The sequence below is a fragment of the Brevibacillus jepli genome (assembly GCF_047229145.1).
GTDB lineage: Bacteria > Bacillota > Bacilli > Brevibacillales > Brevibacillaceae > Brevibacillus.
Genome location: NZ_JBFEFW010000023.1, coordinates 1 through 92,963, shown reverse-complemented (window position 1 = coordinate 92,963; position 92,963 = coordinate 1). Strand labels below are relative to the sequence as shown.

Genomic DNA, 92,963 nt, shown 5'->3' with positions numbered 1-92,963 from the left:
AAATCGACTTGTTGTAGTAGAGCGATAAACCGACTATCATCGAGTTTACCTCTTCGATTACGACAGCCTTTTGATATTCGCAGACGGTAGTTTTCAGGCTCTTGATTTTGTCGAGGACTTCCCTGAACTTTTCGTTCAGCTTCTTGGTATTCGGGTAAACCTTGCAGGTTAGTGGGCGTTTTCTTACTTTACCCGTTCTACCTGTAAAGGTTCTTGGCTTTTCGACTTTCAGCCAAAACCCTAGGAATGACATTGCTTTCTCAGTAAGGTCAGTAATGACTGTTTTATCAGGAGAAAGTTGCAGTTTCAGCTTAGCCTCAAAGTATTTATTGAGTGCTTTTAACCGTCTTTCAGCTTCTTCTCTGGATTTGGTCAAGATAACCCAGTCGTCAGCGTATCTCACGAGAAATACAGGTTCGATTCCCTTTTGCCTCATTGCACGTCTGGCGTTCTTTTCGTTGGAATACTGTTCTAGTTGGTAAGGATTTTCGTACCAGCTTGATACAATCCAGTCAAAGTCGTTCAGATATACGTTTGCAAGCAGGGGGCTGATAATCCCACCTTGCGGTGATCCTAGAGTGGATTCTTCAAACACGCCTTCGTTCATTATTCCTGCTTTAAGCATTTTCATGACGAGTGCCAGCACCCTCTTATCAATTACACCCATTTTACTGAGTTTGTTGATGAGGAGTGAGTGGTCGATGTTGTCGAAGTAGCCTTTAATGTCTCCTTCGATTGCGAATCTAAACTCACCAATATTGATGAGACTTGCTATCCTTGCTATGGCGTGATGAGTTGACCGATATGGTCTAAAGCCGTAGCTGTGTGGATAGAATTTCGCTTCGAGGATGGGTTCTAGGACTATCCTGGCGCATTCCTGAATGATTCTGTCCTGCATCGTCGGTATTCCCAACGGTCTCATTTTGTCGGAGTTCCCTTTAGGAATGAGTTTTCTCCTAACTGGTTGGGGGTTGTAGCTTTCGAAGCATGTTTTAATGGTTCGAAGCAACTTTTCCCTCGGCATCTGAAGATAGTCTCTAATGACTTTCTTGTCGATACCTGCCGTCATACTGCCCTTGTTGGACTTAATGTTGTGTATAGCAGTTATGATGGTTTGTTCGTTAGTAATTAACTCATATAATCCAGTGAAGGACTTTCCGTCTTGAGACTGCCTGTATAGGGTGTCGAGTACTGATTTTAGTTCAGTCTCCGACTCGACTTGAGCATTAACCCTCATCTTCTCAGTCCTTCCTATATGTAATAGGAAGAAACTATCCAAGCAGAGATGAGTTAGCGATAGACTTTCGGACTGTACAATCCTCCAGCGTTAACTCAAGTCAAGGTTCTTTTAGTGGCAGTTATCAATCCGACTGCCCCCCTTCGCCATGTAAACGGCTTTCCCGTTCTCGGACTACTACGGGGGCTCTGACTTCCCACAAAACCTCAACGGACTGACATCCTCCGTTAAGTGGGATCTCCCACGTTCCCTGCTTCCTATCCCTATGTTTACTGACTTTTAGGTGCGTACCCTACCCCGGGGAACCTAGACGTGTTTTGAATCCCAGTTGTTCCACGTCTTTACGGATTATTTCAAATCCGCAGTTGTAATACCAACACACAAGATATTACAACGTATCCCATTGCCCCTTTCGGGTGAACTTGCGTTACGAGGCTGCATACGTTCGGATTAACTTCCTCACCATGAGTCGGCTTTTAAGGAGGCCCGCATCACTTTCGCCATATCCTTTCGGACTTAGGTTACTTGGATTACGACTTTACCTAGCTCTCAGACAGCTATTGGTGTCAGCCAATGTCCGCCTGTAGGAGTCTTAGCCCTCATGCCAAGCGTAACTTGTGGATTCGGCATGGCTTCCGCGTTTCACGGAAGATTTCAGAAACAGAGTTCTTGACTTTGACGTGCGAGTATTAGGGTGCACCTAGATACCGTCAAAGTCCGTCGCTTTTCCCTACAGTTGTAGGTTAGGCGAAACGTGGCGCACGTGTATACCTCAAATCTGGGTCGTCCGTAAGGTTTCCAGTAATAATATGAAGATTAAGAGGCATCTTCCGTTTTCTCCTTTAAATGATATTGGTCGTTTTACAGCTGGTGCTGAATGTTAAAAAACTCGATAATTAAGCGAATTGAACAGGTCGCTTTTCTCGAGTACGTAGATCAATTTCCGTGGGAAGTTTATTGGAAAGGAGTAGATCATCCAAACCTTTCCCATCATTGGAATTCCAAGTCCATAGAACAACATCTAAACCAATAGCCAATAGAGATTTAGCAAATTCCACTAAGGCTTTGAATACCTCGACATTCTTACCCGCCACTTTCGTTTCGGAGTAAAGAGCGTCTGAATCATAAGCCAGTACCAGGCGCTGCACTCCCCATGCTTGTACAAGAGGAACAACATCTTTCCAGTTTCCTACCCCAGGTAAACCAAGGACTAATCGCTTAAGCTTATTGGCCGAGATAGTAGATTTGTGTTCCCCTTCTGTAACTAGTACTTCATTTACCATCATTATGCTAGAAATATGAGTACCAGGATCCCAGATATTCATTAATTTTTGTGGGGCTACCACATTAATTGGAGCTCCTGAGGGTGCTCCTCCGCGGCTCATGTGAATTAGATTTTTCTCCCGATCCCGCTCCATAATGGAATTATCGAAGACCCATTGATTGTCAATCAGAGACACATTGGGAGGTGAACTAAACCAAATGTATTTGGGTGTTCCTCCCGTTGCAACCCGTAGCCGAACAATTCGAGCATTTTCATCTCTAACGGGTATAAAATACCCCTTTGACGCATTAATTGTCCAGTACCAGTCTTTCTCAATGCTAGGATCACCATTTTTTCTTAAGCGCTTCGTAAACCCTGGAACACGGTCCAAGGATTCTCCAGAATCAAGCAGCTTACGAATGATAGATTGGACATCTTCACGGGCTGGGACAGAGCGTATAAGAAGACTTACAACCTGCTCGTTGGTATACTGACGCTTCGGCCCAATTAACTCCATCGCATGTTCCGGTAGTAACGAGCACAAGCTGAGAAACTTGCGATAAATGCGATCGCAATCAACTGCACTTCGAGCTTCTACCTCGTTTCGTGGTGATTTTACATAAGAGGGGTTGGCTCCTTGTGTAGAATAAACTGATTGACTCTTTTGGGTGGCAACTGTTGATGTACTCCCTTCATATTCTACAGGGATATTCATTACTTTGGCTATGCCAACAAGAGCTTCAATATAATGCTGTTTCGGGTCATAGGATCCGAATACTGCCCAGCTCCAGTATTTAATAGCATCTCCCTTTGCTCCACATCCTCCACCGCCAAAGCAATTAAAAAAATTCCGACGTGGTTCAATGTAGCAATCCGGAGTTTTCTCCTCATGTAGCGGGTTCGGACAAAATACAACATAGCTAGATCCCCTACGTTGTGGAGCATGATTCATCCTTTCTGCGAGTTCAAGAACCGATACTGAGCGAATAGTATCGATAAAAGACGGCGCAAATTTCATAAAACCTCTCTCCTTTTGATTAATCGTTGGTTGGTTAATGTTGGGCATAAAAAAAACGCCCAATTAGACGATGAATTAACCCAATTACCTAATAGCAATCGAGTATCCAATACCTAATTCGGCGTTTTTTGCTACACGCAAATCATTTATCCACGAGCGCTTGCCTGTGGCTAGAACAGTAAATTAATTCTTTGTTAATAGGTCTGATTATATCATAACTTGAATAGAATTGTAAGGATATCCAAGGATGAAATAATGAGCGGAAGCGAAACCTTACCAATATAAATCATCATTCAGTACAATTATTAAGATATATACTTTAGACATATTTTAAAACAATAGAGTTTAATACCATAGGAAAACATTCCTTTGAAAAGCCGTGTCACCCCTACGTTTGACGTGTGTCTTCGTGCAACTCTAGCAAGCGTCATTCATGATTCACATAGCAGAATGCAGTTTCCCCAAGGATTATGCAGAATTCCCACTGATATTTTCAATATTACCAGATTTCAATGCAATATTCACAGTTATTGAATACCTTTTTTTACCAAACAAAAACCCCCGATAGCTGATTTGGATCACGGGGGTTCTTCTAAAATCGGATTATTAAGGCCATAACGGGTTGAAAAGAATGGATCAATTCCAATAAATCCAACACCAATAGCCACTTCCTTGAAGGTTGAGTGGCTACAATTCGTATTTGTTTACAAAAAAAGGTAATGAATTATGCTGTTTTCGGAAATAGCTTATTAATTTCTGCTAGCGCAGCATCGCGTAATTGAATCATCGTATCCTGGATGATATTGAAAGCAGCCGTTGCTGAAGAACTAATGAGCCCTTTAAAACCGGTAGAAAGGAGTTTATAGCCTTCTGCTTCTTTCTCGCATAATGCTTTGACAAAATCTATCGCCTCTTCTTTTGTAGAGAAGCGGGAACGCAGTTTTGACTTTCCTTCAGCATCCTTGCCCAATCGAGCACGAACCCATCCAGTTAGCATTTCTTCAAGCAGTTTGACCAGTGATGCGCGCAATGCTACCTCTTGAAAAATCTCCTCTTTTGAATAAGGCAGAAATCCGTTTTGTTCAAGGCGGTTTGAAAATTTGGTATAGAGGTTATGTTGACCCTTCTCTTGAATATCTGTCATTTCTGATAGAAGAGTATAGCGTGCATAATAGTCCTTTGTGATGATCTGTAGTTGCTCTCTGATTGAATCTTGATATACAGAACTAAAGTAAGCTTGAACTTGATCAGGTGTAGATAAATCCATAGTTTGATTTTTTCGTTGCATGCGGATAAACCGATCCAGTGCCTCGTTAAATGCATGTCGAAGTACACGGCGGCTCCATTCAAAGAAATATTCCCGCTGCCTTAAAATGTGTGTTTCCATAATTCGTTCAGCAGAAGCAAATCGTGCTTTTTGTTCTTTCAAAATAGCAATTAAATTCTCCTCGTTGTTAGCGAATTGATGGAGACCGTTCAAGCGAAATGTATTTTCCAAAAGCAGCTGCTCTTTCTTATAAGAGTCAGCCTGGAGTGCTACCGGTGTAAACGTGAATTGAATAAACTTTTCTTGCTTGCGCGTATACTGATTTAGCTTGAATAGCCGTTGAATGGTGACATAATCCCCACAATGATTTTGAATGGTTTGGAGAAGTTGGTCGAAGCGGGAATTACGATCCAATGTTAGCGCGGAGAACCCACTGCGAGAGTGAAACCGGCTTTCTGGTAGAGTTACGATATCCTGTCCGCTCTTGGACAGTTCAAATAACGCCTCCAACAGGATCCGCATTGCGTTTACAGGCAGATTTCTGAAATTTGGCGTGTAGAATAGTTTATATGTTTTGCAGTAGTGATTTCCCCGCTCGTATTGAACTGAAAGCGGTACATATGTAAAACGATACATATTTCCAAATTGAGGATGGCTTGTCAGGATACCTTCACGGATCATTTTTGCCATGCACTCACGAACATAGTTAATGGTGGAATCGACTTTCTCGGCAATCTCTTGATCACTAACCCAAATATAACCATCCTGATCACATGCATTATCAAAAAGAGCCAGACAGATTAGAAGCTGTGTTCTTGGCAGTGTTCTAGCTCTACGGATGAATGGTTCAAAAATCTTGTTCATATGTCTGGTCTCCTTCCCTGCAGGATCACAGACAATAAAAAGAGCGAAGTTTAAAGAAGAGTATATACTCTCATCAACTTCACCCAACCAATTTTATCGTTTCCACTCGAATATTATCGAAAAAAAAACAACAGGAAACTAAGGGTTATTCTTCATCCTTTTAAAAAAATCTGATACAATAAGGAAGAAGTAACCAATTGGAGTTGGGCAATTTTATTGTCTGATTTCGTAATTGTAAGAGTCGCCTGGAAAACCACTCTTACGTTGATGAATGGCAAACATCTGGTGGGAATGTGCTGGAACACAATCCTGCTAAAGCTCTCGGCTGGAACCGAGGGCTTTTTTCATTTGGTAGATTCTCTCTGCTGAAATACTATCACTACTATCAAAAACTGGCAAACGGAGCCAGAAGTCCCGAACGGAGCTACACGTCCCGAACGGAGCTACACGTCCTTATTGATCGGAGCTACAGGTCCGTATTGATCGGAGCTGCATGTCACTAATCATCGGAGCTATAAGTCCTAATCGGAGCTATAAGTCCTCATTCATCGGAGCTACACGTCCTAATCGGAGCAACAGGTCCCCAATTTTCGGAGCTACACGTCCTAATCGGAGCTATAAGTCCTCTATTTTCGGAGCTACACGTCCTTATTTGTGCTTCTGAAAAATTTCTAAAAAAATTTTTTAATCTCATTTTTCCCACGGAGCCACAAGTCCTAAACGGAGCTGTACGTCCCCTGTTTTCGGAGCTACACGTCCTGAACGGAGCTATAAGTCCTGATTTGGGAAACAAGCATAGAGACATCACTATCCAAATAACAGATTGGTGGCATGGCACGTACCAGGAGCGATTTCTTGTTGTGTCGGGTTGGTACTATTGCTTCAGGTGTTCAATTTAAACTGAGCAACCATACAATTCGCTGCTCCATTCCTCCTGGACCCCCACCGCCTTTCCACCATGGGCTGCCAAAACGTGTCTATTTTTCGTTCTATGACTTTATTTTCTACTCTTAAACTATATTTTCACTAAACAATAAGACGCGAAATAGTTTGACTAAATAAAGAAAATCGGCAGCCTCAGGACATGATAATAAGGTCTTAGGCTGCCGCTAATTATTAGGCTATCAACTTCACAGAAAGGAAACAACTCATGCCCTCTAATGCTTTTAAATCGAACATCGAAACGTTGGAAGTTTAAGGAGTTCAATCAAGCAGTTTCAGATGCGTGAAAAAGATTGAGACCAAATACATAGAACAGGGCCTACGAATTGTGTATCGTTAGGTCATGTTTTCCTTCCATAGCTCTACCCATCCCTCGATCGGTTCTTCTTGATCGAATTTACTTTTCTTGTTAAATGCAGTTTGGATCAGCTGCCTCCGTAGTGTTTCCACCTTCGATAATAGGCCAAGAGCTTTGTCATCCTTTCGATATTTAAGCTCGCTTTGAACGATTTTGTAGCTCAGAAGTACTCGCGGTGGTTCATTATCGAACAATTTGTCCAGGATGCTGACAGTCCCGTCTAAGTCGAAATAATTTCCCATTTCAATAAGCAATTTTATTATGTGGTCAGACATCAAATGTCGGGTAAGCAGCTGGTGATACGCGCGACTACCCAACAGTTCAAGAGGTGAATCGCAATTCATGCTAATACAATCAATCACCTCAACTAATTTGAGGGTAACCTCTTCTTCCTCCTCCTCGTTTAAGTTGTCGTAGAGTATCTCCCATAACGCCTGGCTGTCTGCCCCGTTGACTTTTACGGTCCAGTGTAACATGATTTCCGTCATCAGTGACACAGCTGATTTCGGGCCATTTCTGCAAAAGTGGGAGCAAGCCTGCAAAACCCGTTCCTTGAAACTTGCGTCTGCAAAGGTACTAATTACCCTTCGAAGCGCATACGAGAGTGCACTAGCGAAAGCGGGATGTTCAGGACGCTTCAACAATTCCAAGACTATACATGGCCATCTGTAATCACGGGAGACGCCAGTAAGATTATATAGCTCGCCAGGCTCTGTTCCGTAAACCTTGATAGCGTCCGTAAGTAAGCCGGTATCCGCCCGCTCAATCAACTTTGTTACAGCAAGTGGTAGGACCAATGCTGTTGGATCCCCCAGCAGAAGTTCGCAAATCTCAAGTGGATTTTCATCTCGTGTCAACGCAATAGCTTTGAGCCAACGGACGTCGCTTCTGTCGGATTGCAGCAAATCCAGGACTTGAGCTTTTTCCTGAGCACGCAGCCCTTTCCAGTATATTACATATTCGGAGAGAGCCATGGATACCATGTAAGAATCCCGGTGGCCAAGGAGCTGGACGACGAGATGTTCTCTAAAGGGAATGCTACTGGTTGTATTGTCTAATAAAAAATTCAGGAAGCCCATTCCAAAGTCGCTAGGGCGCCTATGGGTAATTGTGCGCGCCACCCATTCAAACCATGCTTTAGTTATCCGCACTATTTGATCCTCTGTGAGCTGACGAGCTGCTAATCTGGTGGATTCAAATAGGTAACCTTCATCAATGTCATGAAACTCGCTAGGAATGTAATCAAGGAAAACCGGAAGCAATGAACCCCATAGAAGGATAAGCTCTTTTTGCTCCTCAGAGGACATATGCTTCCAGTCTAAACGAAACTTTTCGGGTTTCTGAAAGAATTTGGTCATGAATTCATGAGCGGCTACGCAGTTAACTTTAACCTTCAGCACTTCCTCCAGTCTCTCTCGTACCCGCTCACGTGTATCAAAAGACCAGTGTTTCCATCCTTGAAAGCAGCCTTGGATTCCTTGTAATACGACGAAAGGATGCGGATCACTCAAAACGAGATTGACATGCACTGGATTTTCTCCGTATTCGTTAAGAAAGCTAAAAGCTGCGGCCTCACGGATAAACCCTTCTTTATACGTTAACAGCTGCTTAAGGAGTGATAGTTTGACGGCGGCATCTAACTCATGTTCATCCACTATTCGAGCGAATCGCCACGCTTCCTCGGGAATCACTTTGGAGGATTCATCCGGGGATTGGAGACGCTTTGCGATAGCATGGAACACTTCATCCGAGATATCATCAACTTCAACACTCGTTCTTGGCCAGAGGTAACCTTCAGTATCTTCTTCTTTTAGCTTAGGAATCCCGTCGTACCAATCGAGGTTATAGTCGGTGAAACTATACGTTTCGATGTACCTTAAAACTACTTCAACTTCTTCGGTCGGTAGCTCATCGACTCGCGCGGTTAACAGCACGAGTGCTTCGTCTCGAATGGTCGGGTAAGGGCAAGACAATGCCTGAAGAGCCATGCTCCGTATCTCTCTGCGGAAATCCTGTTCCGGATAAGCTCCATAGATTCTTTTCAAGCTTCGGATACAGGACAACATAACGCTAAAGACTCCATGGCTGAGCAATTGCTGTATAATGACGCGCAGACGCTTTTTCCCAAAAGTACTCTGCTTCTCAACAAGATACATCGCAGCCTCATAATAGGTTGGGTGAGCAAACATCCATTTTCCATCCATATGAACTATATACCCTGCTCGCTCCAGTTCCTCCAAAAAGGATTCTGCGGCTGACAAACCGTTGGGAAGATTCGATTCGTCATATACCGATTGCAAGAGCTTAATGAGCTCCTGCTCTACTATTCCAAAGCCTATGTTGCACCCCAATACCATAGTAATGAGTAGGATGAGTTCGGCAGGCCCTCGGCTCTGGAATGATTGACCCAGCTGAACGGAATCTACCTTAGCTAGACTTGATAATTCAGAGAAGCTTTTATCGGTTAACTGGTGCCGTTCACTAAATGCCAGGTGTCGGATTTGTCCCGGCTGCAATACGGCTGAAGGCTCCGCCGCCATTCCGTTTGTTACTATGTCTCGCACGCTGTTGGGCAGATGCTGCATATTCGAATATTCAGACCAGACATTAATGGCGAACTGGGGGTCGTTAACTGTCAAGTCTCTCCAGAGGTTTGTCCCTATGCTCCAAGTCTCCAATGAAGGGCTGCCATTAAGAGATTGTAGCAGATCCTTTCTTGAAGTGACGATCAGTTTTCGATGCGGGGCAAGTTGTTCAATCAGCGAATATAAACGCCCCCACGAATTAGTTGCATCCTGATCCAGACTGGTGTGGCCGAATGGATCTTCTAGGAAACATATTCGGCTTTCGCTGCTCGTTGTAGTCAAGTACCGATAAGCCGTGTCTAATTGATTCTCTTTGACGTATGTAAATCCTTGATGAGCACGCAGTTGCTCTGCTATCCACTCAGCCATATGAGATTTACCACAAAAGGAAATGCCCGTAAGCAGTAGAACATTATGCTGCTCCAGGTCGCGGAGGAGGAGGTCGCTGTCTTCCCGTGGTACGTGGATACGCCGTGAGAAGGCTCGATTCCCGGCATACTTATTTAAGACCTCCTGTATAAGAGGGATGACATTCTTTCTCTCATCACGGGCCTCTCTCACAGCCTTCTCTAACTCGGATATCACAGAAGGAGCTGTATGCTCTGGAATATGATGATGAAGTTTCATCAAGCGAATCACATCTGCTTGGATTCTTGGAGCATCTACCCGCTCCCAAATCAGGATACGGCGAGCCATCTCACGTAATGCGGATTTATCCGCTTTCAGTTGCAGAACCTGCTGCTTACAAAAAGCGTCCCGACTCTGTTGCATTGTCTTTTTTCCTTCGTACGCCTTTGAGTATGCTTCTAGGAACAAATCGGCGAGTCTGCCATCCAGCGGAGACTTTGAATGCACTTGAATGTTCCCTATTGGTTTGAGAAAGGTCTGTGTAGCGTCTGAGCATCGACTTTGTGTAATGAACAATGCTTGACGACGGTGATCACTAATTAACCTGCTCAATAAATTGTCGACAGCCTTACGATCTGGAAAGTGTCCGACCCATTTGGCCAGGCTTTCCATCCCCAGTGTTCCTTGCTCGCTTTTGACTTGAGTTTCAATCGTAATGTTTTCTTCGTCAAACGTAAAATGAATTTCTGCATCCTCGCCATCTTTCTTCTCAACAATTAGCTCCAACTCGTCACGATCCCACAAGAGAAGAGCCAAATACACTGTCTGCAAGTATTGATAATCGTAGCCTTGCGGGCCTGTCTGCTCAATTGACATTGTCAAAGAACTCCTTTGGTCATGAATGGATAATTGCTTTGTTCTAGTCACACATCGAGAGGTACGTTGTTTCAAGTATAACAGAATCGTTTGCTTATCGGACTTTGTGCCCCGCTTCCTGATTCGTCAGGTGTGCAGGCAGGGGCGATGAAAAGCGGCTACCTACCGGACAGTGTAACCGGGAGGAAAGGCAGCAACACACTTCTGGGAGCGGGGGCTGGCCGACATGGCAATGAATCCTCAGCTGCACTGTGACTCCCCGAGCTTACTCTTGACAGACTATACCTAAATAAGTGGATACTATGGATCAATACTGCGGTTAGAGTATGATTCCGAGGGTAAGATGACTAGGAGTCATTGAAGTAAAGTTTTCAAACACGTTATTTTCGAAACAGTCTTTGCATTTTGCAGGGACTTTTTCAATTGCATGTTCCCCTTATGTTCGTATATAATACGAACTATTTGTAAGATAGAGTGAAGATTTCGTTTGATCAAGCCCCAAAATACTAAGGAATGATATTATGTGTCATACGATATATGCGTATGGCATTTTTTCTTTCTCCAACGGTTCTGCCAGCTAAACATGACGTTTTAAGGTTACGGGTATTCAACCGTTGCCTCCTGGATAAACTGGTAATGTACTTTTGATATTGAAAAGTACAAAACTTATGGGGAGAAAGAGAAATGCCTACTTTAGAGCAACTTTCCGAATGATTGCCGCAACAAAAAAGGAACGGCTCCTTTCGGGAAAATATCAGAATGTTCCGGTTTATACTCTCTCTGTCCAGTAAATAATGAGAAATATGAAGAAAAATAAATCGGTGGCAGCGCGAACAGCCGCCACCCAAAATGGAGAGTGATCCCCTTGCTGAATGATTTGCAACGTCATGAGTTGGCCAAGCTATTGCGAAAAAGTTCCTCACATGATCCCTGGAGTCTGGACCGCATCGTCTCGCATTTCGGTCTGCAACTCACCACTAAAAGAGAAAAAGAAAGACTTCGCAGGGAGGTTAAGGCCCTTCCCCTACGTTATCCAGACCTGGATGGAATCTTCAATGTTGGGAAAGGTTATTTCTTGCCTCGCAGCCCCTTGGATAAGCAAAAGATAATTGACTTTTATGAATCGCGGCAGAACGGATTTTACCGGAGGATGCTTTATTTCGCAGAAAAGGTGAATGAGCAGCAGAGAATCGAAGCCGGTCAATAAAAGATGGCTGTCGTCATTGGTCAACCGTAGGAGGCAGATCTACCGGTACGCCTGCTAAGGGATACTCGCCGGTTCCATAAAGAGCTTTTTTCCTAGCAAGCAAAACAGTAATATATAGAGAGGGAATTTAATCGGAGGGGCGATACGATGGATAATATGCGATTTCATCGGGGGAAAATGGTTGTTGATGATCATGAGATCCTGATCTTTCAGCTAGAAAAAGGAGAAGTCACTCATCAAAAATTTGAACGGCTACTCAGCTTCATAGCTGACCTGGACAAGAGACAAGACAAGGGTTTTGGCTCCCTCATGCTGGCCATCGATGGATGGGATCACGTTCCGGAAGAATTGTACGAAATCCCCCAAGTGAGGAAATTCATGGTGAAGCTCATTCGTATGATCCCTCATCTCCTGTTTTACTTGAATCCCGTGAATCAAATGCCTTATCAGCTGTTAGCCAGCTTATCCGATGTTCAAAAATTTTATCACGGCCCTGTAACGATGCCCGAGTATATTCAGGGACAACACGATGCTCTAATCAAACTCCCCCGAGAAATGGCCACCCTGATGCTGAATGCCATAAAGCAGCATGCAGAAACCGTTCAGTTTGATGATAAAGATGGGGAATTACCTGTTATTTATGGGCTGATTGAGCGTCTTTCCAACCAAAAATAAGTCATTTTAGCCAAAGGCCACTCCGTTGTGAGTGGCCTTATTCATAGCGCATGATCGCTTTCAATGATTAACGGATCGAATCCGGTCGAAAAATGGGAGCTACCCTTCTGTTTCTCTCCTTTTCCCATTCCAGCATAAGCCTTTCTTCTCATTTGAAGATACCATGGGCATAATCTTCCCAATCGGGCCGGATCTTCCCCTAGCTGCCGCCACCTTTCCACCCGTAGATGTGTTACGGTTTGCCTTTGATGGAAAAGAAACAGCAACCGTTCATAAATCCGGTTGCTGTTGCATCTCTCATTTCGGATACTCAACATACTATGTACAGCATTGTGCTACTTTCAATTCATCACTTCTTCTTATCCAACCCTTAACGTGGTGAAAATCGGCTTTTATATTTTCTCAAATCCCATTAAATTAGTTAATTTTCGCGTTTTGTTAGCTGTTTCCCCCGAAGAAGTAAGTGATTCAGAATTACATCCGATTGCGAACCTATGTTCTTGTTTGCTATACTGAAATCACAGCTTTTACATCAGAAATATCATGTGGCACATTATTATTTTTCCTTTGGTTCAACCGACCAGAGACCAGTTTAGTGGTTAATTCTAGATAACAAACGTTCCTGTTGAGGTGATTCCAATGGAAAGAATCGACGCTGTTATTGATGGCCAACTCCAAGCTGTTCCCGTATTAACCCTAAAGCATCTCATAGCCATAAGCAAAATCCACACTGGGGTAAGCCCCGGTTGCGCACCAGACATATTAAGGGACCTAGTAGAAGCCGGATTGGTGGAGGAGACAGCAAATGAGTTTGTTGTATGAGAATTACTATGAGCAAGTCGTAGATCCGTTACCACCGGTTGATTTAGACGACTTGGCTGCTATGAAAGTCATCATCTATGATTCCGTACGCAAAGACTATGCACTCAATGTCGGATGGATTGAGGAGTGTATACGGAGGGAATGGGGAGTAGTCAAAGACATCAACCAAGTCGAGCGGAAAATCAAGCTTGTAAGAGTCGACGGCTTTTGGTGGGTGCCCATCGACCATTTATTACAGGTTGAGCGGGTGTAATCGAAAATGATAGTCCAATGGCGGGAAATTCTGCATGAAACAATCCTTTATGGCATGCTTTTTAAGGCAATCGCCCTTGATGCTGAAATCCTTAATCAGGATCAGCTCAAAATGTCATACCGGCCAATGATGGATAGCATCTCTATGTGGGCGGAGCGGCAACACCACAAATATCGTAATCAGTTTGTGCGGCTTGGTGGAAAGATTCATGTCCAGAAGAAGGAAGATGATTTTCTATACTTTGTCCTTGTATCTATACATGGACGCCAGGAAAAATGTATCTACAATGCTGAAATATTGAAAGCTGAATGCCAGGTACGGCTTAACAATTATCTGTACGACGCCAAGCAGCAGGCGAACGGGCGTGCATAGTACTTAAGAATTCCAGTAACATCTAAGGACTTGAAAAGATCCCAAGATTATCGCCCGAAGAAGTTTGCCGAATCATTGCCAGTGGGAAGCATGATTCCTAAAAACTAGTCTTACTCTAAATCTGGTTGCGTCGTTCTATATCAACACTAGTATGTCGTGCAGCAGTGTACCCAGCATCATTGATTTAGTTGGCCGAGTCCGTTTCGAATAAAATATCATGCTCTAGCCATAGCAGCTGAAAGACTCTAGCAGAGAAGACAAACAAGCCCTAACGGTTTCGTAGGGCTCGTACATGAAATAATAAACAGGGGCATAAATATTAAGCCCCTGCTTTCTAAACTTGAGCATATGAAGTTACTTCGTCATCTAATAAGTTAACAGATGGCATTTCTACAGGAGGGCCAAGAATGATTGTTTTAGGTGTTCTTCTGCCGTCTCTTAAAATATCATAGTTTCCAATCACACCGCGCTCCTTCAGTTCCTCAAGAGCTAACTCAATCGTCTTTCCAGCTCGCGATTTTTTCGAATCGCCAACGCCAATCTGATCCGCAAGTACTTTAGCATCAATGGTACGAACACCACTTTGAAGGAGACGTAAAACGTTTATATAGAGCGTTTTAGATGCTTCTGTCTCAAGGTCATGGAAAAGCATCATACTGATACCGAGAAAGCTACCGTTTTCGAGACTTTCTTGTAGAGTTTCACTTAAAGTGATGTATACCATTTTCGTTTTATCATCTACAAAGCCCTTTTCAAACGGATGATACCAGCCAGTTCCTGAAATGAGCTCTGTATCAAGTACACTTTCTTGATTGTAAACATCGATCCTCACCGTTGTAGATAAGATGTTGCCAATGCTCTCTTTGGCCTTCTTATAATTGCCCCCACTAGCATCCAAAAAAGCAGCTTTTAATAGATCCTTTAAGTAGAACGAGTAGGTCTTTTGTTTACCGTTGACTTCCCACAAATAAAGGATGGACAGAAGAATCCGGGTATCATATGAAGCCAGCAAGGAGCCTTTTGACTCCGAATTTTTGATGGTAACTTGGTGGTACCCATTCTTCTTTACTTCGAATCCACCTAGCGGCAGCCGAGGGATATCATTTTCTGAAGGGACATATGAATTAAAAAAGCCATAATCTATTAATTTTTTCTCAACTGGATAGTTGTTTCGTTTGTGTTCTTCACGCTTAAGTTCAACGGTCTTATTCAATACTTCCAGTTTAATTTCCACAAGGTTACGTTCTTCCAATACTGAGTCATCCGCATGTGATTCTCCCCAACTGGATAAAACCACTTCACTGAGCTTAAACCAATTTTCCTTTAAAATGTTAATGTATTTTTCAAGGGCACGTAGTTGAAAGTTAGTGAATGAATCAGCCAATGCACGGACTTCTTTCTGGTACTCAGCTTCAGAGCCAGCAGCCAACAGTAGACGCTTTTTTTCAAGTAAAGGCGGTATGTTTTTTTCAAGCGCATCGATCGCTTTTTTGTTCATCTTTACCTCCACCTTTCCCTCACTTCCTTTCATCATAGTATGTCTAAGGCGTACTCGTCCATAGTCAAATAAAAAAAGCACGTTGAAAAAGCCGAGTGAACGGCTTAATTCAACAGTGCTTCTGCTGATCAATTCATATGTTTTATTAATTTGAGTATATAAAAAAGGTTGGAAATCGACAACCCTCTTCGTTTTCTTGGGAAAAGACCAGGAGTGAGTCCTGGCCTATTTTCGGTTGCGGATAATCCGCTTTACATGTGTTGTTAAGTCGCGTGACAGGTTTTTTTCCACGATGATACTACGGCCCGGATACATATATTGAACTGCTTGTAACGAACGGGCGTCTCTTGGACCGATATATAAACAGAGCACATCTATTCCCTGCTTATCGGCTTCAAGAACGATATCACGGATAGTGTCTTTATCTTCACCGGCAGAAAAACATGGTTGGCCATCTGAGAGCATGATGAGGAGACGAATATCCTCGCGATACTTTGCAATCTCATTAATCGACCATTGTAATGCAAGGGTGTCTCGGTTTCCAATCTCAGGTTCCATACCACCTATTAAGCTTTTTTCTGTGTTGCTAAAACGACCAAACGGTTTGAATGGGAAAATCTTACTGCGACAACCCCTGCCATCCTCCAGATCCATTTCAGTAAAACCATAGGAAGCTACAGGAATGCCCGCCTTCTCACAAGCTTCAACCATGAGCACCGTTGCTCGTCTCATTTCGTCTATCCGACGAGATCCGTTAAAGTCGCTTCGGCCTGTAGATCCGGAAATGTCTGTTTGTAAGAGAATGCGTGCTTGTTTAGCTGGCTTTCCTTTCTTATTCCGTTCAAACACATTGGAATCAGCCAAATAATCAACTCGCCAAGCTCTGCTAATCATTACGGAGCCAGATCGTTGGTTACAGCTTTTTTTATCTGGAATAGGTTGCAGCAGTTCTGATAGAGCACGTGCAGCTGGTGCAATATGGCGTCTCACGGCGTTATATGCTGTAAGGTAGTTGGTAAGATCCGATCGATAATATAGCCCAATATCAACCTCATTGCTTGTGACAGTTCCATTATTCAAATGAAGTTGAATCCCCTCCGTTCTCCATTCGTAAGGTGCTGTTTCTTCTTCCGTATCTTGCTCATCTTTTTCTTGTTGTTTCTGCTCTACACGGAGTGTAGAGGAGAAATTGGGTTTCTCTCCATCCTTTCTTCTGGGAGCGGGAGCTGTAACGAGTATTGCAGCTGCTCGCTTCGAATTTTCATCTGCTGTCTCCTTGGTACCCCACTGAGCGTTCTCGTGGTGATCGACATACTCGAAATCATTTGGTTGTTGTCCAACTGTATCCATCCACTCTAATAGTTTTGGCCAGACGATTTTTATAATCTCTAGCGCCACATCAAGACAACACGCTGTGGAGGTTGTTTGACGAGCCTTTTCAATGAGAGCTTGAATGGAGTCCACAAGATTAACTGACTCTGGAAGCCATCCAGTAATGTCGGTCATCCCTAAGCTCCGGTGCATAAAGCAAGAGCGAAAATCACGAGCTGCTTCTTTCCCTATCCCCGCTTCTCTGTTACCGAACTTCCATTCGTAGTTGCAAAAGTCAAGATATTCCGCTGTGGTTGGTTTTTCAGTAGCAGTGAGCAACTCCATTCGGCCATCCAAGAGAACATTGCCAAAAAATTGGAGCCAGGCGATCGGGTACTTGAGATTAGAAATCCAGTCAGATGTATTGAGGGTATGGTGTACTTGAAGCCAGTTCGTATAGTCATCTATGCAGTCGTACTCAAGATGGCCTCTTTCATGGATAGCATGAGCTTTACGGATCACGCGTTGTTCATGTAGATCAAAGGATCGGCAATCCGGCCTTTGCACGTTGTAAATAATATAAATATCTTTACCGTCGGTATAACTTGTTTCGGAGCTAGTCCAATAGAATCCAAACTTTGCAGAACCAAACAAAATGCGAAGGTAGCGGCCAAGCCGGCTACCTTCACGTTCCTTCATAATTTCATCTTTATTACGTAATACACTCATTGCTAGTGCCATACGGTATCCCCTCCGTTATTTTCCGTTAATATAAACCTCTTCCTCCGCTGATATTGGGAAGTCTGACCAGGCTTTCTGACGAATCATGTCTCGGATGGCCATTCTTTCCTCAAAGTTCTCGGTTTTGTTTATAACGAAATCCTCCAAGGCTTCAACCTTGGTATCAAATGTGACTCCATAGTCCTTCAGGTAAGTAGAAGAATCGATGTAACCGCGGATCGTGCGAGACTCTTCCCCTTGATTCTCGATAGTAATAAGCTCATCAATGGCTTTTTTGCATGCTTCTAGAAAATCGAGGGCGTACGAGTCGGTCAGACCGGTCTTGGAAATCAACATGGCGCGGAAATCCTGTACATATGGCAAATGAATAACCGCTAAGCGATCTTTGAATGCACTGTTTAGAGATTTTGTACCAGCATAGTGATCACCAATGTTTATCGATCCTATGAACAAACTGTGCTCGTGTCGTTCGATTGATCCAATGTCTGAAGACGCGAGCTGACGGTTTTCATCCAACACAGAATGGAACAAGGATGTAACATCACCGTCGAGCATGTTCAGCTCTGCATAATGAACTAATCCACCGTGTTCAATGCAAGTGGCGAAAGCGGATTTCTTAAAGACGACTTCAGTCCCCTTATCCCCTTGAATCAGTGTATTCTCTCCTACAATAGAAGCTTTGGTCTCATTTCCATTACCTGTTTGTAGATAAATGGGGTACCCAAAAATCCAGGCAAGGGTGGAGACTAAGGTATCCTTCCCGGCCCCCTTATCCCCTACAAGCAATAGATCTTTTCCCATGAGAAGATGACGTAATGCACGGCCCAATGTTTCTCCGATATAAGGTGTCTTGGGCTTTTTTGGTGCAACTGCCATATCGGTAAGAGCAACTTTAGTGAATACTGCTTCACGTATTTGCTGGAGCTGGAGAATCATCCGATGACTGATTCCGGTATTCTCCAAATACTCCTTTACATCTGCCCAATCCACTCTCCAATCTCTTTTAGGAACCGAAGAAGTCGTATGAGCGGCAGCTGCAGTAGCTACTGAAGCTGAGGTAGTTGCTACCAACGGTGTGGGAGCGGGTACCGATGGTATGACTTCAACCTTATCGGAGATGTCTGTATAGGCAGATTGTGGAATATTGAAATCTGTAGGAGCACTTGGTGCCCCGAGCAAAGTAATCGGTTTTCCGCTGCCAAGCAGTTTATTGGCAATGACTCCAGCAATCACAAAATGAGCGCATGAAGATCCACCAGTTGTTGCCTCACAAGTGTGGATGAAGCGTACATCGGAAGGCGTAACTTTAATAAAGGAAGGCTGCGTCAAGTTTTTATACGTGATTCGGTAGTAAATAACGTCCGCGCCGCTTTCCTCTACTTTCGCTTCCTCTACCTGTGAAACATATCGAGCAACTTTATCTTGATAAGCAACAAAGGTGTTTGCCGGTAGATTAACTCGTTTGTATGTGATTTTGGACATCATTTCTCTCTCCTTTAGGTTGGTCATGTTGGATTCATACGTACAGGTGACAATTTAAAAAGCCAAAAGCACCTATAATTAGGACCTTTGGCTTGACACACTAACTACTGATTTAAGTCGCTTGCCGCTTCTTATTCACACTTATTTAAGTATTCAGCTGCTACTTCGCCTTCGTAGTTTTGTAAATCAACAACGATTCTGTCGTGCAGACTATACTCATCTGTTTTCAGTATATAAACAGTTTTATCTGAGCCGATGTTAAAAACAACTCGATCACCTTTTTTCAACATCCTCAATTCCTCCCTCTCATCTGTGCTCCAATACCACCAAGACTAGTACAAAAATTCATCGTATTTGTACCAGACCCAATCGGGAAAATATCAAAATTCCCACTCTATACATATTGAACAGAAAGTATCCAAGTACGATCGGATAGCACCGCTGAGCACGATAAAAATAGATTAAGCAGATCTTCTACCGTTTTTATTTTCAATTTCAATTTTAGCTTTACCAAGTCTGAGAAAGCCGGTTTGTGAATTGAACCAGCCTTTAACGTTGATAACGAAACCAGGCTGTAAAGTCAAAGAAAATTCTGCTTTGTCTTTCGGCACGATCACTTGGACAAACGATTGGTCTTCCATCATTGCTTCAAACTTCACTGTGCCATCCTGCTGCTGTTCTCCAATGCTTTGAACCAAGAGCCGGAATGGTGAAGGTGAGTTTGTATTGGCAGCGGAGTTTCCTCCTGTTGGTGAAGCAGGAAGATTCTGCCCGGTGACCCCGTTACCGTGTTTTTGCTTATCGTTTTTGAATAATGCCGCAATATCGGATTGGAAAATTCCAAACCAGCTCATACTCTGGTAATAATCCCGATATGTATCCGGGAGTACGACGATGCCGTTTTCATGACTTTCAGGCTGAAGATTAAAGTGCTTAAGAACAGTCTGATATGTCGAATGTTTTTTCGAAATGGCACTTAAGCGGCTGCTGTAGACATCACTAGCTACCCCAAACCATGATGCACATTTCTTAAGAGCATCTGTCATCGCGCTTTTCTTCGCATCTTCAAATGCTTGACCTGTAGGATCGCTCTCGTCTCTTTTGATCGTCATGGTATCATTTCCAAACTGGCGTCGAGACACCCAACGGTCTCTATCTTGATCGTAAATGCGCAATTCTCCCAGTATAGAAACTGATTTATAATCCTGATTAACATCAATAGAGAGAAGCTCCATTTCCCAATTTAACATTCCTATTACTTCGTTTAGTCGCTCTACCACTGATTGTGCAGAGATATAAACCTTCCCTTCATAGTTGACGCCATATTCATCATATGAAAACGGAAGATTTAACTTATCAGAAAGCGTGGAGTGATGATTGTTAACAGTCATGCTAATCTCTCCTTTTGGTTATTATGATTGGTTGCTTCATGACGAATGAGTAGATTCTTTCCGTCAATCTTGCTTAGAATCATTTCCAGTGGAATCAGGAAGTCCACAGCACTTTTTAAAAGTCGAGCGGGTTGCTTTCTGCTTACGATCGCCCCAACCTTTGCTCCATTTTCTTGAGCTCTTTGAACGGCTGGAACTAAATCTCCGTCTGCCGAAAAGATAAGGAGTAGATCGTACCGCTGTAAGCTGAACCGATAAAGGTCCAGTGACAGTGCAACGTCTACTCCCTTTTCAATCAGCACGCCGTTTTCTTCATGACAGTAACCACGAAAAACTGTGATGTCGTCACGTTCGAGTGCTTCAAAGAACCTTTTCCGATTATAGAAACGCTCAAGGTTCATCTTTTTCGGAGGCAGGGCCCCATAGAATTGATGAGCAATCTCTACTCGGTCAAACTTAGCTGCTAATAGATCCTCTACAGCTCTAAAAAAAGCACTCCAGGGCCTAATTCCTTCGATGTTTAGTCGATGAAGTTGAGAAACCGCATTCATTTCATCAACAAGGGTGGCAGCTTTCATCAGGCAACCACCTCCCCATTTACATCTAAAGAGAGTTGTCTTCCTTCAAAAAGCAGTGATGCCACATCGACTGCATGAATAGGAATCGCCGTTCCTGTGTGTTTGTCTAACTGCAGTACCCACTCATCTTTAAGCGAAATGGCGGCAACTGCAAAGTCTGGGTGATGCTTTTTAAGCCTGAGTGCATCTACCTTTTTAAAACCCTGCGTTTCTAGTTTCTTTCGTGGCAACTCCTCGGGGAAGAAGAGCTTGAGACTCTTACATTTACCAGAGGTAATCGTTTGGCAGAAATGAAAAATGGAACGAAGACGTTCTTCTTTCATTTCCTCCACATAGACATTGACGATGTCAGAAGAATACCGATTCGGAATCATCATGACCTTCTCTCCATAAGGCGAAACTGTTTGTTTCTCAATTGGATGACAACTGAACCAGTTCATTTCAAGACGCATACTAGGGACAACTCCTCTCATGTGATGTTGGTTATTTTTGGGCATAAAAAAAATCCACTACCCACAACAGAAACCAAACCAATCTCTCCATACGGAGAAAAAGACTACAAAATTGTAGTTTGGTCGCTCTTGTAGAAGCGGATTTACTAATTAATTCAATACCAGACGCGTGTCCGATACGAGTAATGGAATTAGAATAAAATATATGAAAATTATACCATAGAGTGTGTATGTGGTAAATAAAAATGCTGGGCCTGCACCGCAGCTCAGAGGAATTAGAAGCAGGGATAGTGATGTTAATCCATTCAGCAATGACATTCAGGTGATCGCTTACAATCAGGAGCGGGATGGGACTCTCACAGATAAAAAATAAGGTCCCTTAAAAGAAGGGACCTTATCAAGAGACTTAATTTGCTTTCATCGTCCATTTAATAGGAACTACCAGTTCACCGACCGGGAGCTGCCCTTGTGCTTTCCACACCACATCAAAGGCGGTCATTTTTTCTTTTGGTCCAACAAAATTTGCGTCTCCATCCGTATTTTGCGAGGTCATGAAATCAGTAAGTTTTTTTTCTGTAGCGTCAATTCCCGTAACAGACGATCCATTCAATTGCACGGATAACAAGTCGCCTTCTGCCGATCCCCATTTAATTCCGGTTGGATTCAAGGTATTCGCATAGAGAACACCCTTTGTATTACCACTGTTCTGGATAGCAATGTTAGGGAAAGAGATTTCCTGAGTGCCGCCAGCTGTTTTACTAATTACCTCGGGGATGTTTGTTGTACCCGTAATTGTTAATCCGATTGTAGCCTCAACAACTGTTAGCGTGAAGTTTGATGTGGAGCTTACATCAGCAGGTGCTGCCGATGCTGAAAACGGGGTAAGACTTGCCAATAGTGTCAATGCTGCCAAGATGCTCTTTTTCATTAAGTTACCTCTCCAATCATTATTCTTAATAAGTTAATTTTTGAGTATTCTCTTACCAACTACGGTATCGAATCTGGAATTGATAATACTTTAATCTCAAGCTTCATGATTGTTCTCACGTTGCCATAGCCCTTTACTTTTGAATACGCGCCCTATTACTTTGCTTTTATGACAAAGATTTAACTCGATTTGATTACCCATTGTATCGGCATGGACAATTCTCCAAGCGGCACTCTATCTGTGAAATGAAATACAAGTGATTGAATATCACCAATGTATTCGCCGGGTCCGACATATTGCTTATCACCATCTGTGTCAAACGCTTCCATCATATTGACTAACTGGACCTCAGACGGTACAGGATTCTGATCTGCATCGTACAGAATGTCTGCAGAGCCACCTCTACCAACTCTTGATTTCATCCAAATATAGCTAAGCTCCTCTGGGCTTTTTCCCAGTGCTGTCCCTGTTGGGGTTAATACATGCCCATAAAGCACACCCTTTGTATTTCCAGTGTTTCTAAAAGATAAATTAGAGAATTGGACCCAAGAAATTGGATTAGTAGTATCACTGGTATTTTGTATCACTTCACCAAGGTTCGTCTTTCCGGCTATATTTAGACCTAATGTCTCTTCAACGACTGTTACTGTAAAATTTGAGGTTGTACTTGTGTCGGTAACAGCGGCTTCCGCTGAAGGTACAAACAGGAGGCAGCCAGCTAAGGTAGTATAGATTAGCTTTTTCATGATCGTAGTTCTCCTCTCTTTGACTCATAATCAAAAGACTGATGTTTATTGAGGCTTCAATGTCCATTTCACAGGCATCGAAAGTTGTCCAACAGGTAATCTATCTTTAACGGAGAAGACAACGTTAAAGGATGTCAGTTCCTCCCCAGGACTAATACCACTTGGATCACTGTCAGAATTAAGCTCACGCATCACATCCGTCAGGAGGTTCTCAGATTGGGAAATAGCTGCTAGTTCGTTGTTTCCGTTAACTATTGAGACGGCTATCAAATCCCCCTCTCCATTCCCAAAGGAGATCCCTTGTAATTGACCAACTTCAGCATAGAGATATCCCTTTACAGCTCCATGATTTGAAACTTTTAAACTAGGAAAGCGGATTTCGGGAGCACTCTTTCTAGAAATCTGCCCTAGATCTGTGCTACCTGAAATATTGAGGCCAAGTGACTCTTCTACAACTTCGACCGTGAAGTTTGTAGTTGTTGAGGAATCTGCTACTGATGCGCTAGCATACATCGGTATGGACAGTAGCAACAATAATGTGATGATCGTTTTCTTCATCCTGCATCCCCCTCTTATTCTTGTTCTATTTACGTAGTTACTTCCACTTGAGGTTTAGGTCGGTTCTTACGTTTTCTTATGAATAGTCCGACAATAATTCCAAGTAGCGCAATCAATATTAACCCTTGAACGTACACTTTGTTCTTAACATAGTACATCCACTTATCTGCTAAAGTACCTTCTATCAAGTTGTAATTAAATTGGAGTTCTACAGCTGGATTGTGCTGTATTCCCTTTCCTTCGTTTTCTGTGGCAGAGACCAGTATTTTTCCTTCTGTTTTACCTGGCTCCATTGTAAAGTCTGGTTGGATTGAAGCCTCTAAGAACACCTTTTCTTGCGGCTTCAATATGAGGGTGTTCTTCTCTACTGTTATACCTCCCTCGGTAGAAATCACTACCTTCTCCCTAACTGTTCCGGTGTTTTGAATAAAAAGCTTATTGATTCTAACCTCATCACCCTGCTTAACATCTTCTTTGATTTGTGCCTTGGCTGGTCCCGCTTGTAAGCCTACCGAATCCTCTGCAATGGCTGATGGGACTACTATTAATAAAAGAGATAATAACAATGATGCGGAGAATGATTTTTTCACTTGTAGTGCACCTCTTTTGGAAAATTCACAGTTGTCTTGTATTCATCAATCGATTGAATTTTCAATTATGTTAGAAAAGCATGTCAGAACACTTTGAAACTCTGCTTCATCCTCAATATCATGTAATTCTTGCTTTCCATCGATTACTTCCACTCTTAAGATATATAAATTGCCTTGTTCTTCCCCTTTTATGATGGCGTAAGAGCTGCCGTTGAAAGTAAGCAAGTATGCAAAGGAGGCATTGAACTTCTCAATATAATCACCAGTCAATACAATTTCAACGGGCGTTAAACTATCTGACATTTGGTTCATCGTCTAGGCTCCCATATTCTTTTTGGGACAAATGAAGGGAGATATCCACTTTCGAAGCGGAATCTCCCGCAAGTAAAAATGTAGAATCGAACATTACTCATCAAAGAGTTCTTCCTCTACGTTCAATGACTGTTGTGAAAAGTATTCAGTAGCCTTCATTCCGGGATAATCTGATTGAAGGAAAGGGATGTTAGAGACTATGTACTTTTCTTCGGCCCGAACCCATTGAATGAATGTTTCTTTTGATAATCCTTGCAATAAACGTTCGTCGGTTGTGTAACGGATCTGAATATCAGGCATGTACAAATCAGCTAACTTTGCAATAAAGGGTATGCGGGCTTCTCCATCGACAACAGCAATCAATCGAGCGGGTTTTTGGTACTCCGGTAAAAGTGTATAAGCATCTTGTATTTGTATAAACCGCCTCTTGGTCTTGGTAACCCAATCGGTACCGGGCCTAATCGTTTCCAACCAGAACAACTTAAAATCTCCCGCTTCCTTAATTACCTCAATAGAAGCGGCTGGATAGAAGAACGTTGAATTGGATAAACGGATCTGAGGGCGCCGTTGCCAGGAGATTAACCGATCAATCCGTATCAGCTCCGAGAAAAGTTCATTGGCTACAAGGTCCAAGAAAAAGGTGTTCATGTTGGGGCCGCGTCCAGTTGAAAAAACGATGGGATGGAACCAAAAGTCTTCCTTCAATTTCTTATGGAATAAAATTTGAACCGCTTCCGCTCCTGCTCGGGTCAATCCGTAAATCAATGGCTTTTTTCGTCCATCTTGGATCGGTGACGTCCAAGAAAAAGCGCAAATAATTCCCCGTTGCCGGCATTTTTTTAAAAAATTCACGAATACTTTGTCAGTCGGTTGGTTCTCAGGAAAGACAACCCGTTGAATTTGATTACGCGTTGCGACGCGGTGTTCCGAAAGATATTCAAGGAGTTTGATTTCCCTCTCCGTAAAGGAATGGTCAGCCAAGCGATCGTCTAACCAATACATGCCATTACGTGCCCCTACATTCGGCTCATAGTACACCATCGTAGCATATGGGTCACTAAACAGGCCGAAAGGTGACCCATCCGGCAATAGATAATTATAAATGTCGGATGGGCAGGTCAAATGGGCATATGGATTTGTAGCGGGAACAGGTGGAGTGGGGTCCAAGGAAGAAGTAGTTTTCCCCTGTATAGGGCCTGCTCCCTGACTCCCTTCCTCAAATTTAAGCAGCTGATTCATCGGATCAAACCTCTTCGACCGTAATTTTGGTGGCGCTCTTTCCCAATAGCTCGATTTGGAATAACCACGAGTGCCTTAATCTGGCGTTTAATTATGTCGATGTCAGTAAGTTTGATATTTACTTCTTGGCCCCTTTTCAAGCGTTCACCATTAACTCGTGGAGGAAAATTAGTCCGCACCGTGAGTCCTGGTTTCAGTTCGATGAAAAGACCGTGCTCCGGATGGACTTTTAAAATGGTACCTAGATAGATTGAACCTTTGTTGAAGTGTACGATATCGGTCCAAGGGTCTCGTGCCACGAGTCGGCTGGAAACTTCAATATGCCCGTTTTCGGATACTGCTTCAATCTGTTCGCCAGTCTCATTATTCTTCAGGTATTGCTCGCCTGGGCGAACAACCTTTGTAATTTTTACTGTTAATGTGTCGCCGATTTCAACCTCGTCACGTAGATCTTCTACGAATGAGTAGCTGTATTCTTCACGAGGAAGAATGCAATCAACACCATCAACAAGCAAATAGATTTTAAATGGATCTACACCGCGAACAAAAGCGTCAACTTGTTGATTTTCTTTTGCGTTTTTCCAGAATCGAGCTGATAGAGTTTCAAGAGCCTTGATGCGGTTTGCTAGGAATTGCTGATTTTCCACGTAAAATTCATCTACCACAAATTCAAAAACTTTTCCTAAAAAGAATTGCAAAGATTTGAATTGATACTTGTCGATATATGTTTTTGGAAGAAAACCATAAACACCTCCTCGGTATTCGAGCTTCAGGCACTCCTCGCGCACCTTGTCGTTTGAAATAGTCTCGATACCAATCGCTCGGGCATAAAGAACCCTTCCAGTTTTCTTTGAATCTTTAATGTCGGCCCAACCTAAGGAAAAGTCTGGTGCTTCAAAGGCTTCGGGATTAAATGATGTCATTTTACTCTCACCTTTCTATATAGATGGTTCAGAACACAAAAAGGCACCGCTTCAACACAGGAGAAACTTATGGCTAGTGCCATATTCTCTGTGATGAAACGGTGCTTCCGTTTCGTGATCGATATTTACCCTCATCTTACAAAATAAGGGCGTTTGTCGTCAATAGATAAAAAATCGGAGTAACTCGTTTTTTAAATATCATCTGTTACGTTTTCATTGATTACTTTTATGTGCCGGGCAGCATACTGTTCCTGTCGATGACTACGTTTCTCCGAAGCGTATCCCATATCAGATGAACTATCGTTATTTACTTTCAGGTTGTCGATGGCAAATTCCTCATTTACCAAATCGTCTAATAGTGCTGTTTCATTTGATGTATTCTCGGGGAATACTTCAAGATTTGAGTTCACATCTTCTATTGTCCCGTTTGCCTCATGAACTGTCGTCGCAACTTCATTTACTGCCGTCAATAATTCGTTTAGGCGGATTTCCATGGTTTGGTCAATTTCCGAGTGTGCAGGTGATTGTATTTCTGATTGTGACGGTAGCTCATGAGGATTAAACGATTCATCATCTTTGGATTCGTGGTGAGCGGGTGAGGATGAAGTCGAGTCTACCAGTACCCAATCAGGATTACTTTCAACCATTTCCGGTTCTTCGATTAAATGAGGAGCTGGATCATTGTCAAAGAGATCATCATCGGGTCCGAAATTTACTTCCATGTCTTTTGGAACTTCTAAATTTACCGCGGGTTCAGCAGTCTCTGTGATTTGTTCATGAACAGCATCCTCGGGCTCCATTGTAGCTTCATTCGTCAAGGAGTTCGAGACTATTAGTTTGTAGAGTTGTAAGTGATCACCAATTTTTAACGGCTTGTAGTTTTTTGTTTCTAGCTCAATCTCACCTATATTCACGAATTTCCGTAAAAATTTTGTCTCGTTCACGAAAAGTCCAAATGCATGTTCAGGCGGCCGTATAGCCGGCTGCTCATTTGCTTCAATTTGATCTTCAACGAGTTGCACGATGAAGTGTTTAAAGGGCAATTCTTTTATTTGAGTAGGTGTAAACCGTGGAGCCATGACTCTCGTGGTGTTGTAACGGTATCCCCAGGTTTGGTTCGGCATCGTTACTGGTGTAGTCGATTCATTAAGAGATTCTTCGATTACTGCTTCTTCACCGAATTCATTTGAAAAACGTTCATTATCATCATATGTTCCCCTTCCAAAGACTGTCTTATTTGAGGCGGATCCCATAATTGTATTGGAGTACCCTGGCAAGACTTGTTCAAGCTGACCAAGGTCTTGAATCGCAATTAGTGTACCAACCAAATAGGAGCGACCGAGGGTGAGAAAACGTGAAAATGCTTCGTTAATGTACAATGGAAATTCATCGACATAAAAGAACACTGGGCATCTCTTATACCCTGTTTCTGGTGATGGACGGCGAAAAACCGCAGATTGAAACTGTCGGATAAAAAACTGTCCAAACATTAATGACAGTTCTTCCAGTTCACCAAGGGCTGTATTTACCAGGAGAATACCGCCTTCATCAAGAAACTTGTCGAGATCAAGAACCTCGTCACCTTCTTTCGGGGCCATTAAATCGCTCAACATATCATTCATTACAAGGTCATTCAGATATTTTTTGGCTCCCGATACAAATTTGTCTTTTTTGGAATCAACCATTTGTTTCCCGCCATGACGGTGCCCTTCAGGGTAAAGAAGTGGTAGTCGATTCCCTTCACGATCTGAAATGTACCTGTACTCTAATACTTGGTTTTCAAAGTAAGAAATAATTCGGTCATAAAGAGTGAGTGTTGCACTTTCTTGCTTCGTAAGAGCTGGATTATCAATCTGGCGATTCAATGACGAGCGGCATTGCTCGGTAATGTCTGCGAGGTATCTAGGATCGTCGTACATAGCTTGAAGGTGAGTGACGATATTGAAGTCATCTCCAAACCTCATCTTCCCAAGCATTGTATATAAACTCGCTGTTTCTCCTTGTTGTCCTTTAAAGAATTCGTCTTGATTTGCGGTTAAAGCCATAATTGTCGAGCGGAATGTTTCAGCTGCCTTTTGAAGCGGGCCATATACTGGATTGTATTTAACTGAGCGCATTAAGTCTGTTGGATCCACTACTTTGATTTTGCTATTAGGGATCCCCAGCTTGGTTGCAATTTTAAGGACATCTCGAACTAGGTCACCTTTTGGTTCTAATACAACAACCCCCATTTTCTTCCCTCTGGCAAGCCTAATCAAATCCTGTACGATTCGAATAAGGATGGTGGTTGAGGTTTTACCGGTTCCTGTTGCACCGTTAACAAGTTCATGTAAGTATCGAGCTGATTCGTAAAGTACGATTGGTTTTTTGGTTTTCGCATTCCATCCAACAATTACATCACAAGAATTGTCTTTTAGGTTGAAACTTTGACTTGCCAACAATGGGAACTCCCAAGTGAAAAATTGCTTTTGTAAGTCTTCATTCATGAAGAACTGTTTTATTTGAGAGTATATGGCTACCGCACTAATAAATACGGGAACACCCATGAGAATATAGCCAAGGCTACTCATAGACTTAATAACCAAGTATGAATGAGGGGCTGTTATTGAAGAAAACCAATCGAACATATTAGCCTCGATATACCATGCAAAAAAAGCACAATACAAGCTTAAAAATGCTCCGCCATTTAGAATCAGAGACCAGGTTCTTCCCCGCTTCGTCCTCCAACTCCAGATTACCTTGTATCCTTTAACGATCGAGAGGGTAACAGTCGAGTAAAGCCAAGTCAATATTGGGAGATTGAATACTACCAGTAACCAAGGCAGCGTCCATGTATCTAATTCGATGTAAAAAAGATCCATAATGGTAATGAGCCATGAAGGAGGTTTTTCTATGAATAAGGATAACGCAGATGCTGGTCCTCCTTTCTCGTGAGCCCATTGCGATAAATAGAGAATCAATCCGGAGTAACCCAGAAACAGATTGAAAATGGTTAGTACTGTTACAAACGTCGTATGAAAATATAGCCGATACCATTCAAGAATTCGTTCTCGATTATCTACCCAAAATTTCTTGTAAAAGGCTGCTAAGGGTGGAGCCACTGGTATCGCCTTCTTTTGTTCTGACATAACTTCCCTGCCTTCCGTACCATTGTTATTACTCACTTCGATCCCTCCTTTAAAAACAAAAAAGCACTTGGAAATCTTACATAGGAAAAAACCTAGTAAGATCCCAGTGCTTCTGAGAAAGAAAACTCTTAGTTTTTGAATTGGCATGAATAGTATAGCAAAAAGTTCAAAAGTCTAACAAGGGAGATTGTAAATACTTGATAGTGAAGCGGGGGTTCTTACTGTGCTCCCTTTATTTGCTCAAGTCTATACAAAATTGGATTTCTGACTTGTAGTTTTTCACCTTTTGAATTGTACCAAACCGGCGAATCCGAGCTAATGTCCATCCAAAGGGCATTGCTTAATTCGTGATTCACCTCATTCAAATGATGTGTATACGGTGTTCCAAATGTATAGGTAAATACAGGGACGATTTCTTTAGCTGCTTTGAGAATCTCAATACTTTCGTTTTGGTTATCTAGCCATTTTTTAAACTCACGAATAAGAATTGCTGGTTTTGAGTCAAGTCCGCAGCAATCTAAGTAAAGGTAAATATGAGGATAGTCGGGATCCTGGTTGTAGTTAAAATATGCGTTGCCATACATCCAACCACGAGAAGTGTCAACAGACAGCATTTGTGTGCCGTTGTAGTTACCATCAATAAAGTAGTATTTGATTAAATTCTTAAACATTAAGAAGCGAGCATTTTTCTGGGTATCGGTCTCGCTTAGTAATATTTGTTCAACGTCTGTTACTGAACAACTCTTTAGGTTGATCAGGTGGCTATATTCAAATAGTTGTTCATGAAAAGCATTTGAGAGAGTTTGCCATCTTCTTCGTTGGCCATAATCTCCTCTTTGCCTTGCTTCCGAAACGAAAATGATTCCGTTTGGTAGGGAGCGGGACTCATCGCCTGTGGATGAAAAAAACCTGGCATATCCTTCAAATTTTTTACGTAGGTGATCGCTCCGTTCGGATGCGGTATCAATCTCTATGTAGTAACGTTTTCCATCAATTATTATCTCGGCATCCGGTCGAAAATGAGCATTTGCTTCTTTCGTATCGTTAATGAGTTCATTTTTTTTGACTACATATTGTACGTGAGCATATCGGTTGTCGCGGTAGTTAAGGTCTACATCTGGAGTTATGGAAGTAACTCTTTCACAATGTAGAAAAAAATCGGTTAGTAAAAGATGGTGTACCAGCCGGGATAAAGGAGGCTTGTATTTCTCATACTCAAAGTCTCCATAATCATCGTTAAATCCTGATCCTATATACTCTACAGGAATATCAAGGACATTTTTTGTAAATTCTAATCCTTCTTTTGTTAGATAATAAAATTTTGTTCGTCGGCCATGATTTACATGTTCAATCAAACCTATTTCCTCTAGGTCATTCATATGCTTTCGTAGTGTTTTTAGCGGGGTACGGATAGAAGGTTGAATTGCTCCTTCAGTTGAAGCGAAGTTACTTTCTAACTGCTGTGGATGGAGAGAATAATATAACTGTTCTATCGTAATGCCACGATACTTGTACAATTTTACGAGAATGCTTGTTTTTCTTGAATCTTTGGAAAGCGTTGAGTTTGCTGCCATGAGATTCAGTCCCCCTACTTTTGAAACATGCAAAACCCACAATATTAACTCACGGTTTTGACTTTCAGAAAAATTTACCATTCATAATAGCAAAGCAATGCTGCTAAATCAATGTTTGTACTTGCGTATCTAGATGCGTCTTTAAATGCGTTTTTTGATGCGTGCGTACGCATTTGAATACGCAGTTAAAAACGCATGGTAGTATTCCAGGTTAGAAGCTGTGAATGGAGACTGTTAATCTAACTAGGTTGATGGGAACGAATAGAAGTTTTGATGGGGAATGGTAAGGAAAGTAAGTTGTTAAGTATGAATAGTAAGCCACGTAAGAGTAAGTACACAAAAGCAGAGTTTGTATCTTGAATAGGTAGCAACGAAATTATCATATAAATATCATATCATATCATATAACAATCATTTTCTTGATGACCTATCCAAAAAGTGCTATGGTAGAAATGTGCAAATAACCTTAGGGAGAGGAAGAATTTACATGGATAATTTAATGCAATACCCTCTGAGCGAAACAAATTTCATGGAAATTATAAAGCAATACCTTCTGAGTGGAATCGATCCTGGCAATTCCGACGTTAAAATTTCTTACTTGACTCCAACAGGAGAGGTTAAGGATCTCAGTATTTCTACTTGCATTGCTAAGGCTCCCTCGGAACCAATAATGCAGGGGAAAAGAAATGATGATCCAACAGACTGGTTGCATGTGGAAATTTCCGCCTCAAATGGCGCGTTCCCTAGAGGATTTTATTATGTGGGGCCTATTGCAAAACTATCACCAGAACGTACTGAAGCAACTGAAGGGAATAATAAAGCAACGAGTGACGTTCACTTGATTACAATGATTGTTGCTGAAGCGGTAGCAGCATTGGAATCAGGCTATACCGGAACCGTTTATGCTCCCCCTTCTTGTGGTCTCCCGATTTTAGATATTAAAGGGAGACAAGCTACAGTTTTCCTAGGTCGATTGCGCGGTACCTTTACAGTTCGGTTCTTGGATGGAAAATTCAAAGGGACAACAATCACTATTGTCCATGAAATTCCTGAAGATGCAGCAGTAGACGATTATATCCACGCTGAGGCTATACAATGCACTTTGGGGCTAGGTTTCAAGGTGGAGGATTTTGAGGTAGTTGAGAATGATATGGCCGAGCTTGTAGACCAAGATGTTGTTATCAGTGATGCTGGTGGTGGAACATTTGACATCGCGGTTTATGAAAATGAAAGCCTTAATCCAGAGGCATCCAGGACATATACCGAAACTCTTCCAGAACTTGCACAAATTGAGCAAGCCAAAATGTTTGCGGGACTAAAAGTTGGTGCGAATGATTATATTGATACAATTATGAAGGAAGCGATTCCAGAGATCCGGAGCCAGTTGGAAGCTTTGGAGCTCCCAACCGTTGATTCAACGTACTATTTCAGGGGACGTAATGACTTTATCACTAAGGTTTTGAAACCTTACACCAAAAAGCTTAAAGAAGGTAAACTTCAAAAAGGTAAGCCCGAAATTACCTTCAGTACAATGGGAGTTGATATTGATCTAACTACAGTGGTTAAACCACATCTTGAAAAATATGGGAATGTTCTGTACTGGACGAACTTTTTGGCTCGGCAACAAGAAGGAGCGGCAGGTATTGCCAATAACATCATGACTGGTGGCGGAGTCTTGCTTGGTTATGTTGTTCTTAAGGATAAGCAAGTAAACGCGAAGGGTATTCGGATGTACACACTCCCCGATGATTTATTTGCTGCTCCTTATACGAATTCTCGTGGATATCTGTATTCTTCAATGCTTACACATGAAGAAATTATCGGACTGTTAAAGGGAAATCATGAGAAGTTAAAGCAATCCAATACTACTGTAGAGTAATGGCATTATTATTGAAGAAGGGAGGGGAAAACATTGGCAAATGCGGATATTGAAACAAAGTATATCGAGAGAAGAAAGCTTATTAGTGTAATTCCGCATGCAAATGCCACATGGGTTGATCAATACAACACCCTTCTGGATGATCTTAAAAATGGAAAGTACCGAAACCACGAAAGTTTGCATGTTTATGGCTCAAATATCAAGCATAATGCTCTTATTCAGTCCTTGGTTAAAATTGCATTGGACGAAGTTATGAATAGTGATGAGAAAATAACCTTGCGGACTAGTGGTTTACCCACTGAGTTGATGAGATTTTTAAACTCACAAATTGGCCAAGATATGGTAATGAACATGTTACTAAATTGGTATCAGAATGGAATGGGAATGGGGGCTCTCCCCCCTTCTTCAAACGTTCTGCCAAGAACTGATAATTTCGTAGAACAGCCAATTTCAAATGAAAAGACAGTGACTAACTACATCGCTGCTGAAGAAATGGCCGTTACTAGTATCTCTTTTCCTCAAACACAGTCAGTAGATACTGTAGTGCAAAATCACGAGGTACATGCTGAAGTTAAGTCCGAAAGCAAGGAAACTGAAACACTAAAACCTGTGCCCCTTAGCAGGGCTCAGAAATTAAAGGAACGAGCAAAAGTAAAACTTAATTGAAATTGGTTGGTTCCTTTTGTAAAATTAGGTGCATAGGTTATTTTGCACATGAGGAAAGGGCGATTATTTGTCGCCCTTTCCTCTTTCTATTTTCTTTTGAAAAATTAACTGACGAAATAAGGGCACTAATAATTGTTATTTGTATGGAGTTTAACTGATTATCCCAGGTCAACAATTCCTACAAAGGTGTTTGTATGACCAGTTATCACCTTTCGGATTGCCAGCAGCAGGTTCAGTTAGCTCCTGCTTTTAATAATGAAAAGGCAATTATTGCTAGTGAATTTCAACACGAATAGGCAAGAGGAGCTACTCCCTTGCCTTAATACAGGATTTGACCCAAAAAAGAAATAACAACCCATGTGCTTGCCAGTATGATTTGGTGGTCACTTCAATGAGCTATTAAGCTGTGCTGCCTCTTTGAGGGAACGGATTGGTACTACCAATAGAATGCGCCAACACTCTGTCGGTCTTTTTATTCTTGACTGTAATGTAAAGTTTAATTACATAATTATTGACGCAATTCCGACCAGTACACAGCCATTCGGATTGGTGCTAATACACAAGGAAATCTTTCGTCACTAGGGCACCCACTTCGATCAGGAACCATGCAGTATCATTATTTCTAAAATTAACTAATCCGGGTTATCTAAGCTAGGTAGTTCGATATGTTCATAAGAAAGCGCACCTTGACGCGCGAAATGTAACTGTCTTAAAGGGGAGCTTCTTACTACGCTCCACACATGCGCCTCCCCTATTCAATTAGATTTTTATTACTCCGCAAGCGCTAGATAGATCTCTAGCCACCACATTCTCCATGAAAACTTTTGGAGTACCAACAATTGTCCATATGACTGTTTGATGGCTTCGCCAACCCTCTCCCCTAATTCTATTGTAGTGTCCGTCCACATACGAAAATATCTCTCAGAAAAATATAATGGGTACGATTCCAAAGTGCTTTCAACCGATCATAAGTACTTGGTTCGATTACGTTGATTTAGCCATTCATCGGACAAGTTGTGATGCACTGGTGTCATTTGCTGTTCGCCGGAGTTCCATGGAGGACTCATTAAGAAATGATTCACATTAGGCTGTGCACGCTGTAAACCAACGCTCTTGCTACACATTTTTGATTAGCAAGAGTTATTGGTCCCATTTGGCCAACCGACCAAAACGGACAACGGTCCCTATTGAATTCACATTTGTGAATATGATTGTTTGGGCTAGAGCAACGATCCCTATTGTGGGTGTGATAGTAAATAATCCCCCCACTACGGGGCACAACTGACAAGACACCTGCATTATGGCCAACGCTTGATTTCTCTGACAGCCAATGGAATCGGTATGACAAGTTGGGTTACCATAAACAGTTAAATCTATAACATAGCACGGGCGCTTTACTCCGTGGGATGTAAATATCTACACAGCAATAACGAGTATTAGCGGTCCTAGAGTAGTTGTAGGTCTAGACTGACAGGTTCCGTTGTAGCGCTGTTTATTTTTTATCGGATGAGCTGCCTAGTAAAAGAGGTTTTAGACTAGAGGTTTTTGTGCGAGAAGCGGGAAGATGAAAACGGAAAATAAAGTAGTAAACTGGTGGCGTTCTCTACGATCCTTGTTGCATAGGATTCCGTCGAGCTCCGCGCGCCGGCGGAGCATCAAACCGGAATGACACAACCAGGAGCAGCCCTCGGCAGCGGCCCGTCGATCTGGAATAACAATCTGGAGACCAAGGCGACTACCGCGATCAGTATAGCTAATCAGTCTACTACTTTATTTTTCAGTTTAAGACTTTATTATCTAGTCTAAAGCTACATTTTCACCGAACATTTGGGCCTGAACAAGAGCACATGCTGATTACTTACCTATTTTGAGTTGTTGAAAAGGTTGAAAAAGCTACAAGTCGAGTACTTGATAGCATGTCATTTTGCAAATCCCTGTATTCTCTAAAGTAGATAACATAAATTCCTTCACAAAACTAATATGATAATTATATGATAAGATATGATAATTATAAGTAATTATATGATAAAAGGATAAGACGTTGCTAACAAATAAAAACACCCTTATCGGGTGTTAGTTTTTTATCCAAATATTTTAGCCCAGATGCTTTTTCTTTCCCTTTCTTGTCTGTGTTTTTCTACACGACTTAATGCGGAAGTAACAGCTTCTTCTACGGAGGTCCGAATTTCCTCTTTTCCGCTTGTAAACTGCTCTTTAATTATTTCCTGAACCTCAGCTAGTAGCGCTTCTTTCTGATCAGGGTTCGCTAATAATGGCTGTACTGTTGCCGCTGTTTCCATTTTTGCATCTATGTAAGACTGAATTTGCACAAACAACTGACCCATCATCTGTTCAAACTCAGCTTTGTTAATACCAGTATTTTGGTTACTTGAACTGGTTCCACCACTAAAAGAACTTGAATCAATATCCCAATGCAATCGATTCTCTCGTTGAATCTCAAGCTGCTTTTTAATTAGAGACAATGACATGCCAGCGCCGCGAAACTCATTAATTGCTTTTAGCTTATATATGTCTTGTCCCGAGAATTGACGAGTCCCTTGTGAATCTCTATCAAATATAAGGAACTCCGAAAGTTCCTTTTCCCAGTACCGAACTGTACCATCAGAAATACCCAAAATATCTGTTACATGCTTCATAGTGTATTTCTGTGTTGTATCCATACTTATATCTTTGATGCTCATAACCTTATCTGCATCACTTGGAAGAATGGTGTTCTCACCTTGACTTTCGGACATCCGTAAAGCCCCCCTTACATTTCCCTACCCTTATCTACAAAACATTTTACCACTAAATACTCTTAAGATGAACTGAAACCATTAGATTAAGCAAAAAGCGGAATGATGATATGTAAGTACTACCCCGTAAATGAATTTCGGGGTGCACATAATTAGAACACGCAGTCTTTTTCCACTTCCGAAAACACACTTTTCACATTTCCGAAACCGTAAATATAATTCTTCGGGACTCCGAAAATACAATTTACACATTTCCGAAACCGTAAATAACTGTTCTCGGGACTCCGAAATATAATGATCGAATCCGAGTAATTTGTGATGTCTAATTGTGAGAATGGATTGGTGATCCGAAAATCATTTTCGGGCTTAGATGAAAACTCAGTATTATCAAGGTGTTAAGGGGTGTAAGTGATTTTCGGGGTGATATTCGAGTTGAAGTATAAACGGCTTATGGGACGTAATCTTCTATCAAATATGCGCATTACCTAAGAAAAACAATTTTTGTGTCATACTTCATTATTAGCAGCATAAGTAAGTAATGTAAGACAAGCCTTACTATGTAAAGAGGGGGATCTTTGAAATGGACAAACCTTTTTATTCAAGAGTTTCCTCAAAGGGACAAGTTGTTATTCCTTCAGTGTTAAGAGATCAACTAAATATAGAGCAGGGGAGTTTATTGTTTTTTCAGCCCTTGTCCCATAATACTATCGCTGTTCGAGTGATCACGGAACATGAACAGTTCACACCAATTGTAAACAAACAAACCAATGGTAAAATTCCATCTGTTGGATTAAAAAGAACGTTCTAACTTTTCGTGGACTGTGGTTTAGTATTATTCGCTTTACCTGTCTTTTTCTCCATTTCTTGAATCTTAGAAGATAGATGTCGGATATATGGTAAAGACAAATCGATTTCCTTTGCTGGGTATGGAATGATCTTTGGATTCATGGGCACTTATCCTTTCGCAATTAATACTAAAAGTTTGCCCAAAAAAACAGAAAATAATCATATGAGGGGAGGATCATAAGATTTTGAAATTGAACTGGTCAAAAAATGGGACATGCAATTTTAGGCGTATAGTCCTCTCGGTAGACAACCGCCATCTTATTTATCTTGAGAAAATAAGAAAAGCCATTAATATGCACAGAGGCCGTGAAAATAATGGTGAACCTGTTGAAATTTCTACTGTTATTAGGTGCTTCGTTTTGTCTGGAATTGAACTTTCTTTAGAGCAAGGATTATCATCTTTGGTAAGGTTAATCTTACACAATCAGGAGATCTTTGGAATTGACCCAAGTAGAAATTCCAAACAAACACATGTCGATCTACATACAACCGAGTTAAAAGCCATTAGAGACTTAGTGGCTATGATTAACGAAAAACTTGAGGATGAGCACATCGAGTATGGGCAGAAGTATTGCAACATTACCAGAGACCATCTAATTGGCTACTTCATACGCCGTGGCTGCGAAGGTTTCAAAAACGGATCCATTCCCAATGTAAATGTAATGCACACTGATAGTACACCGTAAAACGAGTTATGACGGTGGACATTGGACAATGTCCATGAGTTAATTCGTGGAGAGGGGGACATTCCGATGATGAAAAGAGTAGGGGAGAAGGTAAAGAGAAAGGTACGATCAGATAAGAAAAAGCAAATTAGACCCTCGCTTCCAGGAACTCTAGTCGCAGAGATTAATTCAATAAGAAAATTTCTTGGCGCCCCATCAGTTTCGTCCGTAATGGAACAACTAATGGTTAAGACGGTTACAGACAAAGGCTTTATCGAGCATATAAAGCCGTATTTGTACCGGACGATTAAATTGCCTGTTAGTCGAGACGGTACATACTTTATTACCCTAATTGCCAATCCCAACAACGCTATATTTGGAAATGATCTGTATCTAGAAATCAAAGAAGGTATTACCGAACGAACATCCTTTTTTATCTCAAAGGAAATTTCGGAATTGTATTTACTGCCTCTTACTTCTGGATTAAATGTTTCTTACGATGGTTTAGCAACGATCGTAATGGATTATGCGGTGAACTACCTTACGTTCAAAATTGCGCCAGGTTATAGGTGTAAATATTACGCTCGTACTTCAGGACATTCACAATTCTATGGGAATCAAGTTAGATAATTAAAGTATGGCCCAATCTTTAAAAGGATATAACATCACATAGAATTCTTTATTCGAGTCTCCGTTAATAAGTTGATACATCAGTGGAAATCATCTATACTCAAGTGGAATAAAGTAACATAACAACGGAAGCACCGTTAGTTAGAAAAGATAGGATGATCTATCCTTCTTTTTCTGCTGCGGTGCTTATTTATTTTTTAGGGGGAGATTGGAATTGTCTACAATACAAAAACCAATTATTGTTGGTGATTATCTAAATGGAGAAGCATTTGCTTGGGCGTATTGGTTAGAACATCACTGTCGAGTTGCGGTTATCGGTGATAATCAAGTCACCCAGAAAAATGCCTTTCTTACTGAACTTGCAAGAACATGTTCGTTAAGAGATGACAGTAGTGTTTATTGGATTACCGGGGAAACGAAATCAAACCAATCTGCAACTATGATGTTTGATTCAATCCCATGGGTAGAAGGTTTCTCAGATCCGCCAGAATTTTTTGAAGACCGTCATATTTTCATGGAGATACGGAGCTTCTTTACTTCTTCCTTTGTTCAGTTGCTTGCTCGAAGACAGGGTATTAATCGCTCCAGTCTTCCTGGACTTGTTTATCGCGAACACATGGAAGGTCCGCTTGTGGGTTTAAGAAGGGAAGTGGAGAAGCAGGGGGTTCAATGGTTGTTAAGTGAGATAAACCATTTAGAACAAGTCGCATGGTCCCAAGAAAAAGGCATTTGCAAATATCATGTTCTACGAGAAGCCTCGCTTATCGACACAGCTCTTTCTTTTCTTAGGGGAATCTGGTCTTTGTGGTCCCATACAGCGCGTTTGGAAACTCCTCAGCAGCTACTCGTAATTATTGAGCCACCAAAGGAATTACTATGGAAAAATAGCGATCCATTAATAACTAACATCACTGTTGAGGCGTTGCGAATTGTTAATTACCTTTCTGAGGTTACTACAACATCCTTCGTACTTTCCTCAGAGATTCTCTTCCCTGTTCCCGAGCAAAAATTCCGATACGTCATTTACCTTCCAACAAAAGATTCAGATATAGACTTAACAGCACAAGAAAACAAAAAACAAATTGCAGCTCCCGTATTATTTGAAGAGTGGGATCGTAAAAGTGGATCAGTCTGTCTCTGGGAAGATCGATATACAGCTGAACGTCATATAGTCCGGTTACGTACGGAAAATATGGACTTTCTCGATGGCTTTTAATAAGGTGCTATAAAAATGGGAGGAACCGATTTTGTGGATTGGGGATCACTCACGAAAGCTATACTAGTCACGTACATCACAGTCGGTTTACTGCTGAACATCATCTTGTTTTTAACCGCAAAGATAAGGAACCTAGATGACCGGTATGATGAATGGGCTTTCGTTTTAACTTCAATTATTGGGTTATGCTACTTCCTTATTCTTGGGTCGATTCTTTGGTTGCCAGTCATGATTTCATATTTCAGAAATCAAAAGAAACTCAAAATAAAGCTAACAATGTGGTCAATGTTGTTTGCAAGGTATGTAAATTTCTTACCGAGGAATCAACAAGATAAAGAATGTTCGAGTAACAAGGAGGAGCTGGAATAAGTGACTAAAAAGTTCCCTAGAAAGGAAAGTAATCGAAGAATTAGATTGGAACAGCATATATTAGACCTCGTTGGGAGTTTGGTCAAAGCTATCGATGCTCATGATAGATATACCTTTAATCACAGTCTGAACGTGGCAAAGTATGCATCCTCAATTGGATTGGTAATGAAACTACCGATAGAGTCGTGCCGAAGTCTTTTTTATGGAGGGCTGTTGCATGATGTTGGTAAGATTGGTGTGCCTGAGCATATTTTGAATAAGCAGGGGCAGCTTTCACATACAGATTTTGAAATAGTAAAGCACCATTCTCAAATCGGATACGAAATATTGGATGTTAGCATATTTAAAGAAAAAGAGATCAACCTGATGGCGCTTTATCACCATGAAAGGGTTAATGGTAATGGTTATCCATCAGGGTTAAAAGGCGAGCAGATTCCTCAGATGGCCAGAATAATGGCGGTTGCAGATGTATATGATGCCATGACGACGAAGCGCTCATACAGGCCCGCTCTTTCGCATGAATTGGCGATGGATCATTTGAGGGAGGGAAGTGGAAGTCTTTATGATTCAATAGTCGTAAAGGCCTTTCAGAAACTCATGGAGGATCGTATCAGTAAACAGGAGCAAATAGTGGGATTTGAAAATGTGCGGGTCCACGGTATTAGTAAGTTCCAAAGTCATCACCAAGTATATTCGTAAATGAATAGCAACAGATAACTTTATCAAGGTCGTGGTGAGGAAATTAAACACTACGACTCTAATTTTTTGATCAAATTTTGCAATAAATACTTGCTAAAATTTGCAGTATCAGTAGATACCCATATATTCTAGAAGTACAAATACTTAAACAGGAGGAACGATACAAATGGAGATCGTAGGTCATGTTCCACAACAATTTAATCCAACTATTACTGGTTTAAACCAGCTTGATGTAGCAGTTCTTTTAGAAAAATACGTCTTAATTTTGGGGATGGTTCACTTCGGCAGTGTAGAGGAACGAGCAAAAGCAAGGGAAGAACTAAAAGCCCTCCTACCGATAGTTTCTGTTCATGTAAATGCAGCTGCATTTCAGGAAGCAACCCGTATCTTGGAGCTAGGTAGCGAGGAGATTGAAATAATTGATTCAGTCAAGTTATAAATCAACCAGTTTTTACTTCGAAAGACCGTCCTTGCTATGGGGTGTAGCGTTGATACCGGTTTGGTTGTTTTTTACAGGTACTGTCATCTATTACTTATTGCTGTTACTAGAACCAGGTGAGTCGATTCAAAGAGTGCGGGCTTTATTTATCCTATCGGTTGCAACGAACGGCGTGATTTCGTATTTACTAGCAGGATACAGTCAATTAGTAAGGTCTACCCCAGTAAAGAATCACCTTCTTGATTTAATACTTGTACATGGAGACAGTTGCATTGACTTTAACTTTAATCGTTACATCATAGATGAGAATTTTCTACTCGCTAAAGGAATACAGCCAAAACAATTAAAACGTCTTGGACAAAGAGATATCTATGAAGTGTTAGAAAGATACAAACGACATAAACATGAAGAACCCGCTATTCGAAGTGCCGAGTAGGGGGTTTCGTTTGGTAGTTAGGAGTGGTGTTGCCTGAGAAACGAAGACTGCTATTACTCTTTTGCAAATTTCTGCTCGTGGAAAAATCAAACAGTGTTTCAGTTACATACTGGTTCTCAAGCAAGTTTCCTTGGCGATTGTAGCTGTCGTTCCATGGTCTAGTTAGGGAGGAAAGGTGTCTAAAACGACAAACTGCCGTTTTTGTGGGTACAACATCGATGTTGCGAGCTCTTCACAACACTGGTAAGTCAGACGTTTGCGACAAGCGATTGAGTAGATGGCAAAACGTAGAGAGAAGCAGACCATTAAAACGTTGGTAGCGAAGCTGATGAAGTGGAAACAAGTGAATCTCGGTGTAACGATCGTTAGGCTCATATGGCTATGGAAAGGATATCTCAGGACAGATTGATGATTGGAATCCATTCCAAGACATATCCCATGCAATGCAATTGGCTAAGCAGGCTTTTGGAGAAGAGTGGTAGCTTCACAAGTATGATGGAGCATAGGCATTCAAAGGTATTACGCATGATGGAAAAGTCGGTACGGCATACATGGGAGACACGAAGGAAAAAGCCATTTGCGAAGCGGTAATGCAAACGTTTTAACGATCATTGCATTACCTCGGTATCTGTTTTTGATGCCATAATGAAACGGAACTTATGCCGACAGACGGTGTCGATGTATGCCAGAGCTGTGTGGGGATCGTTTAATATATCGGTAACTGTGTACCCGAATAGGGGGAGGTGTTACAATGCAAGGCGATAAAAAGAAATGGTACATTTGCAAAGATGGTAATAGGGAAGTGTATGCAACTGATTATATGGCACAAGGTGAGTCTTTAGCATCTGTAGATGACTTGAAGGATAATTCCTGGCTATTTGAAAGATTCCCAAATTCAATATTCATTGTTGGAACTTAATCCAATAGTTAGCAAGCATCCTGCGGCGCGGATCAAACTGCATGGCAACACACTGTTCAGCGAGATAGGAGAAGTGGGCAATTGCAACTCAAGCGTTGGATGAAAAATAGCAGTAGATGGTTAACAACATAAGAGGTGTTAATAGATGTGGGATTACATTGACCCAGCAGATTTTATTTTTCTATTGCTTTTGTCTTCACTTGTTGTCGCATGGCTTTTTGTAAGCTGGATGAAGTTTTACAAAAGAAGATCAGGGGAGGTTATTCTTATGTTTTGGAAGTCGCAGCATAAAAAAATTGAGGACGTTAGTAACACCACCTTTGACTCAGAAGAGCATGTATCAACAACTCTATATCCAACAGATTGGATTAGTAATGATTACTTATTTTCCGGGTTTATTTCTGACACACAGATATTAGTACAGTTCTCAGGATATAATGGTTCCGTTTTTTCATTTTATTTTCATATAGCTAATAATGATTCAATTATTAGACTTAGATTAGAAGATAACAATGGGTTTGATGAGTACAAAGTTGTTGCTACATGGCCATTAGAAAATAAAATTGAACTCTTGAAAATTGGCAGAGTTTTTGATTGCGATAAAAAGTGAATGTAGATATGCGCAATAGTAATCGCTGTATCCAGTGAGCGGATCGAACGCACCTGGATACACCTGCTCATTATGAAAAGGAGACTTCATATGAACTCTGACTTTATGATTGTATTTGTAATTTTCGGGGGGATTGTTTTAGTCCCTGCTGTCATGATATATGTCAAGGGTAAAGATATCGAGAGACGGACTATTGATTTTTTTGGTCGAAAAATTGATGAAGAATAGTTTAGTAAGAGAGCAGATCTATCCAGATTGCTCATTTTGTTAAATCGAGGAGGGATTGTGTGAAAGTGAAAACATGTTTTCTCGGTTGTTGCTCTCGTAAATTTGTAGCATTTTAATAATCGAAAGTATTAGACAAGTGGAGGTATAGTAGTGACTAGACAAATTATTAAGGATGAGGGCCCAATAGATTATATTTATCGAAACATTCATACTGGTGAAGTCTTTATATCTAGAGAGGAGCTGAGTATGAGTAAAGGGTTTATGAACTACCCATATATGGGTGATATAGTTGAATTTAAAAATGATCCTCCAGGTATGATTGGTTACGGTGGAAAACTAGCTCTAATGACAAAGAATTACCAAAAAGGGGAAATGGTGTATCTTTTTGAAGATGGAGCGATATTTGAACCCAAATTGACCTGCTCAGATGAAGATGAGTTTACCTACTTAACCAAAGAACAATGGCTACGAGTCGTAAAAGAATATAGAGAGATCCACGGGGAAAATAACAGTCTCGATATAATTGAAGCCTTTATCAAAGAAAAACTAAATCATATGTTTTCGTACGAACAATATGCTGCTGAACGGTATTGTGATGAAAACTGATTATATGTTACTGCAAGGGGCGGGAAGGCAGCGTTTTTTACGCGTAAGGTTAGTTTGATGAGGAAGGAACTGGCGGACTGCAAGTTGCAATCATCTGCATCTTGGGCAAAGGTCCGCGTTGATGCTACACGAAGTTGAATTTACAAAGGCTCGGATTGATCACGCCTGGATACAAACTACTCAATATGAATAACATGTGGTGGAAGAGAGTATGGAAAAATTATTATCTATAATTGGATTGATTAGTGTATGTTGTATTTTTATATTCGGACTTCATACGTGGGCTAAAAGGAATCAAAAAGATTAGCTTTTTGCCCATTATAAGATGCTAAATCGGTAATAATGAGCAACTAGACTTTTTAAACGATGAGGTGAGATTTAGATGAAGATGTTACTACTTGGAGTTATAGGAGGCTTTGTCGGTACGATATTAGTGTTGCTATTAACAGGGGTAATTCGCTTTGCGTCTGTTCCACCTGATTTAATCACTCATCCATGACATCGGAAGATAATCAAACCTAAATTGCGCTTATCAGGAATCTGTCACATGATGGATGAATAGCGGCGCCACGTCCAAATATCAACTTGGATTCAGTCAAACAGGCGTAGTGTTCCAACGCATTGTATAATACTGGTATAATCCGAAACAAAGGGCTGATTTATATGATATTTGGAGTTTCAATTGGACATTGGATCGATATCATCATTTTTTCATTGATAAGTTTGCCTATTTTTTATGGAATCTTTAGTCGTATAGATAAATCTACTTTGGCTGCCACACCAATTGCAAAGACCTGGGATGCAAATGAGGAAAAGCTAAAGCTAAATCAGCCAGTAGAGGTTCAAGAAATAGTGTCCAGAGAGGAAAAAACGATTGTTCATACTGCCGCTCAATTCCCATCGGGCAACACAAATTTACGTTTGATTCAAGGCCAACCAATTATGAGTTCTTCCCCCATAGACATTTTTTTGGCAGTAGATACGAATGTACTTATGGAATATCCCACCTTTATTTCTGGGTACAGAAAGGTTCTGTTAAGTAAAGTAGTATACCGAGAATTAGATATGATTAAAAAGGATCAAGGGGAACGGGGCCGAAAAGCTCAGGTTGCTTTTAATGCGTTGGAGGTTTTTCAGAGGGCGGGTGGAGAGTTGGTCTTTACAACTTTCGTTGACAATACTTTTCTTAATAAACACAATCTTAATCCAAACTCACCGGATGAGTTAATTATTGGTGGGGTTTTGAAGGCTCAAGAGGAAGGGAAGAACATACTATTTTTCTCTTTAGATAAAGGTGTGTGAATGCTAATCTAATTATTGACCACCTAGTGGTATATCGCTCATAAAAAAATTGACCACCTGAGCACCTCTTTCCTGTATCTTGAATGTTGTCGAGACATCAAGGTATAGGAGGAAAGGACATGCTTCAGATGGCTAATTATGAGTTTATCAGGAAACAACACATTCTGCTAGGAAAGCCTATTCGGCAAATTTCTCGCGAAACCGGATATTCCCGTCAAGTCATACGAAAAGCCTTGAAATCAACTGAAATTCCTATGTACCAGCTTTCGAAACCGAAACCTAAACCAGTCATTGATTCCGTGAAGCCCATCATCTTGGATTGGCTGCGTCAAGATGAACAAGCTCCTCCTAAGCAGCGCCATACTGCCACTCGTATCTACCAGCGACTTGTTGACGAATACGGATTCACTGGCGGTGAATCTACGGTTCGCCGTTACGTCAGACAACTACGCGTCTCTCCCCCAAAAGCGTTTGTCCCCCTCGACTTCCCGCCAGGGAAATTTGCTCAATTCGACTGGGGTGAGGTTACGGTTCTTTTACAAGGAAAGCAGGTAAAGGTTCAAGTCTTTTGTATGCGTTGTACTTACAGCAGAAAGATTTTTGTCAAAACATTCTTTCATCAGAAACAAGAAGCGCTACTTCAAGGGCATGTCGATGCCTTTGGTTTTTTCGGCGCTGTTCCTCAGGTCGTTACATATGACAATCTGACAACAGCTGTAAAGAAGGTGTTGGAAGGCAAAAACCGCGAGGAGCAAGAGCGATTTGTCCAGCTTCGTGCCCATTACCTCTTCGAAAGCTATTTTTGTGATCCGGGAAAAGGGCATCAAAAAGGCCAAGTAGAAAATCTCGTAAAGTTCGTCCAAAAGCAGTTCTTTACCCCGGTTCCAAGTGTCTCTTCACTAGAGGAATTAAATCATTTCCTTCTTGAGAAATGTATCTCTTACGAGACAACTACCGTTCCAAGGTCATCCTTAACCGTTGGAGAGGCCTTTGTGCAAGAGCAGCACGTCATGCTCCCCTTGCCTCCACAACCACTGGATTGTTGCCGTATCGTGTCTGTGAAAAGCAATACCTTGTCTATGATTCACTTTGAGAAAAATGCCTATTCTGTTCCGGTTTCACACGCATCTACCGAGCTTACTTGTAAGGTGTTTGCCGAACGGATTGAAGTGTACCATGGTAACAAATGGATTGCTCAGCATGAGAGATGCTTAAAAAGCGGCAAAGAGCTTTTGCAATACGATCACTACCTGGATTTGCTTCTTACTCGACCAGGTGCAGTTTTGTATGCCAGACCTTTGCATCAGGCGGGGCTACCTCCAATTTACCAACAGTTCTTGGACAAGTGCCGCCATCGACCAGGTGGAATGAAGGAATTCGTTCGACTCCTGTTACTACATCGTGAATTCGATACTATTCTTGTGGAGGAATCATTAGAGGAAGCTTGTCAAAAGGGGATGTTTCAGTATGATGCCGTAAGGCAATTGTTGTTTCATCGTACGTTACCGGAGCATCGTCTGCCTCAACTCTCGTTGGCTGAAGATAGTTCTGTTCCGCGTATTCAAGTAAAAACTCCCGATCTTAACCAATACAATCGTTTGTTACAAAAGAGGTGTGTGGTGCATTGAGTACAACTTTCTTGCTTGAAACCTATGCCAAACGGCTTCGTTTACCGGCTATTAAACACTTCTATAAGGAAATGGCCAATGATGCTGCCGAACGACAAGTCCCTTATGAGGAATTCCTCCTCGCACTTTTGGAACAAGAAGTGCAGCAAAGGGACGCAAATCAAATCGCCAGTCGGATCAAGCATGCCAAATTCCCTTCAACGAAAACACTCGATCAATATGAATTCTCTGTGATTCCGTCTCTTAATAAACCGAAATTGTTACAACTTGCTCGTTGTGATTACATCGAGAAGGCAGAAAACATCATGTTTATCGGAAACTCCGGTACGGGTAAGACACATCTCTCGATTGCTCTGGGGAAGGAGGCTTGCCACCATGGTTATTCCGTACAGTTTTGGACAGCCGCGAAAATATGCAACGAGCTCATGGAAGCTCAGTCCCAAAAGCGAATCCTTCAGTTGGAGAAACAATGGCTCAAAACCGATTTGATCATTCTAGATGAAGTCGGATTTGTTCCCCTAAGCAAAACAGGGGCGGAGTTATTATTTCAATTTTGTGCAGCACGCTATGAGAAAGGCAGCATGATCATCACCAGTAACCTTGAATTTGCAGATTGGACGCAAATTTTTAAAGATGAACAAATGACAGCAGCTTTAGTTGATAGGCTTACACATCGTGCCCATATCTTTGCCATGAATGGGGACAGCTATCGCTTTAAGCAAAGTATCCAAAGATCGTGATCATGAAAAAGTTACCCACCCGTAGGGTGGATTGATTTTTGCCATGGTGGTCAATTTTTTGATGAGCACGGTGGTCAACTTTTTGATTGACATTCACAAAGGTGCTAGGATAATCGCTAGAAACGTGGGATTAAGGTTGTTGGAAGGTTGAAATGAAACCAATTGACAACCTATATAAACTCAATTATGATTACATACAGTTGATTAAATAAACAATTACTAACCGAATATAAATACATGGGGAGCACCCATTATCTCGAGAGGGATAGTGTGTGCTCTTTTTTGTTTACCTCAAAAGAAAGGAGACTATGGTGTGAATATTAAATTACGGCCATGTGAAAAAATTAGGGTCTGGCGGAACCGTCAGGGCTTAACACAGGAAGCAGTCGCTATGAGATTACAGTGTTCACAGATGACGGTTAGCCGCTATGAAAGAGGCGCTGAGCCGAAAACAGATGAAGAAAAGCAGAGAATAGAATCCGTTCTGGGAGTTAAGATTTGGTCTGAAGAGGCTGATGCAAATGAATAGTACAAAAAACATTATTATTGCAATACCGAAACCCTCATTAGCAGAGGGACTAAAAAAAATGGTGGAGACAAAGGGCTTTAAGGTAATCGACATTATTGTAGTCCTGGACCATTTAATTGAGTCTATTGAAAAATACTCTCATGAGAGCGTCCATTTAGATGGGGTTATCCTTTCTACCGATCTTGCTCTGAAACTGGACGATCAAAGACTAGAACTTTTATCTGACACACTCCTTACGATTAGGGAGCGGTATCATCATCTACATTTTGTGATTTTGTCAGATCAGAAGCCTGGTCATCCATTTCTTGCTGAACTATCGCTGATGGGAATACACTCTATCTTCCTCAGGGGAGAAGAGGGGTCTAATACAAGTTTGAATGTCGATGATGTTCTTGCCACTTTTCATACCCCAATGCCCTTTACAACAAAATATAAGGATATTGATACGTCTATTCCTTGGAGAAAGTTTTATAAGGGTGGCTCACCAATAGACGTTCATATAAAGGGTGGCTCCCATGAATCTAGTTCAGATGATCCTCAAATTCAACACACTGCAAAAGAAACAAAGATAAAAGAAATCGTTAAGGAAAAAATTGTTCAGGTAACAAAGTACGTTGAAGTAGTGTTGCCTTCAACATTTTGCATATTCATAAGTCTTACTCCGAGAGCTGGCGGAACATTCCTTTCCTCAAATCTTGCAGTTGAGATTTCAAAAAGAGATATTGCCTGTTCTTTTTATGAGCTACCCACTAATCGACCAGTCATTTTTGATCAATTGAAAATCTGGAATCGCGATAAACCATACATACCGGGTATTACGCAGTTAGAGACAGATGGTTTTATTTCAAAGGAGAACGTACTTTCTTATCAAGGTGTTAATTGGTATATTAACCACCCTGAAAATAAAATTCCACAAACTTCCTACGAGATGCTTGTCCGATTACTTAATCAATCAAGGGACAGTACGGTTACTATGTTAGATATTTCTTCGGCAGCTGATAATCCAGTCGTACAAGATATTATGTCGGAAGCCACACACATCTTTTTGGTTATTGATCCAGACCCAGTTCTCATTGAAAGAATTGGACCAAACTCAACGCATGATAAAGCAAAGGAGACGCCGGAATACAATCTTCTTCAACGGTTAGTGCAGATGGAAAACCGGTCAAAAGCGTCTGTGAATCTAATTGTTAACAAAATGAATAATGGCGTTGATAGAAAAACACTTGAAACTGTACTCCCTATTAAACCAATCGCCTATATTCCTTACTTTTCACCAGAAGATGTGTATCGTGCGTCATGGGAAGGGATGTTTTATTCAGAAATAGCAGCTGATATGGACCATAACCTTGTTCCCATTATGAAAGAGATACTCTCGATAGATATTCAGGCAAGAAATAGTCGAAAAAACTTTTTCTTGAATTTACTTTCAGGGAAAAAAAGGAGAACCAATAATGATCAAACGACTTAAATTTGGCTTGTTTTTGTTCTTAATGATGATATTTGCTGCAAGTGGTCCCGGGCTCTTTTATGTCTATCATTACTACATTGCACCTAATGTGGGAACTGTTGTGGTAGTAAAGGCAATTGATGATATCCCGAGGGGACGTACCATCGAATCGAAACAATTAGCTGAGGTTCAAATTAAAACGGAGGAATTTGTTGACGGAGCATACATAAAGAAAGATGTACTAATTGGTAAAGAGACCCGCTTCCCAATCCGCAAAGGGCAACAAGTCATTCCAGAAATGATTGATGAGAAGGGACTAGATCCAAATCCTGATCAATGGAATACGCCAATTCCGAATGACTGGATTTTCGCAATGCCTGGAAGCTTACTCCGCGGTGATAGAATTAGTCTTTTTGCTGTTCCACCTGAGAAAGCACAAGAACAATCAGAAATTAACTTTGCAAACGGTGAAATGTTGGCACCTCAAAAACCAAAAGTTTTGTCTCCAGAGGAGCTTAAAGCAGAGGTAAACAAATACAAAATACCCGTGCTTACAAACCTTGCTGTAAGTTATTCAAAATCGAATAATAACGTTGAAGTCACCACTGCTGATAACAAACGGTTGCAGCCGACTGGTAACGTACATTCAATCGAAATTATTGTAAACCAACCGCAGTGGGAAAAAATCCTGTCGTACAGCCTGCAAGGGTACAAGTTTATCGTTATGTACAATTAAAAGGGGGCGTAGAGAATGAGACTTCATACTTACTTGGATGATGGTTCCCTGATCGAAAAACTTCAAGGAATTGAGGGAGTGGCCAGTGTTGTACCGCTTGCCCAAATTGAAGAATTGAACGAAAACGAATCGGATCTTTTGGTAATTTCAGATATGAAAGTTGAACCATCTGATTTACCCGATATCCGACAGAGATATCAGAAAGGAAAAATTCTATACCTTATTAGTAATTCTGAAGAGGGAACCAAGTACAAACGATTAGTCTGCCAGACAAACCAAGTAGACTGCATCATGCCGTTCCATTCCGTGGAAAGCATTATTCAGAAGGTTGAGCAAATGTACTTTGGAAGGATCCCAAAAGAAACAGAACTAATTGGTTTCTTTAGCAGCCTTCCACAGCAGGGGCTTACATCAAGCATTCTTTCAATCGCTCAACAAATGGGGAAACAAACGACTGCCAAAATTGGTGTTATCGGTTTAAATTGCTTTAGCTCTGGTAGCTATGAAATCCTTGATTACAAAGGTAAAACCTTTGACGAGCTTTGGGGATTGATGCAGTCGAAACATCTGACTCCAGAGGATTTGTACGATAAGGCTCACATGTTAGGTGAGAATGTTTACTATATTGCCGGAAATCGGGTAATTAAGAAGACATACTTTTATGAGCAAGAAGGTGTCTGTCATCTTCTGGTGCAAGCAAAAAAGGCATTTGACATTGTTTTGCTGGATATTGGAGCGAATATTGATAACGCTGTAGCTGCCCAAGGATTGTACTCTTCTAATGCACACATTTTATTGATGACACAGATGTGGAACCATATTAACGCGTTTCAAGAACAGTATGAACAAATTTTGCATCCTCATTTTGATATTGAGAGAAAGAATATCTTACTTTTGGTTAACAAGAGTCAAGATTTGCCTGGTCTCGTAGAACCAAAGGAAATTATTGAGGAACTTAAAATGAAACGTTGGGGTGAAATTCCTTATGAAAGAGATTTTTACCTCCGTATTCAACAAAAAGTGAGTGAAGGGAATGTCAGCAAGCTTTATACAGATACGACAGAAAGGTTAGCTAGAGCTTTGATTGATATGTATGGGCTTCCTATAAAAGAGGAAGCTTTAAAAAGAAAATCCTCTCTTATTGGGAAGGTATTTTCCTTCGGGGTGAAATGATGAATCAAAAATTTTACGTCGGCCACTTTAAAGGTATCGATCTAGGGAACAATATAGACAACAGAAAGATCGTTAAAAGCGAATTTAAAGAATTTGAAGAAATCGCACTAGCATACGATCGTCACTTTGATGCAGAGTTTGAGAAATCCAAACAAAAAGAGCAACAAGAACTACTTGAAAGATGTCACAAAGCAATTATTGGTGTACCAGAGCATGTCACATTGGTGATGGAAAGTATTCAGAGTTACCTGAACGAAAACAACATTAAGTATGCCGACCTTCCTGAATATTATGAGGGCTTAATTCCTTTTGCAGCAGAGGAACAACAGCGTTTTTCGGAACTTACACATGCACTTTACCACGAATTGTTTGGTTTTGGGCCACTGGCACATTGGAATAAGTACCCTGATTCATACTCTGCCCAAGTAATTGGTAGAAATATCTATATGTTTATTAACGGGAAAAATCAGAAGATGCCATTTTCATTTAAATCTGATAAAACCGTTCAACGCATTATTGATAGACTCGATTACCACAATGAAGGAAACAGGATTAATAGGTATAACCCTTATGCGGAAGTCGATCTATATACAGGAGAGCGGGTTACTGCCATTATCCCACCAAGGGTAAAGAACGTGACTATTACCTTCCGTAGATTCTTGATAAACCATGTTACTCTTGCTGACCTAGCTGCACGTCGGATGTTTGACGGTGAAGCGTTGCCTATTTTTCGCGGGATAAGCAAGACGCATTGCAATAAGGTTGTAGGCGGAGCCCCAACTACTGGTAAATCGACGTTTCTAAAAGCAATGTTCGCTGAAAGGTCTTCACATCTCACAGCGGCTATCATCGAAAAGCATTATGAACTCGCTATGAGTAGGGACTTCCCCGATCATCCTGTTGTGGAATTCATTGTAGACGAATCAAAATTTCATCATGTTTTTGATTTGGTTCTTCGTTCGGACATCGATTATGCAATTATTGGCGAGATACGCCGTGTGGAAGTCGAAGGGGCAATGCTTGCATGTGAACGGTTAAAGAAAGGTTTTATGGGTACCTATCATACTGAAGACGCGGAAGAAATACCGTCGCAATGGGCTAATCTAAATCTAGATTTGTTTCCGGGTAGAAGGTACGAAAGTGAGCTTGCGCGGGTGGCTTCTAAGTTGGATTTGGTTATTGATCTGCGACAAAATGAAGAAAAAACTCACAAGTGGGTAAATTCGATTCAAGAAATCCGCTACAACAAGTATACCGGTGAGGTAAGTAGTCATTATTGGATGTGGCGTAATCCCATTTCCGAAAACTATGAGTATCATTTCGATATCAGTAATAAGTTGATCGAAGAAATGATGCGGCAAAATCGTGAGGCTACAAATATGCTACTCACGACTTTGGAACAGCTTTCTCAAAAGTCACCATTGTCTATTGAGCCGGTTAAATATTTCAATCCTGTACACGAGCAGCCACTATATAAAATTGCTGGATACCTGGAACAAATGAGAGAGCTTCTAACTGAAGGAGTGAAAAACTAATGGAGCTTGGAACACTTCTTCGCTTTGGAATTCCGTTTATTGCAGCAATCCTAACATCAGCTTCACTTTTAACGATTTTCTTTGCTATCACCAATAAGTTAAGAGAAGAAGCTGTGCTTTTTCGAATGAATCGGAAAAGATTCAGAAGTCTAGCACAAAAAGCAGACCCTCAAAAGTCGAACTGGAAATTGGTTAGAAAGATAGATATGCTGCTACATTCAACCATGGATGCAAACGAGACGACAGTTTATAAATTTCTCATGATTGAAGGTGTTATTTTTGCAATAAGTTTCATTTCAATTGAGGTTGGTTCTAATATATTCGGTTCGTTAGAAGCTACATTTTCAAACTACTTTTCTGCATTTGTTTTCAAGATTGCAGTCTCCAGCGTGCTTACTGCAGCTCCGGTGTTGATTCTCTTTGTAAGGTTAAGACTCATTCGCATCCAAGGTGGATATGATTTGGCTGAAACGAGTGGGCTACTATTAACCAAATATCGTAAGAATAATGGTCGAATGTACGAAACTCTACTAGAAACAGCTGATGCCATATCTAATGTGAACATTCAGCGCCGCTTACGGAAGATCGCTAAGGCAGCACGAATCCAGGCGGACGAATATCAGTTAAGGCATGAAATTGAAGTATTCATGTATTCGATTGACACAACATTTGCTAAGAATATCGGCCTTGCAATTCAAAAAAGCATCGTAAGTAGGATCAACATCGAAACGAGTCTGGAAATGGCGGATAGGGCTTTACAGGCAAATATTCAGATGATGGACGATGAAAAAAGCGCCAATAGCGATATTATTCACTTGGCCTGGCTTCATCCGATTGCTTTTCCTGTTAGTTTAATGGGATTAGTATATCTATCGACTTTTCAACGCGCTTATCATCATCAATTCGAAACGGAAGCTGGCCGTTTTTGGTTTTTAGCTTCTATTATATCCATTCTCCTTTCAGTCGTTTCTGCCATATGGTTTCGTAAACCTAAAAATGACATTTGATTGGAGGTGAGAAAAATTTGAGCCAGCTTGAGTCTTTACTCTTACTGATTAGCACCTTGTTTGGACTTCTTGCAGCGTTTTTCCTGTATAAAATGGCAGAGTTGGTCGACGATAGACGCCGGAAAGTTTTTAAGCTGCGGCTTCAGCAATCCATCAATGAAAAAAAGAAGCAGTTTGAAAACTTCCTATATGATCCGGAGATGAATCAACTTTTCCGAGATGCAGGATATCCCATGGGTGTGTCTCTCATCAAATACCAATACTTTCGCTATATATCTGTCGTAACCATCGTTCTCTTAGTTATAGTTGTGAATCTCGTTGGTGGCTTTTCGATGAAAGGGTTCATTATGGGAATCAGTGGATCGGTGTTTTTATTCATTGCATCACATCCTGAAAAAGTATTCCCAATTGGTTTTGTCCTTACGAATATTACTATACTTCGGACTGCAAATAAAAATAGAGAACTGTTTATGCTCTATTCAATGGTAGCGGATGAAATCCAAACATCCAAGGCCGAAGCCAGAAACATGTATAACCTACTCCTGAGTTTGAGGGAATATTTCGATCTGATCAAACCCGCATTAGATCTTGCTCTTGCCAACTGGAGAAAGGATTCACATGAAGCTTTCGATATTCTTGCAAAAGAAATTGGTACACCTGAAGCTAGCCAGTTTGTTAAGTTGTTGCAGGATATCGGACAAAGTGATGCAGATAAAGCTCTTCAACTGATTCAGGATCGACAGACAACATTCATGAACGCACAACGTGAAAACAAGCGGAGAAGACTCAAAGTCTACGGATACATGGGATATGCCGTAGCATTCTTACCTTTGGTTTGTTACGGGCTAAACGCTCTGACATTAACGCAAATGGAAACCAATTACCTAACTGATCTATCAAACCATTACAAACGATAGGGGGGATTAAATGAAACAAGTATTAGTCAAATTGTTGATGGTAGGAGTCAGTGTCTCCGCCATAGTTGTTTACATTTATGGCTGGGCTTGGGATACACTTGGCGAAAAAAAAGAGGACTCTGAAGTAATTATCAACCGTTTGTAGTAATCCAAAGTCAAGCCAATAGGCTTAGACATAAATATTATTTAGGAGGACATTTCATGAAAAACGTACTAATTAAAATGTTGATGGTTGGAGTCGCTGTATCTTGCGTTGTTGTATTCATCTTTGTATTCCTTTGGCAAAAGACAGATGGAAAAAGAGATGAGGTAGATACGCAAATTGACAAAGCTGACTGGCCAACTTCTATGGTTGATGTTGAGTTTAACCATGAAAAGTTCCAACTAGCTTAAAAAAGGGGGGCCTCCCCCCTTCCCACTAAGGGAGGAACACATATGAAGAAAGCTCTGGAAGAAATTCTTACTATCTTTATTCTCATATACATCTTATTTCAACCAATATTAAACGAAGTATATGCACTGCGTAGTTACACTGTAGAAATGATCTTAGACTCGGCGATAGAAGAAGCTGCTAATGGAGAGAATGGGAGATTTACTCCTGAGATCATTAATAAAATGAAAAATACATTGGTAGCTGAACTCGGATACGAAGACTCAGAAATCCAGTTTAGAGGCACCACCACTTTAACAGATAGAGGACAGTACATCGAAGCATCACTTTCAGTACCTCACAAAAGACTATGGATATTGCCAAACTTCTTTGACAATGATTCATACAATGATCGCATTGAGAAATACGCTAAACAAATGTCAGAGTATATCATACGGTGACCTATGAGAAAGGTATTGATGATTGTTCTATTAATGATCTTTTATGTTCAGTTGCAAAACTTTCAAGATGACCATTTGATTCATCGCTTAACTCATGAACGATTAAAAAATAGTATTAACCGGGGAGCCCACGATGCAAGTTTACAAGTTGATCCAGTAGCTTGGGGGGAAGGAAGAATAGAGTTTGTTACGGATCGGGCACTTCTGGCATTTAAAAATACAATGTCGGCCAATATTGGTCTAGATCCTGTTACTTTGAAACCTCTCCCAAATACTATGTTGACCAGTGAAATGGATATATTGTTTGAGGACTATATAGATTTTAAGGATAACGTTAAGTTCCCATACCTTTATAAGAACAGTACTTATGGTATTCAGCGAACAATCTATGGACCAGCAGTAGTCTATGTCGTAAGAATAAAAACACCAAAGTATAGCGCAACTTCTTCAAATGCTTATATTCAAAAACCAGTCGTCTTTGAATACCCATTTCCATAACTTCTTAGTGTCTGTTCTCTGCCAATATGTTAGAATAAATCCAAGTATTTCTAACTCATTTTGCTTACAGAGGACAGGCGTCCTTTGGATTCTATTCGGTATCGACTATCAAGCATTCTGCTTGAATGATACTCTTAAGAGTCCAAATGGAGACGACTGTCTTTTTTAATTTCATGCTCCCATTTTTTGATTGATACACAACAATCATTCAAAATAGGAAGAGAGTAATAAAAAGGAGGCCCAAATGGTTAGTTGGATATCGAATAACAAAAAGTATTTGTTAGGCTTAGGCGCAGTATTTTTAGTAATCGCAGTGGTATTCTTTGCAAAAGCAGTAGTGCAAGCAACTCCTGAGAAAGCAGTAGTACAGGCAACTCCTGAGAAGTTTAATGAAGGAATAATATATGTCTACAGTGATTCGTGCGGATACTGCACAGAATTTTCACCTTCTTTTGAACAAGCGGTGAGCAGTTACCCTGATTTACAGGTTGAGAGTTGGAATATTAACAAAGACCAAGTAAAGATGGATAAAGCAATAGAAATGGGTGCAGAGGTTACACCGACAGTCTTTTTTATAAAAGAGGGGAAAGTAATCGATAAAATTGAAGGATCAGTTAGTGAACAGGCGGTTCACAAGTTTATCAATAAAAACATGTGAACACAACCATTGAAAGCCAATACTTTTTAGGAGGAAGACAGAATATGAAGATAAATGCTCAAAACATTGTAGCAAAAGGATTGGTAGTTACTACGCTTGCTCTAGGATTTATTCCTCTTGGTTACAGCCAATCTGTTGATGCTGCCGCTCAACAGAGTACAAAAGATTTTCAAAATCATAAGTATAAGTTGAACATTGAATACGTGGTAAAGAACAATCTGATGTGGCTATTTCCTGATGGGAATTTCCAACCGGATAAGCAGCTTACACAAGCAGAAATGATTGCTGGTTTAGTACAAATAAAGAAGTTAACACAAGAATCAGCGGTACCAGGATTACCAGCAGGCCATTGGGCTAAAGGTTATTATGGAAAGGCTAATAAAGATGGAATACTCAAAAATGTAGCCATTGCCCCAAATAAAGTCTTAACTCGTGAGGAAGCAGCGATATTAATCGTTAATGCTTGGGAGAACTTGCGACAATCGCGCACAAAAAAAGAGTCTGTTGAGTATCAAGGCCGATCCAATATTGAATATGTAGTAGGCTCAGGGTGGATAACAGAAAAATCGGGTTCGTTTCCAAATGGGGTAGCGACTACAAAATATGATAGTAAATCTAACATGACACGAGGAGATTTAGCATTTAGCATACATCAACTCCATATGGATTATATAGGCATTCAAGATGCGGAAAAGTTATTTATGCAATTTAATAAAAGTATGAAATTAAAAAATGGTATTTTGACTGGTACTGTACCTAGCTCTCAAAAGTACGCTTTGGATATTACTCTATATTTAAAAGGTCCTAAGGTAATTGAGCATGAAAAGACGGGGAACCTATTAATTAATGTTTCTCAGGCAACTGAAATGGTCGTCAGAATCGTTAGAAAAGGGGAGGCTATTCCATTAGCATATTATCACTACAATAATTTACCTCACTCACTAAATCATAAAAATATTCGGCGGTGAGGGTAGTGAAGCGGTTCTTACTTACACTATTAGCAGGGATATTGTTTCTTGTAGGAGTTCTCGAATACTCTGCCTATTGGAATAATGCTCAAGCAGCAGTATCAAATCCTCAGCTGCATGGTACAATCCCTGGATACTTAGATCGGTATAAAAGGGTAATTGGGAGTTCAAAGCAATTTTTTGATATGCTAGAAAACGTGGACCGAAGAGAAGAAATGGATGTTACGATCGCAGATGTAAAAGTGACAGGAACTACCTCTGGAGCTGGACAAGTCCTAAACTACTCGAAAAATTCTACTAGTTCTAATAATGGGTATGCTGTAGTTAACATCAACGAAGCACGTTCATGGGCTTCTACTTTTAATGGGAATCCGTCGTTTATTTCTTCAGCTAACGGCCTGTATGGGTTTGCTGTAAAAGATAAAATAGACAATACCTTATACACAGGCTACCTTTTAGCTGAGGTAGCTGAGATGTCCGGCGGACGAGGATTACCGCAAACGTTCACCTCTGTATCAACGAATAACCCCGATGAAAAATATAAGGTTGTCGTAAATTTTGAAACGAGCCCACGCCCAAAAGGTGGGATTGGGATTGGCAGTAAGTCACAATACAATGTAGGTGACACTGTTAATGTTAACTTTTGGGCGGAGGATTATAGCTTCTATAATCGTGGAATTAAGGTATTGAATTATTATATTTACAATAGGGATACCGGGAAAACAGAGTATAGTTTTAGTAATGAAATTCGAACCCATTCCGCAATGCAGAATGGTGATAGCTCTGTAGGCGGTCCTGGTAATCCCTATCATATTGAGAAATCAGGTCAAAAGTTTGTTCCAACGAAAGCAGGAAACTATGAAGCGCGAGTATTAATTACTGATTTACATGATAGAAACAGTCAAAATACTTTAGCAGTAGGAGGGGCTGGTGTAGCTTATAGTGTCCCATTTAAAGTAGGAAATCCAGGTCCTACAGACCCTACCGATCCTACAGACCCTACCGATCCAACCCCAGGACCATCATGTTCAGTTGGATCGACGAAGACAAGAATGGATATTCAGGTAGAAGGGGATAAGGACGTTAAGAATCACAATTCAATACCAAGCGGTGGATCGGATATTGCTGTCGAGAAAAACGCTACCATAACTCTTTATGCATCCAAGCCTGGTACTTTTAAAATGAATAAAGATACGATGGAACCTGGATCAGGTGGAAATAAAAAAGTGGGAACCGGTAGCATAGGTAGTTCTGGCCGAGTCAAAGTGGTGTACACATCTGACGATGGAACCGAATGCTGGGAAAAGTATTTTAGGGTTGAGTCGCCAGACGGTGAAGACTCATGTCCGATCGTTACTCTGTCAGCATCCGGAGTTAGTAACGGTAAGACGATCGAGATCATGCAGTTCGATAAGCTTACGTTTAAGGCAAAGTACACAACGAAATACGGTGACAGTTCAGATGCCTCCTTGAAGTGGGATGTAACACTTCCGAACGGAAAAATCTATACGTTGCCGGTTCAGGAAAGTGACAAAGGAAGATGGGGGCCATATAATTCCTCGAGTTTAAAACTTCCCTACGGAACAACGCACGAGCCGTATAATGTCCAATTCGAAAGAGGTAAAACGTACAAGCTGAAGCTTAACTTTGATGGGACAAAATGGGAAGATCGGCCTGAGTGTAATTGGGAAATAACGATTGTAGTAAAAGATGCTTCCTGCTCAATCGCTGAGCAAAAAAAGGTAAGATTCTTGGTACACGGTGAGCCACCGCTGCCATTTTCTCCTGAAGGCGAAGCGATGAATGGATCTGCTAGTTCCGGGTATACACTGACAGACCCGGTATACATCAAGTACTTTACTGAAGCCGGTGATCAGTATGATACCAATATGTCGTTTTCCTCTCAGGTATCAGGTACATGGTATTTGAAGAGTCCTGGAGGAGAAAAAACAGCGTTAACCGATAAGTTAGCGGCAAACGAAAAGTTTAGGCTCATGCTACCAACAAGTGTAGATGTTGGTGATGAAATCGTACTTCTTTTCGAGTCCGAGACGGGTTGCACGGGTGAAGTAAGGTTCACGATTGAAACAGATCGTAAGTGTTGGGACATCATGGTTTCCGTAGAATACCGATGGATTGATAACAAGAAAGAAGTGCTATGGAAGAAGGATATTAAACGTGGAGAAACCATAGAAATGGCTGCGGATGAAATTCCGGATAAGTACTCTTTCCGTATGTTTTTTTCTGACGATAGTCATTATTCTATGAGATGGTTCGACCCTGCTACAGGCAAGTGGGAAAGAAAGCGTAATGGAGAGTCTCTTTCTGGTTCAAACAAATCAAATAATAGTCACTGGGTTCTCTTTCCGGAAGACGACAACAACATCATGCTCGAAGGATTGTACAAGGTGCAATTTTATTCCACGCAAAGTGATGGATGCGATGGCCACTTTTTTGTTCAAATTGGAGATGCTCCTAAAGGTGGAGAAAACCTTCTAATTCAGAAAAGTAGCTTTGAGATTACCCCAAAGGATCCTCAAGCAGCTGGGACAAATGCAACAATTACATTCAATGTTAAAAATGAAGGCGAATTGGAGCATGATACAAAACTAGCAGTACGTTGGGCGAGTTCTCCAACAGCCACTGTTCTGGATGTAAAAGGTTTTAAACCAGGGGAAGTTCGCAAAATTACAGTACCAACGAAATATCCGGAGAAATCTGAGAACTTTATTGCCAACATCAATCCAGATAAGAATAAGCCTTCTAATGAATCGAAATGGCCTGATAATCGTGCAGAGTGGCCAATCAAGGTAACTGGTGGAGGAGATCCACCACCTGGTGGAGGCGAAACCCCATCTCCTGGAGGTCCGATCGATGGTGGCCAGCTAAAAATTCGTGTTTACGATTCTGGAGATCGTCTATTGAATCTGCCGAATGACGGAGTATGGGAAAAAGAACGAGCACGAATTGAAGTGGAAATTGATCAGACAAAGATTAATCAAGCGTTGGGACAAGTTAATGCTGCTGTAAATAATGCAATCAATGAAAAGAGAAGCGAACTTACGGATCGTTACTCGGGTGATAATGTAAAAGGAGTTTCTGTAACTGCAAGCCCTACATATTGGAATGCAGTTGGAAACCCAATGACTACTTGGCCTTCAACTACACCTATGACAGTAAACGGACCAGGGGTTAATGCAACCTATTCATTAAACACGAAGCAGCAGACACAGTCTAATTTCTACACCGGTACAACAGTCCCAACTAAGAAAAATGGAACTGATCTTTTATCCACTAAGTATGTCGTAACGGCTGAAGGATTCCAAATTGTGGCGAACTATAAAGTCGACTTTTCAGTGTCATTTGAGAATTGTGATGAGGATGGAGAAAACTGCAGCACTGAAACTGACAGTGATCAAATCTCCAATACTTTTACAATTAATATCAAAGGTGACAAAACCCAATTTGAAGTCTTTGATTTATATGTAGTAGGAAAAGTAATGCATACAGATCAGTGGAATACAAATAGAAAACTATATAATACAAAGAAGAGTGGCAACCCAGAAGTCCCCCGATATTATGACATGTACTGGGCTGGAGAAAGGTTCATGTTGAGGGGGGACACTCCAGATACGGGTGCGTCGCCTGTGAAACTTCAGAGTGTAAAGGTTACGATGAGCATAACCAATGATTCTACTTTTCTGAATGAGCGTGTGACTTCTTATACATTTACAGGGTCGATGTGGAAGAATACCTATGAACGCTTGTTAAATGGTCCGTATACGTTCACGTTCCTTGCTACCTGGAATCATGGCCACACAGAAACAGATACTTACACCATAACAATCCAAGATATTTGGACAAACTTTTATGAATTGCATAGGCTTCACTAAAACGTCCCCGGTTAACCCCGGGGATTTCTCTTTAATGATTTGGTCAGACTAAGCTCACTACTGTTCTCAAAAAATATAGTAGTAACTGGTGGTGTTCTCCACGGGCCTTGTTGCAGAGGATTCCGTCGAGCTCCGCGCGCCCGGCGGTGCCTAGATCCGGAATGACACAACCAGGAGCAACTCCCTGGGCGACTGCCGCGATCATAGTTGCAGGAGTGGCCAACAAGCCGGGTGGGTCCCATCGAGCTCCACGAGCCGGCAGCGCCTTGATCCGGAATAACAATCTAGAGCAGCTCTTAGAGCGACACCGCGATTAGTATTGTTAGCTAATCAGTCTAAGACTTTATTTTCTAGTCTAAAACTACATTTTCAATAACAGTACGACGCAGACACCTGCAGGAAGCGTCCAGGAATTGTTCGGCAGTAGCTTGTTCGAAGGCGACTCCATTATCTGAGGACTGACGAACGATGACCTTCTCCCTGAAGCGAACGTTATGGGGGGATTGTGGGCTCAACGGCTTGGAAGAGAGAACGAGCCGCTAGCCGTCGCATGTGTTCCTGGCAATGGAGCAGAACGATCTCGGGGAACCGCCAGGGGTAGTGAAGAAGACTTCCGTACAGCAATTCATTCGGCTGGTCGAACGTAAAAAGGGAACTGCTGCCCGCGGCCCGCTTCTACGTGCTGTCGATTACGCCGGTAGATGCCGCATTGGCGTTCGGTGCGTCCATGAACCCGCAGATTTAAACATTCAACGCAGCCGCTGAAGATGGCGAAGGAGAAGGGAGAAGACTACATTGACCTTTCCCCCATTTTCTGGCAGCACAAGACTCAATACGGTGAAGACGGCTCTCATTTCACGAATGCATGCTACCCAAATCCTGCTGGGCTAATGGAAGGAGTGGACGGATCTAGCTCATCAGTCGCGCGGTTCGGCAGTCACCGATACGAACGAATCCTACAAAGCAGCGTTCAAGCACTTAGTTGAAGTCGGTAATGTTCGCATACCGCTGCACTTGCTTCAGGGTTCCCTGGGCGACGGCAGGGTCGACAGGATGTTTAGATTTATAACAACAAAATCAGTCACATACCCTTAACAGGGGACACTCATAAGGCCTAAACAGTTCAGCAACAACGATTACCCATCACTACCCGGAAAAGGAGCTATAGATTAACCTGAGGGATGTCCGGGTAAGATATGGAGCAGTTGAGGGTTCTCGGCTGAGATCGCAGGCAGACGCTGCTAGAAAATGTCATCACTTTTATTCTGGAAAATTGCATTGCTTTTACAAATTATGTTTACGAACTGCTGTACAATCTATATCATTAGAAGTATGACCTATATGAAACATTAACTGGCAATATAAATAACTAAACTAAGCATTCAGAGGAGCACTCTATCATGCGTTTTTTCGTGTGATTAGGGTTGCTCTTTTTTTGCTTGGAAAGGAGACTTTATGGTAGTCGTGCTTGCTGAAAAGAAGGATCAAGCAAAAAAGCTTGCCACTCCCTTTGATTGGAGGGAGAAGGATGGATTTATTGAGGTAACACCTTGTTCTATTTTTCCAAAAGGAGCTTATATTACCTGGGCACTAGGTCATTTAGTTGCTCTTGAAGAACCAGAGGCATATAACGAAAAATATAAGAATTGGATCCTTGAAACACTACCGATTATTCCCGAAACATTTAGGTACAAAATATTGAAGGACAAAGCCAAACAATTTGGCATTGTAAAGCGTCTTGTTAACCAAAAAAACGTTTCTGAGATAATTATAGGAACCGACCCAGGTAGAGAGGGTGAGGCGATAGCCAGGCTAATACTTAATCTGGCTGGATGTAAGAAGCCAATTAAACGGCTTTGGACGAGTTCGCTTACAAAAGATAGTGTAATGAAAGCTTTTCAAAGTCTGTTGCCTGAAGCAGTGAAACGCCCTTTATTTTATGAAGCGCAAGCTCGAGCACAGGCAGATTGGTTAATTGGCTTAAATACTTCACGCGCGTACACAATTGCTTTTAAAAATATGGGGGTAGATGGAACATTTTCTTGTGGCCGGGTCCAAACGCCGTTACTTGGCCTTATATGTAAAAGAGAGGAGGATATTGAATCCTTCATTCCAGAAAAATTCCATGAGGTGTTTGCGACCTTTAATTTTAATGAAAAATCATATAAAGGAAAATGGTTCAAAGGAGCTTTGGACCGATTAGAAAAAGGGAAAGCAGAGCAGTTAGCTAAACACTGTCTTGGTAAAAATGCACTCATTCGAAATGTTGAAACAGAACGTAAAGAGTTTAGCCCGCCTTTGTTATATAGCCTTTCAACCTTGCAAACTTTTGCGAACAAACAGTATAAATTCTCACCAAAATTGGTTCTGGATATCTGCCAGAATCTATATTTAAAAGGCTACCTGACTTATCCAAGAACGGATAGTCAGTATATTACTGAAGAAGAAGCAAAGTTATTGCCAGAAATCTTGAACAATCTATCGAAATATCCTGAATATCAGCAGTGCTTACCAGCTCCTATAACCAGCATTCTTCACAATAAGCGGTTCGCAAATAAGTCAAAGGTTAGTGATCATCACGCGATCATTCCAACTGAAACCGTCCCGGATCTAGCAGCGCTCACTGATGATGAAAAAAAGATATACGATCTTGTCGTGAGGAGTGTCGTAGCGGCACACTATCCAAATGCAGTCTTCGACTATACAACAATTGTCACCCTTGTCGATGAAAAGTTTTCTTTTCGTACTACTGGTAGGCAACTGATAGATGCAGGTTGGCATAAGGTAATTCATACACATGATTTCGTTGACGAAGAAAATACAGGTACTAAGGAAATGTACCAACCGCTGCCGAGCCTGCAGCTAAATGAAGTAGGCAACGTAATCGATTGTCATGTTCACGAGGGAGTTACTAAGGCACCAAAACGCTATACTGAAGGGGATCTCATTGCTGTGATGAAGTCCGCCGGCAAGGAGATTGGTGATGAAGATTTGGAGAAGGTCATGGAAGATACGGAAGGACTCGGAACAGAGGCAACCCGCTCCAGCATTATTACAGTACTGAAAAATAGAGAGTACATTGATGTAAGAAAAAACTTAGTCTTTCCCACAAGAAAAGGTAGACTCTTAATTCAGGCTATTGGAGATTCTGTTTTATCCAGTGCTATACTTACCGCACGTTGGGAGCAAAGATTAAGGGAAATAGGAACAGGAAAAGCAGACGCTGCCGTCTTCATGGAGCAAGTTAAACTCCTGGCTAAGAAACTCGTTCAAGACGTTGCTACCAAGAAGGATTGGATCAATAGTAATATGATCAACAACGTGGCAGAAAATAGACAGCATGAGGTGGATAAGAGTAACAGTCGTGGAAAAGTAAATCGTTCTCCCGATCAGAACGGAAATGACAAACCCGAGGAGGAACTCGGGGCCTGCATTAGATGTGGAAGTCCAGTAATTGAGAAAGGAAAATTGTATGGATGCTCCACATACCCGAATTGTGATTTCTCGATCAGCAAGGTCATCCTGGGTCAGCCGGTAACGATCGAAGACATGCGCGCTCTTTTATGTGGTGATGTTACTGATTTAAAGACTGGTTTGAAAAAACCGAATAGTTTAACGCCATTTAATGCATGCTTGGTAATTGAAGCGGGGAAGCTAGCGTTTCGATACCCGAGCGTACGTGAGTTAACTCTTCCACTTAATCTCCTACATTCAGCACCAAAGCAAAAGAAAATGGCTAAAGATCATAAAAAAGAATTCATTCAAATTGAGAAAGAAGCTGAATCTCTAAAGTACCCGGGGAAAGTGGTAGGTGTAACAATTGGGCCCCGTATTACTCGCTATGAATTACTTCCAGCCAAAGGCGTAAATTATTCGAGCTACAAGCGATTTAAACATAACTTTCAAGCAGTACTCATGGCAGAAAAGATCACGATGCATATTCCGATTCCAGGAAAGAACACAATAGGGCTTGAAGTCCCAAATATTGAAATACTTCCTGTTTACTTACGGAGTCTCTTAGAAAATAAGGAGTTTATGGCACGTAGGACAGGGCTCACATTTCCATTAGGAGCTGACATCGAGGGGCAGCCAGTTTATGGAGACTTATCGAAGATGCCTCACTTATTGGTGGCAGGGACCACAGGGAGCGGCAAATCTGTCTTCATAAATTCAGTTATTTGCTCGTTGTTGTATACGTGTACCAAAGAAGAACTACGATTCGTTTTCATTGATCCTAAGCAAGTCGAGCTTAGTGCATATGAAACCTTACCTCATTTGCTAATGCCCATTGTTAAAGATCCTGCAAGAGCCGGAACAACACTCGAGAAGTTAATCGATATTATGAAGCAACGTTATGATTTGTTTGACGCTGCTGGAGTAAAAAACATTGGCGGGTACAATCAGAAACAATCGGTTAAGGGAGAACCACTCTTACCCTTCATTGTATTAGTCATCGATGAATTAGCAGATTTGCTTATGGTCGCTGAGAATAGTGTAGAAGACCAGGTACAGCGCTTAGCCCAGTTGGCCAGAGCAGCTGGAATTCACATGATTATCGCAACCCAGCGTCCAAGTAAACAATGTTTGAGTCCTGTAATTAAGAGTAATTTGCCTGTGCGTATAGCGTTTTCGGTTGCAAGCAGTCCTGATTCAATGGTGATAATCGATCAGCCTGGTGCGGAGGATCTTTTAGGAAAAGGTGATATGCTTTATCAATCACAAGATGCCCCGACTAGACGAATTCAATCCGCTTTTGTATCTGATGAAGAGATTCAACGCGTGGTTCGGTACGCCTCTCAAAATTGATATAAAAGGTAGGCATCGAGTTCAGTTAACTGCTTCTATAAGTAAGTATTATATAACGAGAAATCCCGTCCAAATTCTGGACGGGATCCACGACATCATCCTTTTTGGATATTTTCTATAAGAGGATATTCATTTCTTTCGTTCCTTAGAACACTCTTAAACTAAATTTGCTTAAAATCTATTCACCGAGTATTCTGAAGTCAACCAACGAAATCCATGTGTTCAAGGAAGGGGAAGGACCGATAATGATTGACTTTACATTGTATCCAAAGACTGCTGAATTGATTGATGAGACCTCTATGAATGATCAAGCAGATCACATAATCTTTCTGCAAAAAAATCGGGAAGAGGCAGCCCTCCTTCTAGCGCAGATGCATATGATGGCTTTAGCAGGAATGTCTGACAGTATTCCATTACGGAATCGATCTAAAGTCGAAACTAATTACTTCTATGAAGAAGTAAATAATTCAGTCCATGTCTTTGCTCAAGAACAGGCTCTTTACGATTTTGGTCTCACTTTCGACGACAAATATCAGTATTTCACACATAAAAACCCATTTCTTTTTAAATCAAACTAATCGCTTTTAGTAAATGATTGTTAGGTGGCAACGTCGAGGACGTTGCTTTTTTTTGTGTTAAATATGTATAAGTGATACAAGGGGTTTTGTGCTACTGTATAGGTGGTTAGTGAAGGGATTTTTTTCAATTATTAAGTACTGGTGATTGATAGTAATTACCTCTATGGTAAAATTTACATGATATAGTTCCTTAGTCATACATACTATTATGAAAGAAAAGGGAAGAAAAGAGGGAATAATACCTGTGCAAAAACATGAGGATAATAGAATTATCCCTCCCGATATTGGAGGGCGCCTCCGTAAAATTCGAAAAGGAAAAGGAGCTACCCTTCAATCTTTAGCAGAAGAAACGGGGTTCTCAATAGGAAAACTTAGTAATATTGAGCGGGGGGCTCAAAAACCAACATTGCAAGATATTGAAACTATGTGTTCTTGCTTAGGGGTTAAGTTAGATCAAGTAATACGTAGGCCATTAAATACAGAAGTTGTCGAAAGAATCAAAGCTGATATGACACTAGTCTCTATTTATTTATCGCTAAATTTATTAAGTACAGCGGAATCGCTCCTTTCAACAATTCATAATAAGGTAGAATCTCTTGATCTTAATGAATTATTACCGTCCGTTTATTTTTCTTGGGGAGACTATTATCTGAAAATTAAAGATTACATTAAAGCAAGTACATATTTCAAAAAGGTTATAAATTCAAAGGCGAGTAATGAAGAAATTTATAAATTCAGGGTTAAATCACTTAATGCGCTCTCAACTTTGGAATTTGCACAAAGCGATATACATTCAGCTCTCCATTTCTTTGAAATGGCAGAAAGGGTCTGTACAAATCCAGAAATGAATGTTGAGATTGAAGAACGGGTAAACACCTTTTTTAATGGTGCTGTATTGAATCTCCATATTAATAGATTAGATCATGCATTAAAATATTGTTATGAAATAGAGACAATTACTAAAGGGAAGATGTTTGAATTAAGTAAATTCATACAGGGTATCATTTTCTATTTGAAGAAAAAACCACATGAAGCAATTAATAATATCACCGGCTGCATGTCTTATTTTCGTTCCGAAAATGATGTCGAGTACCTAATTCTATCGTTAAATGCTTTGTATGTTATTTATAAGTCTGATCCAATGAATTATCAGCATTTAATATCAATAATTGAGAACGAGGTTGTTCAAGAGTTAATAGAACAGAAAGCACCCCCATATAGCCAGCAAAAGACTGTAGAGTTTTTTCATCTATTAATTTCTATGTTGTTAAAAGACCGAAATTTAGAGTTTGCCGAGAAACTTCTGCATCAAAGTGATTTACGCCTAGAACAGATAAATGATCCAAACCTATCATATAAAAGTTTTCATCTTTGGGCCAATTATTATCGTATATTGAAACATAAAGACAAAGAAATTTATTTTCTGAAAAAAGCACTAAAACAAACTGAAGAGGATTCAATTGAGAATGCATTGGTCCTTACTGAACTGGGTTTCGCACAAGAGGAAAAGGGACCTTATTTTGAGGCGATTGAGATATTCTATAAAGTATTTAGTGAGCAATATCAAACGATGCATCATTCACTTATTCCCAATCCACGGTTTTAACTGGGCAATACTACACCAATAAATCCTGGCATTTCTTTGTAGCCATTTCCATCTAGAATCTATTCGTAAAGGATGAAGAAAATGATAAAAGAACTGCAAGCGTTAGAAATGTATCTTGTTTCCATAATTGAACAGCGAGCAGCTATACGCAAAGAGTACATAGAAAGAGACAAAGAACTAGTGATCGAGATAAAAGAAGTTTTGAATAGAATCAGAGCAATTGAGGAAAGCGCACCTTCAGAATCAAAGTGTATGGTTGTGGAATCAACTGAGGATGGTAACACTGCCCACACTCCGGAAGAACTTGATAATAAGACGCCTAGAATCCGGAATCGAAAGTATAATTATGCTGCTGAGGTAGTCCCAAAAGCTATTTCCATTTTACAAGAAAGTGGGGACGGATTAAGATCGTCAGAAATTATCCGTCTATTAAAAGAAAAGCATAATCTTGAGTTTTCCAATCCAACAGTAGCGATAAACAGAATTATGTCCCTTACTAATAGAATTAAGAAGGAAAACAAAAGATTTTATTATGCAAATAATGAAGAGTAAATGACAAGCAATGAAAATCGTAAGCTTGCTATCAGCGCATCACTCTTACCGGCTTGAGGAAGATGTCTATGAAGAAGTGAAAAAACAGTTGAGAAGTTTCGTCGAAGAAAATAGGGTATTCTCTCAATACCCATATGAGGATCCAGGTTATTGAAATTGGGGTTGATAGGAACAGAACGAATGAATTGGGTGTCGTTTCATACGCGTTACCTGAATGGGGCTTATTGGCGCAGGGCTGCTGGAACAGAAGTAATGACGGCCACTCACGCCCTTTAGGTTATTGTGAAGTAAGCCTACTGTTCCTTAACGGACGGCATTAAACCGGATCTGTCGGCGCATAACGGTATTGGCTTGCTTGTTCGTAGGCGTAAGCGAGACGGAAAAGCGAAGGCTCGCTGTAGGCGGTTCCGACGAAAGTGATTCCCTGCGGCCCTTTGGTCGTATAGCCGCCTTCGGCGATGATGCCTGTCTCTGCGTACCCGCCCGGCACGGTAATGGCAGGATACACCGCATGCGCGGACAAATCAATCCCTTCCTCGTTGCCTAGGAACAGCAGCGCGTCCAGCCGATGTTCACGTATCACGTGGTCGATGCCTTGGTCACGGGATAACTCATGGTTAAGGCGCAAACACTTGGCGTACACCTGTTCAGACAATGTGTCGCTTGTTCCATTCGACCAGATCAGCTTGTCATGCCCATATTTAAGTGCGACGTCGCGATTCGCTTCGTTATAGGCTATGAGTTCATCTAACGACCAAACGAATGCGCCGGGGTCAGCTTTGGCGAGATAGTCGTTCAGTCCTTTTTTGAATTCGAACCGCATCACGTCCCAGTCCCACTTCGCACTCTCGCACTCTCGCACTCTCGCACGGCAACGATACCGGGTCTACGACGATCGCCCCGCGTACCTTGCACAAGGTGATCGCCCGCTCGATAATCACCGCCCGGGCTTTGTCCAATCCTCGATAATAATATCGCGGAACGCCAATTCTCGCGCCTTGCAAACCGTTCGCGTCCAAGAAAGGCGTATAATCCGTATACGCTATTCGCCTATTCTCTAGCATAGCCGCATCTTCCGGATCTGCCGCCGTCATGGCCCCGAGTAAGATCGCGGCGTCCCTGACCGTACGCGTCATCGGACTGGCCGAATCTTGGCTATGTGTAATCGGAATGATTCCTGTACGACTGACGAGCCCGATAGTCGGTTTTATACCGACGATGCCGTTTTGGGAGGACGGGCTGATGATCGAACCCGAAGTTTCTGTGCCAATGGCAGCGGCACGCAGATTCGCGGCAACCGCCGCGCCAGAGCCCGAACTCGAGCCGCCTACAAACAACTCGCCGGGCCCATAAGGATTAAGCGTCAGACCGCCCCTGGAGCTATACCCCGCCCACATCGTGCCCGACATGAAGTTAGCCCATTCCGTCATGTTTGCCTTACCAAGGAATACACATCCCGCAGCCCTTAATTGCGCGGCCACGGCCGAATCCTTTGGAGCGAAATGTTCAGCAAGAGCAACCGAATCGGCACTAGTATGCATGCGGTCACCTGTATCAATATTGTCCTTGAGCAAGATCGGGATGCCGTGAAGCGGTCCGAGAGCCCCGTGTTCCCGTCGCTCCGAGTCAAGTCTCTCCGCGACTGTTCTCAAAAATAAAGTAGTAGACTGACAGCGCCTGTTGTAGCGCTGTTTATTTTTTATCGGATGAGCTGCCTAGTAAAAATAGGTTTTAGACTAGAGGCTTTTGAGTTAGAAGTGGGAAGATGAAAAAGGAAAATAAAGTAGTAGACTGGTGGTGTTCTCCACGATCCTTGTTGCATAGGATTCCGTCGAGCTCCGCGCACCGGCGGCGCATCGATCCGGAATGACACAACCAGGAGCAGTCCCCCGGGCGACTGACGCGATCGTTATTGCAGGAGTGGCCAACAAGCAGGGCGGGTCCCGTTGAGCTCCGCGCGCCGGCGGCGCATCGATCCGGAATAACAATCTGGAGCAGCGCACCAAGGTGACTACCGCGATCATTATAGCTAAGACTTTATTTTCTAGTCTAAAACTACATTTTCACCGAACAACCAACTGGAGGGGCCATGCGGCTTTCCTGACGAGCGGGAGCGATCAGCGGGATTTCTGGATATGGCCTCATCACTTCTTTGCTACTAATAGGTGAACCGAAGCCAATGTTTGACGGAATTTAGGAGTGGAACCAGCAGGTCGTATAATAATGAAATAACACCGCTATAAAAGAAGGGCCTCATATCCGATCCCAGCGGAAGATGAGGCTCTTTTTCGTAGATGTATTTTATTGTTGCACGTTTTATTGGTAGCTTATTCACCACTAATCATCAATCCTCTTAGTAAAATAGAATGCCCCCGCAGTGAGAGCGTTCTCACTACAAGGGCAGACAATTACTAGCAACGCTCTACCAATCAGGTTCGGCACTGTTAAGTATTACTTTGTGCTCGTTAAGATGCGTTGTTAACAGTGGCGTTACGGTGAATAGGAAAGCAAAGGTGAATATAAGCAGCTTCTTTTTCACAGGCTGTACCTCCCTTATTCCGTTTTTAATCATTATGACAGAATTTCTCAATAATTTCCATGTCTTCTATTGAAATCTCCTTCTGAAGCTGTCGATGATACTTTAATAAGAGTCCTAAGCATTCGAGCACTTTATCAGCCGCCCCCAGCTGCCGATAGTAACTCATACTATGTAGGAGGCTATCAAAACCGTCCTCAACGCATCCTATCGTGAGCTGACACACACCTTTTCGCTTGTAGTATCGTGCAGCCTGCTTGATCCGGTAGGGATGAGAGAGAATGTCCTCGAATAGAAATTGATCCTCTGAGTCGATCAGGTCTTTTATTAGAGCTTCATCGCCACGCTCTAAATAGACTTCCAAAAGATCACTCACAATGCTTACACGACTGTCCTGCTGAGCTTCAGCCAAGCACTGCTCGTACAGGCGTATCGCATCCTCGTGCTGCCCCTTCTTTGCATGGAGAAGTGCTCGCAGATGATTCTTTCGATAGTCTGCGTATTCGCTATTTTCGTACTCCTTCAGGTAGTATTTCGCTAGTATCAGATCGTCCAACCTCAGGTATGAATTGACAATTGAAATGAGAGCAGAAGCTTTAGGTTTATTGTCAGTGTCATCTTCGCGAATCCCTTTTCTACAAAAATCTATACTTTCCGCATAGTATCCTAAGATGTACGCATGTGTCCCCATACGATAGTTATAAGTAATACGTTCCACTGGCTGCAGGTACTCGATATAATGTAGCAATTCTTTTCCTCGGCGGAAAGTTTCATCAAATCGCGAGAAATCGTCCCTTTCTAACATATATCGCTCATAGAGGCATTTACCCAAGTAGAAAGGAATGCCGCGTTTTCTCGTATGATCAATTATTATGTCGTACAAGGCCAGTATAGTGTCGCGATCTTCTATTTCGTGTACTACCTGAAGCAAATGGTCTAACGCAAAGAATGTGTCTATTTTTGTAGACTCCAGTAACTTTTGAGCGGCTTGTCGTACCAGCGTTTTGCTGTTTAGAGTGATAGCCTCTTTTAAAAGTAATTGAATCGATGTAGGTCTTTCGGTTGTACCTAAGTAGCTGGCGATCACATCGACATACGGAATTTCGAGAGTTATTGCGATCTTTTTCCACTGAGAGAACCCTGGTTGTCTTGTTTCCCCTGACTCGATTTTTGAAAGTGTTGTCTTGCCAATACCTGTACGCTCTGCAAGCTCACTCAACGATATATTTTCCCGTTGTCGGTAGGCAAGGAGTAATGCTCCAATTTCTTCCGTAAACATTGGAAGCCTCCTAAAAAAATTTATCGTTTTTAATTTTTTTAATAATAACACATTCGTAAATATTTGGTAATACTTACCTGTACGAAAAATGTAGATTATTGAAATCTTGCATATAGGTTAGTTGAAAGTGTATGGATTTTTAGGGAGGGTTATTATTCTTTGGATGGAGCTACGACCGGGTGTACTCTAAATTAACAAATCATGCAGGACGATAGTTACGTCTGGCTACCACCTACTGATGCGATAGGTATATACTGCGCTTGGTGACAAAATAGAAATACTCTTATTGGGATAAAATCGAGAAGAAGGAAAATATTTACACAAACATGAACTTTTTGTAAAATATAGCAAATTTAGTGTTTTCTTGTGTTATTACTAAGGAGGAGTAGATTTAATATGGGGGAAGACACGATAGTTCGACGATCATTACGTTCTGAGATTCAAAAAAACGTAAAAGAGAATGGATTTACGCTTAGCAAACTAAGTGAATTGAGCGGTATTAGTACGGGACATTTGAGTGAGATGCTAAATAGCAATCCGCCGCGTGCCATAACGGTGAACCAGTTGGATGCTATGGCTACCGCTTTTGGATTTGCTCCTGGATGGCTGTATGAATTGTATCCAGAAGAATGTTTATCTGAGGGGAAGATTTCGCGCCCACGATTGGTACCTTATTTGGTACGGTGCGCGGAGATCGGACAAAAGGATTGTATCGAAGCCGCTGTTTCTAAGCTATTGGAAAATCCGAAATATATCACCATTCTCTTTGCTGTAGCAGAGCAGCTATTTGAGAGCAAGAAATGGAAGGAGTCGGTTCCTTTCTATGAATCCGTGATTGACAACGAGAAGGATAGCCACTCCCATCAATTTGTCATTAGTCACTATCGGTTATTTCGAGCTGTACAAGGAACAAATTCCGAAGAAAACTGGAAGGCTGTTATTCGTTTTGAATCCTATCGGAAACGGCTCTTGGAGAATTATCAGCTGGATGCGCTGCTGCAACTAGCCAATGTGTGTTATACGCTTCGTAGGTGGAAAGATGTTGAAAAATATGCGGATGAGCTACGAGAATTGGCTACAATAGTCTATGAGGATGAGCTTCGCAAAAGGAACAGTAGTAAGTCCAGCGAATCATTCAAGGCGGAGCGTCATTTGGTTGTCTATTATGGACAAGGATTTCTGCTAAAGGCCGAAGCATTAAAAAGACAAGGATTTTATAAAGCAGCTAAGCAGTATGTTCAAGGTTATAGTGATCTAGGATGGTTTGAAATCATGGATGAAACGGGGCAACGCGAAGTAGAGAAATTTCGTGTTTGGGCAAAAATTAATTCGTATACCCTTGATCTGTTGGTAGGTAACCTTGAAGTCTTATCTGAATGTATCTCCTTTCTCGATGCCCATCCAGCAGAAGTTTTTCCTGCATTAGTAACAATCATGGAGTGTGCAAATAAACACAGGTTTGGTGTAGATGAGATATTAGAACGTTTTTCAGAATATTTTAGTTACACAGATGATAATCTGAACAACTTTAGTGTGAGTCAACATTTCCGTTTTCGGTATCAGAAAGCCATTTATGAATATCAAAGAGATCGATTCATAAACGGCCTCGATGAAACTTTACGGTGTCTCGCTTTAGCTGATAAAATGAGTAATCATCAGGCATTCAAACAATGTATTTCCTTATTTGAAAAAAATAGGAAGTATGCATCAAGGAGTCAGATGATTACCTATCATACAATTATCGAGGGAGGGACACAATCAAATGAAAGCAGCGGTACTCTCATTAATTCTGATGTTGGGATTGTTTAATCCTGTAAATGGGCAAATGGAATTCAAACAAGACAGAATTGGAATCATTCAATACGACAATGGAGTAGGAGGCTAATAAACTACAGAATGGCAGACAAAAGCATCCTCTTAGGGGCTTCTGCAAAAGTGGAGTTTTAAAAAACAAAGAATTTCATGGGGACTAATATGTCTCCCTAAACGCGAAACGAGCCCTTTCTAAAGGCTCGTTTTTCTTTTGTTGTTCTAAAAAAGTGGACTTTTGCAGGGCTCTCCTTTTGGGAAAGACCTTTTTGATTTCCCCATTTTTCTAAAAGCGTATTTTTTGGGGGACTATTGTATAGTTGAATTGTAAGAAAAAGGAAGGTGATAACCATAGGAGCGATTGCCTATAAAAAGGGCGTTCCACCCCTTCACCAGGTTAAAGGAACGCCCACAGGAGGAGCAGTTACAGCTCCTATAAGTAAATGTACCACGCTACCAAAAGAACGGGAAGGAGGAACTAATCAGGATATAGAACAATTGAAAACCATTGTGGAAAAATTACGGGAACAACTGGTGGAACTGTTTTTAGAGAAGAATGATTTGTTGCATGAAGACGTTGTGGAATTAAGCCAACGATTGGATCAATACATTCTAGTCATTCAGTCAAAAATGATGAAGAAAGAATGTGAGCAAGTGTAGTAAGGGAAAATCTAGCGTCATCCCTCTTAGAACAGGTAGATTCATAGTAGAAAAACATGTAAAAGAACGCACCAAATTAAATGTTAGGAGGATCATTAAGTGAAGAAATACTTACTAACTTTACTCGCTTTCACTGTGCTATTAATAAGTCCATCTGGTTCGTATGCGGAAAATTCTAAGGACAACATCGAAGAAAGAATAGAAAGAGGTGAACTAAAAAAACTTCCTTCAACTGAAATTGAACTTACTATTGATTCTGGTACAGGTGAACTTTTAAACACAGAGGAACTTTCTTCAATTCATCTAGCAGCAATAGAAGAACTTGAAGATGAAACCGGAGAAAAACTAGACAAGAATTTCGAAATATCAGAGCATGATGTTCAGGAGTTACATCTGGAAGAAAATACAGACGAGGAAGTCTCCCTACGTTCAAAAACTGGAGGTTCAGGTGTTAAACTTGTAGCGGGTCTGATAATAGATGAACGAAACAAAGAAATCGTTTCGTATATAGAAATTGAGGATATCAATGTTGCCAGGGTGGCAATGATTACCGGGAAAGTAACATTGGAGTCTTCAACTAATCGGAAACGATCATACCGTGATGAAGATGTTTTTCACTACACCTTTACAGCTCCCGAAATAAAAGAAAGAGCAATGAAAGTAAGCGATCCAGTCAGTATTGTAGATACAAATTTTTGGCGGACTGTAAGCACGTCATTAGCAACATGGCCCAATGGGAAAACCGATGCAGACCATAAGGTAGGAAAAGAATTTTTGCTTAACAAAAAGGGTATCGAATATCCTAAGTATAGAGACGCTCATAGTAGAATAAAAATGTTTGAGCCTGATGAAGCAGACCTCGCTTGGCTTCCTAAATCCCAGCGAGAACAAAGAGATCCAGGAGTTAGGAAGGAATATATTAAATGGTATGAGAATAAATATGGTGTACCAAATTTTAATTGGAGCGATGTAGATATCCACCATATTATTCCTTTGGCTTATGGTGGGTACAATGACTTCGACAACTTGATTCCATTACCAGAGGATTTTCATAGGCAGGAAGTTACCCCTTGGTGGGCATCTTATGGTAAGTACATACCAGATGGAGATGACTACTAAAGCAGGAAAGGAGATCTGTTTTTGGAAGGAAATATTTGCTTAATGGCACTAGAGGGATTGAAAAGACGGCTTGATAAAGACAACACACTGTTGGTGCAAAGTCTACGAGGGGATGTGTATCAAGCAGCATTTTCATTTAATACTCCAGCAACTGATTCTGAGATAGAAAAATTTACAAGAGTTACAGGATGGAGCGTACCAGCAGATTTCCAAAAATTCATACAAATACACAATGGAGCTAGGCTCTTCCGGGACATAAAATATGGAGGTGGATATGAGCTATTGAGCCTAGAGAAAATTATACACAATCATCTTGATTATATGCCTAAACATTGGTATCCAATCTCTGTGAGCAATGGTGACTATATCTTTATTGATTCAAATCGTGTAAAAGAAGGAAAAGCGGATTATTTAGTTCGCTTTGATCATGATGATGACGTCATTCCAGAAAATGGATCAACTATGAAGATGAATTTTGAAACTTGGTTGGAAAGATTAATCATTGCTCAAGGAACAGAGTTTTGGACTTGGTAAGTGGAAATAAAGAAGGGGCTGTTTCAAAAGTCGATTTTTTCGACTGAGAGACACCCCCCTTTTTAATATCGGAACCCTTATACATCAACATTTCTGAGGGATTTCTCTAGTTTTCTAGTTGTTTCGTCCGCTGTGACAGCTACGCTAGTTTTGTTAACGTGGGAATTACGCGGTTATCTTAACTCCAATGTGACAATCACTGTTAAATCAATGGTTGCCACATTGTTTACATATATTCAAAGTAGTTTGTTTTAAGTTGTTTAATTATCTCTGTTTGAGGAAAATTTAGACTAATCCGGCTTTATAAACCAAAAACCAGTCAATAATACGAAAATAAAGTGTTAGACTGTTTTTTGGTTTATTGCACTATCGATCCTCGTTAGCGGAACAAAAAAGGTTTGAGTCTCTTTGTCCGGCTGCTTTCGACCAGCTGTCCCGACGGTCGGATTCACATCGGCAAGTTACCTAATCTCCGTACGTCGGCACACACAGCCCCCCTCCCGAGGCTGCCATCAGCGGACGCAAGCTGCCATCTCCCAGCAAATTTTCGGCTTCCTGTAGCGGTGCATGTCCGTTTCCGTCAACACGTTGATCACCCATCCGTCAAACAACCGACGCAAATCTGTTTCGTCAAAAAAACGTTTCCGCCGCCCTTCATGCTCGTAATAACGGGGTTCCAATTCGATGCCCTGGCCGGCACCGTAATGAACATCGCGCGTGGAATTCAAGCGGGCTAGCAGCAATCCGCCAGTGCCGACAACTCTCGCGATTTCGCTAACGATAGAAACAGTATCGTCCCAGTGAAAATAATGCAGGGACAAATCCGCGACAACCGCCCTCGCGCTACCATCCGGAAACGGCAATCCTTCCGTCATATCGAATAGGTTTGTTTCAGCGCCTGGCACATATTTGCGTATAATCGCCAACGACTCAGAGGAGAAGTCGCAGGCGATGACCCGATAACCTCGTTCCGTTAAAAACAAAGAGTCGCTGCCATATCCGCAGCCAAGATCAATGACCGGTCCATCTTGGGCCGATGCTAGCATCGGCTCGTATTTTTCCAGCCAAAAATCCACTTGCGGCTTGCCAAGATTCACATCGGCAAACACCTCGTTCCAATGGTCAGCTTCTGAACGTTTCGTCATGGTCAGATCCTCACTTTCTGCGGAGAAGAGCGTAATAATTAGATACTTGCTATCATTTTGACAAAAGGAACGGTAGCCACTCTCATAAAATCACTCCTGTTGCATAATTCTATTTTTTTGTTGAAAAAGATTGCTACCCACGCCTTCGCTTGGGCTACACCCTCGATCTTAAACACCTAACTCAATGTACTATGAATACTATAAAATTGAATATAGATATCTAGTGTTTGATGAAATAGAAAGAATGGGCAACTCTACATTGAATACTGTAAAGTCACCCATTCTGACTAGTTAAGTTAATCGCGTTTTGCTGACGGCACCATAGTTAATTACATGATCGCTAAGGTCTTACCGCTACAAATTTCGCATTTGGTTGGCGGTACCCCCTTGAATATTTTGGAGTTAATTAAAGATAGTTCGGATTAAACCGCAACTGCATCCCCTCAATCTCTTCATAGTTAGACATGATTTTTCTTGAAAGATTGGGGGGATTTTTTAGCAAGAAGTAATACTAGAAGTTTGGCAGGTGAATAGCTTGGATAATTTAGTAATAAATGAAGGGTGTTCTGTCGGTGCAATTAAACTAGGTATGCGCGAAGAAGAAGTGCAACAATACATTCAGTTATATATGGAAAAATGTCTTAATCCTAGAATATCCTTTCATAGGAACTTTCCTTGTGAATATGATTCAGAAGGAAGGCTAATTTATATAGAAGTTGTAAATGATTTGAAAAGACATTTCAACATTTTATTCAGGGATATTGATGTATTTAACACCAGGGCAAATCAACTTGTAAAGATGATTGACATTCTCTCTCCATATGATAGAAAAAGTGCACATGGTGGGTTCGTGTATAAATTTCCTGAATTAGGATTGAGTTTTTGGAGAGGCAACGTTCTAAGTGAAGAAGATATGGAAGAAAAGTGGTTTAAAGAAATGGACCCCGAGATACAAGAGGATGAGATGAAGAATTTGTATTTTGAAACTGTAAGTATTTATTCGATTTCTAATTCCCCAAAAGAGTGAGCTTGGTATCTGGCAACCCTTACCCTCATTTGCATGACCATCTTTGAGTAGGTTATCCTGCTGGGCGCGTACCATTAAAAAACAGAGGCATAGAGTTACCCATTTTTATACGTATTCGGCTGTTCCCCGTCGGTAATCCTTGACGTACAGGATACCGACGTTTTTTCTGTCATCCAGGGCATCCGCATTTTGTTGGCGGTACCCCTTGTAGAGCTGTTTAATTTTTATCGGATGAGTTGCCTAGTAAAAATAGGTTTTAGACTAGAGGATTTTGAGCGAGAAGCGGGAAGATGAAAACGGAAATTAAGTAGTAGACTGGTGGGGTTCTCCACGAGCCTTGTTGCAGAGGATTCTGTCGAAATCCGCGAGCCGTCGGCACATTGATCAGGAATGATACAACCAGGAGCAGCCCTCGGGCGAATGCCGCGATCGTGGTTGCAGGAGTGGCCAACAAGCCGGGCGGGTCCCGTTGTGCTCCGTGGGCCGGCGGCGCGTCGATCTGGAATTACAACCAGGAGCAGCTCCCGCGACTTCTGCGATCAGTATAGTTAGCTAATCAGTCTAAGACTTTATTTTATCGTCTAAAACTACATTTTCACCGAAAAAATGTTAAAGGGAAGGGAAATCTGTTTTGTTTAATACATCATTATTAATCAGTTCAATTATTTGTTCGATAGAAAGAGTGATGAGACCTTCACAAATATCAAGGTCAATTCCTGTTATCTTCACGAAAAGATCAATATCCTGAAGGTAATATTCTTCTAAACTTTCAACAGTAAAAACCCGCATTTTTCCACCCCTATTGTTGATTCTTTCATCAGCTTATTCAATTCGAGGTAATAATGAAATAGTAACAACGATACCAGTACTTTAACAGGGTGCAAGTATTACAATTGCTACTTTTATTAGGATTTTGTTTGGAATTGCCCCCACCAAACGTTCGTGATAAATCCGGAAGCGCAACCAGGAGACCGAGCTTTGTTAGTCCAGCGATGCCACAACTTTGTTTACTCGGAATATCATCGCAACCATTTAAAAATCGTAATGGGAAAAAAAGAGGGGAAGAACACACTTATTCTGTAAAAGTAACAGTCCGTTAACAGAATATAATAATCAGATTTATGCCAGCTCAGCATTGCTCTCGTCACTCTAGTTGTCTGATTGCTGCAGCTCGCCCGTTCGGTAGTTCGACCTAATTGCGGGTTTTAAGGGTCCCTTTTCATAATTTAAGAACTCTTTTTCGGCCCAGGCCACCTCCCGCCTTGCACGCGACGCCCGCCCACCCAAACTAAATTAAGTACCTTGGTACAATTAGAGGATACTCAAATTGAAATGAAGGTTCCTTAATTTAAGAAAGGGAAAGAAAAAAGCATGGCAAATAGGAAGAGTAGGGGAGCAGCACTGCGTTGTACTAGAATCAGATTCTTATTCTGTTAGCGAACTGTATGGTATAATGAAATGATGGAATCTTTTGGCATGGGGAATCGACTCCCCTACTATTTTTAAAGAGAGGTGGTTCCTTTCGTGAATTCAGACAACAAGAAAATAAATCAAATCGAACCGTCCATTATCAAATTTGGAATGGGAAATAGAGAGCTGCTCATGATCATGACTCTTAGAGCGATTTCTAAGGGAATTCAGACAGCAAAGGAAGTCTTCGAGGAAGTTATGCCATATTATCCCGGCCGTAGTCGTTCCATGGCGTTTCTTTATGAGGTATTAAAGGAATTAGAAAAGCGGGGATTATTGACTTCCTATAAAGAGGGGCGCACATCTATTTATTCTGTAACGGAAGCGGGGATAGAAAGCTTTTGGTCCGAGCATGAAGAGACGTGTGATGCAGTTTATTTGATCTCAAATTTTCTGTTGGCCAAGCTTCGTAATGATCCCGCTCTTCCGATGGAGATAACCCGAGACCAACAAAAGATGTTTAACAGGCTCATCAATGTTAGGGAGATGGTTTCGACCATATTCATGCGGGAATTGACCAAAGGCAAGAAATTAACCGGCAAGCAGCTGATGGACATCATTCACAATGACTATTCCTGGTATTGTTCCAAAGGTTACTTGTACGAAATTCTTCACTCCCTAATGGGAGCGGGTTTGGTCGATGCTGAATGGGATCATCCAATCCGACGAAATATGCTCTCTTACCAAATCACTTCATTAGGAGAAGAATTACTCCCTAAAGAACTACAAACTACAGTAGATAAATTACTTGAAATTCGGTTATTTATGGAGTCACTGGACAACCTCTTTAAAGCTGATAAGAAGGAGAACAAAGCTAATCATTTTCATCCATCTAGGGGGTTAAAATGAAAATATCCAAGATTAATGTCCATCAAGACTCATGGGGAGAGATTAATTGGGTTTCACTTAGAAGAGAACACGAGGGAGAAACCATTTCTGTAAAGCTGATTCCGGGAAACCGGTACCTCGTAGAACCGATTAATCCTCAAAAGAAGAAGCATCGGGGTCGAATTTGTAAGATCAATGGGTTTGAGCACAACCGTATTGGGGACCCATTGAAGATTCTTGTTCAATTTGAAGATAATAATCGACATGGCAAAGTATCGATTGATGATTTACTTGAACATAAACGAAAGCAAAAAAAAGAACGGCGGCCCGATCCCTTTGTTGCATTTCTTAAGGAACTGAATCATCCCTAGTAATTGTCTCTCTGATTCTGCAATTATATTTATTTTCGCTGAATTTGGAGAGATTTTAACGAATGGTTTAAAATAGACTCAATGGCAGAATGTGGCGTTAATTGAGTACATTTAAGCACTTAGCACTTCATCAAAATAAGACATAGGTGAAATAAGGAATCCGGAAGAACCAAACTACTAAAAGCTAATGTAAGGAAATAATTAATTTCTCGATTTCTGAAAAAGTACAGAGGGTGAACTTTATGCAATCGTTATTGGTCGTTATGCGTTCTTTTTTTAAAGGAACAATGATTCTATGCGTGTTCGGTATAGTCTTAAATCACTTCGGTAATGCAGGTAGCCTTTCTGGCTATATGGTCATGCTTATTGGGATGACATTGGCAGGCATTGGATTGTATTCTGTTGGTCCTGGTGAAGCGGAAGACAAATAGGGGTACAGCTATCCGATAAATTGGCTGTTTCCAACAGGAGGTAGACTTAATGTTAGGAAAACCTTTTGTATCTAAAATTTCAATTGGAACGATTACATCCAATGGAATACTAAGTGCATTGAAGGGTGCTTTTGGAAGAAATGATGTTGTTTACACCGTGTATAGTCCAGCTTCAGAGAAGCTGTTTAAATCACTACACTATAAAGAGAGCTATATTCAATCCTTTCGCGATAGCTTATTAAATGTAGATTTTGAGGTGACCATACTGGATGATTCAGTTAGTTTAAATGGTAGATCCAAGAATTTGTTGTTCTTTATTACGAACAAAGTAAACGAAGACGATTTAAGAGAGATCTTAGATAACTTCAAAGACTCATTAGCTGTTGAGAAAGTTTATTAACATTACATAGTTGGGAGGAAAACGGCATGCTTACTGAAGCGCTGAACGGTTTAAAGAAGGGCGATGTGGTTGAGCATTCAAAGTGTCACCGGAGTCAATGGAAACATTTAAATCATGGGATTATTGATGATATCTCGCAATCTGGAAAGTCTGTGTATGTTGATTGGTATGACGAGAACGGAAAGAAATTCCACTGGGCAAAGTATAATGCTCAGTTGATCATAAAGCGTGGATTGAAAAGTTAACAAAGTAGTTATTGAAGTAAACGGAGGGATTTTCAAATGACGATCACATATAGGTATATCCGATCTGGACAAATTGAAGAATTGAAGATTGAAACACTTGATCGAGCTATGGGTTTGGCAGCATTGAACTTTCGTGAAAGCATCGAACCAATTGAGATCGTTGATGGAGATAGAATGTATGGTGTGGCGGAAATGAAGCAATACATCAAGGAGCACAAACTTAACTAAATAGTTATCGTGTATCCAGGAAGAATCGGACTGGATCAATCAGGAGAACAGCTGCGTGGTTGATCCGGTTTATTGACTGAACAGAAAGGAAGGTGGGAAAGTGGCTTCTGACTATGTTTATTTTAAATCTTATAGCATCGATGAAGATGGGTATTTAGCTTTCCATGAGGATAGCTCTGACCAATTCTCGATAGGACACGACACAGCCGCCAGTTTAATCGCAATTTTACGAACGGTGGTGCCTGACTTTTACATTCCTGCAATCGATCCGTATGAGTGTGAGGGTTTTCTTAATCCAGACGGACAGATAAAAAATCTCATTACTCCTTCTACCCTTTTAAAAGCTTCACAAATGGCCATTTCATTATTGGATCAAATTGAAAACCCACTCGACGGTGTTGATTCAGAGCCAATTTTTGATATAAATCATTTTTTTGGTTTTAGTATTGAAAAACAAAAGGAGAGGCTAATATACGCACTTAATAAAATCAGAGAGTTATCTAATGAAGGTTATTTCATCATTCACCTCAAAGATTAAGTAGTTAGCGTATCCAGCGGCGCGGGCCGATCCAATTGATCGTACAATCCTGGATACACAATGCTCATTAAATAAAGGAGGAGCATTGATGTCCAATCACTTATTTATATTTACCTTATCGGGATTGGGTCTAGTGGCTTTGATCGGGATTCTGATTTGGTTTTTATTAGCATATCCAACGTTGCTACTTCTGTTCTGTTTGGCAATCATGATTGGTTTAGGTGTACTTGGATGGAAAGCAATTGTATGGAGTGCTAAAAATCGGAATTAAAGGGATGATTCTTATGGATTTGATGGATGTTTACTTGATTTCTTGCGGTGTTGTATTTTCTGCATCTATGACCTATGTATTTTATAAAATTTTCTTTGTTAAATAACATATTGCTCAAAGAGATAAAAGGAGGCGTTAAAAATGTACTTTGTTGATGAAGCTCATAAGCGTAATTTTGTAACCTTGCTTGAAAATTTCAAGGATAGCTTGCCGAGCATTGAATATGAAGTTGCAGCGTACATTATGGCTGTACCAGAGATTTTGAAAAGGCTACCTGTAGATTCTTTAAGGTATCCATTTGAATGGGTGTATCTTTGGGAAGATGAGAACGATCCTGAAACCAAACGACTCTCAGACGCGATTTTTTATATGGATGATCCGTACAAAGAATTGGTCATGGCTGGATACCACATGTACAATGGTGAACCATTTCGTCTGAATACAGGGTTATATGTTTGGAAGGAAACACACTTTAATATATTCATTCAGGCATGCAAAATTAGAGGGAAGTTTGACTTTTGATTTAAACAGAAGGAGAGGATTATTCGTGGAGAAAAAAGCGTCTCTGTTTGAATTAATACAAGAATTAAATCCAGATCAAAAAATTGCACTTTTGGGTTATATTCTTGGTAAATATATGGATGACGAAAAATTTTGGAATTTTATTTCGGAAGGTGTTGACCTGTTAAAAGGGATTACGTTTGATGTGAATGGGAAACCAGTTGTTTCAAAAAAGATTGATTTGCAATAGAGCAAGAGTGTAATTCGTTGCTCATCGTGTATCCAGCGGTCAGACTGCTCATTATGTGAAGGAGGATACGAATGGGAAAAATGCCTATCACCGTTTTAGAGCAAATAAATGGAGTCATTTCAGATATTACGGAGAATTTGGATAAAACAAAAAGAGAATTGCTGAACTGCGATCCAGCAGACCCAAAAGCCAAATCATTAGAGCAGGAGGTCGCTTTTTGGCAAGAACGTCTTAACTTCTTACTCACACAAAGGGATAAAGTACAAGCCAGTGGGAAAACACGTTATGTTTACCCGTTCGGTACCATGGAGTATTTCAGGCAAGAGTTTGATGACGTGAAATACATTGAGGCAACGTTTATTTATTTCACTAAACGCATACTTGAGGTGACGGAGACACCCAGCAAGAAAGTCAGGTACATGGAAAATCTTATGAAAGTTTACAACGAAGTCGGGGAACAAAATGCGTAGGGAGGTAAGTCAAATGTCTGCTAAGAAGCTCTTGGAAAAACTTGAAAGCTACGAACAGTCGGCCTATGACGGTGGAATCGGCGTAGACTGGCTGGCAAACATCGGTGAGTTTTTTCACTCCGACCTTGCGTTGCATTTTACGGAACGTGCATGGATATTTGAAAGGAATGCTTAATGATGAAGGAAACACAATCGGATAGTGGTTTTTGGGAAGCAATTAAATTCAGCAGTAAAAATGTGTCATGGGAACATGAAAAAGCTCTACAGCAAAGAAGTAATGGTAAGTTGTCAGCTCGGGAAGCACTAGAAAGGCTAACAATATTGAGTACGGAAATAAACTGGCTGGAGGGTATTCTCAAAGAATCCGATCCGGAAAAAAAGATACCCCTATCTCTAAGCGAATTGTTAAGCGAGCAGCTACAAAATCGTTTGGAGAAGAAAAAACGGCTCATAATTGCTTTGGATTCGACAGAAGTGGATTTTGCTGAATAGTTTTCTTGTAATCAGCGGCCCGGATCGATCGCACCCGGATACAACACTGCTCATTTTGAAAAGAAAGGTTGGAAAAAAAGATGAAAGTATATGAATAGATCGAGCTTCTCAAAAATATGCCTCAGACAGCGGAAGTTAAGACAGACAACGGAGATTACTTAGAAGATCCAGAGCGCGTGGAAACAGACTCGAGAGGTTATGTGATAATTCGTAACTCTTAGGCTTTACATTTATTTCGTAAACATAATTGGAGGAAAAAGACCATGAATAAAAATGATTTAATGTTATTACTGCAACAAATTCAAAGCTTCGCACTAGATTCTCAGCAGTATGTACAGGCAGAAGACGAACAAACAGTTTATGGAAAGTTAAAAGCTATACAAGCTTTATCTAATAAAGCAATACAAGAGATTGATAAGAAACACGGTTGCTAATTTTTCTATTGTGTATCCAGGGGCGCTGATCGAATGAGACTGGATACACAATGCTCAATGTGATAATGAAAGGGAGAAATGTGCAATGGATATGAACGAAATTATCTACATGGGAATTAAGTTGGGAAATGGTGAGTTTAACAATAATGATGAGCTAAATGAGGTTTATCTTGATGTGGAATTTTTAGACGATAGCATGGCGCAGTTTAACGGAAATTGCCTAGTCATAAGACATTATAATCAGAGCATCGTAATTTGGGATAACAGAGGGAACATGCTTTATGAGTCAGCAATAATCGACATTCCGTTTTTCAGACGAGAACTATTAAAGAAACTTGTTGATTAACATAGTGTGTAGTCTGTATCCACCGGTGGAGCAACGCCGCGCGGATCGGCTAGACGCGGTGAATACATTGCTCAAATTGCAAAGTAAAAAGGTAGGTGTTACAAGATATGGAATCATCAATTGGACCGGTCATTCAATCCAGAGAGCCTAGAGAGCCTGATGACCAGGATAAGGCAATAGAATGGTTGGAGAGTAGAGGATATGAAAGAGTTATGGATTTTTCAAATGATGAAAAATCCAATGATGAAAAAACTGGTTGGAGAAGGCAACAACACTTTCTATCAGACGACGAGCTGTTCCAGCCTAGCTTTAGACTAAAAAATGACATAACACTTGAAGAACTCAAGGCTTATGTAATAAAAAAGGAAACTACAACGGTATTAGAAAATAGGCAAATTGATGGTCTGATACATGAAATGTTAGGCAATCAAGTGAAATGGTACTTGTATCCTTTTGGTCCTATTATTCCTGAATATACAAGGGAACTTAAAAATGAAGAAATAAATGATTTATGTTCCTTTTTTCGTAAGTATGGTAATTGATTATTCGAATTGTGTAGGTAAAGCCTGCACATGGATTTATGGCGAGTTAAAAGCTGTTACAGAAAAGTTATCACAGTAGTTAGCGTGTATCCAGTGACACGGATCGCTCCTGGTTACACTCTGCTCATTTTGAAAGAGAGGTGAACACAATGGGTTCCACGGCCGTTAAATCGAAGTGTGAACGTGAACCTTGCACGCGTGAGCGGTTTGAACTATGGAAATCCCCAATACAGTTCGACAATCGATGGGTTTGTAAAACTTGCTGGAACATGCTCTACAAGCAGTCGAAAGTTTCAAAATAAGTCTTGGATACAAAACTGTGTATTCAAATCAGAGTGGACGGTGGGACATATACATGGCAAAAATTCGAGAGGTTTCAAAATTACTTAGTAGGGCAGGTCTGTGGGAAACAAGGTCACTGCAAGCCGCCGCGAAAGGTGATCTCAATAGAGCAGGAAATCTTAGAACAAAGGCACTACAACTTACTGAAAAGGCTCGAAGGTTGGAACAATCTGAAAGCAAATAAGTGAGTCCTCAGTGGATTTAACATTTTAGTTATTGTGTATCCAGCTGCGCGGATCGATCGCACCTGGATACCCACTGCTCATTGTGAATAGAAAGGTGATTACTGATGGAATTGGTGGTTATAGTTTTTCAAATTGCTATTACTGCTGGGGGAGTTGCTTATTGTTCTGTTTTGATATGGGATACATGGAAACATAAGAAGAATTAACTTAACACTACAGTAATGCTCAAATGTTAATTGGAGGAGTAAATCATTAAGCAATTTCATATAAGCGACATATTAAGCGTAACTACAGGAAAACTTGTTACTACAAGACATGATGGAAGGAATTTATGACATCCTTAACCATTTGACAGGCGAGACTCTTTTCACCCATCAAATTCCGAGAGCAATGAAAGTTTGTTCTCCATATCTCTTACAACAGCATCCTAAACTATTGGTTGTTGATGTAAATAAGGTTAACGAGGAAAACTGGGAACAATGGATAAATGAACAAGTTAAAACTTTTGGCGAATACCTCCCCGTAGATCCGCTGGTCCCAGGAAGATACCAGGTAATGGAACCAATTGAAGAAGCGAAACAAATGAAATCTGCTCATTTTGATAAATCAGAGGGGAGCGAATGCGTATGAAGCAGTTTATCGAGCGTCATAGTGAGCAAATCTTGAAAACGATGTTTATGGCCATATTTTGTACTGCTATAGCTCCAATTGTAGCTTATTGGCTCACGCATTAAACTGTCTGCTCATTAAAGAAAAGGTGGGATATGAATGAAGAAACATACGTACAAGGGCTATGAAATTACTCGGGGGAGCTACAAGGGAACAACGGATGATTGTATTGACGGTTGGTATATTGATGATCCAGAAAGTACCACAATTGATAGACGAGGAAAAGGACATAGAACCTTAGAAGAAGCGAAAGAACAGATTGATGAATGGGAGCAAAAGGCCCAAGCATATAAAGAAAAAGCTGGTTACTAATAACGGTTATTGTGTACTTGGATACAGAATGCTCATTGTGAAAAGAAAGGGTGGATTTTGATTGGGAAATCATAAAAATAGTCCGTGGACCTATGAAGAGGCAGTGACTTCGTTAAATTCTTTCTTCGAAGAAAAACTCGGTAATCCGGATTTGCTTATTTACTATTTGTTAGGTCAAATGAAATCAGTGTTGAACTTTGAAAATTGGACACCTTCGGCAAAGGTTCAATACCTCCAATACTTAACAAAAGCTTATGAGGAGATTACGAAAGATTCGAGCTCTACAAAATAGTTATCGTATATCCAGCTGTGCGGATCGATCGTACATGGATACGCACTGCTCATTAAGTAAATAACGAGAGGTGAATTATGTATAAAAGTTTTCGGGTCAAACTCAGTTCTTGTATTCACTGTGGAGCAGATTATCAAAACTCTGGAAATTCCTATCGCTGTGATGAGGCGTATCTGGATAAACCGAAGATTTGTGGCAACTGTCAAATCGGTAAGCTTTATGTAATAGACGTAGTTAGTGAAATCTGTGTTTTGTGTGGAAATATGGTTGAAATAAATGACGAACGTAAAAATAAATGTCCTGAGTGTGAAGCTAAGTTTGAATCAGCCACTACAAAATCTAGATAGCACCATTGCCAAACGGATCAGCGCGATTAACTGAATGCTCATATTGTTAAGTGATTGAAAAGATAAATAGGAACTCTTAGGAGCATGTATTAGCTAAAACAAAGCTAAATACAAACGTGTGAAATCAGAAAGGGTTAAGAATGAATAGACATGAATTTATAAAATTACCACGCTACGATGAAGAAGTGTATTTCCTTCAAACGTTGAGACTGGATCATGCCATGGGGGGAGCTATGTTTGATAAGCTCTCAGAGATTCTTATGGTTGAGATAGAAGAAGCAAAGAAACGAAGTGAAGATGAAAAAGCAAAATCGCTTGAGCTCTTTTTGCAGCAGATTACAGAGGCAGTACGGTCTTATCGAGATTTCGAGGAAGATTTCATACTCAATCGAGTAATATGGACCAAAGAATTGACATTGTATATGCTTCGCAAGCGCTACGACAGCGGTCATCTAGTAAACTCCGGAAGCATGCAGCAAGGGGGAAAGGTGCTACGACGGATACTTGAAAAAGGTAGACGCTTTTTTGGAAGTTGGGATGAGTGCTTAGAGGCAGCGGGTATTCCTCCAAAGGATATACGAATAAGTAAGAAAGGGCAGAAGGTAACGTAGAATGCGCTACTATAACCAACGTTTTGCAACGAATGAAGAAAATACGATCTTACGCACGCTTCGGTCCGACTTTGGTTACAGCATCCTTACTCATCTTGTCGATGCGTTGAGTACTCCTCTTTTAGATGATGAAAGTAAAAGGATGTTAGATCCATTTCTTCAAAGTAGTAAACAGTTACTCGAAGTGTATAAAAATGAAAATTTGCTGTCGCTACAACCAGGTCAAATTCAAGAAATGCTAATGGAAAGACAGCAGCAAGGCAAGTCACTTGCTGAGCCGGTAATGAGGGAAGAGGAGCTTGTAATTTATGAGGCGATTACAAGAAGATACGACTATTACGTATTTTTAAGGATGTATAGATTTGATGCAAAGAGAATCAGGAACGAATATAACGTACAGCAAAGAAAGTTAAAGGCTGAACGAAGAAGAATTGACAATCAGAAATGGCTTGAGGAAACGTACGAGGAGCGAAGAAACCAAATCCTAGACAATATCAAAGCGCTTGCTGAAAACTATAAGGGGAAGGTGTCCCACGCACTCTACAGGAGGAAGTACCCTAACTCTGGATCGGCAGTAGAGATCAAGGAACTGTTTGGGGATTGGAAACAGGCGTTAAACGAAGCAGGAGTTAAAGAAATTATGGATAGGTTCGAGGTGTTGGAAGCTGCAAAAGAAGAGGGCCCAGAGATCGTACATCTTAAAGAGCAAATCATTGAACAAATCAGAGAATGTCACCTAGATAACGGTAAGATTTCTGCCAGCATCTATGAATTGTCTGGCCGTTCCCCATCCATAGAGGTCGTAAAGCGTGTTTTCGGAAAATGGACGGATGCTATGATTGCGGCTGGCTTGCCAACCAATAAGACGACTCATCGAAAAGCTGAAAGAAAGAACAAAGTTCATACAAGTCTGCACAGCGAAATTCACGAGTTAAAACTGTCTTTAGAACTGATAAATCAGGAACGTTTAGCTTTGCGTCAAGAGTTAAAAGACCGAGATTTAAAGCTTGTACAGGAAAAAGAAAGCATCCAAGCGCGTTTAGTCGAATTAGAACAACTACATAAAAATCCACTGTAAGAAGCTCTGGTTATCGTGACAGCATGTGTCAACGAATGCTTAAAGCGAGTAGATTGCGGTCGAACGCACTATAAGGATGGCTTTAGAAGGTTACACGTTCGTTGTGTGAATGAAAGTGAAGCCGAGCACCGCCAAAAGGAAAAAGAGCAGCGTAAGGCTGCAAAACAAATAAATAGAGTGAGGGGGAGAATTTTGACTGAATCGTTAATAAATGTTTCTGTAAATCTATTAATTATTTGTATTTTTTTATCGCCAATTGCTATTCTCGTGCGACTTTACGAACTAAAAAAAAGACGGGATCTATTCAAAAAATTTCCGATATCTACTACTGATTTAAACAATGAGTTTATTTTCAGATTGGTAGATGACGTCACTAGACGAATTGTTAAATACAAGCATTACGGGGATAAATATATGGATAGTGCCCTTTACACAAGATTAGTGACATTACGGGATAAAATTGCAGAAAATGGTGGATTGGATGAAAACGATATTGTGCATGTCAATTCGCTGTATCGTAATCTATCTCCTGATAAATAGGAATGCTTAAATTTTTTGTACGCTCTGTACCTGGATACAGAATGCATGCTCGCTAAGTAAAAAAAGTAAATTAATAAGGCACCAAAAGTACTTGGAGGTGTGAATTTTGAAAAAGGAAACACAACTAAGAGTAGTCAAATTCCTTTCAACTTATCATTTTAGATTTTTTCAAATAATGCTTTCTTTACTTGCTATGAAAGGGATATTAATACCAGATATAAATGGTAGTAAAATGGCTGCCATAATGTTATTAGTGGGCAGCGTAATAGGAACTATTGTATTTCAATTTCTAATCAAGTCGAAGCACGAACGGGTAGAAGTGGACTTTTAATTGAAAGCAGCTATGAAAGTATGTAAATGAATAGTCAGGGTAGAATCGATCTACCCACAATGCACAGTGAGATAAAGAGGGGTGCAAGAGGTGGAAACATTTACAGGAATCTTTAATCTACTGAGTCATCCAATTTTAAGCGCAATTCTCGTACCGTTGTGTCTTACAGTTGGTATTTTTACGGTTAGAAAAAGCAATAGAGTACATAATCCCAAAAGATCATTATTCATCTTTTTCTGTGGGTCATTGAATATCATGATATCTGCAGTGATCTTGTTTAATTTGATTAAGGTAGAGGCGGAAACATTTAAAGGAATCTTCAATCTACTGAGTCATCCAATACTAAGCGCAATTCTCGTACCGTTGTGTCTTACAGTTGGTATTTTTACGGTTAGAAAAAGCAATAGAGTACATAATCCC

General features: G+C 40.9%; 91 protein-coding genes. 65 read left to right on the top strand and 26 right to left on the bottom strand.

Features of this window, described 5'->3' with window-relative positions; translation table 11 throughout:
- From ltrA to AB1L17_RS22555, 4 genes are all read right to left on the bottom strand, one after another.
- Positions 1–1,237 (bottom strand): group II intron reverse transcriptase/maturase (ltrA, locus tag AB1L17_RS22570; protein WP_412848888.1); only part of this gene is annotated, 1,237 nt, incomplete at its 3' end.
- A gap of 896 nt (positions 1,238–2,133) precedes the next feature.
- Positions 2,134–3,519 carry a CHC2 zinc finger domain-containing protein gene (locus AB1L17_RS22565; RefSeq protein WP_412847457.1) on the bottom strand — a complete coding sequence of 462 codons (1,386 nt, stop codon included), beginning with the start codon at positions 3,517–3,519 and terminating at the stop codon, positions 2,134–2,136.
- Positions 3,520–4,243: 724 nt separating this feature from the next.
- Entirely contained in the window at positions 4,244–5,650 is a 1,407-nt protein-coding gene (locus AB1L17_RS22560; RefSeq protein WP_412847458.1) for a hypothetical protein, read from the bottom strand.
- A 1,278-nt stretch (positions 5,651–6,928) separates the two neighbouring features.
- Entirely contained in the window at positions 6,929–10,759 is a 3,831-nt protein-coding gene (locus AB1L17_RS22555) for an nSTAND3 domain-containing NTPase (protein ID WP_412847459.1), read from the bottom strand.
- 865 nt (positions 10,760–11,624) lie between these two features.
- Here AB1L17_RS22555 and AB1L17_RS22550 point away from each other — a divergent pair.
- The 4 genes from AB1L17_RS22550 (at position 11,625) to AB1L17_RS22535 (ending at position 14,088) form a co-directional block, all read left to right on the top strand.
- Complete coding sequence (locus tag AB1L17_RS22550) at positions 11,625–11,966, top strand: hypothetical protein (protein WP_412847460.1); 342 nt, start codon at positions 11,625–11,627, stop codon at positions 11,964–11,966.
- 147 nt (positions 11,967–12,113) lie between these two features.
- Positions 12,114–12,641 carry a hypothetical protein gene (locus AB1L17_RS22545; protein WP_412847461.1) on the top strand — a complete coding sequence of 176 codons (528 nt, stop codon included), beginning with the start codon at positions 12,114–12,116 and terminating at the stop codon, positions 12,639–12,641.
- An 805-nt stretch (positions 12,642–13,446) separates the two neighbouring features.
- Positions 13,447–13,716, top strand: coding sequence for a hypothetical protein (locus tag AB1L17_RS22540; protein WP_412847462.1), 270 nt, complete (start codon positions 13,447–13,449; stop codon positions 13,714–13,716).
- Positions 13,717–13,722: 6 nt separating this feature from the next.
- Positions 13,723–14,088: a YhjD family protein gene (locus tag AB1L17_RS22535; protein WP_412847463.1), complete on the top strand. Its 366-nt coding sequence runs from the start codon at positions 13,723–13,725 to the stop codon at positions 14,086–14,088.
- 334 nt (positions 14,089–14,422) lie between these two features.
- Here the strand turns inward: AB1L17_RS22535 and AB1L17_RS22530 are convergent, their stop codons facing one another.
- From AB1L17_RS22530 to AB1L17_RS22455, 16 genes are all read right to left on the bottom strand, one after another.
- Positions 14,423–15,586, bottom strand: coding sequence for a hypothetical protein (locus AB1L17_RS22530; RefSeq protein WP_412847464.1), 1,164 nt, complete (start codon positions 15,584–15,586; stop codon positions 14,423–14,425).
- 225 nt (positions 15,587–15,811) lie between these two features.
- Positions 15,812–17,638: a vWA domain-containing protein gene (locus AB1L17_RS22525; RefSeq protein WP_412847465.1), complete on the bottom strand. Its 1,827-nt coding sequence runs from the start codon at positions 17,636–17,638 to the stop codon at positions 15,812–15,814.
- 15 nt (positions 17,639–17,653) lie between these two features.
- Positions 17,654–19,120 carry an AAA family ATPase gene (locus tag AB1L17_RS22520; RefSeq protein ID WP_412848887.1) on the bottom strand — a complete coding sequence of 489 codons (1,467 nt, stop codon included), beginning with the start codon at positions 19,118–19,120 and terminating at the stop codon, positions 17,654–17,656.
- A gap of 131 nt (positions 19,121–19,251) precedes the next feature.
- Positions 19,252–19,410, bottom strand: a complete 159-nt coding sequence (locus AB1L17_RS22515) for a hypothetical protein (protein WP_412847467.1) — start codon at positions 19,408–19,410, stop codon at positions 19,252–19,254.
- Between the two features lie 171 nt (positions 19,411–19,581).
- The gene (locus AB1L17_RS22510) at positions 19,582–20,511 is read right to left on the bottom strand and encodes a Rad52/Rad22 family DNA repair protein (protein ID WP_412847468.1); all 930 of its coding nucleotides are present in this window, start codon (positions 20,509–20,511) and stop codon (positions 19,582–19,584) included.
- Complete coding sequence (locus tag AB1L17_RS22505; protein WP_412847469.1) at positions 20,508–21,089, bottom strand: NYN domain-containing protein; 582 nt, start codon at positions 21,087–21,089, stop codon at positions 20,508–20,510. Before AB1L17_RS22505 ends, AB1L17_RS22510 begins: the two co-directional genes overlap by 4 nt.
- Positions 21,089–21,541, bottom strand: a complete 453-nt coding sequence (locus AB1L17_RS22500; protein ID WP_412847470.1) for a hypothetical protein — start codon at positions 21,539–21,541, stop codon at positions 21,089–21,091. The genes AB1L17_RS22505 and AB1L17_RS22500 overlap by 1 nt, the downstream gene beginning before the upstream one ends.
- Before the next feature lie 406 nt (positions 21,542–21,947).
- Entirely contained in the window at positions 21,948–22,469 is a 522-nt protein-coding gene (locus tag AB1L17_RS22495; RefSeq protein WP_412847471.1) for a hypothetical protein, read from the bottom strand.
- 179 nt (positions 22,470–22,648) lie between these two features.
- Positions 22,649–23,215 carry a hypothetical protein gene (locus AB1L17_RS22490; RefSeq protein ID WP_412847472.1) on the bottom strand — a complete coding sequence of 189 codons (567 nt, stop codon included), beginning with the start codon at positions 23,213–23,215 and terminating at the stop codon, positions 22,649–22,651.
- Between the two features lie 45 nt (positions 23,216–23,260).
- Complete coding sequence (locus AB1L17_RS22485) at positions 23,261–23,773, bottom strand: hypothetical protein (RefSeq protein WP_412847473.1); 513 nt, start codon at positions 23,771–23,773, stop codon at positions 23,261–23,263.
- A gap of 29 nt (positions 23,774–23,802) precedes the next feature.
- Positions 23,803–24,363: a hypothetical protein gene (locus AB1L17_RS22480; protein ID WP_412847474.1), complete on the bottom strand. Its 561-nt coding sequence runs from the start codon at positions 24,361–24,363 to the stop codon at positions 23,803–23,805.
- Between the two features lie 45 nt (positions 24,364–24,408).
- Positions 24,409–24,675 (bottom strand): DUF1292 domain-containing protein, encoded by a 267-nt coding sequence (locus tag AB1L17_RS22475; protein ID WP_412847475.1) that lies wholly within the window; start codon positions 24,673–24,675, stop codon positions 24,409–24,411.
- 93 nt (positions 24,676–24,768) lie between these two features.
- Positions 24,769–25,914 carry a replication-relaxation family protein gene (locus AB1L17_RS22470; protein WP_412847476.1) on the bottom strand — a complete coding sequence of 382 codons (1,146 nt, stop codon included), beginning with the start codon at positions 25,912–25,914 and terminating at the stop codon, positions 24,769–24,771.
- Complete coding sequence (locus AB1L17_RS22465; RefSeq protein ID WP_412847477.1) at positions 25,911–26,837, bottom strand: S1 RNA-binding domain-containing protein; 927 nt, start codon at positions 26,835–26,837, stop codon at positions 25,911–25,913. The genes AB1L17_RS22470 and AB1L17_RS22465 overlap by 4 nt, the downstream gene beginning before the upstream one ends.
- Before the next feature lie 191 nt (positions 26,838–27,028).
- Positions 27,029–30,001, bottom strand: coding sequence for a type IV secretory system conjugative DNA transfer family protein (locus AB1L17_RS22460; protein WP_412847478.1), 2,973 nt, complete (start codon positions 29,999–30,001; stop codon positions 27,029–27,031).
- Between the two features lie 182 nt (positions 30,002–30,183).
- Complete coding sequence (locus AB1L17_RS22455) at positions 30,184–31,539, bottom strand: replication-relaxation family protein (protein ID WP_412847479.1); 1,356 nt, start codon at positions 31,537–31,539, stop codon at positions 30,184–30,186.
- A gap of 487 nt (positions 31,540–32,026) precedes the next feature.
- Between AB1L17_RS22455 and AB1L17_RS22450 the strand changes: the two genes are divergently transcribed.
- Both AB1L17_RS22450 and AB1L17_RS22445 read left to right on the top strand, forming a co-directional pair.
- On the top strand, positions 32,027–33,418 hold the full coding sequence (locus AB1L17_RS22450; protein WP_412847480.1) for a hypothetical protein: 1,392 nt from the start codon (positions 32,027–32,029) through the stop codon (positions 33,416–33,418).
- 33 nt (positions 33,419–33,451) lie between these two features.
- Positions 33,452–34,084: a hypothetical protein gene (locus AB1L17_RS22445; RefSeq protein ID WP_412847481.1), complete on the top strand. Its 633-nt coding sequence runs from the start codon at positions 33,452–33,454 to the stop codon at positions 34,082–34,084.
- Between the two features lie 2,081 nt (positions 34,085–36,165).
- On the opposite strand, the gene AB1L17_RS22440 is transcribed toward AB1L17_RS22445, so the two are convergent.
- Entirely contained in the window at positions 36,166–36,840 is a 675-nt protein-coding gene (locus AB1L17_RS22440) for a helix-turn-helix domain-containing protein (protein ID WP_412847482.1), read from the bottom strand.
- Between the two features lie 580 nt (positions 36,841–37,420).
- Between AB1L17_RS22440 and AB1L17_RS22435 the strand changes: the two genes are divergently transcribed.
- The 32 genes from AB1L17_RS22435 (at position 37,421) to AB1L17_RS22280 (ending at position 69,910) form a co-directional block, all read left to right on the top strand.
- Positions 37,421–37,648 carry an AbrB/MazE/SpoVT family DNA-binding domain-containing protein gene (locus AB1L17_RS22435; RefSeq protein WP_412847483.1) on the top strand — a complete coding sequence of 76 codons (228 nt, stop codon included), beginning with the start codon at positions 37,421–37,423 and terminating at the stop codon, positions 37,646–37,648.
- 223 nt (positions 37,649–37,871) lie between these two features.
- A complete protein-coding gene (locus tag AB1L17_RS22430) occupies positions 37,872–38,372 on the top strand; it encodes a hypothetical protein (RefSeq protein ID WP_412847484.1) in 501 nt (166 codons plus the stop codon).
- 66 nt (positions 38,373–38,438) lie between these two features.
- Positions 38,439–38,981 carry a hypothetical protein gene (locus AB1L17_RS22425; RefSeq protein WP_412847485.1) on the top strand — a complete coding sequence of 181 codons (543 nt, stop codon included), beginning with the start codon at positions 38,439–38,441 and terminating at the stop codon, positions 38,979–38,981.
- A 214-nt stretch (positions 38,982–39,195) separates the two neighbouring features.
- Positions 39,196–40,197, top strand: coding sequence for a hypothetical protein (locus AB1L17_RS22420; RefSeq protein WP_412847486.1), 1,002 nt, complete (start codon positions 39,196–39,198; stop codon positions 40,195–40,197).
- A gap of 369 nt (positions 40,198–40,566) precedes the next feature.
- Entirely contained in the window at positions 40,567–41,265 is a 699-nt protein-coding gene (locus AB1L17_RS22415) for an HD-GYP domain-containing protein (RefSeq protein ID WP_412847487.1), read from the top strand.
- Between the two features lie 166 nt (positions 41,266–41,431).
- Complete coding sequence (locus AB1L17_RS22410; protein WP_412847488.1) at positions 41,432–41,704, top strand: hypothetical protein; 273 nt, start codon at positions 41,432–41,434, stop codon at positions 41,702–41,704.
- Positions 41,685–42,140: a hypothetical protein gene (locus tag AB1L17_RS22405; RefSeq protein ID WP_412847489.1), complete on the top strand. Its 456-nt coding sequence runs from the start codon at positions 41,685–41,687 to the stop codon at positions 42,138–42,140. Before AB1L17_RS22410 ends, AB1L17_RS22405 begins: the two co-directional genes overlap by 20 nt.
- 751 nt (positions 42,141–42,891) lie before the next feature.
- Positions 42,892–43,059: a hypothetical protein gene (locus AB1L17_RS22400; protein ID WP_412847490.1), complete on the top strand. Its 168-nt coding sequence runs from the start codon at positions 42,892–42,894 to the stop codon at positions 43,057–43,059.
- Positions 43,060–43,204: 145 nt separating this feature from the next.
- The gene (locus AB1L17_RS22395; RefSeq protein WP_412847491.1) at positions 43,205–43,669 is read left to right on the top strand and encodes a hypothetical protein; all 465 of its coding nucleotides are present in this window, start codon (positions 43,205–43,207) and stop codon (positions 43,667–43,669) included.
- A 378-nt stretch (positions 43,670–44,047) separates the two neighbouring features.
- Positions 44,048–44,503 (top strand): hypothetical protein, encoded by a 456-nt coding sequence (locus AB1L17_RS22390; protein ID WP_412847492.1) that lies wholly within the window; start codon positions 44,048–44,050, stop codon positions 44,501–44,503.
- Positions 44,504–45,166: 663 nt separating this feature from the next.
- Positions 45,167–45,805 (top strand): PIN domain-containing protein, encoded by a 639-nt coding sequence (locus tag AB1L17_RS22385; protein WP_412847493.1) that lies wholly within the window; start codon positions 45,167–45,169, stop codon positions 45,803–45,805.
- Between the two features lie 119 nt (positions 45,806–45,924).
- Complete coding sequence (gene istA, locus AB1L17_RS22380) at positions 45,925–47,433, top strand: IS21 family transposase (RefSeq protein WP_412847494.1); 1,509 nt, start codon at positions 45,925–45,927, stop codon at positions 47,431–47,433.
- Positions 47,430–48,173 (top strand): IS21-like element helper ATPase IstB, encoded by a 744-nt coding sequence (gene istB / locus AB1L17_RS22375; protein WP_412847495.1) that lies wholly within the window; start codon positions 47,430–47,432, stop codon positions 48,171–48,173. The genes istA and istB overlap by 4 nt, the downstream gene beginning before the upstream one ends.
- A gap of 268 nt (positions 48,174–48,441) precedes the next feature.
- The gene (locus AB1L17_RS22370; protein ID WP_412848886.1) at positions 48,442–48,702 is read left to right on the top strand and encodes a helix-turn-helix domain-containing protein; all 261 of its coding nucleotides are present in this window, start codon (positions 48,442–48,444) and stop codon (positions 48,700–48,702) included.
- Positions 48,695–50,173, top strand: a complete 1,479-nt coding sequence (locus AB1L17_RS22365; protein ID WP_412847497.1) for a CpaE/TadZ family protein — start codon at positions 48,695–48,697, stop codon at positions 50,171–50,173. The genes AB1L17_RS22370 and AB1L17_RS22365 overlap by 8 nt, the downstream gene beginning before the upstream one ends.
- Complete coding sequence (locus tag AB1L17_RS22360; protein ID WP_412847498.1) at positions 50,157–50,888, top strand: SAF domain-containing protein; 732 nt, start codon at positions 50,157–50,159, stop codon at positions 50,886–50,888. The genes AB1L17_RS22365 and AB1L17_RS22360 overlap by 17 nt, the downstream gene beginning before the upstream one ends.
- A gap of 15 nt (positions 50,889–50,903) precedes the next feature.
- On the top strand, positions 50,904–52,061 hold the full coding sequence (locus AB1L17_RS22355) for a hypothetical protein (protein ID WP_412847499.1): 1,158 nt from the start codon (positions 50,904–50,906) through the stop codon (positions 52,059–52,061).
- Entirely contained in the window at positions 52,061–53,596 is a 1,536-nt protein-coding gene (locus AB1L17_RS22350) for an ATPase, T2SS/T4P/T4SS family (protein WP_412847500.1), read from the top strand. The genes AB1L17_RS22355 and AB1L17_RS22350 overlap by 1 nt, the downstream gene beginning before the upstream one ends.
- The gene (locus AB1L17_RS22345) at positions 53,596–54,603 is read left to right on the top strand and encodes a hypothetical protein (protein ID WP_412847501.1); all 1,008 of its coding nucleotides are present in this window, start codon (positions 53,596–53,598) and stop codon (positions 54,601–54,603) included. The genes AB1L17_RS22350 and AB1L17_RS22345 overlap by 1 nt, the downstream gene beginning before the upstream one ends.
- Before the next feature lie 17 nt (positions 54,604–54,620).
- Positions 54,621–55,520: a hypothetical protein gene (locus AB1L17_RS22340; protein WP_412847502.1), complete on the top strand. Its 900-nt coding sequence runs from the start codon at positions 54,621–54,623 to the stop codon at positions 55,518–55,520.
- Between the two features lie 10 nt (positions 55,521–55,530).
- A complete protein-coding gene (locus tag AB1L17_RS22335; RefSeq protein WP_412847503.1) occupies positions 55,531–55,665 on the top strand; it encodes a hypothetical protein in 135 nt (44 codons plus the stop codon).
- Positions 55,666–55,721: 56 nt separating this feature from the next.
- Entirely contained in the window at positions 55,722–55,913 is a 192-nt protein-coding gene (locus tag AB1L17_RS22330; RefSeq protein WP_412847504.1) for a hypothetical protein, read from the top strand.
- A 42-nt stretch (positions 55,914–55,955) separates the two neighbouring features.
- Positions 55,956–56,351, top strand: coding sequence for a hypothetical protein (locus AB1L17_RS22325; RefSeq protein WP_412847505.1), 396 nt, complete (start codon positions 55,956–55,958; stop codon positions 56,349–56,351).
- Positions 56,352–56,369: 18 nt separating this feature from the next.
- Positions 56,370–56,849: a hypothetical protein gene (locus AB1L17_RS22320; protein ID WP_412847506.1), complete on the top strand. Its 480-nt coding sequence runs from the start codon at positions 56,370–56,372 to the stop codon at positions 56,847–56,849.
- Between the two features lie 244 nt (positions 56,850–57,093).
- Positions 57,094–57,507 (top strand): thioredoxin family protein, encoded by a 414-nt coding sequence (locus AB1L17_RS22315; protein WP_412847507.1) that lies wholly within the window; start codon positions 57,094–57,096, stop codon positions 57,505–57,507.
- A gap of 44 nt (positions 57,508–57,551) precedes the next feature.
- The gene (locus tag AB1L17_RS22310; RefSeq protein WP_412847508.1) at positions 57,552–58,475 is read left to right on the top strand and encodes an S-layer homology domain-containing protein; all 924 of its coding nucleotides are present in this window, start codon (positions 57,552–57,554) and stop codon (positions 58,473–58,475) included.
- A 5-nt stretch (positions 58,476–58,480) separates the two neighbouring features.
- Complete coding sequence (locus tag AB1L17_RS22305) at positions 58,481–62,368, top strand: ABC transporter permease (protein ID WP_412847509.1); 3,888 nt, start codon at positions 58,481–58,483, stop codon at positions 62,366–62,368.
- Between the two features lie 564 nt (positions 62,369–62,932).
- Positions 62,933–63,133, top strand: a complete 201-nt coding sequence (locus tag AB1L17_RS22300; RefSeq protein WP_412847510.1) for a hypothetical protein — start codon at positions 62,933–62,935, stop codon at positions 63,131–63,133.
- Positions 63,134–63,823: 690 nt separating this feature from the next.
- Entirely contained in the window at positions 63,824–67,174 is a 3,351-nt protein-coding gene (locus tag AB1L17_RS22295; RefSeq protein ID WP_412847511.1) for a DNA topoisomerase 3, read from the top strand.
- A gap of 245 nt (positions 67,175–67,419) precedes the next feature.
- Entirely contained in the window at positions 67,420–67,752 is a 333-nt protein-coding gene (locus tag AB1L17_RS22290) for a hypothetical protein (protein WP_412847512.1), read from the top strand.
- Positions 67,753–67,996: 244 nt separating this feature from the next.
- Entirely contained in the window at positions 67,997–69,358 is a 1,362-nt protein-coding gene (locus tag AB1L17_RS22285; RefSeq protein ID WP_412847513.1) for a helix-turn-helix domain-containing protein, read from the top strand.
- Positions 69,359–69,439: 81 nt separating this feature from the next.
- Positions 69,440–69,910: a Rok-like winged helix domain-containing protein gene (locus AB1L17_RS22280; protein ID WP_412847514.1), complete on the top strand. Its 471-nt coding sequence runs from the start codon at positions 69,440–69,442 to the stop codon at positions 69,908–69,910.
- Between the two features lie 316 nt (positions 69,911–70,226).
- Here the strand turns inward: AB1L17_RS22280 and AB1L17_RS22275 are convergent, their stop codons facing one another.
- The 3 genes from AB1L17_RS22275 to AB1L17_RS22265 form a co-directional block, all read right to left on the bottom strand.
- Positions 70,227–70,736: an amidase gene (locus AB1L17_RS22275; protein WP_412847515.1), complete on the bottom strand. Its 510-nt coding sequence runs from the start codon at positions 70,734–70,736 to the stop codon at positions 70,227–70,229.
- Positions 70,684–71,562 (bottom strand): amidase family protein, encoded by an 879-nt coding sequence (locus tag AB1L17_RS22270; protein ID WP_412847516.1) that lies wholly within the window; start codon positions 71,560–71,562, stop codon positions 70,684–70,686. The genes AB1L17_RS22275 and AB1L17_RS22270 overlap by 53 nt, the downstream gene beginning before the upstream one ends.
- 912 nt (positions 71,563–72,474) lie before the next feature.
- Positions 72,475–73,725, bottom strand: a complete 1,251-nt coding sequence (locus AB1L17_RS22265; RefSeq protein WP_412847517.1) for a helix-turn-helix domain-containing protein — start codon at positions 73,723–73,725, stop codon at positions 72,475–72,477.
- A gap of 396 nt (positions 73,726–74,121) precedes the next feature.
- On the opposite strand from AB1L17_RS22265, the gene AB1L17_RS22260 reads away from it, so the two are divergent.
- The 4 genes from AB1L17_RS22260 to AB1L17_RS22245 all read left to right on the top strand — a co-directional run bounded on the left by AB1L17_RS22260 (position 74,122) and on the right by AB1L17_RS22245 (position 77,847).
- Positions 74,122–75,534 carry a helix-turn-helix domain-containing protein gene (locus tag AB1L17_RS22260; RefSeq protein ID WP_412847518.1) on the top strand — a complete coding sequence of 471 codons (1,413 nt, stop codon included), beginning with the start codon at positions 74,122–74,124 and terminating at the stop codon, positions 75,532–75,534.
- Between the two features lie 342 nt (positions 75,535–75,876).
- A complete protein-coding gene (locus AB1L17_RS22255; RefSeq protein ID WP_412847519.1) occupies positions 75,877–76,194 on the top strand; it encodes a Spo0E family sporulation regulatory protein-aspartic acid phosphatase in 318 nt (105 codons plus the stop codon).
- Positions 76,195–76,293: 99 nt separating this feature from the next.
- On the top strand, positions 76,294–77,313 hold the full coding sequence (locus AB1L17_RS22250) for a hypothetical protein (protein WP_412847520.1): 1,020 nt from the start codon (positions 76,294–76,296) through the stop codon (positions 77,311–77,313).
- Positions 77,314–77,334: 21 nt separating this feature from the next.
- Positions 77,335–77,847 carry an SMI1/KNR4 family protein gene (locus tag AB1L17_RS22245; protein WP_412847521.1) on the top strand — a complete coding sequence of 171 codons (513 nt, stop codon included), beginning with the start codon at positions 77,335–77,337 and terminating at the stop codon, positions 77,845–77,847.
- Between the two features lie 512 nt (positions 77,848–78,359).
- Here the strand turns inward: AB1L17_RS22245 and AB1L17_RS22240 are convergent.
- On the bottom strand, positions 78,360–78,992 hold the full coding sequence (locus tag AB1L17_RS22240; protein WP_412847522.1) for a class I SAM-dependent methyltransferase: 633 nt from the start codon (positions 78,990–78,992) through the stop codon (positions 78,360–78,362).
- Between the two features lie 535 nt (positions 78,993–79,527).
- Here AB1L17_RS22240 and AB1L17_RS22235 point away from each other — a divergent pair.
- Complete coding sequence (locus AB1L17_RS22235; protein ID WP_412848885.1) at positions 79,528–80,019, top strand: hypothetical protein; 492 nt, start codon at positions 79,528–79,530, stop codon at positions 80,017–80,019.
- Positions 80,020–80,628: 609 nt separating this feature from the next.
- On the opposite strand, the gene AB1L17_RS22230 is transcribed toward AB1L17_RS22235, so the two are convergent.
- The gene (locus tag AB1L17_RS22230) at positions 80,629–80,808 is read right to left on the bottom strand and encodes a hypothetical protein (protein ID WP_412847524.1); all 180 of its coding nucleotides are present in this window, start codon (positions 80,806–80,808) and stop codon (positions 80,629–80,631) included.
- Between the two features lie 735 nt (positions 80,809–81,543).
- Between AB1L17_RS22230 and AB1L17_RS22225 the strand changes: the two genes are divergently transcribed.
- The 22 genes from AB1L17_RS22225 to AB1L17_RS22120 all read left to right on the top strand — a co-directional run.
- Entirely contained in the window at positions 81,544–82,338 is a 795-nt protein-coding gene (locus AB1L17_RS22225) for a helix-turn-helix transcriptional regulator (RefSeq protein WP_412847525.1), read from the top strand.
- The gene (locus tag AB1L17_RS22220; protein ID WP_412847526.1) at positions 82,335–82,688 is read left to right on the top strand and encodes a tudor domain-containing protein; all 354 of its coding nucleotides are present in this window, start codon (positions 82,335–82,337) and stop codon (positions 82,686–82,688) included. Before AB1L17_RS22225 ends, AB1L17_RS22220 begins: the two co-directional genes overlap by 4 nt.
- 242 nt (positions 82,689–82,930) lie before the next feature.
- The gene (locus AB1L17_RS22215; RefSeq protein WP_412847527.1) at positions 82,931–83,119 is read left to right on the top strand and encodes a hypothetical protein; all 189 of its coding nucleotides are present in this window, start codon (positions 82,931–82,933) and stop codon (positions 83,117–83,119) included.
- A gap of 49 nt (positions 83,120–83,168) precedes the next feature.
- Positions 83,169–83,519 (top strand): hypothetical protein, encoded by a 351-nt coding sequence (locus tag AB1L17_RS22210; RefSeq protein WP_412847528.1) that lies wholly within the window; start codon positions 83,169–83,171, stop codon positions 83,517–83,519.
- Positions 83,520–83,545: 26 nt separating this feature from the next.
- Positions 83,546–83,764: a hypothetical protein gene (locus tag AB1L17_RS22205; RefSeq protein WP_412847529.1), complete on the top strand. Its 219-nt coding sequence runs from the start codon at positions 83,546–83,548 to the stop codon at positions 83,762–83,764.
- 36 nt (positions 83,765–83,800) lie between these two features.
- On the top strand, positions 83,801–83,992 hold the full coding sequence (locus tag AB1L17_RS22200) for a hypothetical protein (protein WP_412847530.1): 192 nt from the start codon (positions 83,801–83,803) through the stop codon (positions 83,990–83,992).
- Between the two features lie 100 nt (positions 83,993–84,092).
- Complete coding sequence (locus AB1L17_RS22195; protein WP_412847531.1) at positions 84,093–84,530, top strand: hypothetical protein; 438 nt, start codon at positions 84,093–84,095, stop codon at positions 84,528–84,530.
- Positions 84,531–84,618: 88 nt separating this feature from the next.
- Positions 84,619–84,801, top strand: coding sequence for a hypothetical protein (locus AB1L17_RS22190; protein WP_412847532.1), 183 nt, complete (start codon positions 84,619–84,621; stop codon positions 84,799–84,801).
- Between the two features lie 141 nt (positions 84,802–84,942).
- Entirely contained in the window at positions 84,943–85,323 is a 381-nt protein-coding gene (locus AB1L17_RS22185; RefSeq protein WP_412847533.1) for a DUF2538 family protein, read from the top strand.
- A gap of 25 nt (positions 85,324–85,348) precedes the next feature.
- Entirely contained in the window at positions 85,349–85,552 is a 204-nt protein-coding gene (locus AB1L17_RS22180; RefSeq protein WP_412847534.1) for a hypothetical protein, read from the top strand.
- 71 nt (positions 85,553–85,623) lie between these two features.
- The gene (locus tag AB1L17_RS22175) at positions 85,624–86,022 is read left to right on the top strand and encodes a hypothetical protein (RefSeq protein WP_412847535.1); all 399 of its coding nucleotides are present in this window, start codon (positions 85,624–85,626) and stop codon (positions 86,020–86,022) included.
- 13 nt (positions 86,023–86,035) lie between these two features.
- Complete coding sequence (locus AB1L17_RS22170; protein ID WP_412847536.1) at positions 86,036–86,197, top strand: hypothetical protein; 162 nt, start codon at positions 86,036–86,038, stop codon at positions 86,195–86,197.
- A complete protein-coding gene (locus AB1L17_RS22165; protein WP_412847537.1) occupies positions 86,197–86,514 on the top strand; it encodes a hypothetical protein in 318 nt (105 codons plus the stop codon). The genes AB1L17_RS22170 and AB1L17_RS22165 overlap by 1 nt, the downstream gene beginning before the upstream one ends.
- 263 nt (positions 86,515–86,777) lie before the next feature.
- Positions 86,778–86,948, top strand: a complete 171-nt coding sequence (locus AB1L17_RS22160; RefSeq protein WP_412847538.1) for a hypothetical protein — start codon at positions 86,778–86,780, stop codon at positions 86,946–86,948.
- Between the two features lie 85 nt (positions 86,949–87,033).
- Positions 87,034–87,294 (top strand): hypothetical protein, encoded by a 261-nt coding sequence (locus tag AB1L17_RS22155; protein WP_412847539.1) that lies wholly within the window; start codon positions 87,034–87,036, stop codon positions 87,292–87,294.
- Between the two features lie 107 nt (positions 87,295–87,401).
- Positions 87,402–87,836, top strand: coding sequence for a hypothetical protein (locus AB1L17_RS22150; RefSeq protein WP_412847540.1), 435 nt, complete (start codon positions 87,402–87,404; stop codon positions 87,834–87,836).
- 827 nt (positions 87,837–88,663) lie between these two features.
- Positions 88,664–88,993: a DUF7736 domain-containing protein gene (locus AB1L17_RS22145; RefSeq protein ID WP_412847541.1), complete on the top strand. Its 330-nt coding sequence runs from the start codon at positions 88,664–88,666 to the stop codon at positions 88,991–88,993.
- Between the two features lie 138 nt (positions 88,994–89,131).
- The gene (locus AB1L17_RS22140) at positions 89,132–89,344 is read left to right on the top strand and encodes a hypothetical protein (protein WP_412847542.1); all 213 of its coding nucleotides are present in this window, start codon (positions 89,132–89,134) and stop codon (positions 89,342–89,344) included.
- Between the two features lie 779 nt (positions 89,345–90,123).
- Positions 90,124–90,594 (top strand): hypothetical protein, encoded by a 471-nt coding sequence (locus AB1L17_RS22135; RefSeq protein ID WP_412847544.1) that lies wholly within the window; start codon positions 90,124–90,126, stop codon positions 90,592–90,594.
- A gap of 1 nt (position 90,595) precedes the next feature.
- Positions 90,596–91,672: a hypothetical protein gene (locus AB1L17_RS22130; RefSeq protein WP_412847545.1), complete on the top strand. Its 1,077-nt coding sequence runs from the start codon at positions 90,596–90,598 to the stop codon at positions 91,670–91,672.
- 15 nt (positions 91,673–91,687) lie between these two features.
- A complete protein-coding gene (locus AB1L17_RS22125) occupies positions 91,688–92,212 on the top strand; it encodes a hypothetical protein (protein WP_412847546.1) in 525 nt (174 codons plus the stop codon).
- A 421-nt stretch (positions 92,213–92,633) separates the two neighbouring features.
- Positions 92,634–92,963 (top strand): hypothetical protein (locus tag AB1L17_RS22120; protein WP_412848884.1); only part of this gene is annotated, 330 nt, incomplete at its 3' end.

Coding starts and splice junctions, on each gene's coding strand:
- AB1L17_RS22565 (WP_412847457.1), bottom strand. CDS start 3,519: ATGAAATTTGCGCCGTCTTTTATCGATACTATTCGCTCAGTATCGGTT.
- AB1L17_RS22560 (WP_412847458.1), bottom strand. CDS start 5,650: ATGAACAAGATTTTTGAACCATTCATCCGTAGAGCTAGAACACTGCCA.
- AB1L17_RS22555 (WP_412847459.1), bottom strand. CDS start 10,759: ATGTCAATTGAGCAGACAGGCCCGCAAGGCTACGATTATCAATACTTG.
- AB1L17_RS22545 (WP_412847461.1), top strand. CDS start 12,114: ATGGATAATATGCGATTTCATCGGGGGAAAATGGTTGTTGATGATCAT.
- AB1L17_RS22540 (WP_412847462.1), top strand. CDS start 13,447: ATGAGTTTGTTGTATGAGAATTACTATGAGCAAGTCGTAGATCCGTTA.
- AB1L17_RS22535 (WP_412847463.1), top strand. CDS start 13,723: ATGATAGTCCAATGGCGGGAAATTCTGCATGAAACAATCCTTTATGGC.
- AB1L17_RS22530 (WP_412847464.1), bottom strand. CDS start 15,586: ATGAACAAAAAAGCGATCGATGCGCTTGAAAAAAACATACCGCCTTTA.
- AB1L17_RS22525 (WP_412847465.1), bottom strand. CDS start 17,638: ATGGCACTAGCAATGAGTGTATTACGTAATAAAGATGAAATTATGAAG.
- AB1L17_RS22520 (WP_412848887.1), bottom strand. CDS start 19,120: ATGTCCAAAATCACATACAAACGAGTTAATCTACCGGCAAACACCTTT.
- AB1L17_RS22515 (WP_412847467.1), bottom strand. CDS start 19,410: ATGTTGAAAAAAGGTGATCGAGTTGTTTTTAACATCGGCTCAGATAAA.
- AB1L17_RS22510 (WP_412847468.1), bottom strand. CDS start 20,511: ATGACTGTTAACAATCATCACTCCACGCTTTCTGATAAGTTAAATCTT.
- AB1L17_RS22505 (WP_412847469.1), bottom strand. CDS start 21,089: ATGAAAGCTGCCACCCTTGTTGATGAAATGAATGCGGTTTCTCAACTT.
- AB1L17_RS22500 (WP_412847470.1), bottom strand. CDS start 21,541: ATGCGTCTTGAAATGAACTGGTTCAGTTGTCATCCAATTGAGAAACAA.
- AB1L17_RS22495 (WP_412847471.1), bottom strand. CDS start 22,469: ATGAAAAAGAGCATCTTGGCAGCATTGACACTATTGGCAAGTCTTACC.
- AB1L17_RS22490 (WP_412847472.1), bottom strand. CDS start 23,215: ATGAAAAAGCTAATCTATACTACCTTAGCTGGCTGCCTCCTGTTTGTA.
- AB1L17_RS22485 (WP_412847473.1), bottom strand. CDS start 23,773: ATGAAGAAAACGATCATCACATTATTGTTGCTACTGTCCATACCGATG.
- AB1L17_RS22475 (WP_412847475.1), bottom strand. CDS start 24,675: ATGAACCAAATGTCAGATAGTTTAACGCCCGTTGAAATTGTATTGACT.
- AB1L17_RS22470 (WP_412847476.1), bottom strand. CDS start 25,914: ATGAATCAGCTGCTTAAATTTGAGGAAGGGAGTCAGGGAGCAGGCCCT.
- AB1L17_RS22465 (WP_412847477.1), bottom strand. CDS start 26,837: ATGACATCATTTAATCCCGAAGCCTTTGAAGCACCAGACTTTTCCTTA.
- AB1L17_RS22455 (WP_412847479.1), bottom strand. CDS start 31,539: ATGGCAGCAAACTCAACGCTTTCCAAAGATTCAAGAAAAACAAGCATT.
- AB1L17_RS22450 (WP_412847480.1), top strand. CDS start 32,027: ATGGATAATTTAATGCAATACCCTCTGAGCGAAACAAATTTCATGGAA.
- AB1L17_RS22440 (WP_412847482.1), bottom strand. CDS start 36,840: ATGTCCGAAAGTCAAGGTGAGAACACCATTCTTCCAAGTGATGCAGAT.
- AB1L17_RS22435 (WP_412847483.1), top strand. CDS start 37,421: ATGGACAAACCTTTTTATTCAAGAGTTTCCTCAAAGGGACAAGTTGTT.
- AB1L17_RS22425 (WP_412847485.1), top strand. CDS start 38,439: ATGATGAAAAGAGTAGGGGAGAAGGTAAAGAGAAAGGTACGATCAGAT.
- AB1L17_RS22410 (WP_412847488.1), top strand. CDS start 41,432: ATGGAGATCGTAGGTCATGTTCCACAACAATTTAATCCAACTATTACT.
- AB1L17_RS22400 (WP_412847490.1), top strand. CDS start 42,892: ATGCAAGGCGATAAAAAGAAATGGTACATTTGCAAAGATGGTAATAGG.
- AB1L17_RS22395 (WP_412847491.1), top strand. CDS start 43,205: ATGTGGGATTACATTGACCCAGCAGATTTTATTTTTCTATTGCTTTTG.
- AB1L17_RS22385 (WP_412847493.1), top strand. CDS start 45,167: ATGATATTTGGAGTTTCAATTGGACATTGGATCGATATCATCATTTTT.
- istA (WP_412847494.1), top strand. CDS start 45,925: ATGCTTCAGATGGCTAATTATGAGTTTATCAGGAAACAACACATTCTG.
- AB1L17_RS22365 (WP_412847497.1), top strand. CDS start 48,695: ATGAATAGTACAAAAAACATTATTATTGCAATACCGAAACCCTCATTA.
- AB1L17_RS22360 (WP_412847498.1), top strand. CDS start 50,157: ATGATCAAACGACTTAAATTTGGCTTGTTTTTGTTCTTAATGATGATA.
- AB1L17_RS22355 (WP_412847499.1), top strand. CDS start 50,904: ATGAGACTTCATACTTACTTGGATGATGGTTCCCTGATCGAAAAACTT.
- AB1L17_RS22350 (WP_412847500.1), top strand. CDS start 52,061: ATGAATCAAAAATTTTACGTCGGCCACTTTAAAGGTATCGATCTAGGG.
- AB1L17_RS22345 (WP_412847501.1), top strand. CDS start 53,596: ATGGAGCTTGGAACACTTCTTCGCTTTGGAATTCCGTTTATTGCAGCA.
- AB1L17_RS22335 (WP_412847503.1), top strand. CDS start 55,531: ATGAAACAAGTATTAGTCAAATTGTTGATGGTAGGAGTCAGTGTCTCC.
- AB1L17_RS22330 (WP_412847504.1), top strand. CDS start 55,722: ATGAAAAACGTACTAATTAAAATGTTGATGGTTGGAGTCGCTGTATCT.
- AB1L17_RS22325 (WP_412847505.1), top strand. CDS start 55,956: ATGAAGAAAGCTCTGGAAGAAATTCTTACTATCTTTATTCTCATATAC.
- AB1L17_RS22320 (WP_412847506.1), top strand. CDS start 56,370: ATGATTGTTCTATTAATGATCTTTTATGTTCAGTTGCAAAACTTTCAA.
- AB1L17_RS22315 (WP_412847507.1), top strand. CDS start 57,094: ATGGTTAGTTGGATATCGAATAACAAAAAGTATTTGTTAGGCTTAGGC.
- AB1L17_RS22310 (WP_412847508.1), top strand. CDS start 57,552: ATGAAGATAAATGCTCAAAACATTGTAGCAAAAGGATTGGTAGTTACT.
- AB1L17_RS22300 (WP_412847510.1), top strand. CDS start 62,933: ATGGAGCAGAACGATCTCGGGGAACCGCCAGGGGTAGTGAAGAAGACT.
- AB1L17_RS22295 (WP_412847511.1), top strand. CDS start 63,824: ATGGTAGTCGTGCTTGCTGAAAAGAAGGATCAAGCAAAAAAGCTTGCC.
- AB1L17_RS22290 (WP_412847512.1), top strand. CDS start 67,420: ATGATTGACTTTACATTGTATCCAAAGACTGCTGAATTGATTGATGAG.
- AB1L17_RS22280 (WP_412847514.1), top strand. CDS start 69,440: ATGATAAAAGAACTGCAAGCGTTAGAAATGTATCTTGTTTCCATAATT.
- AB1L17_RS22265 (WP_412847517.1), bottom strand. CDS start 73,725: ATGTTTACGGAAGAAATTGGAGCATTACTCCTTGCCTACCGACAACGG.
- AB1L17_RS22260 (WP_412847518.1), top strand. CDS start 74,122: ATGGGGGAAGACACGATAGTTCGACGATCATTACGTTCTGAGATTCAA.
- AB1L17_RS22240 (WP_412847522.1), bottom strand. CDS start 78,992: ATGACGAAACGTTCAGAAGCTGACCATTGGAACGAGGTGTTTGCCGAT.
- AB1L17_RS22230 (WP_412847524.1), bottom strand. CDS start 80,808: ATGCGGGTTTTTACTGTTGAAAGTTTAGAAGAATATTACCTTCAGGAT.
- AB1L17_RS22220 (WP_412847526.1), top strand. CDS start 82,335: ATGAAAATATCCAAGATTAATGTCCATCAAGACTCATGGGGAGAGATT.
- AB1L17_RS22215 (WP_412847527.1), top strand. CDS start 82,931: ATGCAATCGTTATTGGTCGTTATGCGTTCTTTTTTTAAAGGAACAATG.
- AB1L17_RS22210 (WP_412847528.1), top strand. CDS start 83,169: ATGTTAGGAAAACCTTTTGTATCTAAAATTTCAATTGGAACGATTACA.
- AB1L17_RS22205 (WP_412847529.1), top strand. CDS start 83,546: ATGCTTACTGAAGCGCTGAACGGTTTAAAGAAGGGCGATGTGGTTGAG.
- AB1L17_RS22200 (WP_412847530.1), top strand. CDS start 83,801: ATGACGATCACATATAGGTATATCCGATCTGGACAAATTGAAGAATTG.
- AB1L17_RS22190 (WP_412847532.1), top strand. CDS start 84,619: ATGTCCAATCACTTATTTATATTTACCTTATCGGGATTGGGTCTAGTG.
- AB1L17_RS22185 (WP_412847533.1), top strand. CDS start 84,943: ATGTACTTTGTTGATGAAGCTCATAAGCGTAATTTTGTAACCTTGCTT.
- AB1L17_RS22175 (WP_412847535.1), top strand. CDS start 85,624: ATGGGAAAAATGCCTATCACCGTTTTAGAGCAAATAAATGGAGTCATT.
- AB1L17_RS22170 (WP_412847536.1), top strand. CDS start 86,036: ATGTCTGCTAAGAAGCTCTTGGAAAAACTTGAAAGCTACGAACAGTCG.
- AB1L17_RS22165 (WP_412847537.1), top strand. CDS start 86,197: ATGATGAAGGAAACACAATCGGATAGTGGTTTTTGGGAAGCAATTAAA.
- AB1L17_RS22160 (WP_412847538.1), top strand. CDS start 86,778: ATGAATAAAAATGATTTAATGTTATTACTGCAACAAATTCAAAGCTTC.
- AB1L17_RS22155 (WP_412847539.1), top strand. CDS start 87,034: ATGGATATGAACGAAATTATCTACATGGGAATTAAGTTGGGAAATGGT.
- AB1L17_RS22150 (WP_412847540.1), top strand. CDS start 87,402: ATGGAATCATCAATTGGACCGGTCATTCAATCCAGAGAGCCTAGAGAG.
- AB1L17_RS22140 (WP_412847542.1), top strand. CDS start 89,132: ATGAAGAAACATACGTACAAGGGCTATGAAATTACTCGGGGGAGCTAC.
- AB1L17_RS22135 (WP_412847544.1), top strand. CDS start 90,124: ATGAATAGACATGAATTTATAAAATTACCACGCTACGATGAAGAAGTG.
- AB1L17_RS22130 (WP_412847545.1), top strand. CDS start 90,596: ATGCGCTACTATAACCAACGTTTTGCAACGAATGAAGAAAATACGATC.